This is a genomic window from Streptomyces sp. NPDC002176 (assembly GCF_044903645.1).
Lineage (GTDB): Bacteria > Actinomycetota > Actinomycetes > Streptomycetales > Streptomycetaceae > Streptomyces.
Window position 1 is genome coordinate 1,128,148 of record NZ_JBJDQW010000001.1, and the last position, 112,837, is coordinate 1,240,984.

Below are 112,837 nucleotides of genomic sequence, written 5' to 3' on the forward strand. Positions count from 1 at the left end.
CTCTGGTCCGGAGAGGGCGAATTGCGAGTCCATCTGGTCGACCCGCACCCGCCCGGGCCGGGCCGGGTCTGGCGGCACGAGCAGTCGTCGCTGCTGCGGATGAACTCCATGGCCGAGGACGTCACCATGTTCACCGACGAGACCTCCACCGTGGACGGCCCGGTACGCCTCGGCCCCTCACTGGCCGAGTGGGCCGCACAGTTCGCCGGGCCGGACGCCCCGCGCTTCTCCCCGTACGCGGAACCGGCCGACCCGGAGGTGCTGGCCGAGCTGAGCACCCTGGACCCGGCCGACTTCCCGACCCGGCGCGCTCAAAGCGCCTATCTGGACTGGGTGTTCCGCCGGGCGCTTGCCGATCTGCCGCCCTCGGTGACCGTCGAGTGGCATCGCACCACCGCGACCTCGGTCACCGGCTCGGCCGACGGCCCCCAGGAGGTCCACCTGACCGGCCGGAGCGAGCCGCTGCGCGCCGACCTGGTGGTGCTGACCCAGGGCCATCTGGGGTCGACTCCCGCCCCGGCGCACCGAGTTCACGCCGACTTCGCCCGCAGGCACGGGCGCTTCCACCTGCCGCCCGCCTTCTCCGCGGACGCCGACCTGTCGGGGCTGCGACCCGGTGAGGAGGTGGTGCTGCGCGGCTTCGGGCTGGCGTTCGTCGACCTGATGGTGCTGCTCACCGAGGGCCGCGGCGGCACCTACCGCACCGAGCCGGACGGCACGCTGACCTACCTGCCCTCCGGCCGCGAACCCGTGCTGCACGTCGGCTCGCGGCGCGGGGTGCCGTACCACGCGAAGACCGGCTACCGGCTCCAGGGCCCCCGGCCACCGCTCCCCCGGTACTTCGGTCCGGAGGCGGTCGACGCGCTGGGCGCCGGGTCTGGCCCGCTGGACCTGCGGCGCAATGTGTGGCCGCTGATGGCCAAGGAGATCGGGTTCGGCCACTACCACGAGCTGTTCCACGCCCATCCCGAGCGCACCGCGATGCCCTGGCCGGAGTTCCTGGCCGCCTACGACCGCTTCGGCTGGTACTCGGACCAGCTCGCCGGGCTGGTCGCCACCGCCGTGCCCGACCCGGCCGACCGGCTGGACTTCGAGGCGCTGGACCGCCCGCTGGACGGGCTCGTCTTCGACACCCCGGACGTCTTCCAGGAGCATCTGCGCGCCTACGCCCGCGACGACGTGGCCCGCCGCGAGAACCCGGCGCACAGCGCCGACCTCGGCGCGTTCCTCGCCCTGCTCTCCCTCTACGGCCAACTCCCCGGGCTGGTCGCCTCCGGGCGGCTGACGGCACGCTCGCTGGCGGACGGGCTGGACGGCTGGTGGCACGGGTTCTTCAGCTTCCTCGCCTCCGGGCCGCCCGGCTTCCGGCTGCGCGAGCTGGACGCGCTGTCCCGCGCCGGTGTGGTGCGCTTCCTCGGCGCGGACGTCCGGGTCGGCACGGACGAGGCGACGGGCACCTTCACGGCGACCAGCCCTACCGTGCCGGGTCACACCGTGCACGCGACCGCCCTGATCGAGGCGTATCTGCCGGGCCCGAACCTGGACCGCACCGAGGACCCCCTGCTGCGGCACCTGCACCATACGGGCGCGCTCGCGGAGGAGGTGGTGGCCGACGGGACGCACCGGCACCGGTCCGGCCGGATCACCGTCTCCCCCGCCGACGGCCACCTGATCGACCCCGGCCTGGGCCGACCGCACCCCCGCCGGATCGCCCTGGGCGCCCCCACCGACAGCCGGGCCATCGCCGCCTTCGCCCGCCCCCGCACCGACGCGCCCGCCTTCCGGCAGAACGACGCGGTGGCCAGGGCGGTGCTGCGGGCGCTGGGCGCGGAGTCGGAGCCACATGTGCAGGAGCCACATGTGCAGGAGCCACATGTGCAGGAGCCACATGTGCCCGAGCCACATGTACGAGCGCTACATGTGCCGGAGCCACACGTACAGGACGCACACGTACAGGACGCACACGTACGGGAGCCACACGTGCCGCAACCACATGTACGAGGGCCACACGTGCCGGAGCCACATGTGCAGGAACCCCATGTGCCGGACCCACACACGCCAGGTCCGGCAGACTGCGCGCGGGTCGGAGGCTGATGCACGAGGGGGCTGCCCGGACGATGACCGAGCAGCCCCTCCATATGTGCCTACGCCCGCGGCCCCACCGGGACATCCCCGCGCAGGGTGATCCGGTGCATCACCCGGTGCTGGTCCCCATAGTCGCGGTTGGCGTAGTGCGAGGTGCTGCGGTTGTCCCACAGCGCCACATCGCCCGGCTGCCAGCGGTGCCGCACCACATGTTCCGGCTTGGTGAGGTGTGCGTAGAGAATGTCGAGCAGCCCCCGGCTCTCGTGCTCGGAGACGCCGACAATGTGCGAGGTGAAGCCGGGGTTCACGAACAGCCCCTTGCGCCCGCTCTCCGGGTGCACCCGGACCACCGGATGCTCCACCGGCGTGAGCTGTGTGAACACCTCTCCCTCCCACAGGTTGCCCTTCCCCTGACGGCGCTGGGCGAGGTAGTAGCCGAACTCGCGCGAGCCGTCGTGGACGGCGGTGAGGGTGTCGATGTGCGCCCGCAGCCCCGGCGACAGCGACTCATACGCGGCCTGGCTGTCGGCCCAGTTGGTGTCGCCGCCGGTGGGCGGCAGCACCACCGCGCGCAGCACGGAGATGGCGGGCGGGCGCGCCACGAAGGTGACGTCGGTGTGCCACACGTCGGCGAAGCCGTTGTCCTGGCTGTCCAACGAGTACACCTCGGGCGCCACGTCGCCGGAGTCGTGCACCGGGTGCCCGACCGTGACCTCGCCGAGCCGACGGCCCAGCTCGATCTGCCCGGCGTCGTCGAGCCGGTGCTGCCCGCGCACGAAGAGGACCTTGTGGCGCACGAGGGCCTCGCGGAGCGCGAGCACGCCGTCGTCGTCCAGCCGGGCCAGCTCGATGCCGTCGATCTCGGCGCCGATGTTCGGGCCGAGTTCGGTGAGCGGCAGCCGCGTCGCCACGGGCCGGTCGCTGAGAATGCTCATGGGGATGTCCTTTCCGGTACGGCCCCGTCCGGGACCTGGGATTGCTCGGGGTACGGCGTTCAGGAGGCGGCGGCGCTCTTCACGGCGTGCGCGACCTCGGCGCGCAGCTCGCCGAACTCCGGTGAGCCGCGCAGCTCTTCGGCGTCCACCGCACCGCGCGGCAGGGTGATCGGCAGGTCGAGCGCGACGGTTCCCGGGCTCTTCGTCAGCACCACGATGCGGGAGCCGAGGAAGACGGCCTCCTCGGCCGAGTGCGTCACGAACACCGTGGTGCGCCCGGTCTGCGCGGCCATCCTCCGCACGTCCTCCTGGAGTCGTTCGCGGGTGAGCGCGTCCAGGGCGGCGAACGGTTCGTCGAGCAGGAGCAGCGGGTTCTCGGCGGCGAGCGCGCGGGCGATGGCGACGCGCTGCTGCTGCCCGCCGGAGATCTCCCAGACCCGGCGCGCCTCGGTGCCCTCCAGGCCGACCCGGGCGAGCAACTCGGCCCGTCGCTGCGGCCATTGGGCGCGCTCGACACCCGCGTACCGCAGGGCGAGGTCGAGGTTGCCGCGCACGGTGCGCCAGGGGAAGAGCCGCGGCGTCTGGAACACCACGCCCGCCGTGTCGCCGGGGCGGGGATCGGTGCCGGACACCTGCACCGTGCCCTCTCTGGGCCGCTCGAACCCGGCGATGAGCCGCAGCAGCGTGCTCTTGCCGCAGCCCGAGGCACCGACCAGGACGAGGAACTCCCCGGTGGGCACGGTGAGATCGACCGGCCCGACGGCGGTCACGGCTCCGTACCGGTGCGTGACGTGGTCGAGCCGGACGGTACCGTCCTTGACCCCACCGGAGACAACTTCTGCTTCCGCCAGCTCACTTGAGGACATCGGGCAGCCCCTTGAGGTAGAACGCCTTCTCGACGGAGGCCGCCGAGGGCGCCGCGTCGATCTGCTTCTGGCCGGCCAGGAAGCGGCCGGTGTCGCCGACGTAGGTCAGCAGCTTGCCGGGCTTGCCGTCGGTGCCCAGCCACTCGTCGGAGGTCACCTGCTCCGGGGTGAGGAACACGCCCTGCGCGAGCTGTGCCCGGGCGTCGGCGGCGCTGATGTTCAGCTCGGCCGCGACCGCCTTCACCGAGCCCTCGTGGTCGGACTTGAGCAGCCGCAGCGCCTCGGCCTCCGCCTTGCGCCAGGCGTCGATCGCCTTGGGATCGCGGGCGATCAGCTCGTCCGAGACGACGGCGAGGTCCAGGGTCGGCTTGCCCGAACCGGCCACCTGCTTGCTGCTGGTGAGCTGCTTACCCGTCTTGCGCAGCTCGTCCAGCGTCGGCAGCCACACGTACGCGGCGTCGATGTCGCCCCGCTGCCAGGCGGCGAGGATCGCCTGCGGCTGGAGGTCGATCAGCTTGACGTCGGACGGCTTCAGCCCGGCCTGGTCCAGCGCGGCCAGCAGGCTGTAGTGCGAGGTCGACGCGAACGGCGTGGCGACCGTACGCCCCTTCAGCCCGGCCACGTCGGAGATTCCGGTGCTCTTCCGCGCGACCAGCGCCTCGTTCTCCCCCGCCACGTCGAGAATCCAGGCGACCTTGTACGGGATCGGCGACGGCCCGGATATCCCGCGCGCGAACGGACTCGACCCGAGCGCGGCGATGTCGAGGGACTTGCCGAGGAACGCCTGGTTGACGCTCGCCCCGGAGTCGAACTTGATCCAGGTGATGGTGTGGTCCGGCAGCGCCTTCTCCAGCAGCTTTCTGTTCTTGACGATCAAGTCGCCGCTGGGAAAGGCGAAGTAGCCGATGCGCAGCCGTTTCCCGGAGCCGGAGGCCGAGGCGGAGCTGTCGGTGGAGCAGCCGGTGACCGCGGCGGTGGCGGCGACGGCGAGCGCACCCGCGAGCAGCTGGCGGCGGGAGGGGCGGTGGTCAGCGTGGGTCATCGAAAGGCCGTTTCTGTAAGGGGAGTTCAAGGGGGTCTCAGGTGCGGCCGCGCCAGGGCACGACGGCCCGTTCCAGGCGCAGCAGCAGGCCGTCGATGATCAGGCCGGAGATGCCGATGGCGATGATGCCGACGAGCACGACCGGGGTGTTGTTGTAGTTGGCGGCGTCCTTGACCATGCCGCCGATGCCGGGCAGCCCGTTGACCAACTCGGCGGCGACCAGGGAGGAGTAGGCGACCCCGACGGCCAGCCGGACGCCGGTGAGCGTCTCCGGCAGGGCGGAGGGGATGACGACGTCCCGTACGACGTCCCAGCGTGAGGCGCCGAGCGCGCGGGCGGCCTCGGTGAGCGCCTTCGGTACGGCGGCCACGGCGGTGGTGGTGGAGACGGCGACCGGCGGGAACGCGGCCACGGCCAGCAGGGTGATCTTGGGCTCCTCGTTGATGCCGAGCCAGATGATCAGCAGGGAGAAGTACGCCAGCGGGGGCAGGGTGCGCAGGAAGGTGATCCACGGCTCGAACAGCGAGCGCACCCAGCCGACGGTGCCCATGAGCAGCCCGAACACCACTCCGGCGGCGATGCCGATCCCGGCGCCGAACGCGATGCGGCGCAGGCTGATGCCCAAGTGCTCGATGAGATAGGTGCCGTTGTAGCCCCGGACCCCGTCGTGCGTGGTCGACACGTCGATGAAGGCCCGCCACACCTTGACCGGCGGCGGCACCAGCGTCTCGCTCCAGGTGCCGGTCACCGCGAGGAGTTGCCACAGGAGGAGGAACAGCACGAGTGAGCCGAGCGGAAGTGCGGTGCGCCGCAGGGCACTTGAGGAGCGGGCGGGACGGGGTGCGGCGGCAGCGGCCGGGAGCGGGTCGGCCTTCTCCGGGCGCAGGGAAAGGGACACGGGCGGCCTCCATGAGGGCCTCGTAGCAGCGGCGAGGTGAGAAGTGGGTACGGCGAAGCGCCGCCTGCACAGCGGGAGAGATCGGTCCTGCGAGACACAACTCGCCTGATACCGCGCCGGGTTACCTCACCGGGCGGAGCGGACCGTCAGAGACGCGCGCGGACAGCGGCGGACAGCGGCGGTCAGCGACAACACGCGGCCGGGCGTCGGCACAGGTCGATGACCAGGCGTCGCACCAACGGCATGGGATTCATGGGGCCCTTTTCTACCGCAGCCGGGGCCCACCACCAAGAGGTGTCCACGAAGTGGACCACAGGGTGAGAAGGGGGGCGGGAGGTGGCCGAGAGAAACGTTCTGCCTGGACAGGCGGCCGAAGCGCCCTGTGACCCGAGCGGCGTTCACTCGTTTGCCGTAGCACCAGCTCCGAACGCCCCCGGTCGTGGAAGGCAGTCGCCCGATGGTCCTGTCCCCGCTCAGTCGTTCCTCGCTCAGCCGTTCCCCGCACGGTTCGCGCCGTCTCCTGCTGCACGCCGAGCGCAGACTCGCCGAGCGGTACGCCGAGCTGGTCCGCCTGGCCTACCTCGTGCTCCCGGCCTCCCTCGGCCGCCACCGCCGGGTCCTCGCCGCGCACTCGCTGGTGCAGCGCAGCCTGCCCGACGCCACGCCCGCCGTACCGGCGCCCCGCGCATCAGCGGCCGACCCGGACCGGTCGCTCCGGGTGGCGGTGGTGCGCGGGGCGCTCGCCCAGTGCAGGCGGCCCCGGCTGTGGCCCGAGGGGGCCCGGCCGCCCCGGCTGCTGCTGCCCCGGCTGCCGGTGGTGGTCGGGCTGCGGCTGGCGCCACGCTCGGGCGGTGCCGAGGAGATGGCGCTCGGCCAGGCCCTGTCGGAGCTGTCGGCCCCGGCCCGCGCCGCCTTCGTCCTGCTCCGTGTGGAGGGCCTCACGGCGGACCACGCGCGCGGGGTGCTGGAGGCGGCCGGGGTGGACGAGGCGCGGGTAGCGGTGCGGGAGGCGTCCCGGCTCGACACGTCACTCGGGACCGCCGCCGCGTCGGTGCTCACCTCGGACGAGTTCGACGCGTGCACCCTGCGCGCCCGCCCCACCGACCTGGTGCGCCGCCGTCGCCGGGTGCGCCTGGCCGCGATCGCTGTATTGGCGGGGGCGCTCACGGCGGGCGGACTGGCCGCGGCCGTCACACGCTCGACGCCGGACGCGCCGGGGCCGTACGAGCGTCAGCCCAGGTCCGCCGATCTGGTCCGGGGCGACCCCGACGCGTGGGCGGACACCTCGCGGGTCGACTTCACCGCCTGGCCCGCGCGCGGGGACCGGGTGCGGGACCGCGCGCTGCTGGACCGGGCGCTGGCCGTCTGGGCCGACCCGCCGTCCGGCACCCGGGTCGTCCGCGCCCCCGGCACCCCGGCCGACCCCCCACCGCGCGCGCCGCGACTGCTGTACGCCGGGTCGGTCGGCGGGCGCGCGGTGGTGGTGTTCCACGACGGCCAACGCCTGGTGCGGTACGGCGAGTCGGGCACCGGTGCCCTGCTGGTACTGGCCCGCGCGGACGACGCCGACGTGACCACGGCCGCGGCTCTGGCGCTCGCGGAGCGGGGTGGCGCGGTGCGCTATCTGCTGGCGCCGTGGGTGGCGGAGTCCTCGGTGCGCGATCTGACCCGGCCGGACGCCCCGGCGCGGCCGCTCCGGGTGGCGCGGGACGGGGTCACCGCGCCGGTGCCCCGGTGGACGGGCGGCGGCTGCGGGCGCCGTCCGGCGCTCCAGCTGCGGTCGTCCCCGGCGATCGCCGAGCACCACGCGTTCCTGCTGGCCGACCTCGGCGGCCTCACGCCCGCGCATCTGACGTACACCCCGCTGCCGGGGCATGGCTCACCGCCCGCCCGGCAGCCGCGTGAGGCGACCGGCCCGGCCGCGCTGGTGGCGTGGGGCAAGACCGGCTGCGGCCTGGAATCGGCGGACGGCTCGGGGGTGCGGGCGGTCAACGCCTGGGACTTCGCCGAGCAGGACCTCCCGGACGGCGGCGGGCACGCCGTGTGGACCTGCGCGCGGGCGGACACCTGGCGGGGGCCGGGCGACATCACCGTCTTCCTGCGCCGTCCGGGCGAGAAAGCGCAGGTGGTGACGCGTGTGCGGTCGACGGCCGCGTGCAGCAGGTTCGGCCAGCATGTGGTGGTCCGGACGCACTGGAAGTCCCCGCGCGGCCACTGGTACGTCCTGGCCGCGGGCAGCCGCGCGGTCACCTCGCTCACCCTCACCGGCGAGGTGACCGCCACCCGGAGCGGGCACACCGTGGCGGTACGGGCCCCCAAGGACGCCTCCACCGAGGTCCGGGCCAGGCTGGCCTCGGGCGAGAATCTTCCTGAGGTCGGTTCCGGGCCGTCCGGGGGTACCCGTCCCTAGCGGCGACCCGCTGCCCGACCCCTGGAGATCGACCATGGTCCACGTCCGACGTTCCTTCACCGTCCCCCGCCCCCTGCCCGCCGTGAACGCCTACCTGGCCGACTTCGCGAACGCCGTGGACTGGGACCCCGGCACCCAGGAATGCGCCCGCACGAACGGCACGGGCTCGCCCACCGAGGGCGCCACGTGGCACAACGTCTCGGAGTTCCGGGGCCGTAGCACCGAACTCGAGTACCGCCTCGACCACCGCTCCGAAGACCGCCTCACCTTCATCGGCACCAACAAGACGGCGACCTCCACCGACGACATCACCCTCCGCCCCACCCCCGAGGGCACCGAGATCACCTACGACGCCAACATCCAGTTCCACGGCCTGGCCCGCCTCGCGGACCCCTTCCTCCGCAGCGAGTTCGAACGCCTCGGCGACGAGATCACCCACACCATGCCGGAGGCCATCGAGTCGGCGGTACCGCTGTCCTGACGGGAGCGCAGGGCTCCGGGGCCGAGTGTGCTCGTTCCAAGGCGACAGCCAGATGCGGTGCCCTAGAGTCGCCGCATGCGACGGAGAACAGGGCTGGCGTTAGCGGGGGCCGCGGCCCTGGCCTGGGGCGAGTGGGTGAACTGGCGCTGGTCCCGAGTCCGCGTGGGGAGCAGCGGGGGCGCATCGGAAGCCGTGGTCGTGCTGGGCTACCGCAACGCACGACCGACGGCGAACTTCATCAACCGCTGGCGCGTCCGTGCCGGTCTACGCTCCGTCGCCGCTGACGGCGCACAAGAAACTCTCGTGATCTTCAGCGGCGGCGCGACCGGCAGCTACGCCACGGAAGCCCAGTTGATGGCCGACTACGCGAATTCGGTGCTCGGGTTCGACGGCACGGTGCTGCTCGAGGACCGGAGCGCGACGACCTGGGAGAACATCACGAACGTGATCCCGCTGCTCGAGGATGTCGACCGCATCAAGATCGTCTCCCAACCGGCGCACGCGCTCAAGGCCCGTGCGTACTTGCGGCGGCAGCGCCCCGATCTGGCCGAGAGGCTCGTACGCGCGGCCGACTACCGTCCTGGCGAGTGGATGCTCGGTAAACCACTGCTGGCTCTGTACGGGCTCTGGTCACTCCGTGGCCTCACGGCCGAGGAGCGGGCCGGTCGGGTCGGCCCGCCGGGGTGAGGCACGGCTCGACTCGGCGGCCCATCAGCCGCGGCAACCGGGCTTGGCGGGACTCCCCGACGGGGGACGTGGCCACGGGGGCGGCGAAGAAGCGGTGGGTGGTGTCGGTGGAGACGGGTGACTCCGCCAAGTCGGCGTAGATGTCGGTGAGATGGTCCTCGATCCAGGCGACGAACCCGAGATCGAGTTCCTCGGGTGCATCGACGGCCCGGGCCAGATCCCACGTGTGGATGGTCGCGTCCGTGGTGCGGACGGCGAGCGCCTGCTCTCCGCTCATCGGGCCGAGGGGGTGGTCCAGGATCTGTGCCAGCGCACCTGACCTGCGGAACGCGGCGGCGCACTCCCGCTCCGACCGGACGTACGCGCCCACGGGATCTGCGTACAGGGCGTCCGTGTCCCGGAGCCGGAGGAATTCGGCGGCCGAGCCACCGTTCAGCAGGGCTACGTAGTTGAGGTTCCCCCGGGTCATGTGGTTGACGAGGCGCTGTACATCCCATTCCGCGCAGGGAGTCGGTGCCGTCCACTGCTCGGGCCGTACCGCGTGCAGCCTGCGGGTGAACTCGGAACCGGAGAGCAGATAGCGGTCGATGATGCCGGTGAAGCGGTAGGACATGGCCGCAGCGTAGGACTGCGGAAGGCGACGCGCTGGCGGAGATCGGCCACCGAGCCGTGGCTCATGGGTCCGTGGGGACGCCGCCGTCCGCCCGGCGCGAGGACCGGTCAGGCGGACGGCGTCACCAGGTACTCCCGAGGCAACATGCCTCGCCCGACGTCACACCTCGCCCGCGAAGTCGAGATCCCCGCTCCGCTCCCCCGCAGCGGCCGACACCGCCGTACGCGGCCCGCGCCACGTATGCGCGATCGGCCCGGACACGGACCTCCACCACGCGTCGGACGGTACTCGCCCGCCCGGTTCGAAGGGCTCGCCCGGGCGGGGAGAGGCCACGACCTGGCCGACTGCTTCGCCCGCCTCCTTCGTCCACTCCCCCGGCTCCGCCCACGCGTGCATCGCCAGGTTGAAGGTGCCCCAGTGGATGGGGAGGAGGACGCCGTGGGGGGTGCCGGACTGGAGGTCGAGGTGGGCGCGGACGCCCTCTTCCGGGGTCATGTGGATATCAGGCAATATATTGCTTTATCAGGTTTCAGCGCTGCGGCCCCATCGCAGCGTTTCATCAACCGGGTTGAGCTTCTGGAGCAGGTCCGGCATCTGTGATGCTGCAGGGCCCGGGGCGGTGACGCGGACGCGTCTGCGCAGACGGATGCTGGCGATGGAGAACGTCCGCATGATGCGGATGACTCGCTTCTCGTTGACCCGCAAGCCGTTCGCGTGGAGCTCGGCGGTCACTCGTGGGGACCCGTAGGCGCCGCCGGACTCGCCGTGGACCTCGCAGTCGTTTATCGCCATTGGCAGTCTTCTCGCTTCCTCCGGGTCAAGCAGATTCACTATCAGTGTGTCCCCCGCTCAGGGGGAGACCCGGTCCGGGCGAAGTTGGCGTTATACCTGACGGCTGTATTCGCCTCGGTGCTGCGTAAGGATCAGCGGGCTGAAGGCGATTGCTACCTGTTAGGACTGATGCTGGACGGCCGCCACAAGTCGCTCCAGACCATGGCCTCGAGGCTGCCGGACGGCACCGAACAGAATCTGCAGCAGTTCGTGAACCAGTCCACCTGGAACCCGGTGCCGGTGCGCGTTCGCGTCCGCCTTGGCCTGCGGCGGATGATTCTTCATGACCACGAGATGTCCGTTCTCAGATCCTCAGGATCCAGTGCCTCGTGTGTCCAGGGTCGAGAGCCAAGGCCCCTGTCACCTCCCCCCGATCTGACTCAACTTGGTCGTGACAAGGTCCCCGGACTATGCAAGGCACCAATGACAGAAGTTGTACCTGCCACGCTTACACGGCCCACGTGTTGGAAACCCGCAGGTCATGCGGTAACTTGACGGTTCGTTAGTCGGCCGGGTTGGGGAACCGCAGGTGGTCGAGGGGGAGGGGTCGGGGCATGTCTTGTCCACGTCTAGTGAGCTGGCACGTGAGCATTTTCGGCAACTGGATACCGGTAAGACTCGGGGCAGACGCGTAAGCATGCAGCCCCAAGGCTTGTTCGAGCGCGGCCAGAGAGTAAGAGTCCGAGCCGCCGGCGTACCGGAGTTCGCCACAATCCGCTTCGCGCTGCCCGGAGACGAGCCCGGTTCATGGGACCTCATCCTCGTCGATGACGACGACCGACGCCACGAGGTGAATCTGGCGCCTGGAGACACCGCGACCGTGCGACCTCTCGTCAGCGACGGCAAGGCCGACTCGGCCCGCGTGCTGGCCGCCATGTGGACGCAGTGGATGAACGCCGCGGCGACCAACGCCGAGTCCAGCGCCATGGCGGCCACGCCGCTGAAGCCGTACGCGCACCAGACCACGGCCGTCTACGGAGCGATGCTTCCGCAGCCCCTGCTGCGCTTCCTCTTGGCCGACGAGCCAGGCACCGGCAAGACGATCATGGCGGGGCTGTACCTCCGTGAGATGCAGCGACTCGGCCTGATCAAGCGGGCGATCATCGTCTGCCCAGCAAACCTCGCCACGAAGTGGGTGGATGACTTCCAGAGGCTCCTGGGCGGCGGACTGCGTCAGCTCACCTCGGCCACGGTGCGTGAGGACGCCCTGAACTCCAACGACCTGTGGGTGGTCTCTCTCGAGCTCGCAGCGGTGAACCCCGCCGTGCAGGACGCGATACGCCCGGACAAGGCCGGTTGGGATCTGGTCGTCTTCGACGAGGCCCACCGGCTGACTCCGACTGCCGCCGGCTTCCACCAAGTTGGACGGCTTCTGGCCAAGAACACACCCCGAGCACTGCTGATGACGGCAACACCGCACCGGGGCAAGGAGTGGCTCTTCCGACACCTGCTGCACTTGGTCGACCCCGAGATCTACCCGGATCCGGGCAGCGACCCCAACGTCGAGCTCAGTGCACTGCGTCCCGGGCCCATCCACTTCCTGCGGCGGATGAAGGAGGACCTGGTCGACTACGACGGCACGACCCGGTTGTTCAAGGGGCGCACCGCTCACAACCACCGTGTCCCGCTGTCGCAGACCGAGTACGGCTTCTATCAGGCTGCGCTCGACATGGTCGACCGGTTCTTCCCTCCGGTGGCGCAGCCGCTTGCCCGCATGGTCTACGGCAAGCGAGCAGCCTCCAGCCTCTACTCGCTGGCCGAGACCCTGCGGCGGCGTCACGAGCACATGGGGGCGATGAGCGAGGCGGAAGCGGCGCTCATCGCCGATCGCGAGGACCACGGCGACGAGGCCGAGGTCGATGAGGCGAAGGTGATTCACACGGTCTCGGCCTCGACCAGGGCTGAGCGGACCGCGATCAACAGCCTCGTGCAGCAGATCGAGGCAACGATCACTGATCCCCGCTGGCAGCCATCGAAGTGGAAGCGGCTCACCGACGACTGTCTGGCCGCCCACGGCATCCTGCCGGGAAACAGTGAGCAGGCCGTCATCTTCACCGAGTACGCGGACTCGGCCGAGTGGATCACCCGGCGACTCCAGGCCGAGGGGTACTCCGCCGCGCTGTACTCCGGCCGCCAGAGCAAGGCCGAGCGCGACGAGACCCGCAAGGCCTTCATGCGTGCCGAGTTCCAGGTCATCGTCACCACGGACGCCGGCAACGAGGGCATCGACCTGCAAGCCGCCCACGTGCTGGTGAATTACGACATCCCGTGGTCCCTGGTGCGCCTCGAACAGCGGATGGGCCGCATCCACCGCGTCGGTCAGCAGCGTGACGTCTATCTGTACAACCTGGTCGCCGCGGACACCCGGGAAGGCGCGACCCTGCTCCGTCTTCTGGACAACTTCGTTACGGCCGCGAACGAGCTGCGGGGCCAGATGTTCGACAGCCTGTCGGCCGTCGCAGAGATCACGGGCGTCGACTACGACAAGTGGCTGTCGGACCTCTACGGCAACGACGAGGTGAAGAAGCAGCAGGCCATCGACGCAGCCCAGGCAGTCCAGGCCCAGGAACTCACCCGGGCGGCCCGGAAGGTACGGGACAACGAGCGCCGCCTTGCCAGCCAGGTGGACGCGGTCGCCGCACTGACGCTGCTCCAGCGCGATCTGTTCGCACGCATCAACCCCGCCATCGTCGAGGCATACCTCGACCGGCTCGCAGCCGCCGGCGTCCTGGAGTCCGCACCGACTGCCGCCGGCCCCGGATTCCGGCGGCTCACCTTGAACGGCGGTACCAGTTTTCCTGTCACCCTGGGCGGACAGCGCGAAGTTCACGTCGCGACCAGCGGCGACGCCGTACGCAACGCCTCCGAGAGCATCGACGTTGGGGACACCATCACCCTCGGCCCCGGCGAGCCCGGCTTCAGCGACCTGATCCACGTAGCCGAGCTCACCCTGGCCGAGGACCTGTACCAGTCCGGTGCCGCAGCCGACCCCACCAGCCTCACTCCGTACGACCTGTACGCGTACGAGGCGACGATGACGGAGAGCAATGGCAAGCGCGCCAGCGTGTGGGCCACCCTGATCAAGGTGGACGACAGCGGCAACGCCCGGCCGGTCCGGTGGGAGTCTCTGGCCAACCTTGTCCCCACCAACCAGTACGGCGGCGAACCACATCCTGCCCGGGAGGGCCACGCGCTCACAGCGGCCCGCGAAGTGGCCGCCACGACCGTGGCAGAGCACCGAAAGGTGCGCGCCGACTGGTTCGCACAGGCCCGCCGCGACCTGAACAACCTGCCCCTGAGCCTGACGGACCGGATCGAGGACCGATCTGCCCGCCTTGAGCTGCGGCATCGGCTTCAGGCCCAGACCGCCCAGCGGCTCCAGGAACTGCAGCGGCTCGCGGACGTGCATCTGACCGAACCGAAGCAGATAGGTCGAATCCGCGTCCTGGCCACCGCGGACACCCGCGCTCAGGCCGAGATCGATGCCGAGCTGGTCTCCATGCGACACGTCCAACAGCTTCTCGAGGACGACGGCTGGACAGTGACCGACGTCCACACGGAGGGCCGCGGATACGACCTGGAGGCCCGCCGCAACAGCCAGGTCCGCCACGTAGAGGTCAAGGGCGTGCTCGGCAGCGCGGCCAGCGACGGCATCCGCATGACCGGCAACGAAGTCCTCATCGCCACCCAGCACCGCAAGGAGTACTGGCTCTACGTCATCGACCACTGCGCCGACGGCAAGGGCCGCTTCTTCGGTGCCTATCAGGACCCCGCCACCCTCTTCGCGAACGTCATGACCGGGAACGCGGTGTTCCGCGTTCCCGGCAGCAGCCTTAAGAACGCCCCCGGGAGCAACGCATGACCCGAATGATCGAACGCTGGTTCCCCTGTGCCGAGGTATCGGCAAACAGCTCAGCAGGATGGGGCAGCGGGTCGACGGAGATCGGGCTGTTCCCGTGGTTCGCGAAACGCCCTGTCGCCCAGGCGAAGGCGGCGGTCGTCTGCTCGCTACTGCCCTGGCCCGAGGACGAGGCAGAACAGCAGCACCTTCAAGAACTGGTGCAGCAGGGCATGTCCGGACGCTACAGCGCGTGGCAACTGCTCCACGACGAGATCCTCAATGCCAACCCTGAAGGTGCGTCGGTCCTGGACCCGTTCAGTGGCCGCGGCATGATCCCCCTGGAAGCAGGTCGGCTCGGGCTGGAGGCCCACGGCGTCGACTACAGCCCGGTCGCGGTACTGGCCAGCACGCTCCTCACCGACTTCCCCTTCCGGGATTGGTCCCAGGAACCGCGTCTGCCGTTCGCCGAGGAGAGCGATGCCCTCTACGACGACCGGCCCCGCCTCCTCGTCGACGTTCGCGCCACTCTTGACGAGGTGGGCCGCCGGTGGACTGCAGCGATGACGGACTACTACCCCGAGGTCAACGGCAAGCAGCCGTGGGGGTACCTGTGGGCTATCGCCATCCCCTGCCAGGAGTGTGGCAACCACTTCCCCCTGACTGGTTCGTACGAGCTACGACGACCGGGTAAGAAGCGAGGCAGCAAGAGTGCTCCGCCCGTGATCGACCCTGGCCAGTCGTTCTACATCGAAGCCGACCCGGCTACAGGCACGTGCGCGACGGTTGTACACGAGGGCCCTCCGCAGCGTACCCCCACGCTGACGCGTGCTCGCACAGCCGAGGGCCGCGCCTTGGCGGGAAAGTCGGCAATATGCCCGTTCTGTAGCCATGTGCACCCGCTCGACGTGCATCGGCGGCTCACCGATGAAGGGCGCGCCACGGACATGCTGCTCGTGGTGGCCGATCACTCGGACGGCAGCGGGAAGGAGTACCGAGAGCCCACCGGAGTGGAACTCGCTGCTGTCGCCGCAGCGCCAGCGGCACTACGCGGTCTGTCGGATCCGAGTCCCTTCCTGAGTGCCGTGCCCGATGAACGGATCGCACCAGGCAACAACAACATCATCGGGCCATCGATCTACGGGGCACGCACCTACGGGGACTTCATGTGCGATCGGCAGACGTTGGCCTTCGCCATGCTCGCCCAGTCCATCTCCGCGGTAGCCGACGAACTCATGAACAAGGTAGGGGTGAGCCCTGACTACGCGCGGGCGCTGAGCGGATACGCCGGGTCGGTCGTGGCTCGGAAGCTTCGTCGCGCTACCCGCGGTTGCACGATCGACATCAGTCGCGCAGGGGTTCACGATATCTACGCCAATCAGGGATCCATCACCTTCTCCCAGGACTTCTTCGAGGTGGGGATCGGCACCGGCGCCGGCTCGTGGTCGTCGTTGTGCAAGAGCAGCATGTCGACGCTTTCGAACCTGATGACCAACATCCAAGGAGCGCCGGTCAGCGTGACCCGGGGGTCGGCGACCGCCCTGGGCCTGCGGGACAAATCCATCACTGCCGTGGTGACCGACCCGCCGTACGACGAGATGCTCGCATACGCCGACTCCTCCGACCTGATCTACGCGTGGCTGAAGCGTGCCCTGCAAAACACCTGGCCCGAGTTGGTGATCACATCTGACGAGTACGGCTGCCAAGAGAAGCAGGAAGAGATCATCGTCAAGCGGGTCCGGGGAGAGGCACCCAACGAGCATCGAACGCGCGAGCATTACGACACCAAGATCGCCGAAGCGTTCGGCGAGATGCGTCGAGTGGTCCGTGACGACGGTCTGGTGACCATCGTGTTCGGGTCCGGAGACCCGGAGGTCTGGCAGCGTCTGCTAACGGCCATCGAGCAGGCCGGCTTGGTGATGACCGGGTCTTGGCCTGCGAACACCGAGGCCGGCAGCCACCAAGGCAAGGCGAACATCGAGACCACGTTGACCATGACGTGCCGCCCCCTTGCGCCCGGGCGGTCTCCCGGGCGCAAGGGGGCGGTCGAGGCCGAGATCAAGGCTGAGATCAAGCGGCGCTACCCGGACTGGGAGCGGTGGGGATTGGCCCCGGCCGACATGCTGATGGCGGCTGCGGGGCCAGCCATGGAGGTTGTCGGCCGGTACTGCGAAATCCTCGACGCCAAGGGCGAACCGGTCGACATCTACACGTTTCTGCCGTTGGCCCGAGCCGCAGTCCAGGAAGCGATGGCGGTCGAGATTGACCACCAGCCGCTGGAGACCTTCGACGCTCGTACGCGGTTCGCGCTGTGGTGGGTGACGCTGTACAACCGTCAGATCCGAGGGAAGTCCGAGCTGCGCTGGCAGGCTCTGGCCGCCACGCTCGACCTGGCTGCGATCCGTGACCTGGTACCCGATGCGGACGGGGGTGTCCGGTTCGTGGCCTCCCGCGACTTCAAGGGCAAGATCAACGCGGATTCGACGGTCATCGACATCGCCCTCGCGCTCGCAGCTGCCTCGGAGGATGGCCTGCAGGCCATGGGTCAGGTGCTCGGGGCTGCGCAGCACACGGCCGACGACACCTTCCTGTGGTCCGCCGTCCAATTCCTCGCGGACCGGCTGCCCGACAACGACCCGGACTCCGTCCGCTTCACCCGGGTGCTACGCAACCGGACCGGCGTCGTCGGAGCCGCCGAGTCCATCTCCGCGAGCGCCCTCGACAACCCGCAGCTCGAACTGATCGATGACGACGAGTTGCGGCGCCTGTGATGACGAACCGCAGCACCCTCGCGACCTTTGTGTCCACCAGCCCAGGAGAGCAGCAGTGACGACCAGCGTGACGCCTTGGTGGAAGGCACTCAAGCTCCGCCAGGAGATCCTCAACGCCTCTGGGCAGATCGATGACGTACAGATGTCGCTGTTTCGGGCCGTTCATGCGACCGGGGCCGATCGCCCTCCCTACGCCGACGCGGGCTACTACGGGGACATCACGCACCCGACCGAACTGCTCATCGACCTGCTCACCGAGGTCGCGGTGCGTATCGGTGGCGGTGACGACTACTTGAAGGCCCGAGCGGTAACCCGGCTCGCCCAGGGCATGGGCGGCGGTAAGTCGCACGCGTGCATCGGCGCCTACCACCTGGCCGCCAATCCAGCGGCACTGCTGGGTACCGAACTCGGCCAGAAGGTCGCTGAGCGGGCACAAGCCAGGATCGGGCACCCGCTGACCGACCACCTCGGACGTCCGCACGTCGTCGTGCTGCCCTGCGACAACATGACCCCGGGCGCTGGCGTGCAGGAGCTCGACGGCCCCGGCGTCACCCTCTACGAACGTTTCCTGTGGCGCCTGTTCTCCAAGGACTACACCCTCTACGAACGCTACCGGCCCTTCTGGAGCGACAAGCACAAGATCGCTGAGGCCATCAGCGCGGTGAACCGACCCGTGCTGATCATCATCGACGAAGTGCTCGACTACATCGGCAACGGACTGGACGGCGCAAACAAGACCGACCTGGCGGCGCAGGACATGGCTTTCCTGCGGGCAGTGCTCGATGTTGTCAACGATGTCCCTCACGTCGCGATGCTGGTCGTAATGATCGCCCCCGACGTCGACAAGACCTCACTATCCGCCGCTGCTCAGGACCGCCGTGATGACTTGAACAGCCAGCTCGACCGCAACGGCCTGCCGACGACTGTGACCGGCGTGGGCGACTTCGCCGACATCCTCCGCCGACGGTTGTTCGACGCCGAGCCCGCCGGGGAGGTCCTTGCTGCGACTGCCGCACTGCACGAGAAAGTGCTGACGGACAAGGCGTGGGCAAAGCAGGTCTGGGACCCGATTAATGCCGCCTGGCGTCGTAACTGGCGCACCGAGATGGCGACGTGCTACCCGTTCCACCCCATGCTCATCAAGCTGGCGCAGGACGAATGGGGCAAGATCACCGGATTCCAGCGGGTACGGTCCACGATCCGCATCTTCGCCGCCACGGTCTACGCCCTCCAGCAGCGCGGCAAGGCCGGCGGGTGGGTGCCAGCCCTCATAGGCCCCGGAGACCTGCCGCTGTCGGACAGCACCGTCCGAGAGGCGCTCCTGGGCAGCGGTCTGGTGGAGGACGACCGGACCATCGCCAATTACCGGAGCCTGGCCGAGATCGAAGTCGTCAACCACGACGCCTCGTCCGGGGCCGCGCGCCGCCAGGACCTCGAACGCCCGTCGAGCACCTGGTCCTCGCACAACCCCCGCGCGACCGAACGAGCGGCCACCTTCATCTTCCTGGCCAGCGTCGTCGGCACCCTGCGGCCGGGACGAGGCCGCGGGGCCAGCGCTCCCGAGGTCAAAGCGGCCACCAGCGTCCCGGAGACCACCTACACGATCACTGACGCCGACGGCGTCGTCGACGAGTTGGTCAACCCGAACCGAGGGATGAGCGCACTCGACATCACGCCTGGACAGGGCAACAACAAGCCGGCCCGCTACTTCCTGTCCACCAGGCTCACCCACCGCATGCTGGTCAAGAACATCCGGCGGACCATCACCGAGACGGAGCGCGACCAGGTCATCTTCGACTTCGCGAAAAGGCTGACCAGCAGCGGACCGTTCCGCGACGTGAAGTGCGTCTCGGCGGACCTCCAGCGCAGCGCCGCCGACGTCCTCGCCACGGCCGGGCTGGACACCGCCCACACCACCCGGCTCATCGTGCTCGACCCCGCGCAGTTCAGTCTGCGCAACGGCATGGAAAAGCCGACCCTCGAGGCGCTCAACGTCGCCATGGGACTCGGGCAAGGTTCTCAGCAGCTTCCCGTGCAATGGGCCAGCAGCGCGGTCTACGCCGTGGTGAACACGCAGCAGCGAGCCCTGGCACGCAATCTGGCGGTGGAGTACCTGGCCAGGCAAAAGGCTCTGCAGGCGCCCGAGATCCAGAACGACGACGAGCTCAAGACCATCGGGGCGAAGGAACTCAGCGAGGCCAAAACCCAGCTGGAGAGGCAGATCAAGCGGGCTTACCAGCATGTCGCCTTCCTGGCCCAGCCGGACCCAGAGCGAGAGCGGTACCTGGACCAGCTCACGTTCGACAAGGACAACATCACGGCCCTCGACGGCCTGCTCGTCTGGAAGGGTCTCGCCGACCGGGACAAGGTGCTCGATACCGGCCAGTTCAGCGCCAAGGCCCTCCTGCACAACCTCCGCGACAACGACTATGGCAAGACCCTCTCCGACATCCGGGCCGCCTTCTACAGTGCCCCCCGGCTGCCGCTACTGTACGGCGGCGACCGCGATCTTCAGCAGGCCATCTTCGACGCCGCAGGCCAAGGGCTGCTGAGCATCGTCGACGGAACCGGAATCGAGGTGGCAGTCACTGCTCCCGGCCAGGTCAACCTCGCGAGCACGGGCCTGCGCCTCGCCAAACCGCAGGTCAAAACATGCTCCACGTGCGACCAGCTGGCCCACGAAGGCCCGTGCGCAGGCGGTGTCGGCGACACCGCGGGTGGTGCCTCGTCGCCCGCGTCCGAGGGGCCGGTGGGTACTGCGGCCGAGACCAGTCCGCAGCCGGCTGGCGGTGAGGAGCCGGATAGATCACCGAAGCCGGCACCCATCAAGGAGCGGCAGATTGCCTTCTCCTTCACCAAGAACCTTCTGGCCAACGCCGACAGCGCCGACGGCTTCGCCGCGCTCTTCCGGGCGTTCTACATGACCCTGGACGAAAGGCAGATCAGCTACCTGCAGGGCACCCTCCAGTTGGTGATGCAGGCTGGCGCGGCAGAGGAAATCCAGCAGCGCCTTGAAGAACTCGGCATAAACGGGACGTTCAAGGAGATCTGACAGGCCTGCCACCGGCTGTGGCGGAGACTCCCCGGGGCGTCCGGCCCCGGGCAGTCGTGTGCCCGGGGCCGGCGCGGCCATGACCACCACGGGACGATCCAGGTTCTTCCGCGAAGCGGCAGCAGCCCGGTGGCAGAGAGCATGTGGATGCTTCGAGTCGTGGAAGCAGAACTGATCAAAGTCGCGGCGAGCACCTTGTGTGGCACGGTGTTGGGTGCCGTGCTCACCTGGTGGCTGACCGCCTCGGCGCGGCGACGGGCTAAGCGGGAGAGCGAAGCGGTCGGCCTGCGAATCCAGGCGGACGCCCTGGTCGTCGCGGTCGGAGAGGTCCGCAGTACGGCAGCCACGGCCCGCATCCTGCACGACGGCTGGCAGGAACGAGCCCGCTCCGTTCTGCTGATCTCCATGGCTTGGGTGGGCATGGCGGACAGCCGGTCCATGCCTCCCGCGGCGCGCACGCAGACACCGCGACCGCGCCACGGATACGCCGCGCGGAGCCGGCCTGGGCTCTCTCCTGCTAGTTCAGCGTCCCAGGATCCGTGTTCGGACGGCAACCCAAGACGAGCCGTCTAGGGACGGCAAGGGACTGAATCGCTGAGCGGTGGCTTCACGCTCCACGCGGGGCGCTACGTCCAAGGCTCGCAGCAAACGATCCTGCTCTTTAGCCGGGAGACGCTCCAGGTCCGCACCATCTCCCCCATCTGGTCCTCGACCAACGTCACCACTCACCCGCGAGGTCGAGATCCTCTTGCTCGTCTCGGCCACACCTTCAGCACTCCGGGGACGTCGCCAGGGGTGCGCGATCGGACCGGAGACCGCCCTCCACCACGGCTCGACCGGCAGCCTCCCCGTCGGCTCGAACGGCTCGCCGGGTCGCGGGAACGCCACCGCCTGGCCGACCTGCTCGGCCGTGTTTTTCGTCCACTCCCCCGACTCCGCCCACGCGTGCAGCGCCAGGTTGAAGGTTCCCCAGTGGATCGGCAACAACACCCCACCCGGACCGCCTCCCTGCAGGTCAAGATGGGCCTGCACCCCCTGGGCAGGCAACATGTGAATGTCTGGCCAGGCTCCAGGCAGCGGCGTATAGTCCGTGTGGTTCTTGGGCGACATGACGCTCTATCAGGCTTCAGAGTACTGACCGAGTCGATCGCACACCGCGACCAGTCCAGCTCGCCCCGAGCGCCGAGCTCGTCCAGGGTGACGCGGCGGAGCCGATCCCAGACACGGTTCCGGCTCCCCTGGGCGAAGCGCCGGTGGGCGGTGGGCCAGGCCGGCCCGAACATCGGCGGCAGCTGCCGCCAGGTACAGCCCGAGGTGGCCACAAAGATGATCGCTGCCGGGCCTTCACGCTCACCAGCCCGCCGTCTCCCGGCGCTACCACCATCGACGGGACCACCCGCCGGAAATACGTCAACAGCTCGTCCGGCACCAACCGCTCCACCAGATCAGTCATGCATAACTCAACGAGTGATCAAGCCATTAGGCGACGTCTTAGGTGGGGTGTCGTCTAGCGTCTGGTCTGACAGGGAGGTACGGAGGCGGTGTTGACAAGCGGGGGCGGAGGGAAGCGGAGCCGTCTTTCATCCAAGGCGGTTCTCGCCGTGTGGGTGCGCAGTGGAGGCAGGTGCATGCTGTGCAACGCGTATCTGCTGGAGGGGGCGATGTCGGGACGAACGTTGCCTTTGGGGGAAGTCGCGCACATCGTCGGGCAGAGCACTGATCCACGCTCGCCGCGCGGCGGGGATCCGTTGGAGAAGTCACTGCGGGACGAGGCGGACAATCTGATGCTGCTGTGTGCCCAGCAGCACATGGAGATCGATGCGAAGGCTGCGCTGGACGTTTTCACCGTCGAGTGGTTGCGCCGTGTGAAGCAGGAGCACGAGGACCGGGTCAGGCACCTGACCGCGCTGGGGCCGGAGAGGGCCACCACAGTGGTGCGGATGGTGGGGTCGGTGCACGGAAATGCGGTGGAGCTGTCACGGGAGACCGCTGCGGACGCTGTGACGGCGGGCCGCCGGTTTCCTTTGTACTTGGAGTCCTATACCCGGCACGGTGTGGAGATCGATCTGCGGCACACTCCCGGCGAGCAGGCAGCCGCTGCCTGCGACGCGGAGTCTGCCGCCGAGGCCAGCCGTCACTACTACCGGCAGGCAACCAAGGTCATCGATGAGGTGGTTCGCAATCGGCTGCGGCCGGGGATAGAGCGGGAATCCGTGCAGCACGTGAGCGTGTTCGGGTTCGCGCGTCTGCCGTTGCTGATCTACTTGGGGTCTCTCTTGGACGACACCGTGCCCACGGACATCTACCAGCGTCACCGGCACGAGCAGTCCTGGGTGTGGCCCGCCGAGAGCGGCCCGGTCACCGACTTTGCCGCGCATCCGGTTCAGGCCGGGCAGGACGGGGATAATGCTGTCGTCGTGGTGAATGTCTCGGGGGTCATCGCCCCTTCGGAGATTCCGCGGGAGCTTTCGGCGCTGCGCCGCTACGAGGTCAGCCCCGTGGGTGCGCAGACCGGTCCAGACATACTGCGGTGCCGGGCGTCACTGCGGCAGCTGGAGGAAACACTGCGGATGCTTCTCGCCCGGCTGGAAAGTGAAGCGAAGTCGCTGCGCCGCCTGCATGTCCTGCCTGCCGTTCCCCTCTCCGCGGCTATCGCCCTGGGCCGTACTCACCATCCGCAGGTGCACCCGCAGCTGGTGATCTACGAGCGCCTGGCACGCAGCTACGTGCCCACCTTGGAGGTGGGGCAGGTTCCCGGCTGATCCGGGGGCAGCGGCCCAACGGCGCCTTCTCACCGGGGGTTGGAGGTATGTGGCCGCGGCGGGCTTGTATGGGGTCCTGCTGGGGGTGCGGCTGGGGTCCACGCGGCCTGTTGCAGAGGCCCGGCAGCCTTTAGGGGCTGGCGGCCCTGCCGCGGATGCTGGGCCGCCGGTCCAGCGACACGGGGACTGCCTCTTACACGGTTGTGTGGGGGATGAAGCGATGTGCTGGGGCTGTCCCGGTGTAGGGCTGGGCGCACAGGTGGGTCCCGGATACCGGGTGGCGCATCTGGGTGCCCAGCAGGGTGATCAGGGTGGCGGTGGTTGCCATCAGGTCGGCGGCGGAGCCGTGGAATGTGGGAGTGGAGCAGCCTCTTGTGGGGCGCAGTTCGTCGCCCGGGGCAGGTTCGGCCCACAGTGCGTGGTACGCCTCGAGGTTCGGGTCGTTAAGGACGTGGCCGCCGGCGGTGTGATCGATGGTGGACAGAGGGGTGTAAGTGCCGGGGGCGGCAATGGTGAGGATTCCCAAGCTGGCGGTGAGGCTGTCCGTGGCGAGCTGGGCCAGGACGGCTTTGCGGTGGGACTGCTGGGCGAGAAGGTCGAGGAAGCGTCCGGCGGTGATGCTGACGGTGGCGTCGATGATGAGGTCGGCTTGGTCCGCTGCGGTCAGGAGGGCGGGGTCGGGGGGCGGGGTGGCCGTCGCGGATGGTGCGCAGGTGTGAGGCCAGAGCTGTCGCCTTGGTCATGCCGATGTGCTGTTCGGTGTAGTTCTGACGCACCAGCAGGCCGCCGGTGACACGGCCGGGGTCGCTGAGGCTGAGATGTGAGGCACCGGCCCGGGCCACCATCTCGGCTGCCCAGGAGCCGATGCCTCCACAGCCCCAGATGTGGACGTGGCAGTCCTGGAAGGCGCGGACGGGGCGGAGAGTGTCACGGCGGGTGGTTACTTCGAGGCGTTCGTCGGAGAGGTAGCACCATTCGATGGAGGCGTGGGCCAGGTCGTCAGGCAGGCTGCCGATACGGCTGGGGGTCGCTTGTTGTGCTAGGCGGCGCAGCATGTCGCTGGCCTGGGGTTGCAGGCGGCCAGCGAGGAGAAAGGGGGGTGCTGCGGGTGCGGTGGGGTGCCGGACGGCCAGGATGAAGTGCTGGGTGGTGCCTTCGGAGTTGCGCAGGGCGCTGGCGGCGAGTGCGGTCAGCAGTGCCGGGGATGCGGCATCGGCCGATAGCGGGTTGTCGGTAACGGTGGAGCGGGTGAGGGTGAGGAGCTCGGCCAGAGTGCTGCCCGCACCCAGGGGCAACGTGTCCACTGGCAGGATCGGGGTGCGGTGGCTGTGAGAGTCTGCGGGGGCGCTGGTCAGGTCTAGCCGGTCGGTGGTGCGCTGTGTGAGCCAGACTGTGGCCGGCCGGTAGGAGAGGGGTTCTCGTACGACGACGGTGGGAGTGCCCGGGGTGTGGTGCAGGACTCCGCCGACGGGGTGGTATAGGGCGGTGGCAGCGTCGAAGGTGCCGACCGCTGCCTCGGTGAGCCACTGCCACAGGCGGTTGATGACGGGGGTAATTCCGGCGGCAGGGTCCCATTCGCGGGCCGGGTCGAGGTAGAGGCACAGCCGGTTGCCCTGCAGGACGTGCGGGGTGCCGGCGAACCGGATGTGGGGGGTGTGCACCTGGGGCGGAGTCATCGGGGTGGCGGGCAGAGTAAGGAGGAAGTCCTCACTCTCCTTGAGTTGCAGTCCTCCTGGAGTATGCGGCATGTTGCCGGTGCGGACGCTGATGGGGACGGTGACCAGGCCGTCGGTGTCGGTGCGGGCTCGGCCGGTGATGCGCAGGTCCGGCTCGTGTGCGGTTGCCAGCGCGGTGAGTTCCTCCAGGAGGCGGCGCTGGGAGAGGTTGGGGCGGGCCGTGGGCTGTTTGTGTTTGCTCATCCGGCCCGTCCGGTGCGGGAGGTCGTGGTGACCAGCAGCGGGGTGGCGAACTCCGCCGCCGTCGGGGTGAGAGAGGCGGTGGCACGCGACTGGTCGGGGAAGGCGTCGCCGAACAGGTTGCGCCACAGCCGCACGCTGCGGGCGTAGTCGGGCGCGTCGTAGGCTTCGCGGATCTGGCGGGCGTGCGTGTGGATGCGGGCCCGGAAGTAGCTGTAGGTCGTCTGGTCCCAGCGGTGATCGAAGGTGACGCCCGATCCGGAGGGGTCGGAGATGGAGGGCTTGTAGGAGCGCTCCTGCAGCCATCGGTCGAGGTCCTCGACGATGGTGAGCAAGGTAGTGGGCACGTCGCTGTAGCAGCCGGGGTCCGTGAGCTTCTTGATCTCCTCGACGCGCTCGCCGAGCAGGGTGGTGAGGATGATGGAGCGGGTACCGGTGAAGGAGCCGCGGTGGTTGCGCAGGTACTTCATCAGGCGGATGACCTTGCGCAGGTTGTTGTTGGCGATGCCGTCCTTCTTCTGCATCCAGGCGGTGAAGCCGGCCGGGTTGGTCTGCTCCCAGGTGTTGGCGTCACGGTTGACGATCACCTCGCGGCCGTCGGCCAGCTGAAGGTAGGGGACGATGTCGACGTGCATGGAGTTGGCGTAGCTGAGCTGCACGCAACGGCACTTGCGGGTGTGGGGCATGGTGCCGTAGATACTGTGGCGGTGGAGTGCGGCGTAGACCTTGTCGATGTAGGTCTTGGGGCTGTCGGCCCACTCGGTGTTCTCGGCGAGGTGGAGCATGAAGTCGGCGTCGAACTCGCTGTCGCCGACAGGGTTGATGATGGTTCGCTGCGCCCAGGAGCCCTGGGGCTTCTTACCGCGGATGAGCGGACCGAGTTCCGGATCGTCCTTGAGTGCCTTGTAGATGGCCTCGACGCGGACATCGAGCAGGGTGAGCTTGGCCTGGCTGAGGTTCACGGTGTTCTTGAGGAAGGTGTCGAAGTTCTTGCGGCACTGCATGGTGCGGTTTCCTTTCTGCGATGAGCCGGTTGGCGGCTCAGGGTGACGGGAGGGATGCGGGGCATGCCGACGGGAGACGTGACGGCGTAGGGCAAGGAAGAGACCGGGAAGGCACGTGGCTCTTGCCCGTATGGCGGGCGCACGGAAACGAACACGGGTGTGCGTGCGCGAGGGACCTGGTGTGGGGCTCGCGGAGGGGGCCGGCCATGGCACTGGGCAGAGGGTCGGCTGATGCGTGGCATCAACGGATGGCCTTGGGTGACAGCTGGCCATCAAAGGTAGCCGGTGCGGTCCGGTCGACGATGCTGGCCATCCTGGCCAGGCACGTGTACGCGGTATCGCCCGCGGTGGACTGTCCCGTCGGCCTCACGCCGAGCAGGGGTCACCCGTTACACACAGAGACCGGTCACTCTCTGCGGTAACAAGTGCACCACACACAGCGACACTCATGCAAGACAAATTTCGAAGGACAGTCAGGCTGACGTCTCTTCAGCGCGGGTCAGACAGGGGCTGCTTCAGCTCCTGCCCCCTCCCTTCGCGCAGCCGGAGCGGGAGCAGCGAGAGGGACACGGCTCCAAAACGGGCGCGGCAGGGCGGCGCCTGGAACGCGCATCGGGCGGCGCGGGGCGGGCCGGCGGCCTGGCCGGGATGGTGTCAGTGAGCAGGTCCGGAGACGATGCCGAGATTCATCAGGCGGTAGGTCATGGCCATCTCGCTCAACTGGAAACGCTTGGCCAGGACCCGCACGAGGTCATTCGTCGTGCTGAAGCTGATGTGCTGTGCCGCCCGACGGACCATACCCTCCGGGGCCAGCAGCGCCGCAGCGAATCGGTTGGCGTCGATCTCCTCGCGGTCCGTGGCCATGCTCGAGACCGCGTTGCGGTAGTTCACGCGCGCGTCCGTGTCTAGGATCAGCGGGCGTCCTTCGTGCAGGCGCAGGTGTCCCAGTTCGTGTGCCACTGTGAAACGCCGCCGTTCGACGGAGTGCGCCTGATTGACGCCGATGACGCAGTCTCCCTCTTTGCGCAGGAGCATGCCGGAGACGTCGTCGTCCATGCGCTGCGGGACAACCAGGACGCCGAGGTGTTCGGCCAGGGCAAAGGGGTCGACCGGCGGGGCGTCGATCCGGAATTCTCGCAGCAGCCTGCGGGCCGCCAGGTCAGCCTTCGCCACCGGCACCCCTCCTCTTCGATGCCTGCGCCCACACCGCGGCCACATCGGCGGCATGACGTGTGGATAGGCCGGACGCTTCATCGAGATGAAGCGAGGGAAGCAGGTCGGCAGGTTCCGCATTGACCGCTGCGGCGATCAGGGCAAGCCGGTAAAGAGGCGGGGTCTGGGTCCCGGACTCAATGTTCGTGATCGAACCGCGCGTCAGCCCTGCCCGTCGCCCTACATACTCCTGCGTTACCCCGGCACGCATCCGCGCCTCCCGGATCAGCCGGGCAACGGCCTCGTTAAAATCCCGCTCTTCCACATCGCCCCCACGCGCCGCCAGTCTCCCGCACAACCTAGTCCCCCGCTTCGGGCCCGGCCAGCCGTAGACGAGGGTCTGCTGCAGGTCTGGGTGACAGGTCACCCATTCGTGCGGCAGACCCCACCAACGCCGCTGCACTGCGCAGATTAAGGAGCGCAACGCACTCCACACGTTGTGCCGTCCCAGCCTCGAAAGCGCGTTGAACAGGTTCATCGGAAACTATAAAAGCGCAGGTTAGATGCCCTTAGCTGCTGGCTCTAGAACAGCAACACACTCATACATGCGATGTCATTGGAAAAATGTCGGCGGAGTGGAGCACATCATCACCCAGCGCGGGACTCACGTTCCCCGAGGCGTTACCGACTGATCATCACCCCCGCGGGACGACGTGCGTTCGGACCGCAACCCGCACCGAGCCATCCAACGTAGGCAGGGGCCTGAACTGTCGAGGGGGATCCGAAGGTTCCTTGCCAGGCGGCCCATCCAAAGCACGGATCACGCGGTCATACTCAGGACCGGAACACCGGCTCAACATCTCCACGATCGGGCCGATCTCACCCTCGCTCGATGTCAGACGTCACCCGCGAAGTCGAGATCCCCGCTCCGCTCCCCCGCCGCGGCCGACACCGCCGGGCGCGGCCCGCGCCACGGGTGGGCGATCGGGCCGGACACCGACCGCCACCACGGGTCCGTGGGTAGTCGCCCGCCCGGCTCGAAGGGCTCGCCGGGCCGGGGGGAGGCCACGGCCTGCCCGGCCGCCTCACCCGCGTCCCGCGTCCACTCCCCCGGCTCCGCCCACGCGTGCATCGCCAGGTTGAAGGTGCCCCAGTGGATGGGGAGGAGGACGCCGTGGGGGGTGCCGGACTGGAGGTCGAGGTGGGCGCGGACGCCTTCCTCGGGGGTCATGTGGATGTCGGGCCAGTACGGGCTGTACGCGCCGATCTGGATCATCGTGATGTCGAACGGGCCGTGGGCCGCGCCGATGTCCTTGAAGCCGTCGAAGTAGCCGGTGTCGCCGCTGTGGTAGACGCGGTGACTCTCGCCCGCGACGACCCAGGAGGCCCACAGGGTGTGCTGGGTGTTGCGCAGGCCGCGGCCGCAGAAGTGGCGGGCCGGGGTCGCGGTGAGGGTGACGCCGCCGACCTCGGTGGACTCGTGCCAGTCCAGCTCGCGCAGCCGGTCCGGGGACACCCCCCAGTGTTCGAGGTGCGCGCCCACGCCCAGCGGGACGGCGAACAGGGTGTCGGTCCCGGCCAGTGCCTTGATGGTGGGCAGGTCGAGGTGGTCGTAGTGGTCGTGGGAGATGACCACCACGTCGACCGGGCCGAGCGCGGCCAGCGGCAGCGGGGCGGGGTGCAGTCGCTTGGGCCCGGCGAAGGGGAACGGCGAACAGCGCTCGCCCCAGACCGGGTCGAACAGCACCCGGTGCCCGTCGATCTCCACCAGCACGCTGGAATGGCCCAGCCAGGTCACGCGCAGGCCGGAGACCGGCGGCTTGGCCAGGTCGGCCACGGTGGTCGGGTGGACCGGGATGGTGCCGTGCGGCGCGCGGACCGGACGCGTGTCCTTGTCGAAGAACGCCTTGGCGAGGTCCAGCGCGGAGCCGGAGGGCCGGGTGCTGGCCGTGCCGCCGGGGTTCTGGAAGACGCCGTCCTTGAAGTGCGGGGAGCGGTGGATGCGCGCGAGGCGCTCACCGCGCGGTTCCACGCCGAAGGCTTCGGGCTGTAGCGCGCGGAGCCCGGAGCTCAGGGAACGCAGACCGGACACGGTACCTCCAGGTGGAGTCACTGAGGGCTCCCTCGTCGACGGCGGCGGTGGCGGCCCGGAGCCGCCGTGGGCCGGGTGACCCGGCCACCCGTCCCAACGCGCTCACGGCCCTCACTGTTCCCGAACAGTGTTCCGGATCTGACCCACCGCGAGCGGTCGACTCCGTTGCGCCCGGACGACGGACACACGACGAAAGCGTGCCGGGACGACCACCCCCGCGCGTACAGGACGTGCCGGGACCGCTGCCCCCGCGAGCACCGGACGCGCGGGGGCAGCGGCGAACGGCCTCACGCCACCGGCGCGATCCGCATCCTGATGTCGCTCGGCGACAGCAGGCCCTTCGCGACGACGTGGTCCCCGGAGGACTCCCCGCGCAGGCGGCGCCCGATCCACGGCACGAGGTGCTGACGCGCCCAGTGCACGTCGTCGCGCCGGATCTCCAGCGTGCCGCGCGGCGGCAGTACCGGCCACGCCTGCTCGGGGTCGGCCGGGATGGGGAGGCCGAGCGCCTGCCCGGCGCGCAGCGCCACCCGGGTGTGGCCCTCGGGCGAGAGGTGCAGCCGGTCGCCGTCCCAGGCCCGGCGGTCCTGGACGGACTTCAGGGACCACAGGTCCAGCACCGGGCAGTCGTACCGGTCGGCGATGGCCCGTACATGACCGTTGTACGTGGCGATCTTGCCGCGCAGATGCTTGAGCAGCGGGACGCCGCGGGTGTCGAAGCCGGTCGCGACCAGCACGGTGCCCGCGCCCGCCGCGAGCTGGGCGACGGCGCGCTCGAAGCGCTCGGCCGCCTCGTCCGGGTCGGTGCCGGGGCGGATGATGTCGTTGCCCCCCGCACAGATGGAGACGAGGTCCGGGGCGAGCCGTGCCGCCTCGGGTACCTGGTCCGACGCGATCTGGTCGAGCAGTTTCCCGCGCACGGCCAGGTTCGTGTACATGAAGTCGCCTTCGGGGCGCCGGTCGGCGAGGAGTACCGCCAGCCGGTCGGCCCAGCCGACGAACGCCCCGTCGGGGCCGGGGTCGCCGACGCCTTCGGTGAAGCTGTCCCCCACCGCCACGTACGACCCGATCACTGTCCTGTTGTCATTCTCCGCATCGTCTGCCACGTCGGACCATGATTCACCTTCGGATGTGACCTACGCGACCGTAAGCAGGGGTTGACGAACGGTGAGATAAGCCACGCTTAAAGAATTTGCCAATCGAGGAATAGCGCTCCCGGCCGCCATGTTGAACGGGCGATCATGGGGTCGGGGCCGGGGAAATCCGATGTCGTATCGTCGGCTGTGCGCCCGTCGACGAGCCGCGCGGCGGGGCGGAGCCTTCAGGGAGCACCCGTGACGCAGCAGGTCCCGTCGACCGAGCCCGAGCTGGCCGCAGTCCGCAACTTCCGTGACGTGGGCGGCCTGCCGACGGTGGACGGACGCCGGGTGCGGCACGGGGTGCTGTTCCGCAGCGGGCATCTCGCGCACGCGACCGAGGAGGACGCGGCCTATCTCTCCTCCCTCGGCCTGCACACGGTCTTCGACTTCCGCAACACGGCCGACCAGCGGCTGGAGGGCCCCGACGTCGAGCTGCCGGGCGTGCGGAACGTGAACGTCCCGCTGAGCGACCCGGCGGACGGCGCCGAGTTCTGGCGGATGGTCCGCGACGGCGACCTCGACCAGCTGCGGGACATCCTGTCGGACGGCAAGGGCGCGGGCCGCATGATCGCCTCGTACCGGAAGATCGTCACCGAGCGCACCGCCGAGCACTCCCGGGTGCTGCACGCGCTGGCCGAGGACAGTGTGCCCGCGCTGATGCACTGCGCGGCCGGGAAGGACCGGGCGGGCATCTCGGTCGCGGTGACGCTGCTCGCGGTGGGTGTGGAGCGGGACGCGATCACCGCCGACTATCTGGAGTCCAACGCCAAGCACCGCCGCTACAAGGTCCGGCGCAACGGTGACCAGACGAGCGCGTACACGCCCGAGGTGATGGAGCTGCTCAGCCCGCTCTTCGACGCCCGCGCCGAGTACCTCGCGGCGGCCTTCGACAGCATCGAGGACACCTGGGGCGACGTGGACGCGTACCTGGAGCGGGGGCTGAAGCTCTCGGACTCCGCGCGGGAGCGGCTGCGCGAGCGGCTGGTCGACTGACCGGCGCCCCGGCCGCCGCCCCTCAGCTCTTGGCGCCGAGCGTGAACAGCAGGTAGAGGAAGGCGGCCAGAAGGTGGCCGAGAACGACGTAGATGATCACCCGGACCCACAGGGCGGGCGGCAGCTTGTCCTCGATGTCACTCATGACGACTCTCCGGTGGGATGGCCCAGGCACAGCGTGGCCGTGGGGCTCTGCAGCAGGGTGTGGACGAACAGCAGCTCCACGCCGTCGTGGTCGTCGGCGTTGAGGCGGTGCGGGGTGAGCGAGTCGAAGTGGGCGCTGTCCCCGGGCGCGAGCAGATGCGAGCTGTCCCCGAGGCGCAGCCGCAGGCGGCCGGTGAGGACGTACAGCCATTCCTCGCCGGGGTGGACGCGCACGATGTCGCCCTGGGGGCGGTACGGCACCCGGACGCGCAGGGCCTGCATGCCGCGGCCGGGGGCCCCGGCCTGGAAGTAGGTCCAGCCCGCGGCGCGGGTGGGTTCCATGTCGGCGGCGCGGACGATGGCGTCCCGGTCGGCGGCCGTCTCACCGAGCAGGTCGGAGACCGTCGTACCGTAGATGCGGGCGAGGGCCAGGAGCATCGGCAGCGAGGGCTGGCGGTGGCCGGTCTCCAGCCGGGAGAGGTGCGCCGGGGAGAGCCCGGCGGCCCCGGCCGCGGCCTCCAGGGTGAGACCGGCCCGGCGGCGCAGGGCGCGCAACTGCGGTGCCACGGCGGGCAGGTCGTCGCCCTGACCCGCCGAGGCGGCCGCTTCGGAGGCGTTCATGCCTCCATTCAGCCCGAGTTTTGCCTGCCGGGCAATTTTCTTGCCTCAGAGGCAAAAAAGCCGGTCAGCGCCCGGCGACCGCCTGCTTGATCAGGGTCCGGCCGAAGTCCCACATCAGCCCGCCGCCGCTGTGCGCGTCGTCCATCACGGCGGTGAAGGCGTCCACGAACCGTTCCACGTCCGCCTCGTCGATCACGAGCGGCGGGATCAGCTTGATCACCTCCAGGTGGTCCCCGGAGACCTGGGTGAGAATCCGGTGCCGCTGGAGCAGCGGTACGACGACCATCTGCGCGAACAGCCCCTTGCGTGCCGCCTGGAGCATGGTCCAACGGCCGCGCAGCTTCAGCGAGTCGGGGCGGCCGAACTCGATGCCGATCATCAACCCCCGCCCGCGCACGTCGGCCAGCAGCTCGTACTTCCCGATGAGCGCGGCCAGCCGGGACTTCAGCAGCTCGCCCATGGTCCGGGCGCGGGCGACGATCTGCTCGTCCTCCATGACGGAGAGCACCGCGAGCCCGGCGGCCATGGCCTGGGCGTTGGAGCCGAAGCTCGCGGAGTGCACCAGGACCCGGTCCATGGACGAGTAGACCTTCTTGAAGATCCAGTCCTTGCCGAGCGTGGCGCTGACCGGGACATAGCCGCCGGAGAGCGACTTGGCGACGCACACCAGGTCGGGTTCGACGCCGTCCTCGTGCTGGTAGGCGTAGAAGTCCCCGGTGCGGCCGAGGCCGGTCTGCACCTCGTCGGCGATGAGCAGCGCCTTGTGCCGGTGCAACAGCTCCTGCGCGGCGCGGAGATATCCAGGAGGGCTCTCGTGCACGCCCTTGCCCTGGATCGGCTCGACGATGAGGGCGGCGACGTCACCCTTCTTCAACTCCCTTTCCAGCGCGCCGAGATCACCGAGGGGTACGGCGGTGTCGGGGAGCAGCGGGGCGAAGCCGTCGCGGAAGCCGTTCTCCCCGTTGACCGACAGCGAGCCGGTGGTGAGGCCGTGGAAGGCGTGGTCGCAGTAGAGGACGCGGGGGCGGCCGGTGGCGAAGCGGGCGAACTTCAGCGCGGTCTCGACGGCCTCGGTGCCGCTGTTGCCGAAGAACACCCGGTCCAGGTGCGGGCTGTGGGCGAGGAGGCGTTCGGCGAGCAGGCCGGGCAGCGGCTGGCAGTCGAAGCGGGTGAGGTCGGCGAGGTTCAGGTCGAGCACGTCGTGCAGGGCCTTGCGGACGACCGGGTGGTGGCGGCCGAGGCCCATCACGCCGAACCCGGCGAGCATGTCGAGGTAGTCGTGTCCCTCGGCGTCCCAGAAGTGGGCGCCCTCGGCGCGTTCGTAGACCTTGTCGAAGCCGATGGTGTGCAGCATGCGCGGGAGTTGGGGGTTGAGATGGCGCGTGTGCAGGTCGTAGCGCTCGGCTCCGCGCGCGGCGAGGAGGGCTTCGAGGTCGAACTCCGTGCTCATTCAGCTCTCCTGGTTCTGCCGTGCGCCGACGTCCTTGACGGCGAGGCCGGCGCTGATCCGCCCGGCGATCTCCACCGGGGTGAGACCGATGTCGGCCAGCACCTCACCGCGCTTGGCGTGGGCGAGGAACTGGTCCGGGATGCCGAACCGCCGTACGGGCACGTCCACGTCGGCGTCCCCGAGGGCCAGCGCCACGGCCGAACCGACGCCCCCTGCGCGGCTGTTGTCCTCGACCACGGCCACCAGCCGGTGTGCGGCGGCGAGTTCGGGCAGAGCGGAGTCGACGGGCTTCACCCAACGCGGGTCGACCACCGTGCAGTTGATCCCGCGTGCGCCGAGCAGCGAGGCCACCTGGAGGCAGACGGGTGCCATCACGCCGACGGAGACGAGGAGCACGTCGGGCTCGTCGTCCCGGTGGAGGACGTCCATGCCGCCGATGTGACCCAGGGCCGGGACCTCGGGGCCGACGGACTCCTTGGGGAAGCGGACCAGGGTCGGGGCGTCGTCCACCGCGACCGCCTCGCGCAGCTGGGCCCGGAGCTGGGCGGCGTCGCGCGGGGCGGCGATCCTGAGGCCGGGGACGACCTGGAGGATCGACATGTCCCACATGCCGTTGTGGGAGGCACCGTCGACTCCGGTGACCCCGGCGCGGTCGAGCACGAAGGTCACTCCGCAGCGGTGCAGGGCGACATCCATCAGCAGTTGGTCGAAGGCGCGGTTGAGGAAGGTCGCGTAGACGGCGACGACCGGGTGCGCTCCCCCGGTGGCCAGGCCCGCCGCGGAGACGGCCGCGTGCTGCTCGGCGATGCCGACGTCCCAGACCCGGTCCGGGAACCGCTTGGCGAACGGGCCGAGGCCGACCGGGTGCAGCATGGCCGCCGTGATGGCGACGATGTCCTCGCGTTCCTCCCCGATCCGGACGATCTCCTCGCCGAACACCGTGGTCCACGTGGGCCCGCCGGAGGGGGTGAGCGGGGCGCAGGTCAGCGGGTCCATCACCCCCACGGTGTGGAAGTGGTCCTCCTCGTGGGCGAGGGCGGGCGGATAGCCGCGTCCCTTCTCGGTGAGGCAGTGCACCAGCACCGGCCCGTGGAACCGCTTGGCCCGGCGCAGCGCGGACTCGACGGCGCCGATGTCGTGCCCGTCGATGGGGCCCACGTACTTCAGCCCGAGATCCTCGAACATGCCCTGCGGGGCGAAGGCGTCCTTGAACCCCTTCTTGGCGCCGTGCGCGGCTTCGTAGAGCAGGCCGCCGACGACCGGGGTGCGCTGGAGCGCCTCCTTGCCCCAGGCGAGGACCTGCTCGTAGCCGTCGGTGGTGCGCAGCGTGGCGAGGTGGTTGGCGAGGCCGCCGATGGTGGGCGCGTAGGAGCGCTCGTTGTCGTTGACGACGATGATCAGCGGGCGGTCCTTGGCGGCCGCGATGTTGTTCAGCGCCTCCCAGGCCATGCCGCCGGTGAGCGCGCCGTCCCCGATGACCGCGACGACGTGCCCGCGCTCCCCCAGCACCTGGTGCGCCTTGGCGAGGCCGTCGGCCCAGCCGAGGGAGGTGGAGGCGTGGCTGTTCTCCACGATGTCGTGCTCGGACTCCTCGCGCGAGGGATAGCCGGACAGGCCGCCCTTGCCGCGCAGCTTGGAGAAGTCCTGACGGCCCGTCAGCAGCTTGTGCACATAGCTCTGGTGCCCGGTGTCCCACACGATGCGGTCGACCGGTGACTCGAAGACCCGGTGCAAGGCGATGGTCAGTTCCACCACGCCCAGGTTGGGGCCGAGGTGCCCCCCGGTCCTCGACACCGCCTCCACCAGGAACTCGCGTACCTCGCCGGACAGTTGGTCCAGTTCTTCCTGCGACAGCGCCTTCAGGTCGCGTGGTCCCCGGATGCTCTCCAGAATCGTCACGCCGGCCCCCTCTCGGTCCGTGCCGTGCTCTGCCTCAACTCACCTGATCCGCCTGGCCGGTCTCCTCGGCCAGCCGCATGGCCTCCTCGATGAGGGTCTCCACGATCTTCGACTCCGGGACGGTCTTGATGACCTCGCCCTTCACGAAGATCTGCCCCTTGCCGTTGCCCGAGGCAACCCCGAGATCCGCCTCTCGCGCTTCACCGGGGCCGTTCACCACGCACCCCATCACCGCCACCCGCAGTGGGACCTCCATACCGGTCAGCCCCGCCGTGACCTCCTCGGCCAGCTTGTAGACGTCCACCTGCGCCCGCCCGCACGAAGGACACGACACGATCTCCAGACCCCGCTGCTTCAGGTTCAGCGACTCCAGGATCTGCAGCCCGACCTTGACCTCCTCCACCGGCGGCGCCGACAGCGAGACCCGGATCGTGTCACCGATGCCCTCGGACAGCAGCGCGCCGAACGCCACGGCCGACTTGATCGTGCCCTGGAACGCCGGACCCGCCTCGGTCACGCCCAGGTGCAGCGGGTAGTCGCACTGCGCGGCGAGCTGCCGGTACGCCTCGATCATCACGACCGGGTCGTTGTGCTTCACCGAGATCTTGATGTCCCGGAAGTCGTGCTCCTCGAAGAGGGACGCCTCCCAGAGGGCCGACTCCACCAGCGCCTCGGGAGTCGCCTTGCCGTACTTCTGCAGCAGGCGGCGATCCAGCGAACCCGCGTTCACGCCGATCCGGATCGGGGTCCCGTGCTCCTTCGCGACCTTCGCGATCTCACGGACCTTGTCATCGAACTGCTTGATGTTGCCCGGGTTCACCCGGACCGCCGCACAGCCCGCCTCGATCGCGGCGAACACGTACTTCGGCTGGAAGTGGATGTCCGCGATCACCGGGAGCTGCGACTTCCGCGCGATCGTCGCCAACGCGTCCGCGTCATCCTGCGTCGGACACGCCACCCGCACGATCTGACAGCCCGACGCCGTCAGTTCCGCGATCTGCTGCAACGTCGACCCGATGTCCGACGTACGCGTCGTCGTCATCGACTGCACCGACACGGGCGCCCCGCCCCCGACCGGCACCGACCCCACCTGGATCTGCCGCGACACCCGGCGGGTGGCGACAGGGCGGGCCGGTACCTCGGGGACGCCCAGGGAGACGGCGCTCATGGCCTCACTCCCGGTTTCCGGAGACGGTCTCGCGCATGGCCCGCAGCGACTCCTTCAGGGAGCCCATGGTGGCGAGGACGGCGGTCGGCTCGTAGCCGCAGTGCGCCATGCAGTTCGCGCAGCGCGGGTCCTTGCCGCGGCCGTACTTGTCCCAGTCGGTGTCCTCGACCAGCTCGCGGTACGTCGGCACATAGCCGTCGCTCATCAGGTAGCAGGGGCGCTGCCAGCCGAAGAGGGAGTAGTTCGGGATGGCCCAGGCGGTGCAGGGGAAGTCGACCTTGCCCTCGAGGAAGTCCAGGAACAGCGGGGAGTGATTGAGCCGCCACCGCCTGCGGTTGCCGCCGGAGAACGCCTTCTTGAACAGCTCGCGGGTCTGCTCGACGCCGAGGAAGTGCTCCTGGTCGGGCGCCTTCTCGTAGGCGTAGGCGGGCGAGATCATCATCTCGTCCACCTCGAGGTCGTCGTTGAGGAAGTTCAGCACCTCGACGATGGTCTGCGGGGTGTCGGTGTTGAAGAAGGTCGAGTTGGTGGTGACCCGGAAGCCGCGCTGCTTGGCCTCCTTGATCGCCGCCACGGCCTCGTCGAACACGCCTTCCTTGGCCACGGACTCGTCGTGCCGCTCGCGCAGCCCGTCGATGTGGACCGCGAACGCGAAGTACGGGGACGGCGTGAACTTGTCCATCTTCTTGCGCAGCAGCATGGCGTTGGTGCACAGGAAGACGTACTTGCGCTTGGCGACCAGCTGGCGGACGATCTCGTCGATCTGCGGGTGCATCAAGGGCTCACCGCCCGCGATGGACACCATCGGCGCGCCGGACTCCAGCACCGCGCCGACGGCCTGGGCGACCGGCATCCGCTGCTTGAGCACACCGGCCGGGTGCTGGATCTTTCCGCAGCCCTCGCACTTGAGATTGCAGGCGAACAGCGGTTCCAGCTCGACGATCAGCGGAAACTTGTCCCGCCTGCGGATCTTCTGTTCGGCCAGGTATGTAGCGACCTTGATGGACTGACGCAACGGCATGGCCATCTGGCTCACCTCCGGGGGAGCGGCAAGGAACGGTGCCATTCGAAGAAAGCGGGAAGGACGGAACGAAGAACGCGGAAGGCTGATATTCCACCGCGAAGCGTTCCGATCCGGACAAGTTCATGTTCAGGAGCGTCCACGACCACTCGTACGGCCGCAACCGGGCGGGGGCCCGCGCCGACGGCGCTCCGCAGGGTGGCCGCCGACTCCATGTCGACCGCGATGGCGCCGGTCGCCAGGAGATCGGCGCGTTCCGGGCCCCGGACCACATGGTCGGAGCCGGTCAGGGGGCCGGTGTGGACGATGCGGCCGGGGGCGGCGCGCCGCAGTTCCTTCACCAGCAGATCGGTGCGCACGCAAGGCACGGTCCCCCGCTCGTCGCGGGTCTCCTCGGCGACGACCAGGTCGCCGGGGTGCATGCCCGGTGCCAGCCCGGCGCAGAAGCCGGTGGCCAGTACGGCGGCGTCGGTCATCTCCGGACCGGCGAGCCGCTCGGCGACGGACCGCTCCGCCGCCCTGGGGCCCATGCCGGTGCGCAGGACGCTGAACCGTTCCCCGGCCCCGCCGCGGTCGCCGGTGCGCAGGGCGAACCGCTCGATGCCGAGCGCGCAGACGATCAGCAGCGGTGCCGAGGCGGGCCGGGGTCTCATTCAGCTCCCTCCGGCGGCGGCGACGCGCGGGCCGCTGCGGGCGGCCAGGGGCGCCTTGTCGAAGGGGTCGCCGTGCAGGTACCGGCCGAGCGCGGTGAGCGGGAACACCTGCCGGTAGAGGTGGTAGTTGATCGAGAAGTCCCAGGGGAAGCCGGTGCCGGTGAAGTACGGCTCGTCCCAGGAGCCGTCGGCCCGCTGGGTCTCGGCCAGCCATCGCACACCCCGCTGGACGGCCCTGGACTCCCGCTCCCCCGCCGCGAGGAGTGCCATCAGTGCCCAGGCGGTCTGGGAGGCGGTGGAGGCGCCGCGGCCGCTCCACTCCTTGACGTACTTGTAGGAGCGCAGGTCCTCGCCCCAGCCGCCGTCGTCGTTCTGGGCGCCCCGCAGCCAGTGCACCGCGCGGCGGATCGCCGGGTGGGAGGTGGGGAGTCCGGCCGCGGTCAGGGCGGGCACCACCGAGCCGGTGCCGTAGACGTAGTTGACGCCCCAGCGGCCGAACCAGGAGCCGTCCGCCTCCTGTTCGGCGAGCAGCCAGGTGATGCCGCGCCGGGTGCGTGGATCGTGGGCGAGTCCTTCGGCCGCCATCATCTCCACGACGTGCGCGGTGACGTCGGCGGACGGCGGGTCGATGACCTCGCCGAAGTCGCAGAACGGCAGCCGGTTGGGGAAGGGGCTGGTGTTGTCGACGTCGAAGGCGCCCCAGCCGCCGTTCTTCGACTGCATCCCGAAGTTCCAGCGCACCGCCCGCGCGATCGCCCCGTCCATCCGGGCGGGTTCGGGGTGGCGCACCCGGCGCAGCGCGAGGGCGACCTCGGCGGTGTCGTCGATGTCGGGGTAGTTGTCGTTGTGGAACTCGAACGCCCATCCACCCGGCGGGAGTTGAGGGCGTTTGACGGACCAGTCACCGGGGCGGCGGATCTCCTCGCCCAGCATCCAGTCGGCCGCCTTGACCAACTGGGGGTGATCGGCGGGGAGTCCGGCGTCGGCCAGGGCGATGACGGCGAGGCAGGTGTCCCAGACCGGGGACTGGCACGCCTCGATCATCCGGGACCCGTCCGCGCGCCAGATGGCGAACCGGTCCAGCGACTCCAACCCGGCCCGCATCACGGGGTGTTCGAGGTCGTAGCCGAGCAGATGGAGGGCGATGACGGAGTACACGGCCGGGGGCTGGATGCCGCCCCAGCAGCCGTCGTTCTCCTGGCGTTCGACGATCCAGCGGGCGGCGGAGTTGATCGCGGCCCGGCGCAGCCGGGGCGGGACCGCCCCCCGCAGCCGGTGCACCATCCGGTCGAGGCGCTCGAAGGCGCCTTCCCAACTCGCCAGCGGAGCAAGGGGCTTGGGCGGGTTGGGGTTCGCCGGGTCGGTGTGCAGCTCGTCGAGCGGGAAGGGTGCCGGGCGGACCGGGCGCGTGGCCGAGACGATGGTCAGCGGCACGATGGTCTGCCGGGCCCAGCAGCCGAAGTCGTAGATGTTGAGCGGCAGCCAGGTGGGGAACCAGATGAGTTCCGGGGGGAGTTCGGGCAGGTCCTCCCACTTCCACCAGCCGAACAGGGCGAGCCAGATCCGGGTGAAGACGCGGGCGGAGGCGATGCCGCCGCGTGCGCGCACCCAGGCCGAGGCGCGTGCCATGTGGGGGGCGTCGGGGGCGTCTCCGGCCAGGCGCAGCGCGACGTACGCCTCGACGGTGGCGGACAGCTCGCCGGGACCGCCGTAGAAGGTCGCCCAGGCGCCGTCCGCGCGCTGCTCGCCCCGGATGAACAGGGCGGCCGCGTGGGTGGTCGCCTCGTCGCGGATGCCGAGGAACTGGCGCAGCAGGAGGTCCTCGGCGTCCATGGTGACGTTGGTCTCCAGGTCGCCCTTCCACCAGCCCTCGGGGTCCTGTCCGGCGAGCAGGAACGCGGTGGCGCGCGCCACGGCGTGTGCGGCGGCCTCGGGTACCCCGGCCGCCAGGGGGGTGGTGCTGTCGGTGTCGCTGGCCGCGGCAGCGGGGGGCGGGATCGTGGCCCCGGTGCTTCCGTCGGTCGTCGCTGTCATGGCTTCCCCTTTGCGCAGTCGTTCGAGTCGTGCTGCTTGGGTCCGCCGTCGGCCGGTGTGGTGCATCGCGCCGCACCGGCCGGCGACTACGCGAGGATTATTCGGCCGATAGTGATCATCTCTTCCTCACGACGACGAAGTCGGCGAGCGCCGTGAAGGCGGCCCGCACCCGGTCGGGCATGTCGACGGCGTGCAGGGCCTCGATGGCGACGGTGTGCTGGCGCCGCGCCTCGTCCGCCGTCCACTCGCGGCCGCCGGCCTCCTCGATGAGGGCGGCGCGGGCCGCGAACTCCGCCTCGGAGAAGGCGGCGAAGTCGTTGCTCTTGGCGTCGGCGGCGAGGATCTCGCCGAGCCGCTCGGAGGCGGGGCCACCGGCCGCGAGGGCGGCGACCACGGGCAGGGACTTCTTGCGCTGGCGCAGGTCGCTCCAGGTCTGCTTGCCGGTGGACTCCGGGTCGCCCCAGATGCCGAGCAGGTCGTCGACGGCCTGGAAGGCGAGGCCGAGGTGGTAGCCGTAGCGCTCCAGGGCGTCGGCGGTGCGGTCGTCGGCGCCGCCGAGGACCGCGCCGATGGAGGAGGCGCAGGCCAGCAGGGCGCCGGTCTTGTTGCCCTCCATCTCCAGGCACTCCTCGACGCTGACGCGGTCGCGGTGCTCGTAGGAGATGTCCTGGGCCTGGCCGTCGATCAGGGCGCGGGTGGCGGTGGTCAGGCGGCGGGTGGCACGCCCGGCCTCGACGGTGCCGAGCTCCAGCAGGACCTCGTTGCCGAGGGCGAACAGGGCGTCGCCGACCAGGATGGCCTGGGCGGGTCCGTGCACCTTCCACACCGTGTCGCGGTGGCGGCGCTGCTCGTCGCCGTCCATCAGGTCGTCGTGCAGCAGCGAGAAGTTGTGCACCAGCTCGACGGCGACCGCGCCGGGCACGCCGACCTCGGGGGCGGCGCCGGTGACCTCGGCGGAGAGCACGGCGAGGGCGGGGCGTACGGCCTTGCCGCCATCGCCCGCGGCCGGGTTCCCGGCGGCGTCGATCCAGCCGAAGTGGTAGGCGGCGACGGTGTCCATGGGGGGCGCCAGCCGGTCGACGGCGGCGCGCAGGACCGGGGTGGCCAGGGTCCGGCCGCGCTCCAGCAGTGCGGTCACGTCCACCGCGTCGGCGGCTGTCGAGGCCGGGGGCGGCACAGTGGGCACAGTCTCTCCTCTTGTTGCGGTACCGGGGGTGCGGGGCCCCTCCGGGCTGTGCTGATCGAGCATCACGCCGCCTCCTCGAACTGGAAGAGGTGACGGGGGCGGGGGCGGCCCAGGGCGCCGAGTGCGGCGTCGGCCGCGCTCACGCCGCTGCGGACCGCGCTCTCCATGGTCGCGGGCCAGCCGGTGGCGGTCCACGCCCCGGCCAGGTACAGGCCGGGAACCTTGGTGCGGGCGCCGGGGCGCAGCCGCCCGACGCCGGGGGTGGGGGCGAACGTCGCGGTGCGTTCGCGGGTCACGAAGAAGTCCCGTACCCGCGCGGTGCGGGTGCCGGGGATCAGCCGTTCCAGCTCGGGCAGGTAGCGCTCGCGCAGGTCGGCGACGGGGGCGTCGATGTCGTCGTGGGCGGCCGACTGGGACAGCGCCAGGTACTGGCCCTCGCGCAGCCCGGAGGCGGCGGTGCGGTCGAACACCCACTGCACGGGCGTGCCGAGCGCGGTGAGGAAGGGCCGGGCGAGCACCTCACGGTCGTACACGACGTGCACGTTGAGGATCGGCGCGGTGCCGATGCGCAGCAGCCGCCCGGGGTCGTCGAGGGCACCGGCGGGCAGCAGGTCGTGGGTCTCGCGCTGGGGTACGGCGAGGACGACGGCGTCGGTGTCGATCGTCTCCCCGGGGGTCCGGACGCTCCAGCGCCCGTCCTCGTGCTGGGAGACGGAGGTGACGCGGGTACGGACCTCGGTACGGACGCCCGCGGAGTCGAGCGCCTTGCGGGCCAGCCGGTCGTGCAGGTCGCCCAGCGGGACGTGGGCCCAGCCGATGTCGGCCGCGCCCGGCTCGGACAGCAGACCGGTCTTGAACACCATCGCGGCGAGTCCGAGCGAGGCGTCACCCGCGACCGCGTTGAGGGTGGCGACCCCGACGAGGTCCCAGAGGGCCTCGATGGCGCGCGCGGACTGGCCGTGCCGGGCCAGCCAGGTGCCGAAGTCCTGGCCGTCCAGCGCCGGGTCGGTGGGGTCGAGCCCCTTGAGCGCGAGCGCGGCCCGCCCGACGGAGGCACGCTCGGCGAGCGAGAGGTGCGGGTAGGCGGCCAGGCTGCGCCCGAGGTGCAGGGGGACGGGCAGCGGGTCGCGCCGCAGCCTGCCGAGCCGCCGCCCCTCGGGCTTGTCGACGTCGACCACGGGTACGTCGAGCCGGTCCTGCAGCGGGGCCAGCGCGGTGCCCTCGATACGGTCGAGGAACCAGCGGTAGGCGGTGCAGCAGCGCAGATAGACGTGCTGGCCGTTGTCCACGGTCAGATCGCCGCGCTGGAAGGAGAAGGCGAGTCCGCCGAGCCGCGGCCTGCCTTCGAGCAGGGTGACGCGGACGCCCGCGTCGGCGAGCGCGAGGGCCGCGGTGACCCCGGCGAGTCCGCCGCCGACCACGACGGCGTCCCGGCCGGTGGAGCCGGTGTGCGCCCGTGCCGGGCGGGAGACGTCGCTCATGCCGCGTCCTTCCGTGCGTGCCGCGCGTGCTGGTTGAACCGTGCGCGTCCGGCCCTCGCAGTCAGGGACGCCACGCCGCGGGCGAGGGTTGCCCGCCGCGGCCGGGCCGCCGGAGCCGCCTCCTGGGCCTCGGCCGTCATCAGGCACGCCTCCTGAGCGTGTGCCGCGAGACATGCCTGGCGTCGAAGCCGGACAGGCCGCGCACGGCGACGTACGCCTTCTCGCGGCCGGGCAGCGAGACCCGGCCGCGCAGCACGGCCTCCGGGTCGCGCTCGATGCGGTCGAGCAGACGGCGGTAGATGCCCGCCATGGCGGCGACGCAGGCGCCGCTGCGGCGGTCCAGCATGGGCAGCAGCCGGTAGCCCTCGGCGAACAGGGCGCGGGCGCGGCGGACCTCGAAGTGGACCAGGCCCGCGAAGTCGGAGCCCTCGGGCGGGGTGGGTCCGGCGAACCCGGCCGAGCAGCCGAACTTGGCCAGGTCGTCGGCGGGCAGGTAGGTCCGGCCGCCTTCGGCGTCCTCGCGTACGTCCCGCAGGATGTTGGTGAGCTGGAGGGCGAGGCCCAGGGTGTCGGCGTACTCGGGGGCGCGCTCGGCGCCGGGTGCGCCCGCCTCGGTGCCGAAGACGCCGAGCGAGAGGCGGCCGATGGCACCGGCGACACAGCGGCAGTAGACCTTGAGGTCGTCCCAGGTCTCGTAGGTCGCGCCGCGCAGGTCCATCTGGACGCCGTCGATCAGCTCGTCCAGGCCGCCGAGCGGGATCGGGAAGGCACCGGCGGCGTGGGTGAGGGCGACGGCCACCGGGTCGGTGTCGTCCTCCTCGATCGCGCCCGCCTGGATGCGGGCGAGCAGCGCCCGGGTGTCCTCCAGGCGGTCCACCTTGACGTCGCCGGGCAGCTCGCCGTCGCCGATGTCGTCGACGCGCCGTGAGAAGGCGTAGAGCGCCGACATGGCGCGGCGCTCCGGCGTCGGCAGCAGCCGGATGCCGTAGGCGAAGTTGCGGGCCTGCTGGCCGGTGACCGTCTCGCAGTAGCGATAGGCGGCGAGTACCGGTGCGGACACGGCTTGCGAAGCCTCCACTGCCCGGATCACCCCTCTCCTCGCAGGGTCGTGGCCGCCTCGCGCAGCAGCTGGAGCTTGCTGGGTCGGGGCGGGCCGGGAAGTACGTCGTGATCGGCGGCGGCGATCGCCCGGACCGCCGCCTTTCCTCCCGCCACGAACCCGGCGAGCAGCAGCTTCAGCCTGCCCTGGACGCTACCCACGAGGGGGGCGCCTTCATTCAGGAGTTCGCGTGCGCGCTGGGCTTCGTACGCGACCAGGGCGCGTACGGACGCGCCGGCGCTCGGGGCGGTGAGGTCGCTCTCCTGGACATGGAAACGCTTCATGTCCTGGGCGGGGAGGTAGATGCGGTCGCGGCCGAGGTCCTCGGCGACGTCCTGGAGGTGCTCGACGATCTGCAGCGCGGTGCACACGGCGTCGGAGCGCCGGACGCGCTCGGGGGTCGCGGTGCCGGTGACGGCGAGCACCAGGCGGCCGACCGGGTTGGCGGAGAGTTCGCAGTAGGCGCGCAGGTCGTCGTAGGTCTCGTAGCGGGTGACGAGCTGGTCCTGGCGGTTGGCGGCGATCAGGCCGAGGAAGGGCTCGGGGGTGAGGCCGCGGCGGCGCACGGTGGGCGTCAGGCGGCGCAGCAGGGGGTGGTGCGGGGTGCCGTCGAAGACGCGGCGCAGGTCGGTCTCGAAGGCGTCGAGCATGACGAGGCGGTCGTCGGCCTGCTCCGGGGAGACACCGAGGGCGCGGGCGTCGGCGCCGCCGGGGGCCAGATCGCCGTCGCCGATGTCGTCGACCAGGCGGGCGAAGCCGTAGACGGCCATGAGGTCGGTGCGCCAGGCGCGGGGCAGGAAGAAGGGGGCCACGGGGAAGTTCTCGCGCGCGGCCTTGTCCAGCGTGGCGCGTTCCAGTGCCGTCGCCGTGTCGGTTCCCGTCACTGCGCGCTGCCCGGTGCAAGGACGGCGCGGCTCGCGTTGAGCTGGGGAGTTTCCGTAGCCATTGCCGTCACATCTCCCGTTCTACACTGCCGACCCGATACACACTATTTCGGACACGCCGCCGACCCTCCGGGGGGCTTCCCCGGCGGAGGGTGTCGCGCATTATCGCCCCGATTGCCGGTTTCCGGCACCGGTACAGCTTACGTTGTACGACGCGACATGGTCCGTCGGGGTGTCCGGCGCATCACCAGAACACCCGGACAGACGTCAAGATTCCGCCGTGCAGGCGGAGTTGACGCATCCTTTGCAGACGCGGGGCCCCGCCGGAGGGGCGTCCGGCAGGGCCCTGACGAAGCGCGGGCTACTTGCCCGTGAACTTCTCGTACTCCTTGAGGACCTCTTCGGTGGGGCCGTCCATGCGGAGTTCGCCGCGCTCCAGCCACAGGACGCGGTCGCAGGTGTCGCGGATGGACTTGTTGTTGTGGCTCACCAGGAAGACCGTGCCGGCCTCCTTGCGCAGCTCCCGGATGCGTTCCTCGGAGCGCTTCTGAAAGGCGCGGTCACCGGTGGCCAGCGCCTCGTCGATCATGAGGACGTCGTGGTCCTTGGCGGCGGCGATGGAGAACCGCAGCCGGGCCGCCATGCCGGAGGAGTACGTCCGCATCGGCAGCGTGATGAAGTCGCCCTTCTCGTTGATGCCGGAGAAGTCGACGATCTTCTGGTAGCGCTCCTTGATCTGCTCACGGGACATGCCCATGGCGAGACCGCCGAGGATGACGTTCCGCTCACCGGTCAGGTCGCTCATCAGGGCCGCGTTGACGCCCAGCAGGGAGGGCTGGCCGTCGGTGTAGACCTTGCCCTTCTCCGCCGGGAGCAGACCGGCGATGGCCCGCAGCAGGGTGGACTTGCCGGAGCCGTTGGAGCCGATCAGGCCGATGGCCTCGCCCCGGTAGGCGGTGAAGGACACCCCGCGCACCGCGTGCACCTTGCGCACACCGCGCTGCTCGCCGCGCTTGAGCATGCGGCTCAGGGCGGAGGTGGCGCTGCCCTTGCCGGTCTTGGCCCCGTTGACCCGGTAGACGATGTGCAGCTCGTCCGCGATGACGGTCGGACGGCGATCGCCGGTGTTCTGCTCAGCCACGGCCGTACCGCTCCTCTGCCTTCCAGAAGTACACGAAGCCGCCGACGGCGACGACCACGGCCCAGCCCAGGGCGAGGGCCCACACGTGCGGGGGCAGGTTCGAGGCGCCGTAGTCGTCGATCAGCGCGAAGCGCATCAGGTCCATGTAGACGGCCGCCGGGTTGGCCTGCAGCACCCGGACGATCCACTCCGGCTTGCCCGCCAGCATGTTGCTGATGGAGAACATGACGCCGGAGGCGTACATCCAGGTCCGCAGCACGAACGGCATCAGCTGGGCGAGGTCCGGCGTCTTGGCGCCCATGCGCGCCACGATCATCGCGAGCCCGGTGTTGAACAGGAACTGCAGCACCAGCACCGGCAGGATCAGCAGCCAGGACAGGCGCGGATAGTTGCCGAACCCGATCGTCACCAGGAACACGACGATCATGGAGAACAGCAGCTGCTGGAGCTGCTGCAGGGAGAACGAGATCGGCAGCGAGGCGCGCGGGAAATGCAGGGCCCGCACCAGGCCGAGGTTGCCGGAGATCGCGCGGACGCCCGACATCAGCGAGCTCTGCGTGAAGGTGAACACGAACACACCGGTGACCAGGAACGGCACGTAGGTGTCGTGCGACATGCCCCGGCTGGCCTTGAGGATCAGCCCGAAGATCGCGTAGTACACGGCCGCGTTCAGCAGCGGGGTGGCCACCTGCCACAGCTGGCCCAGCTTGGCCTGGCTGTACTGGGCCGTCAGCTTCGCCTGGGAGAAGGCGAGGATGAAGTGACGGCGGCTCCACAGCTGCCGGACGTACTCGACGAGCGAGGGGCGGGCACCGCTCGTCGCGAGCCCGTACTTGGCGGCGAGATCTGCCGCGGGCAGGCCCTCGTCGGGCGACGGAGCCGCGGTCACCGCGACACCGCCGTCATGGGTTCTCTCACTCACAGGTGGACACTTTCGTCTTCGAGTGCGTCGTGTACTTCGCGTGCGCCGGGCCGCGTGCCCCGCGACATCGAGCTTCTCAGATCACCGGGGGACGGCCCAGCCGGGTCAGCCGCCACACCGTACGCCAGCGCATCGGGCGACGGGGACCGCAAGGGCTGGTCCAGCCCTCCTTGAAGCCGCCGAACCACGCCTTCAGCGCCGGTCCGGAGGGGCGGCGGGCCAGCGTGAGCAGCAGCCAGACGCCGAGGTAGACCGGGACGAGCGGCACGGGAAGGTTGCGGCGGGCCAGCCAGACGCGGTTGCGGGCCACCATGCGGTGGTACACCGCGTGCCGCGAGGGGGCGGTCGTCGGGTGGTACAGCACCATGTCCGACCGGTAGTCGATCATCCAGCCCGCGTCCAGCGCGCGCCAGGCGAGGTCGGTCTCCTCGTGGGCGTAGAAGAACTCGTCCGGCAGCCCGCCGACCTCGCAGAGCACCTTCGTACGGACGGCGTTGGCGCCGCCGAGGAAGGTGGTGACGCGGGAGGAGCGCATCGGGTCGGCGGCGCGCAGCCGGGGCACGTGGCGGCGCTGGGTCTCGCCGGTCTCGGGGTCCGCGATGCGGAAGCTGATGATGCCCAGCTCCGGGTCCGCGGCGAACGCGGCCCGGCACAGCTCGGCGGTGTCCTGCCGGGCGAGCAGACCGTCGTCGTCCAGGAACAGCAGGACGTCGACGTCACTGCCGCCGGGGCCGAACGCCTCGATGCCGACGTTGCGGCCGCCGGGGATGCCGAGGTTCTCGGGCAGTTCGACGGTGCGCACGCCCTCGGGCACGTCGGGCACGGGCGAGCCGTTGCCGACGACGACCACCGAGACCTTGTCGCCGTCCTGCTTGGCGACGGAGTCGATGAGCGCCCGCAGCTCCTCGGGGCGGTTGCCCATGGTGATGATGACCGCGCCGACCTTCATGCCGTTCACCTCAGCCTGCTCGACGCGAGAATGGACACCAGGTGCAGCAGGGTCTGGAGCAGCGCGATGCCCGCCAGCACGGCGGTGCCGAGCCGGGTGAAGAACAGGTCGCCGCGTACCTGGTCCACGATGGCCAGTACCAGGATCAGCAGCGACGCCTCGATGCCGAGGATCAGCCGGTGGAACTTGAGCGCGGCGGCGGCACGCCGGGCCAGCGCCATCCCGGAGGAACGCGGCTCGGCGGCCGACTCCTGGACCGGGGGCAGCCCGGTCTGGTGCCTGGCGACCCCGACGAGGTCGGTCTCCGCCTTGATGAGGATCGCGCCGAGGGCGGCCAGGGTGCCGAGGAACGCCCACAGCCAGTCGATACGGCCGCTGCCGAACAGGTCGGCGGCGCGCAGCCCGAGGCCGACCAGGACGGCGGCGTCGGTGAGGTAGGCGCCCACCCGGTCGAGGTACACCCCGCCCAGCGAGTACTGCTTCCGCCAGCGGGCGATCTCACCGTCCACGCAGTCCAGCAGCAGATACAGCTGGGTGGCGACGATGCCGAGGACCGCGCCCGTGATCCCGGGCACCAGCAGGGCCGGGGCCGCGAGCACACCGCAGACGGTCATCAGGTACGTGAGCTGGTTCGGCGTGATCCTGGTGTTCACCAAGTAGCGGTCGATGCGCAGGGACACCTCGCGCATGTAGAGGCGTCCCGCCCAGTGCTCACCGCTGCGCCGGTCCTTCACCCCCGCGGGGTGGACGACCGGGCGGAGTTCAGCTACCGATGGCCTTGACATAGTCGGCGTAGATGTCCTTGATCTGTTCAGTCTTGAGGTCGAGGTGTTCGAGGATCGTGTAGCGGCCCGGCCGGGTCTCCGGCGCGAACTCCACGACGCGGACGAACTCGTCCACGGTGAAGCCGATGTCCTCGGGCAGCACGGGCAGCCCGTGGCGGCGCAGTACGGCGGCCATGTGCGCCGACTCCTCGTGCGCCCCGCGCAGGTACATGGCGAAGGCGGCGCCGAGGCCGCACTGCTCGCCGTGACTGGCGGCGCGCTTGGGGAAGAGCAGGTCGAAGGCGTGGTTGATCTCGTGGCAGGCGCCCGAGGAGGGCCGCGAGTCACCGGAGACCGACATGGCGATGCCGGACAGCACCAGCGCCTCGGCGAGGACCTGGAGGAAGTCGTTGTCCTCGATCCCGCCGGGGTGCCGGAGCACCGCCTCGCCCGCCTGGCGGGCCATGGCGGCGGCGAGGCCGTCGATCTTCTCGCCGTTGACCCGGTTGGCCAGCTCCCAGTCCGCGATGGCGGACACGTTGGACACCGCGTCACCGATGCCCGCGCGCACGAAACGCGCCGGGGCGGCCCGGATGACGTCCAGGTCGATCAGGACGGCGATCGGGTTGGGCACCCCGTAGGAGCCCCGGCCCGCGTCGTTGTCGAGGGTGGCGACCGGCGAGCACAGGCCGTCGTGCGCGAGGTTCGTCGGCACGGCGACCAGGGGCAGGCCGACCCGCGCCGCGGCGTACTTGGCGCAGTCGATGATCTTGCCGCCGCCGAGGCCGACGAGCGCGTCGAAGTGACCGCCGCGGATGTCGTCGGCGAGCCGGACGGCGTCGTCCAGGGTGCCGCCGCCGACCTCGTACCAGGTGGCACCCGGCAGCTGCGGGGCGACCCGCTCGCGCAGCTTGGCGCCGGAGCCGCCGCTGACCGCGACGGCCAGGCGGCCGGAGTGCGAGATGCGCTCGTCGGCGAGCACGGTGGCCAGGTCGGCGAGGGCACCCGGACGGATGTCCACGACGACCGGCGAGGGAATGAGCCTCGTCAGTACCGGCACGCGATCTCCCGTCCCTTGGCGAGGTCGTCGTGGTTGTCGATCTCGACCCAGGAGACGTCACCGATCGGCTGCACGTCGATCTTGAAGCCCCGGTTGACCAGCTCCTGGTAACCGTCCTCGTAGTACAGCTGCGGGTCCCGCTCGAACGTGGTGCGCAGGGCGTCGGCCAGCTCCTCGGCGGCGTCGCCCTCGATCAGCGTGACGCCGATGTACTCACCGGTCGCCTCGGCCGGGTCCATCAGCTTGGTGATCCTCTGGACACCCTTCTCGGGGTCCACGACGACCTTCATCTCCTCGTCCGCCAGGGACTTCACCGTGTCCAGCGCGAGGATGATCTTCTTGCCGTCACCGCGCGCGGCCAGCAGGGTCTTCTCGACCGACACGGGGTGCACGGTGTCGCCGTTGGCGAGGATCACGCCGTCCTTCAGCGCGTCCCGGCCGCACCACAGGGAGTAGGCGTTGTTCCACTCCTCGGCCTTGTCGTTGTCGATCAGCGTGATCTTCAGGCCGTACTTCGCCTCGAGGGCCGCCCGGCGCTCGTAGACGGCCTCCTTGCGGTAGCCGACGATGACACCGACCTCGGTGAGACCGACCTCCGCGAAGTTGCCGAGGGTGAGGTCGAGGACGGTGAGCGACTCCTCGTCGCCCTCCGGGCCCACCGGCACCAGGGCCTTGGGCAGCGTGTCGGTGTAGGGGCGCAGACGCCGTCCGGCGCCGGCCGCCAGCACGAGGCCGATCATGCGGTTTCTCCTTCGTCGTGGACGGCGGGCGCCCCAGCGGACACCCAGAAGCGGATGCTCTCGACGAGCACCAGCAGAGCGACGCACACGGCGATGACCGTGAGCGCGACGGTGAACTGGGAGGCGGTGAGCAACGCGGCAAGCACGGTGACGAGCAGCGTGCGCCCCTCCTGCCCCCCGATGGCGCGCACCAGCCAGGCCGGTGGCGCTCCGGCGTCGCCGCGGATGCGGTACACCGTGTCGTAGTGATGGTAGGCGACCGCCGCGACCAGCCCGAACGCCGCCGGAAGGGCTCCGTGGACGTCGGCGCGGGCGGCCAGCGCGAGCACCGTGCCGTACTCGGCGGCGCGGAAGAACGGCGGGACGAGCCAGTCCAGCGAGCCCTTGAGGGGGCGGGCGGTGGCGAGCGCCGAGGTGAGGACGTAGACGACCGCGCCCGCGACGGGCAGCCAGCCCCCGAAGCCGGTCAGCGCCGAGCAGGCGACGACGGCGGCCCCGCCGAGGAAGGCGACGGCCGGGACGGCGAGGCCGGGCAGGCCCCGCTTCAGCACACGGCCGAGGGCCCCGGCGAGCGGGCCGGTGTCCGCGAGGTCGGCGAGCGCGCGGGCGGCGCGGTCGGTGCGGCGGGCCTTGCGGGTCAGCGAGCGCAGCACACGCCCGGCCGTGGTGTACGTGGCGGCCAGCGCGCAGCCGATCAGCAGCACGTAGAAGGTGATGCGCGGCGTGGTGACCGCGGTGAGGACGGCGATCATGGCCCAGCGTTCGCCGATGGGCAGGACGATCATCCGGCGGACCCAGACCGTCCAGCCGACGCTGTCCAGCTTGTCGGAGAGGGCGGCGGTGGGGCTGGTGTTGGCGGTGGCGTCGTGGTTGGCCTCGTTGAAGGAGAAGTCCACGACGTGCCGACAGGTCTGGAGGATCATCGCGCCGAGCGCGAGGGCCCATACGTCGTCGCCGCCGCGGGCCGCGCCGAGGGCGAGTCCGGCGTAGTAGGCGTACTCCTTGGCCCGGTCGAAGGTGGCGTCCAGCCAGGCGCCGAGCGTGGAGTACTGGAGCGAGTAGCGGGCGACTTGGCCGTCGGTGCAGTCCAGTACGAAGGAGGCGATCAGCAGCAGGCCCGCCGCGATGAAGCCGGGGCGGGTGCCGGTGGCCGCGCAGGCCGCCGCTATGAGCGCGGTGAGCAGCGAGGCGGTGGTGATCTGGTTCGGGGTGAAGCCCCGGCGGGCGCACCAGCGCGCGAGGTAGCGCGAGTAGGGGCTGATGCAGAAGGTGGTGAAGAAGCCGTCGCGGGACTTCACGGCCGACTTCAGGCGGACGTCCTCCTCGTCGACGGCGAGGACGGCCTGCCGGGCCTCGTTGCGGGCCTGCGGGTCGGCGGGTACGGCGGCGACCAGGCTGCCCAGTTCGGGACGGTGCACCGGGGTGCCGTCGGCGTCGAGGGCGGTGACCAGGCGGTCGGGCAGGCTGTCGACGGCGACCGCGGTGCCGCCGCCGGTTTCGTCCAGCGTCCCGTTCTGCCCGGCCTGCCCGGCCTGCCCGGCCTGCCCGTTCAAGGCCCGGTGCAGCGTCTGCCGGGCGCTGCCCTGGGCGGTGACGGCGCCGGGGACGGCGGCGAGCGGGAAGCGAGGGTCGGTCAGGCCGAGCCGCAGGGCGTGCGGGTGGCCGACGAAGCGGGCGTCGACCAGGGCCACGCGCCCGTCCTCGGGGGCCGCCGCGATCAGATCGCGGGCCTCGGCGGTGTCGGCGGCCAGGTGCACATCGAAGCCGAGGGACCGCAGATCGCCCTCGAGTGACGATCCGGGGACCGGCTGACCGGTGACGATGGCGGTCGGCAACCGAATTCACTCCCTGGGTCCGGCGCGTCGGCGCCGGTCTGCTGCGTGATGGGGGCGCCCCTCGCCTGCGGCTCGCCGGGGCGGCGTGTCGGCAGAGGCTATCGGATCGGCCGCGATGGACGTTCACCGGGCGTTCAGGCCCGGTCCACCGGGAACCGCGCCCACCTGCGCCGCGGTCATCATCGGGGATGCGGGGGCCGCCCCACAAACCGCGCTCGGGCGAGCGGCACGTAATCGGGGCATCGGGGACACCGGGCGGCGACGGCGTAGGGTCTGCGGGCATGACGTGGCTGATCACCGGCGGAGCCGGATACATCGGGGCGCACGTGGCGCGGGCCATGCACGGCGCCGGGGAGAACGTGGTCGTCCTGGACGACCTGTCGGCGGCGGTGCCCGAGCGGCTGCCCGAGGGCGTACCTCTGGTCGAGGGCTCGACGCTGGACGGGGACCTGCTGAAGCGGGTGTTCGCCGAGCACGGGGTGACCGGTGTGGTGCATCTCGCGGCGCGCAAGCAGGTCGGGGAGTCGGTGGCGGAGCCCGTCCGCTACTACCGGGAGAACATCGGCGGTCTGGCGACCCTGCTGGACGCGATCGCGGACGCGGGCGTGCGGCGGCTGCTCTTCTCCTCTTCCGCGGCCGTGTACGGCAACCCGGACGTGGACCTGATCACCGAGGACACCGCGTGCGCCCCGGTGAACCCGTACGGCGAGACCAAGCTGGCCGGTGAGTGGCTGGTCCGCGCGGCCGGACAGGCGCACGGCATCGCGACGGTGTGCCTGCGCTACTTCAACGTGGCGGGCGCGGCCGCGCCGGAGCTGGCGGACACCGGGGTGTTCAACATCGTCCCGATGGTCTTCGACCGGCTCACCCGGGACGAGGCACCCCGGATCTTCGGCGCCGACTATCCGACGCCGGACGGCACCTGTGTCCGCGACTACATCCATGTGACCGATCTGGCCGAGGCCCACCTCGCGGCGGCCCGGCGGCTGGCCGACGGCTCGGTCACCGGCGATCTGACGCTGAACATCGGCCGGGGCGAGGGTGTCTCGGTGCGCGAGCTGATCACGGTGATCGGCGAGGTCACCGGGGACCGGCGGGCGCCGGTGGTGGAGGACCGGCGGCCGGGGGACGCGCCGCGCGCGGTCGCCTCCGCCGAGCGGGCGGCGGCCGAGCTGGGCTGGCGGGCCCGGCTCGGGGTGCCGGAGATGGTCGCCTCGGCGTGGGCGGGCTGGCAGCGCCACCACGGCCTGTAGGGAGTGCCGTACGGCTCTGACCTGCGTGTCGTTTCCGCAGGTCAGAGCACATGACAACGGTGTTCAGTGCCGCGTTGCCCGGTGGCCGCCGACCGTAGTTGACTGTGAGCCGGTGCGTTCGTTTGCGAGCCGGCGCGCGGCGCTGAAGGGCGGTCTTCCGATGGGGGCAGGGCACGATCACGGGCACGCGCACAGCCATGTGCCGTCCACGGGGACGGCCTCGGCCGCGTACCGGGGCAGGCTGCGGGCGGCCCTGGGCATCACGCTCACGATCATGGTGGTCGAGATCGTCGGTGGTCTCGTCGCGGACTCCCTGGCCCTGATCGCGGACGCCGCCCACATGGCGACCGACGCGGTGGGCCTGGTCATGGCGCTGCTGGCGATCCACTTCGCCGCCCGGCCGCCGAGCACCAACCGCACCTTCGGCTTCGCCCGCGCCGAGATCCTGGCGGCGCTCGCCAACTGTGTGCTGCTGCTCGGGGTGGGCGGCTATGTGCTGGTCGAAGCGGTGGAGCGGTTCCTGCGGCCGGCCGAGACCCACGGCGGGCTGATGGTCGTGTTCGGCGCGATCGGCCTGGTGGCGAACTCCGTCTCGCTCCTGCTGCTGATGCGCGGACAGAAGGAGAGCCTGAACGTGCGCGGCGCCTTCCTGGAGGTCGCCGCGGACGCGCTGGGCTCGGTGGCGGTGATCATCTCGGCGGCCGTGATCCTGGCCACCGGCTGGCAGGCCGCCGACCCGATCGCCTCGCTCGTCATCGGGCTGATGATCGTACCGAGGACGCTGCGGCTGCTGCGCGAGACGCTGGACGTGCTGCTGGAGGCGGCGCCCAAGGACGTCGACATGAGTGAGGTACGGACACACATCCTGGAGCTGGACGGTGTGGAGGACGTACATGATCTGCACGCCTGGACGATCACCTCGGGCATGCCTGTGCTGTCCGCACATGTGGTGGTGAGCACGGATGTGCTCAACGCCATCGGGCACGAGAAGATGCTGCACGAGTTGCAGGGCTGTCTGGGCGACCACTTCGACGTGGAGCACTGCACCTTCCAACTGGAGCCGGGCGGGCACGCGGAGCACGAGGCGCGGCTCTGTCACTGAGGGGCGTGCGCGGGTCCGGGACGGGTGACACGTACGGGTCCAGGACATGCGGACGTGCCGGGAAGTGCCGGGAGTGCCGGTTTCGTACGGCAGACTTGAGTCGCGAAGACCGACGCGAAGGATGGGTATGCCGATCACACCTGCCACCGAGACGCACAGCTCGTCGAACGGCACCACAGAGTCGATCTTGCTGGAACTCGTGGACGAGAACGGCGTGACGATCGGCACCGCGGAGAAGCTGGCCGCCCACCAGCCGCCGGGGCAGCTGCACCGGGCGTTCTCGGTGTTCCTCTTCGACGAGCGGGGCCGACTGCTGCTCCAGCAGCGGGCGCTCGGCAAGTACCACTCCCCCGGCGTGTGGTCCAACACCTGCTGCGGCCACCCCTACCCGGGTGAGGCGCCGTTCGCGGCGGCGGCCCGGCGTACGCACGAGGAGCTGGGGGTGTCGCCCTCGCTGCTGGCCCAGGCGGGCACGGTGCGCTACAACCACCCGGACCCGGCGTCCGGCCTGGTGGAGCAGGAGTACAACCACCTCTTCGTCGGCCTGGTGCAGCAGACCCTGGCGCCGGACCCGGCGGAGGTGGGCGACACCGCCTTCGTGACGGCGGCCGAGCTGGCGGAGCGGCACGCGCGGGAGCCGTTCTCCGCGTGGTTCATGACGGTGCTGGACGCGGCGCGTCCGGCGATCAAGGAGCTGACGGGGTCGTCCGCGGGCTGGTAGGCCCCGCGCGGGGCCGTCTCGTGGCCTCGCGGACCCTCATCTGGACAGCGCGGGTTTGAGCGGCAGGGCGGCCCAGATCACCTTGCCGCCGCTCGCCGTGTGCTCCACGTCGACCGCGCCGCCCGCCTCCCGCGCCACCTCGCGCACCAGCAGCAGGCCCCGGCCGCCGGTCTGGGCGTGGTCGGCCTCCAACGCGGTGGGGCGGTAGGGGTGGTTGTCCTCCACCGAGACCCGGACCCACTCGGCGCCGACGGCCACTTCGACCCCGAGCATCGGGGAGAGCAGCGCCGCGTGCTTGACGGCGTTCGTGACCAGCTCGGAGACGATCAGCAGCAGCCCGTCCACCACTTCGTCCGCGACCGGTACGCCCTGGCGCATCAACAGGTCCCGCACGGCGTGCCGCGCCTGCGGGACCGAGGCGTCCACGGCGGGGGCGGTGAACCGCCACACACCCTCGTACGGCAGGGGTTCGGGCGGTGGCCCGGCGGCCTCCGGCGGCCGCGGCACACCCCCGCGCCCGTGGTTGTCCATCGTCCGGTCGCCACCCTCGCGCTCGATTGTCACCACACGTCGAGTGTTGGTAACGATGGGCTCCGCCCCGGAGGACTGAACACAAGTCAGCGGGTATCGAACAGTTCCGATCGCTCTCGTACGGTGTGTTCACGTGGACGACCGTTCTTGTCGTCCAGATGTCCGGTCCGAGAACTATTCAGGTTGTACGTGTTGGTCAGGTCTGTACGGGACCTTCACACGGTCGCCCTGTCGTCCACCATTCCGACGACCCTGCGGCCGCCGTATCCGGCGGCGATCAGGCCGAGGCCGTCGAAGAGCAGGGCGAGGGAGAAGAAGCAGCCGATGACGTACTGGCTGCTCCCCGGCCAGCTCGCCAGCACCAGGATGCCCAGCAGCAGGTCGAACGCGCCGAGCAGCAGGGTCCAGCCGAACTGGGGGCCGCGCACGATCACGCTCCCGACCAGCCGGAACAGGCCCGCGGCGAGGAACAGCAGGGCGGCGAACATGGTCAGGGCGTCGGCCGCCGCGTGCGGCATCCGGATGACGACGATCCCGGCGGCGATGTTCAGGGCGGCCACGATGACGCCGAGCCAGAAGAAGTTGGTGCCGCGCGCCTGCACCGAGTGCAGCAGGCCCACGATGCCACCGATCAGCAGCAGCCAGCCGAAGAGGATCATCGAGGTCAGGGTGGCCGCCGCCGTGTAGACCAGGCCGACGATCCCGGCGATCAGCAGGATCACCCCGAGCACCGCGAGCCAACTGAAGCTCCGGCTCAGGCCCTTCGCGCCCCTCGCCCCGGTTTTGCCGGATCTGGCCATCGCCGCCTCCTTGATCGCCCCAGTTCGCTGTTCTTCTCTCCTTTTGTCCCTCGGGTGGTGCGAGCTAACTCACCCGGCCGTGACCGGCACCCGCCGATAGCATCCGCCGCATGGAGCCCCAGCTGACGCACGACGTCACCGACCGCGTCGCCACCGTCGTCATCCGCCACCCGGCCAAGCGCAACGCCATGACGGCCGCGATGTGGGGGGCGCTGCCCCCGCTGCTGGCGGACCTGGCCGCCGATCCCGAGGTGCGCGCGCTGGTGCTCACCGGAGAGGGCGGGACCTTCTGCGCGGGCGCCGACATCTCCACGCTGCTGGATTCGCCCACCGAGGCGCAGGGTCTCGCGGTGGCCGCGGAGGAGGCGCTGGCCGCGTTCCCCAAGCCGACGCTCGCCGCGATCAAGGGCCACTGCGTGGGCGGCGGGGCACAGCTCGCGGCCGCCTGCGATCTGCGGCTGGCGGAGGAGGGCGCGCTGTTCGGCGTGACCCCGGCGCGGCTCGGCATCGTCTACCCCGCCTCCTCCACCCGGCGCCTGGTCTCCCTGGTCGGCCCCGCCACCGCCAAGTACCTCCTCTTCTCGGCCGAGTTGATCGACACCGAACGCGCCCTGCGCACCGGCCTGGTGGACGAGGTGCTGCCGGTCGGTGAGCTGGACAAGCGGGTCGCCGCCCTCACCGCCACCCTGGCCACCCGCTCCCAGCTCACCCAGGCCGCAGCGAAGGAGTACGCCGACGGCCACACCGGCCGCGACGCCCACTGGACCGCCCAGGCCCTCGCCTCGACCGACACGGAAGAGGGCGTGACCGCCTTCCTGGAGCGCCGGCAGCCCCGGTTCACCTGGAGCGTGCCTACGACAGGATGAACCGGCTGCGCTCGCGCAGGGCGTCGACCAGGTGGGCGGGCGCCTTGTCCGGCGAACCGGCGTCGTAGGGCGGCCGCGGGTCGTACTCGGTGGCGAGCTGGACGCCTTGGGCGGTTTCGTCGCCCGCCAGCTTCCCGAGCAGGGTGAGGCCCATGTCGATCCCGGCGGAGACTCCGGCGGCCGTGACGTACTTTCCGTCGGTCACCACGCGCTCCCTCACGGGCTCGGCGCCGAACCGCCGCAGCGTGTCGACGGCGAGCCAGTGCGAGGTGGCGCGGCGGCCCTCCAGCAGTCCGGCGGCGCCCAGCAGCAGGGATCCGGTGCACACCGAGGTGGTCCAGGTGCTGGTGGCGTCCACCTGGCGCAGCCAGTCGAGCAGCGGGGTGTGCTCCATCAGCGCGCTCTGGCCGGGCCCGCCCGGCACCACCACCACATCGGGGCTGGTGACTTCGGCCAGGGACCGGTCGGCGACCAGGGCGAGTTTGCCGGTGTCGGTGCGCACGGGTCCGGCCTGCTCGGCGACGAAGACGGTCTCCGCGTCCGGTGTGCGGGCGAGGATCTCGTACGGTCCGACCGCGTCCAGGGCGGTGAAGCGGTCGTAGAGGACGATGGCGATCTGCATGGCGGTCCTTTCGACGTCTCGCGCCGGGGTCAGCGCGGGAGTACGGGGTGGAAGCGGCGGCGGTACTCCGCCGGGGCGGTGCCGAGCGCCTTGAGGAAGGCGCGGCGCATGGCCTCGGGGGTGCCGTAGCCGCTCGCGCGGGCGACCTCCTCGACCGAGGCGGAGGTGTCCTCCAGGAGCCTGCGGGCGTGTTCCAGCCGGACGCGGTCGACATAGCGGCCCGGTGTCGTGCCGGTCTCGGCGGTGAAGGCGCGGGCGAAGTGGCGTGGCGAGAGCCGGGCGCGGGCCGAGAGGGCGTCGACGGAGAGGTCGGCGTCCGGGTGGTCGGTGATCCAGCGCTGGACCTCCCGCAGCGGCTCGCGGGAGGCGGTCTGCGCGGACAGCTGGACGCTGAACTGCGCCTGGTTGCCGGGCCTGCGCAGGAAGACCACCAGGTGCCGGGCGATGGTGAGCGCGGTCTCCCGGTCCAGGTCGTCCTCCACCAGTGCCAGCGCCAGGTCGATGCCCGAGGTGACGCCCGCCGAGGTGGCCACATGTCCGTCGCGCACATAGATCGGCTCGGGTTCCACCGTGACCGCCGGATGCTCGCGGGCCAGCCGGTCGCAGTACGCCCAGTGCGTGGTGGCGCGGCGGCCGTCGAGCAGTCCGGCGGCGGCGAGCAGGAGGGCGCCGGTGCACACCGACACCAGGCGCGCAGCCCCGGTTCCGCGGGCGCGCAGCCACTCGACCAGTGCCGGGTCCGGACGGCGGGTGCCCTCGCCGCCGGGGACCAGCAGGGTGTGCGGGGCGGGTGCGGCGGTGAGCGCCAGGTCGGGTACGAGGGTGAGGCCGCTGGAGGTGCGCACCGGGCCGCCGTCCAGGGAGGCGGTGACCAGGCGGTAGCTGCCCGGCGCGAGCCGCTCGGCGCCGGAGAAGACCTCCAGCGGGCCGGTGACGTCGAGGCTCTGCACGTCGTCGAAGAGGACGAGGAGGACGGTGCGCGGGGCGGGCTGCGGCATACCTCGATTCTTCGGCGGGCCGACGGTGTCCGCAATGACGGATACCCCACCTTTCCTGCCACCGGGATCGGCGGATGTGACCGGGCGTGCGCCGACGACCTGGGGGTACCCGGTGCGGACCGGGCAACCGCCCGGTGGATTGGAGTTCTCTCATGTTCCGTGCCATCGCCGATGTGCTGCGCCAGATAGGTGGCGCCATCGCCACCGTCGTCACCCTGCCGTTCCGGGCGCTCGCCCGGCTGTTCGGCGGGGCCTCCAGCGGGCGGGCCTGACGCGGGCGACCGGTGCGCCCTGTCGTCCGTTTCCCCGTGCCGCCTGCCACAATTGCCGCGCAACGTTCAGCGGAGAAGGCGGATGGGATCGTGACGACACCCCTCACAGGGTCCATCGAAAGCAGGATCGCCGGAGAACTCGGCGTACGGGAGCGGCAGGTGAAGGCCGCGGTGGAGCTGCTGGACGGCGGTTCGACGGTGCCCTTCATCGCCCGCTACCGCAAGGAGGCGACCGAGAGTCTCGACGACTCCCAGCTGCGCACCCTCGAGGAGCGGCTGCGGTATCTGCGTGAGCTGGAGGAGCGGCGGAGCGCGATCCTGGAGTCGGTGCGCGAGCAGGGCAAGCTCACCGACGAGCTTCAGGAGCGCATCCGGGGTGCCGAGACCAAGGCCCGCCTGGAGGACATCTACCTGCCGTACAAGCCCAAGCGGCGCACCAAGGCGCAGATCGCGCGGGAGGCCGGTCTGGAGCCGCTGGCGGAGGGGCTGTTGAGCGACCCGTCGGTGGAACCGGCGGCCGCCGCGGCCGCGTTCGTGGACGCCGACAAGGGCGTCGCGGACCCGCAGGCCGCGCTGGACGGCGCGCGGGCGATCCTGACGGAGCGGTTCTCCGAGGACGCCGACCTGATCGGCGAGCTGCGCGAGCGGATGTGGACGCGCGGTCGGCTGGCCGCCAAGGTGCGGGACGGCAAGGAGGAGGCGGGCGCCAAGTTCGCCGACTACTTCGACTTCACCGAGCCGTTCACCGCGCTCCCCTCGCACCGGATTCTGGCGATGCTGCGCGGCGAGAAGGAGGAGGTCCTCGACCTCGTCCTGGAGCCGGAGGAGCCGACGGAGGGCCGGTCCTCGTACGAGGGCGTCATCGCGAACCGGTTCGGCATCGCGGACCGTGGCCGTCCCGGTGACAAGTGGCTTGGCGACACGGTCCGTTGGGCCTGGCGCACCCGCGTCCTGGTGCACCTCGGCATCGACCTGCGGCTGCGGCTGCGTACGGCCGCCGAGGACGAGGCGGTCGACGTGTTCGCCGCCAACCTGCGCGATCTGCTGCTGGCCGCCCCGGCCGGGACCCGCGCCACGCTGGGCCTGGACCCCGGTTTCCGTACCGGGGTGAAGGTGGCCGTGGTCGACGCGACCGGCAAGGCCGTCGCCACCGATGTGATCTACCCGCACGTGCCCGCCAACAAGTGGGACGAGGCGATCGCCAAGCTGGCCCGGCTGGCGAAGGAGCACACGGTCGACCTGGTCGCCATCGGCAATGGCACCGCCTCCCGCGAGACGGACAAGCTGGCGACCGAACTCATCGCCAAGCACCCGGAGTTGAACCTCACCAAGGTGATGGTGTCCGAGGCGGGCGCGTCGGTGTACTCGGCGTCGGAGTACGCCTCCCGTGAACTGCCCGGTATGGACGTGTCGTTGCGCGGCGCGGTCTCCATCGCGCGGCGTCTGCAGGACCCGCTGGCCGAGCTGGTGAAGATCGACCCGAAGTCGATCGGCGTCGGCCAGTACCAGCACGACCTGTCCGAGGTGAAGCTGTCCCGCTCGCTGGACGCGGTGGTCGAGGACTGTGTGAACGGTGTCGGTGTGGACGTCAACACCGCGTCCGTGCCGCTGCTTTCGCGGGTGTCCGGCATCTCCGCCACGCTGGCCGAGAACATCGTGACGCACCGGGACACCAACGGCCCGTTCACCTCCCGCGTGGAGCTGAAGAAGGTGTCCCGACTGGGCCCGAAGGCGTACGAGCAGTGCGCGGGCTTCCTGCGCATCCGGGGCGGCTCGGACCCGCTGGACTCCTCCAGCGTGCACCCGGAGGCGTACCCGGTGGTGCGGCGGATGGTGAAGACGGCGGGGCAGGACGTGGCCTCGCTGGTCGGCAACACCGGGGTGCTGCGCTCGCTCAGGCCCGCCGACTTCGTGGACGACACCTTCGGTCTGCCGACCGTCTCCGACATCCTGAAGGAGCTGGAGAAGCCGGGGCGTGACCCGCGTCCGGCGTTCAAGACGGCCACCTTCAAGGAGGGTGTGGAGAAGATCTCCGACCTGTCCGCCGGGATGGTGCTGGAGGGCGTGGTGACGAACGTGGCCGCCTTCGGCGCGTTCGTGGACATCGGCGTCCACCAGGACGGCCTGGTGCACGTGTCGGCGATGTCCAAGACGTTCGTCAAGGACCCGCGTGATGTCGCCAAGCCGGGTGACATCGTCAAGGTGAAGGTCCTGGACGTGGACATCCCGCGCAAGCGGATCGCGCTGACGCTGCGCCTGGACGACGAGGCGGCCGCGCGGGAGCCGGGTGCTCCCCGTCAGCAGCGGGGCGGTGGCGGCCGCCCGCCGCAGCAGCGGCAGGGCCAGGGTGGTCAGGGCCGCCAGGGTCAGGGCCAGGGCGGTCAGGGCCGGGGTAGCGGTGGCGGCAGGGACCGGGGCGGCCGTCCGGCCCCGGCACCGGCCAACGACGCCATGGCCGACGCGCTGCGCCGCGCGGGCCTGCTAGACCCGAAGAAGGGCCGCCGCTGATCCGCTCCCCGTTCTCGGCCCGGCCTTGCCGCCGGGCCGAGAACGGGGGTCAGCGTTCGGTGACCTTGCCGTCCGCGACCTCCAGGCGGCGCGTCACCTTGATCGCGTCCAGCATGCGGCGGTCGTGGGTGACCAGCAGCAGGGTGCCGTCGTAGGAGTCGAGGGCCGACTCCAGCTGTTCGATGGCGGGCAGGTCGAGATGGTTGGTCGGCTCGTCCAGCACCAGCAGGTTGACGCCCCGGCCCTGGAGCAGGGCGAGGGCGGCGCGGGTGCGTTCGCCGGGCGAGAGGGACACGGCCGGGCGCAGTACATGGTCGGACTTCAGGCCGAACTTGGCGAGCAGGGTGCGTACCTCCGCCGGTTCGGTGTCCGGGACGGCCGCCTGGAAGGCGTCGAGCAGGGACTCGGAGCCGTGGAACAGCTTGCGGGCCTGGTCGACCTCGCCGACCAGCACCCCCGAGCCGAGCGTGGCGTCCCCGGCGTCCAGCGGGACCCGGCCGAGCAGGGCGCCGAGCAGGGTGGACTTGCCCGCGCCGTTGGCCCCAGTGACCGCGATCCGGTCGGCCCAGTCGACCTGGAGCGAGACCGGGCCGAAGGTGAAGCCGTCGCGCCGGACCTCGGCGTCCCGGAGCGTGGCGACGACCGCGCCGGAGCGCGGGGCGGCGGCGATCTCCATACGCAGCTCCCACTCCTTGCGGGGCTCCTCGACCACCTCCAGGCGCTCGATCATCCGCTGGGTCTGCCGGGCCTTGGCGGCCTGCTTCTCGCTGGCCTCGCTGCGGAACTTGCGGCCGATCTTGTCGTTGTCGGAGCCCGCCTTGCGCCGGGCGTTCTTGACGCCCTTGTCCATCCAGGAGCGCTGCGTCTGCGCGCGGTCCTGGAGGGCGGCGCGCTTGTCGGCGTACTCCTCGTAGTCCTCGCGGGCGTGCCTGCGGGACACGTCCCGCTCCTCCAGATAGGCCGCGTAGCCGCCGCCGTAGAGGTTGATCTGCTGCTGGGCCAGGTCGAGTTCGAGGACCTTGGTGACGGTGCGGGTGAGGAACTCGCGGTCGTGGCTGACGACGACGGTGCCCGCGCGCAGCCCGGTGACGAAGCGTTCCAGCCGCTCCAGGCCGTCGAGGTCGAGGTCGTTGGTGGGCTCGTCCAGCAGGAAGACGTCGTAGCGGGAGAGCAGCAGGGAGGCGAGTCCGGCGCGGGCGGCCTGGCCGCCGGACAGGGAGGTCATGGGCCGGTCCAGGCCGACGGCGAGGCCGAGGGTGCCTGCCACGTCCTCGGCGCGTTCGTCCAGGTCGGCGCCGCCCAGGTTGAGCCAGCGGTCCAGGGCGGTGGCGTAGGCGTCGTCGGCGCCGGGCGCGCCGTCGACCAGTGCCTGGGTGGCCTCGTCCATGGTGCGCTGGGCCTCGGCGACGCCGGTGCGGCGGGCCAGGAAGTCCCGTACGGACTCGCCCTCCCTGCGCTCCGGCTCCTGCGGGAGGTGGCCGACGGTCGCGGTCGGCGGGGAGAGCCGCAGCTCGCCGTCCTCGGGCTGGGTGAGCCCGGCGAGCATCTTCAGCAGCGTGGACTTGCCCGCGCCGTTGGCACCGACCAGCCCGATCACGTCACCGGGCGCGACGACGAGGTCGAGCCCGGTGAAGAGGGAGCGGTCGCCGTGGCCGGCGGCGAGGTTCTTGGCGACGAGGGTGGCAGTCATCAGGACGCTGATTTTAGTCGCGGGCCGGGCGGCCCCGGACCGGTGCCACCAGGACCCCGCCGGAGGTGCGCGCCACGAGGTACGCCTCGCCCCGGACCGTCCTCGGGTCGAGCGGCAGCCGGTGGTGGCCGGGGCCGAGGGTGGCGTCCAGGACGGTGTGGACGCGGGTGCGGCGGAGCCGGTCGAAGCGGTACGCGGTGAGCTGGACGCGGCCCGGCGCGGTCACCTCGATCTCGGCGGCGTACGGGGTCGCGGTCAGCGCGGTGAGGCGGCGGCGCCCTTCCGGAGCCTGGTCCAGGGCCTGCTGGAGTTGGGCGACGAGGAGCGGGACGACGGGAGCGGGCGCGTCCACGAGGACGATGCCGGTGCGCGCGAACACCTCGCGCAGGGCGGCCCGTTGCGGCTCCGAGACGGTCAGCGCGGCGCCGTACGAGGTGAGTTCCGCGGCCGGGACGTCGGTGGCGTCCGGGGTGATGTCGGCGCCGATGCCGATGCCGCGCAGGGCGGCCGCGAGCCTGGCGAGGAGACCGGCGCGGGGGCCGATGAGGAGCACCCGGCGCGGTGGGGTGGCGTCGTGGGTGCCGTTGAGCAGCGCGGTGAGGGCGGCGCGGTAGGCGGGGCCGTGGAAGCGGAACGGGCCGGTGCCGTGGTAGCCGTCGCGTTCGAGGTCCACGTGTTCGCCGGTCTGCCAGGCGAAGTCCCGCCAGCGGTAGTCGTCGCCGTCCCGTTCGATGACGACGGTGACGGCGCCGCAGCCCAGGTCGGCGCACTCCGGGCAGCCGTAGAGCACGAACCGGCCGCCGGGCAGCGGGGGTTCGTCCTCCAGCAGCAGCGCGCGGACCTGGGCGTCGAGCACGGCGGGCGGGAGGTCGGAGGCGAGCGGCGACACGGCGTCCAGGTCGGCGAGCCGGAACAGCAGCGGGCTGCCGTCGACGACGAAGTCCACGAAGTCGCGGTGGACCTGGTAGCCGCCGTCGGCGAGGACGGCGCCGACGCGGGTCGCCGGTTCCAGGCCGAAGGTGGCGTAGGCGGGTGACATGAGATGAGTATTCCCACGTCCGGCCCAAGCAGCGGTCGGCCGAGGGCGCGGGCTTCCCCGCTCCCGCCCGCGGTGGCGGGCGGGAGCGGGGCCAAGTGGTCGGCGGGCGTACGCGTGGTCGAGGGTGTACGGGGTCGTACGGCGCTGGACGGTGTGGCGTCGGAGCCGCGCCCCTCCTAGGGGGTGTCCGGTCCGGTGCCGGTGCAGCCGTCGCCGTGGCCGGTCAGGCAGCTCGGGGTGCCGACGACGGTGAGGGTGCGCTGTGCGGGCGCGGGCGTCGCCGCCGTCGCTCGGGCCAGGGCGGCGGGGCCGCCGGTCAGCGGGAGGCGGGCGGTGGTGCGGGAGAGGTCGAGGGTGAGGGTGGGGCGGGTGGCGGGCGGTTCGATGAGGTCCTTGTCGGTGCCCGCGACGACCAGCGCCAGCCGGTGGCCCTCGGGTACGACGTGGTCGGTGGCGGCGAGGTCGAGGGTCATCGTGTAGGCGCGGCCGGGGGTGAGCGGGACGCCCTTGGCGAGCGAGGCGTGATGGCCGAGGTCGGCCCAGCCCCGGCTGACGACGGTGGCGCCGACGTCGGCCGTCTTCGCGGCGGTGGTCTTGAAGCAGGCGCTGTCCCCGGCCGTGCTCTCGCCGAAGCAGGTGCGCTCGGTGAGGGTGGTGATGCCCTCGCCGCCGTCGGCGTAGTCGCGGATGGTGTCGGGGCCGAGGTCGACCAGGACGGCGGACAGGTGGGCGGAGGCGGTGCTCGGGGTGGCGGTGACGGTCACCCGGGAGGAGCCGGAGATCCGCAGCGGGCCGGTGAGTGCCGGGGTGATGAAGGCGGCCTTGTCGGGGGTCGGCTTGGTGAGGTCGGCCGCCCAGTCGGTCTCGCTCCAGCTCGGGTCGTCGGTGAAGGTCTCGGTGCCGGTGGCCCGGCCGAGGCCCAGGGTGCCGACGCCGGGCGTGCTGCCGCGGGCCGGGTACAGGGTGGTGGTCCGGGTGTCGCGCGGGGGCCAGACGGTGGAGGTGGTCCACTGGTCGGGGTGGCGTTCGATGTCGGCCATGGGCTCGCGGTCGATGCCGTTGTCGTAGCCGAGGAGTTCGTGGTCGAACCAGCGGTGCAGGGTGTCGACCCAGGCGCCGCGCCGGTAGTCGAAGGGGTCGACGTGGCCGGTCTGGGAGAGCCAGATCTTGCGCTCGACGCCGTGCTTCGCCAGCGCGTCCCACCACTGTCCGAAGTGCTTGGTGCGGACGTTGAGATCCTGCATGCCGTGCACCAGGAACACGCTGGCGCGGACCTTGCCCGCGTCCTTCACGTAGTCCCGCTCGGTCCACAGCCGGGTCCAGTCGCCGGAGTCGGGGCTGCCGTCGGCGAGTTTCTTCTGTACGGCGGCGCAGTGGACTCCCTCGCGCTCCACGTATCCCGCGAGTTCGTCGGGCCCGCCGTCGTAGAGCTGGGCGCCCTGGGCGAAGTAGTAGTCGTACCAGGAGGAGATGCCGCTGATCGGCACGATGGTCTTCAGGTTCTGGACGCCGGTGGCGGCGACGCCGTTGGCGATGGTGGCGTCCCAGCTCTTGCCGATCATGCCGGTGGCGCCGGTGGTCCAGCTCGCCCTGGCCGGGGTGCTGCCCGTGCGGGTGGTGTAGCCGCGGGCCCGGCCGCCGAGCCAGTCGACGACGGCCTTGGCGGAGCGGATGTCGGAGCGGCCGCCGACGTCCACACAGCCGTCGCTGCGGTTGGTGCCGGTGAGGTCGACGCCGACGAACGCGTAGCCGCGCGGCACGAAGTAGTTGTCGTAGAAGAGCGGCATCTGCACGACGTGCCCCTGCGCGTCGTACGTCTTCAGCTGGCTCTCGTTGCCGCGGCCGCAGCAGGAGTAGTAGGGGCTGGCGTCCATGATGACGGGCACCTTGCGGCCCGCGCGGGCGGCTTCGGCGGGGCGGACGATGTCGGCGGCGACGCGGTCGGTGCGGCCGTCGCCGTCCTCGTCCAGGCCGGTGTCCACCCAGACGGACTCGCGGACGGCATCGGCGTACGAGTACACGGGCCTGCTCTCGCGCGGTGCCGCCTGCGCGGCGGTCGGGGCGAGGAGGACGGCCGTCAGTGCGCCGACGGCCAGGACCGCGAGCATTCTCCAGAGCGAGCGATTCGGCATGGGCGGACGCTACTCCCGTCAACACCCGTACAGAAGAGGGCCTTTCGGCGGTCACCGGGACGCGTGACGGCTGAATGGCGATCGTGTGACAGCAGGGGCCGTGGACACGTCAGGAGCGGCCGGGACTGAATAGGCTCCGAACAGACTTCCTGTCCAGAAGACTTGGAGCTGACGTGCACCGCAGAATCATCGCACCGGGCGCCCTGGCCGCGGCCTCCCTCCTGCTGGCGATCCCGGCATCGGCCGCGTCGTCCGCCCCCGGCGCGCCGGGCATCGGCGACCCCTACTACCCGCAGTACGGCAACGGCGGCTACGACGTCTCGCACTACGACCTGAGGCTCCAGTACCAGCCGAAGACCGATGAGCTGCAGGGCACCGCGACCATCCTGGCGAAGACCACGCAGGACCTGTCCAGCTTCGACCTGGACTTCCTGCTGGACGTCAGCGAGGTGCGGGTCAACGGCACCAAGGCCGCGTTCACCACATCGGGCGAGCATGAACTGGTCGTCACCCCGAAGACCCCGCTGGCCAAGGGGACGCAGGTCACCGTGGTGGTCCGCTACAGCGGGGTGCCGTCGACGAAGAGCGCGTACGGCTTCTCCACCTGGCACCGCACGCCGGACGGCGCGATCGCGGCCGACGAGCCCGAGGCGGCCTGGTGGTGGTTCCCGAGCAACGATCACCCCAGCGACAAGGCGACCTACGACGTGTCGGTGGCGGTGCCGGACGGCACCCAGGCGATCTCCAACGGCACGCTGGCGTCGACCAGTTCGAAGCTGGGCTGGACCCGGTACAACTGGCGCCAGGACAAGCCGCAGGCCACCTATCTGGCCACGCTCGCGCTCGGCCGGTTCGACATCACCACCTCCACCTCCGAGGGCGGGGTGCCGGTGATCAACGCGTACAGCCGGGACCTCGGCGCGAACGACGGCGCGGCGCGGGCGAGCGTGGAGCGCACCGGTGAGCTGGTGGACTGGCTGAGCGGCTATTTCGGGCCGTATCCGTTCTCCTCGGCCGGAGGCTACGTCCCGAACACCACCACCGGGTACGCCCTGGAGACGCAGACCCGCGTCTACTACAGCCCGAAGCAGTTCGCGGCCGGTTCCAACACCTCGGTGGTCGTGCACGAGCTGGCCCACCAGTGGTACGGCGACGACGTGTCGCTCAAGGGCTGGAAGGACATCTGGATCAACGAGGGCTTCGCCCGGTACGCGCAGTGGCTCTGGTCGGAGCACGAGGGCGAGGGCACCACGCGCGAGCTGGCCGACTACGTGTACGCCTCGCACCCGGCCGACGACCCGTTCTGGACCGTCAAGCCCGGTGACCCCGGCGCGGACGCGCAGTTCGACCTCGCCGTCTACGACCGGGGCGCGCTCGCCGTGCAGGCGCTGCGCGAGCAGATCGGCGACGACGCGTTCTTCGCCGTGCTGAAGGGCTGGCCGAAGGAGCACGCCTACGGCAACGCCTCGGTGGCCGACTTCCAGAAGTACGCCGAGCAGGTGTCCGGCAAGCCGCTGGCCGCGCTCTTCGACACCTGGCTGTTCCAGCCGTCGAAGCCGGACGCGCGGAGTTCGGGCTCGTCGGCCCGGTCGCTGGCGGCTCACGCGGCCCAGCCGAAGTCGTGGAGGAAGATCGAGGCGACGAACGACGTGCACGCGCACTGAGTCCCGTCTTTGTCCTAGGCCGTGACGGCTCCCTCTCCGAGGAGGCCGTCGCGGCCTATCGCGTCCGTGCGGGTGGCGGGGACGGTGCAGGCGTAGGCGCCCGCTGCCGCGCCGTAGCGGGCGCAGCGCTCGGGCGTCTCCCCGGCGAGGTGGCCGTAGAGGAAGGCGGCCGCGAAGGCGTCGCCCGCGCCGTTGGAGTCGACGACCGGGGCGGGCGGGGTGACCGGCGGGACGTGGGTCAGCTCGCCGTCGGCCAGCAGATAGGCACCCTCGGCGCCCGCCGTGGCGACGACGACCTCGGCCCGGCCTCGCTCGGCTATGCGCCGCATGGTGCGCTCGGGGTCGGGGAGCGCGGCGGCGGAGACGAAGACCAGGTCGGCGGCGAGGGCGTAGGGCTCGTGGTACGGGTTCTCGCCGTCCCAGTCGTGCAGGTCGGTGGAGAGCGGCACGCCGGTCTCGCGGAGCAGCGGCAGGGCCTCGGCGCAGGGCGGGGTGATGGTCACGTGGACGTGCCGGGCGGCCGCCGCGAGGGGGCGCAGCACGTCGTCGGGGAAGCGGTCGCCGGGGCGGGCGCGGCTGGTGTCGTACAGGGAGAGGCGGCGGCCGTCCGGGCCGACCAGGTTGACCGCCCGCTTGGTCCCGGCGGGCTGGGGCAGCGCGGTCAGGGCGATGCCCCGGTCCCGGTGCAGGGCGCGGACGAGGTCGCCCTCGGGGTCGTCACCGATCAGGTCGAGGTGGTGGACGTCGAGGCCCAGCGCGGCCAGCCCGAGCGCGACGAAGTCGCCGGTCTGCCCGGCGCGGGTGTGCACCCCGGTGTCGACGTGATAGCTGTCGGCGAAGGGCAGCGGCAGCTCGGGCACGCGGACGATGGTGTCCACCCCGGCTCCGCCCAGCACCAGTACGTCCGTCATGCGGCCTCCCCGTGGTCGTACACGGTGACGGGGATGCCCCGTCCCGCCGGCCGCCCGCTGACGAGCTGGACGGCGCCCAGGCCGGAGTCGTTGCAGACATGGGCGATCGCGCGGGCGCCCTCCGCACATGGCGCGGTGGCGTCACCCCGGATGTAGACGATCTCCTCCGACATGACGCCACCGTAAGGGCTGCCACTGACAGTGGCCGTGAGCTGCTACTTCGTGAGGTCGGTCAGCTCCCGGTCGGTGTTCGCGGTGACGCGGCGGCGCACCCCGAACCAGCCCGCGACCAGCAGGACGGCGATCAGCGGGATCAGATAGAGGGTGCGGCGGCCGACCTCGGGGTCGTTCCACATCATGCCGAGACAGACCAGCAGGAACGCGATCGTGACGATCTCCGTGACCGGGCTGAACTTCAGCTGGAAGCGCGGCCGGGTGACCTGGCCCTCGCGGGCGCGGCGGACGAAGATCATGTGGCAGAGCATGATGATCACCCAGGTGCTGATGATGCCGAGCGAGGCGACGTTCAGCACGATCTCGAACGCCTGGCTGGGCACGAGGTAGTTCAGGCCGACGCCGAGCACGCAGACCGCGCAGGTCAGCAGGATGCCGCCGTAGGGGACCTGGCTGCGGTTCATCCGGGTGGTGAACTTCGGCGCGGAGCCGGCCATGGCCATGGAGCGCAGGATGCGGCCGGTGGAGTACAGGCCGGAGTTCAGCGAGGACATGGCGGCGGTGAGCACCACCAGGTTCATCACGTCACCGGCCGCCGGGATGCCGACCTTGGACAGGACGGTCACGAACGGGCTCTGGTCGGCGGTGTACACCGAGCCGGGCAGCAGCAGGGCGAGCAGCACGACCGAGCCGACGTAGAACACGCCGACGCGCCACATGATCGAGTTCACCGCGCGGGGGACGACCTTCTCGGGCTGCTCGGTCTCACCGGCGGCGACGCCGACCAGCTCGAGCGCGGCGTACGCGAAGATCACGCCCTGCATGACGAGGACGACCGGCATCATGCCGTGCGGGAAGATCCCGCCGTGGTCGGTGATGAGGCTGACGCCGGGCTGGTGGCCGCCGACGTCGTGCTGGGTGGCCAGCAGGAAGATGCCGATGAGCATGAAGCCCACCAGGGTGGCGACCTTGATGATGGAGAACCAGAACTCCATCTCGCCGAAGATCTTGACCGAGATCAGGTTCACGGCGAGCACCACGGCCAGCGCGACGAGTGCCAGCACCCACTGCGGTATGGACGTGAACATGCTCCAGTAGTGCGTGTAGAGCGCGATCGCGGTGATGTCGGCGATGCCGGTGGTCGACCAGTTCAGGAAGTACATCCACCCGGCGACGTAGGCGCCCTTCTCGCCGAGGAACTCGCGCGCGTACGACACGAAGGACCCGGAGGACGGGCGGTACAGGACCAGCTCGCCCAGCGCCCGGACCACGAAGAAGGCGAAGACTCCGCAGACCAGATAGGCCAGGGCGAGCGCGGGGCCCGCGTTGTGCAGGCGGCCGCCCGCGCCCAGGAACAGGCCGGTGCCGATGGCACCGCCGATGGCGATCATGTTGACGTGCCGGGGCTTCAGGTCCTTGCTGTAACCGGCGTCGCCCGCGTCCGCGGGCGTCTGGGCCTGCTGCGTGGGGGCAGCGGCCGGGGCCGAGTCAACGGCGTCCTTGCTCACGGATCGTTCCACTCTCTGGTACTCCCGGGCCACGAGGGACCGGTTCCTTACAGGGCGGCCCGCGCCGCACGATCATGTCGCGGTACAGACCAAGGCAGCAGTTTCCCAGAGAGATCACCCGATATGCGGTGGTCCACGTCACAGAGCGGCACTTCTCACATGACCTTCGCCGGTTGCACACGCGTGCCTCCGCGGGTTTCACACTCCTGCTGCGACAGCAATACTGCTGCGATGACCACCGAGGCCGAGGACCCGACCCTCACCATCGACGAGCTGGCCGCGCGGTCCGGCGTCACCGTGCGCACGGTGCGTTTCTACGGCACCCGCGGTCTGCTCCCGCCCCCCGAGATAGGCCCCCGCCGGGTCGGCCGCTACGGCCACGCGCACCTGGCCCGCCTCGCGCTGATCGAGGAGCTGCGGCTGCAGGGGATGACGCTGGCGGCGATCGAGCGCTACCTGAGCCGCCTCCCGGCCGACCTCACCGAGCAGGACCTCGCGGTGCACCGGGCGGTGGTCTCCTCCTGGGCCCCGGAGGCGGTGGAGACGGTCGGCCGCACCGAGCTGGACCGCCGCGCGGGGCGCCCCCTGACCGACGACGACGTACGGCGCCTGGCGGCGATGGACGTCCTGGCCGCCGAGGGGGACGACTGGCGAGTGGACACCGGCATGCTGCGCCTCGCCGTCCAGCTCCTCGACCTCCCCTTCTCCCAGGAGGTCATCCTCGCCGCGCGCACCACCCTCCTCGACCATTCCCGGGCGGCCGCGCAGGAACTCTCCGCCCTCCTCCGCGACGCGGTCCCCGAGCACACTCCGAGCGACGTCCGCACCCTCTCCGCCCACATGCAGCCCCTCGTCATCCAGGCCCTCCTGACCACGTTCCAGCGTTCACTGCGGCACGAGGTGCGGGAGTGGCTGGGGGAGGGTGAGGCGGGGCACGGGCGCGCGGACTAGGACTCCGGGAACTCCCACGGCCGGGCAGCGGCTGTCACCAGCGACGACGCCACCGGCATGACCAATCGTGATCAAGAACTACAGCCGCCTTGTCATATGCCAGAGGTCTACTCTTGTGCACTTTTTCAAGATCCACGAAACTGCACGGATCACACACGAAAACCACACGAACAGGGGGGGTTATGCGGAGAAGACTTGGAAAAATCTCGGGCTCGCTCGCGGTTTTCCTGGCGCTGGCATCGCAAGTTCCCGCTCTTGCGGCCGACAGCGAGCCAACGCTCGGCGGCACGAGCAGCGAGGTCGCCGCCGCCACCGAGGCAGCAGACCTCCAGGCGGCGCGTCTTGCCGCGGTTCTCGGCGGGAAGAAGGTCGAAGCGCGTTCCGAGCGCACCGCCGACTCCACCACATGGGTGAAGAGCACAGGCGCCCTCATCAGAGGCAACCAGCCGCGATGAGCCTTCCGTGGGTGAGAAGAGCGGCTGCTTCCGTCCTCGCGCTCCAGGCGCTCTACCTCTTGGTCGTCGAGTACGTGGTCGCACAGCTGGGTTCCGTGGGAGCCGAGGTCGATCATCCCGAGGGTCCGACGGCCGCCGGCATCGTGTGGTCCGCCGCGAGTGTCTGCGTGATCATTCTGATCATGGGAGGGGCCGTACTGCTGTGGTTCGACTCCGCGCGAAGGCGCATCCCCTCAGTAATCGGGGCCGGGTGGCTACTGCTTCTCGGAGCGACGCAGGCGGCCATCGCCGTGTACTCCGCATTTTTCGCCCCGGCCGACGCCCCGGTGAGAGGAGGAGCGTTCATAGTGTGTTCCGTCCTCGCAGCGGTGAGCTTCGCCAACTCCCGCGGCGCCGGCAGGGTTACCGCATGACGCGCACCTCCGCTCGTTCGGAGTGACACCCCGCGGGGGTCTCGTGCCGGTCGACCGGCACGGGACCCTCGCATGCTGGTGGTGTCGTTGCAGGGCCAGTTCGTGTGTTGCCGAAGCATCACCGAGCATTCAGGGCGTGGCGGGCCGCGTTGATGAGGTTCTGGGCATCGGGGCCGTACACGGCGGACTCACGCAAGGTTTTCCATGTCCGGAGGTACAGGGCGACGCTGTCGGCGTCGTCGAGCCACAACTCGGCGTGCCACGTCTCCGTGACCACCTGGCGGTCGTCGTAGATCCAGAAGCCCAGACCGGGTGGGGCCTTCAAGGACGCGGTGAGCGGGACGATGCCGAGTTCCACGGTGTCCATGCCGATGACCCCGGTGAGGCGGTCGAGCTGGACCGCCAGGACCGAGGGCGAGCAGACCAGCGAGCGCAGGACCGGTTCCCAGAGGATGACGTGGTACTGCCTGCCCCCGCTGTACAGGAGTTCCTGGCGTTTCATCCGGGCACGGACGGCTTCTTCGACGTCGCGCGGCGACCGGTGCAGCTCGGCGGACCGGGTCAGCACGGCGCGCGCATAGTCGGGAGTCTGGAGCACGCCCACGATCCATGAGGACTCCCAGGCCCGGAGCACCTTCGAGTCGGCCTGTGCCTCGTTGTGGGCGTCCTGCACGGGCTTGTGGCCGCCTACGAGCTGTCTGCGCCATGAGCGGATGTGCGACTCGAACCCTGCCAGTCTGGCCCGCAGCTCGTCATAGGACGCGGCCTGACCACACGCGGCGGCCCACTGCCGCAAGTCCTCCGGGGTAGCCGTCTGCTTGCCCAGCTCCAGCTTAGAGACCTTCGAGTTGGGCCAGCCGAGCCGACGGGCCAGAGCCGTGCCGGTGAGCCGACCGTCAGGACAGGACAACCGAAGCTCCCGTAGCCGAACCCCGAGCGCTTCGCGGGCCTGCTGGTAGTCAGTGCTCACCGGCACACACCTGCGTCACTCCTCCTTCGTGGCCAGCGCGGCCGCGAACTTCCTGAACGGGGTGGCATGGTGCTGGGCCACGTCCCGCAGTCGGTTGTACTGGTTGACTCGCGCCGGTTCCGTGACCATTTCGGCACCCGTCAGGTTGTCGTCATCATCGAAGATGCACACGGCGACGATGTGCGAGTCGAAGATCCAGAAGTCCTCGTCCGGCAGGTTGACGCGCTTGGCGTCCTCGCGCCACATGTTGCGTACATCCTCGCCCAAGGCGGCGTTCTTCTCGGCGTGCGCGAGCAGGTAACGCTGCCCCTCGGTCGGCGGGTTGTCCACGATGCGCACCCGGCCGACGTACACGCCGTCCGCCGTCTTGGCCCGAATGCCCTGGCTCCATGGGGTGTCGAGGTCCCACGTCGGTGCCTCACCCCTGGTGAACTGGGCCCAGGTGTCGGTGGTTTCGTCGACCGCGTAGCGCTTGCGCATCTCCAGGTGCCACGCGCTGTGTTGGAAGTTCTCGAAGAGCTGGGCGAACTGCTCGGGGGTGAGAATGCGCGGTTCGGCGTCACGGTCTTTCGGGCCGAAGTCGATCAGGGTGTTGCGGGGCACCACGATCGGCACCTCGTCCTCGTTGATGTGCTGGAGTTGGGCGAGGGCCTCGGGGTCGGTGAGGCGCGGTCCGTGCACGATGACCTCGCCCGTGTCCAGGTCTTCATGAATCGCCGGGCAGCCACCTTCGCCGCTGCCCGTCCCGTTGAACCGCAGTCGTCGCGCCATGACCAGTTCCTTCCGCCGGGGCTGATCACCCCAGCATCAACCGGTGAGGGTCGCACCACCACGGGTTCGGACTACCTTCATGCGAAAAAGCGAGCTAAGCAAGCCAGCACCTGAGAAAAATCGAGAAACAGCATACCGCCCACCAACACCCCAGTCCTAGCGTCCCGTTCATGGATACGAAGAAACCGGATGTCGATCCGTTCACAGCGGTGGAGTCCCTCAGAGCGGCACTGGGCGGGGTGGGGATCGTCCTCCCCTCGCTCGCGGTCGACATCGCTTCCCCCGCGCTGAAACTCCTCAGCCGCGGGGACCGGATCGGCTACGAGGGGCAGTGGCGCACGATCAAGGCGACGAGGACCGACATCGGTGCGATGGGCGGCCTGTTCGTGGTCGTGACGTGGGAGGAGGGCGGCACCGAGCGGTTTCGTGCCGGGGATCAGCTGGTGGTGGAGCAGTCCGGAGCGGCGTAGGACGTGCGGTGCCCCCGGCGGACCGGGGGCACCCACATGTACCGGTACGTCAGCGGGCGTCGGTGAAGGTCTCGCCCTTCTCCGCCTTCTCCACCAGCAGGACCGGGGGCGTGAAGCGGTCGCCGTACCGCTCCGCCAGTTCCCGCGAGCGCGCTACGAAGCCCGGCAGCCCGTCCTCGTAGCCGTTGATGTACTGGAGGACGCCGCCGGTCCAGCCGGGGAAGCCGATGCCGAGGATGGAGCCGATGTTGGCGTCGGCGATGGAGGTGAGGACGCCTTCCTCCAGGAGGCGGACGGTGTCGAGGGCCTCCGAGAAGAGCATGCGTTCCTGCATGTCCCGGAAGGGGATCTCGTGGCCCGGCTTGGTGAAGTGTTCGCGGAGGCCCGGCCAGAGGGCGGCGCGCTTGCCGTCCTCGTAGTCGTAGAAGCCTGCGCCGCCGCTGCGGCCGGGGCGGTCGAACTCGTCGACCAGGCGGTCCACGACCTCGTCGGCGGGGTGCGGGGTCCAGGTGCCGCCCGCCTCCTCCACGGCCCGCCGGGTCTCCGCGCGGATCTTGCGCGGGAGGGTGAGGGTGAGTTCGTCCATCAGGGAGAGGACCTTGGCCGGGTAGCCCGCCTGGGCTGCCGCCTGCTCCACCGAGGCCGGTTCGATGCCCTCGCCGACCATCGCGACGCCCTCGTTGATGAAGTGGCCGATCACCCGTGAGGTGAAGAAACCGCGGGAGTCGTTGACGACGATGGGGGTCTTGTTGATCTGGCGGACCAGGTCGAACGCGCGGGCCAGCGCCTCGTCGCCCGTGCGCTCGCCCTTGATGATCTCGACCAGCGGCATCTTGTCGACCGGCGAGAAGAAGTGCAGCCCGATGAAGTCGCCCTGGCGCTCGACGCCCTCGGCCAGCGCGGTGATGGGCAGCGTGGAGGTGTTGGAGCAGAGCAGCGCGTCGGGCTCGACGACGGACTGGATCTCCTGGAACACCTTGTGCTTGAGCGACGTGTCCTCGAAGACCGCCTCGATCACCGCGTCGCAGCCCGCGAGGGCCGCCGCGTCGGCGGCCGGGGTGATCCGGGCCAGCAGGGCGTCGGCCTTCTCCTGGCTGGTGCGGCCCTTGGCGACGGCCTTGGCGCACAGCTTCTCGGAGTAGCCCTTGCCCTTGGCGGCCGCCTCCAGCGAGACGTCCTTGAGGACGACCTCGATCCCCGCGCGGGCGCAGGAGTAGGCGATGCCCGCGCCCATCATGCCCGCGCCGAGCACGGCGACCTTGCGGACCTTGCGCGGTTCGATGCCCTGGGGGCGGCTGAGGCCGGAGTTGACGGCCTGGAGGTCGAAGAAGAACGCCTGGATCATGTTCTTCGCGGTCTGCCCGGCCGCCAGTTCCACGAAGTACCGCGCCTCGATGACCTGCGCGGTCTCGAAGTCGACCTGGGCGCCCTCGACCGCGGCGGCCAGGATGTTGCGCGGCGCCGGGTAGGGCGCGCCGTTGGTCTGCTTGCGCAGGGAGGCCGGGAAGGCGGGCAGGTTGGCGGCGAACTTCGGGTTGGCCGGGGTGCCGCCCGGGATGCGGTAACCGGGCTGGTCCCAGGGCTGCTTGGACTCCGGGTTGGCGTCGATGAAGGCGCGGGCCTTCGCGGTCAGCTCCTCCGGCGTCTCCGCCACCTCGTGCACGAGCCCGTTGTCCAGAGCGCGGCGCGGGTTGTACTGGGTGCCCTGGAGCAGGACCTTCAGCAGCGCGTCGGTGATGCCGAGCAGCCGGACGGTACGGGCGACGCCGCCACCGCCGGGGAGCAGGCCGAGGGTGACCTCGGGGCAGCCGATGCGGGAGCCGGGGGCGTCCAGCGCGATGCGGTGGTGGCAGGCGAGGGCGATCTCGAAGCCGCCGCCGAGGGCCGCGCCGTTGATCGCGGCGACCACGGGCACGCCGAGGGTCTCGATGCGGCGCAGGTTGCGCTTGATGGCGAGGCCGCCGTCGAAGAGGTCCTGGGCGGTGTCGGGGGTGACCCGGATCAGGTCGCGCAGGTCGCCGCCCGCGAAGAAGGTCTTCTTGGCGGAGGTGAAGATGATGCCCCGGATCGAGTCCTTCTCGGCCTCCAGCCGGTCGGTGATCACGGCGAGGGACTCGCGGAACGCCTGGTTCATGGTGTTCGCGGACTGGCCCGGGTCGTCCAGGACGAGGGTGACGACACCGGTGTCGTCCTGTTCCCAGCGGATGGTGGTGCTCTCGGTCATGACAGTCGTCTCCGTAGAAGTCGCTTGGTCCCGCTGATTCCGCTGATTCCGCTGATTGCGTTGATTCCGCTGGGAGTTCAGACGCGTTCGATGATCGTGGCGATGCCCATGCCGCCGCCGACGCACAGCGTGGCCAGGCCGTACCGCTTGTCCTGGCGCTCCAGTTCGTCCACGAGGGTGCCGAGGATCATCGCGCCGGTGGCGCCGAGGGGGTGGCCGAGGGCGATGGCGCCGCCGTTGACGTTGACCTTGTCCAGGGACAGGCCCATGTCCTTGACGAAGCGCAGGACGACGGCGGCGAACGCCTCGTTGATCTCGACCAGGTCGATGTCGTCGATGGTCAGCCCGGCCTTGGCGAGCGCCTTGCGGGTGGCGGGGGCGGGGCCGGTGAGCATGATGGTGGGCTCGGAGCCGGAGACGGCGGCGGAGACGATCCGGGCGCGGGGGGTGAGCCCGTACCGCTCCCCCACCTCGCGGGAGCCGATGGCGACCAGGGAGGCGCCGTCCACGATGCCGGAGGAGTTGCCCGCGTGGTGGACGTGGTCGATCTTCTCCACCCAGTGGTACTTCTGCAGCGCGACCGCGTCGAACCCGCCCAGCTCGCCGATGTCGGCGAAGGACGGCTTGAGACCGGCGAGGGAGTCGGCGGTGGTGCCGGGGCGGGGGAACTCGTCGTGGTCGAGGACGGTGAGACCCGCGCGGTCCCTGACGGCGACCACCGAGCGCTCGAAGCGGCCTCCCTTGATCGCGTCGGCGGCGCGCTCCTGGGACAGGGCCGCGTACTCGTCGACGTCGCGGCGGCTGAAGCCCTCGATGGTGGCGATGAGGTCGGCGCCGATGCCCTGCGGGACGAAGTTGGTGGCGAGGTTGGTCATCGGGTCGTTGAACCAGGCGCCGCCGTCCGAGGCCATCGGCACCCGCGACATCGACTCGACACCGCCCGCCAGCACCAGGTCCTCCCAGCCGGAGCGGACCTTGGCGGCGGCCGTGTTGACGGCCTCCAGGCCCGAGGCGCAGAAGCGGTTCTCCTGTACGCCCGCCACGGTGTCCGGGAGGCCCGCGGCGACGGCGGCGATGCGGGCGATGTCGGAGCCCTGGTCGCCGACGGGGCCGACGACGCCGAGCACGATGTCGTCGATGGCGGCCGGGTCCAGGCCGGGGAAGCGGGCGCGGATCTCGTGGATCAGGCCGACGACCAGGTCGATCGGCTTGGTGCCGTGCAGCGCGCCGTTGGCCTTACCTCGGCCGCGCGGGGTGCGGATCGCGTCGTACACGAACGCTTCGGTGGTCACTGGTGTGCCTTTCGGGAGGGTGGGCGGGGCGGTCAGCCGGTGGCTTGCGGGAGGTCCCAGTCGCGGGCCACGTCCTCGGCGCCGGTGCCGGGCAGGGCGGGGCCGGTGCGGACGCGGGTGGGGGTGGCGGAGAAGCGCGGGGCGGGGGCGGGCTGGACCAGCCCGTCGTGCTCGGTGAAGGTGGCGCGGGCGGCCAGGTGGGGGTGGTGCGGGGCCTCGCGCAGGCTCAGTACGGGGGCCACGCAGGCGTCAGTGCCTTCGAAACGGGCCGTCCACTCGGCGCGGGTACCGGACTTGAAGCGGGCGGCGACCCGCTCGCGCAGCTCGGGCCAGCGGGCCGGGTCGTGGTGGGCGTCGGCCAGGCCGTCGAGGTCGAGGAGGCGGAGGAACTCGGCGTAGAACCGGGGTTCCAGGGCGCCGACCGCCATGTACTTCCCGTCGGCGGTCTCGTAGGTGCCGTAGTAGGGGCAGCCGCCGTCCAGCAGGTTGGCGGCGCGGCGGTCCTGCCAGGCGCCCGCGGCGAGCATGCCGTGGATCATGGCGGAGAGGTGGGCGGTGCCGTCCACGATGGCGGCGTCCACCACCTGGCCGGTGCCGGTGGCGCGGGCGTGGTGCAGGGCGGCTAGGACGCCGACGACGAGGTAGAGGGAGCCGCCCGCGTAGTCCCCGAGGAGGTTGGCGGGCAGGGCCGGGGGTTCGCCGGGGCGGCCGATCATGCCGAGGGTGCCGGTGACGGCGATGTAGGAGGCGTCGTGCCCGGCGCGGTCGGCGAGCGGGCCGTCCTGGCCCCAGCCGGTCATCCGGCCGTAGACCAGACGGGGGTTGCGGGCGTGGCAGTCGGCGGGGCCGACGCCGAGGCGCTCGGCGACGCCGGGGCGATAGCCCTCGATGAGGATGTCGGCGCGCTCGGCGAGGTCGAGCACGCGCGCGGGGCCGTCCGGGGCCTTGAGGTCGACCACGACGGAGCGCTTGTTGCGGTTGGTGACGTCGCGCGCGGGGTCGATGCCGAGGCCGGGGCCGTCGGGGCGGTCCACCCGGACCACGTCGGCGCCCAGGTCGGCGAGCAGCATCGCGGCGAAGGGGCCGGGGCCGATCCCGGCCAGCTCGACCACCCGTACCCTGCCGAGCGGGCCCTGTTGCGGCGTCGTTGCCGTCGTCATGCCGTCATGCCCCCAAGCGCGTATGACACAAACGATGTAACACCGGTGATGCTAGGAACACCGTCCACCGGGCACAAGACCTGAACGAGCGGGCGCTTAGCGAAGTGCCCCGGTGCGCCCCGATTCCCCAGGGCCCACCGCACGGGGCGCCCTTCGGGTCCCGCACCGTTCACGCTAGCCTCGGCCCCCGACAGCTGCGCGGGCTGCATGGGCAAGGAGTGTCATGAGCAGGCTGAAAACGACGGACCGCCCCTACGACATCGTGCTGTTCGGCGCCACCGGCTTCGTCGGCACGCTGACGGCGGAGTATCTCGCCGAGCACGCTCCCGAGGGCCTGCGCTGGGCCGTCGCGGGCCGGGACCCCGGCAAGCTGGCGGCACTGCGCGACCGGCTGCCCGGCGGCTCGGCCATCGGAGTGCTCCGCGCCGACGTCGGCGAGCCCGCCACCCTGCGCGCGCTCGCGGACCAGGCCCGCGTGATCGCCTCGACCGTCGGCCCGTACATCACCTACGGCGAGGAACTGGTCGCCGCCTGCGCCGACAGCGGCACGGACTACCTCGACCTCACCGGCGAGCCCGAGTTCGTGGACCTGATGTTCATCCGCCACGACGCCCGCGCCCGCGAGACCGGCGCCCGGCTGGTGCACGCCTGCGGTTTCGACTCCGTACCGCACGACCTGGGCGCCTATTTCACGGTGCGGCAGCTGCCCGAGGGGGTGCCGCTGCGGGTGGACGGGTTCGTCACGGTGGACGCCACCTTCTCCGGGGGCACGCTCGCCTCGGCGCTGAACCAGTTCGCGCGGCCCGGGAGCATGTGGGCGGCCGCCCGCGACCGGGCCCGGCACGAGCCGCGTCTGATGGACCGCCGGGTCTCCGCCCCGGCGGGCGCGCCCCGGTTCGCCGGGGAGGTCGGCGCCTGGGCGCTGCCGCTGCCCACCATCGACCCGCAGATCGTGTCCCGCTCCGCCAGGTCCCTGGACCGCTACGGCCCCGACTTCCGCTACCGCCACTACGCGGCGGTCGAGCACCTCCCGGTCGCGGCGGCCGGGGTGGCGGGCGTCGGCCTCCTCGCGGTGGCGGCCCGGCTCGCCCCGGTCCGCTCCTGGCTCTCCGGTCGGCTCCAGCCCGGCGAGGGCCCGGACGCCGAGAAGCGCGCCCGGAGCTGGTTCCGTATCCGCTTCGTCGGCGAGGGCGGCGGGCGGCGCGTCTTCACCGAGGTCACGGGCGGCGACCCCGGCTACGGGGAGACCGCGAAGATGTTCGCGGAGGCGGCCCTGTCCCTCGCGACGGACGACCTCCCGGACCGCTCCGGCCAGCTGACCCCGACGACCGCGATGGGCGACGCGCTGTTGGAGCGGCTCCAGGCCGCGGGGATCGGGTTCCGGGTGGTGGCGGAGCGGAGCGTCTAGGTCTGCGTCGCCTCCCGCAGTGCCCGGCGGCACAGCGCGTCCGCTCGGCGGGTCGTCTCCGGGAGGCGGTAGCGCGGGGTCAGGGCGAGGGTGTGGGCGAGGGCGTTGTCGAGGGTGATGCGGTGGCCCACCGAGACGTAGACCGGCTTCACCCCGCTCCGGGTGCGCAGCGCCGCGCCCACCTCCTCGCCCTCCTCCGCGAGCAGCGGGGCGGTGCTGCCGCGGGCCGGGGACGGGTCGGGGTGGGTGAAGGTGAAGGGGTTCTTGGCGACGCCCAGCGTGGGCAGGCCGGTCAGGACGCCCAGGTGGCTGGCGAGGCCGAAGCGGCGGGGGTGGGCCAGGCCGTAGCCGTCGCAGACGACCAGGCCGGGCGGACAGGGCAGCGCAGCCAGCGCCGCGCGCACGGCGGGCAGCTCACGGAAGGCGAGCAGGCCGGGGACGTAGGGGAAGGCGACGCGGCCCACGGCCGTCGACTCCGCGACCGTCTCCAGGGTCGCCGCGTCCAGGACGACGGCCGCCGCCGCGACCAGGTCGCGTGCGTCGTCGTAGGCCACGTCGACGCCGGTGACGTGGCCGGTGCCGGGCGACGGGCCGGACTCGTCGCGGACTACTCGCCCGCGCAGCGCGTCCTGGACGGCGCGGGCCTCCGCCTCCGTGGCGGGCCAGTCGGCGGGAACCTGTGCGGTGATCATGATGGCCCCGACGATACGGGTAGGCTCGCGATCATGTTCGTACTGGAGCTGACGTACACCGCCCCGCTCGACGCCGTCGACGCCGCCCTGACCGCTCATGTGGCCTGGCTGGACGAGCAGTACGACAAGGGGCTGTTCCTGGCCTCCGGCCGCAAGAACCCCCGCGACGGCGGGGTGATCCTGGCCGTCGCGGACAGCCGGGCGGAGATCGAGGCGGTCGTCGCGGCGGACCCGTTCGTCACGGCCGGGGTGTGCGAGTACCGCGTCACCGAGTTCACCGCCACGAAGACGGCGCCCGAGCTGGCGCGGTACCGGCAGAGCGCGGGCTGAGCCCGCCCCGGCTCACTTCTTCTCGTCCAGCGCGCGCCGGAGCTGCTCCTTGTTCATGTCGGAGCGGCCGTGGATGCCGCGCTGCCTCGCCTGGTTGTACAGCTGGTCGTAGGTCGGACCCTGCGGACCCTTCCCCGAGCGCAGCCCGCCGCGCCGTCCGGAGGAGATGTCCTCGGTCGAGGTACGGCTGGCGGTCCTGGACTCTCCCGCGCGGGCGCGTTCCTTGTTGACGGTGCGCGCGGCGATCTCCTCGGCGCGGTCCTCGCTCGCACCCCGCTCCAGCTGGCTGTCCTTGATGTGCTCGTACTGCCGCTCACGCTTGGGGCTGGAACCGGCTGGCATGATCGCTCCCTCCTCAGGGCCTTCGCAGGCTGTCCGGTACGGGGTCGAGTACCCGGATTCGAGCCCGTTTCGCACCCCGCGATCGTGACCGAGGTCACTCCCGTCGGGTGTGCACGGAACGGAGGCTTCCGTCGTCTCTCCCGGTGTCGGGCCGCGACCCGCGCAGGCAATGTCCAGCCGTCCCGAGGGAGCACAGGCTTTGTCCACCGTGATCGAGGCGATCGTGGAGGCGCGACTCGTCGCCGCTGCACCGCGCATGCCGAGCATTCCCGCCGCCCTGCACTACGACCCGCGCGACCCGTACGCCGTCCGGATGACCTTCCCCGCCCCGGCCACCCTGGCGGGCGTGGAGGTGTGCTGGACCTTCTCCCGCGAGCTGCTCTCCGCCGGGCTGCACGAGCCGCAGGGGCAGGGGGACGTCCGCGTGCGGCCGTACGGCTACGACCGGACGGTGCTGGAGTTCCACGCGCCGGAGGGCACCGCGGTGGTGCATGTGCGCTCCGGGGAGATCCGGCGCTTCCTGCGGGCGGCAGGCGAGCTGGTGCCGGTGGGGCTGGAGCACCTTCAGGTCGATCTGGACCACGGCCTGGCCGAGCTGATGCGGGACTCCGGCTGAGCGGGCGTGGTCTCCTTCCGCTCCCGCGTTAATCGCGTTGACAGGCTTCACAGCCGTTCGTAGCGTGTACAGCGGTTCTGTTGCCGTCGATAGGAGAAGGACGTTGCTCGTCTGAGGTCATGAGACATCGCGTTCACACCGGTGAGGTGTGCGTGGCGTTCGACCTCGGCGTACGAGCCGTCCCTCAGACACAGGCCCCCTTTTTCCCAGGCCCGGTGTCTCCAGGCTTCCGGTTTCCGCCCCGCGGTGTCTCGTCAGCTCCCCCGACCAGACCGCACCCGGCAACCGTGAGGCCCGTATGTCATCACCCGCCACTTCGCTCTCCGCCACCTCCCTGACCTTCGCCTGGCCCGACGGCACCCCCGTCCTGGACGGCCTCGACATCTCCTTCGGCCCCGGCCGCACCGGCCTGGTCGGCGCCAACGGCTCGGGCAAGTCCACCCTGCTGAAGCTGCTCTCCGGCGCGCTCGTCCCGGCCGACGGCACCATCCGGGTGTCCGGCGAGATCGGCCTGCTCCCCCAGAACGTCACCCTCGACACCGCCCTCCGCGTCGACCAGGCCCTCGGCATCGCCGCCAAGCGGGCCGCGCTGCACGCCATCGAGGCGGGCGACGCCGCGGAGGAGCACTTCGAGACCCTCGACGAGGACTGGGACGTGGAGGAGCGCGCCCTCGTCACCCTCGGCGAACTCGGCCTCGGCCACATCGGCCTGGACCGCACGGTCGGCGAGGTCTCCGGCGGCGAGTCGGTGCTGCTCCGGCTGGCCGCGCTGCTGCTGCGCCGCCCGGACGTGCTGCTGCTGGACGAGCCCACCAACAACCTGGACCTGTACGCCCGCCGCAGGCTCTACGCGGCCGTGGCGGGCTGGCCCGGCGTCCTCGTCGTGGTCAGCCACGACCGCGGACTGCTGGACCTGGTCGACCAGATCGCCGACCTGCGCGCCGGGGAGGTCGCCTGGTACGGCGGCAACTACTCCGCCTACGAGGAGGCCCTCGCCGTCGAACAGGAGGCGGCCGAACGGACGGTCCGCGCGGCCGAGGCCGACGTCCGCAAACAGCGCAGGGAGCTGACCGACGCCCATATGAAGCTGGCCCGCCGCAAGCGGTACGGGCAGAAGATGTACGACTCCAAGCGCGAGCCGAAGATCGTGATGGGCGCCCGCAAACGCGCCGCCCAGGAGTCCGCGGGCAAACACCGCATCCTGCACGAGGAGCGGCTCGCGGAGGCCCGGGAGCGGCTGGACGAGGCGGTGGAGGCGGTCCGGGACGACGACGAGATCCGCGTCGACCTGCCGTACACCGCGGTGCCGCCGGGCAGGCAGGTGCTCACGCTGGAGAAGCTCCAGACGGTCCACGGGCCTTGCGTGGAGGGCCTGTTGGACCTGCGCGGCCCGGAGCGGATCGCGCTCGTCGGGCGCAACGGCGCCGGGAAGACGACCCTGTTGCGGACGATCGCCGGGGAGCTGCCTCCGGTTGCCGGGCTGGCCGAGGCCCATGTGCCGCTACGCTTCCTCCCCCAGCGGCTGGACGTGCTGGACGACGAGGCGACGGTCGCGGAGAACGTGGCCCGGTTCGCGCCGGGCGCCACCCCCAACCGTGTCCGGGCGCGCCTGGCCCGCTTCCTGTTCCGGGGCAAGCGGGCCGACCAGCCCGCGGGCACCCTGTCCGGCGGCGAGCGGTTCCGGGCGGCGCTGGCCGCGCTGCTGCTGGCCGAACCCGCTCCGCAACTCCTGCTGCTGGACGAGCCGACCAACAACCTGGACATGGCGAGCGTGCGCCAGCTGACCTCGGCGCTGGAGTCGTACGAGGGCGCGCTCATCGTCGCCGGGCACGACCTGCCGTTCCTGGACTCCATCGGGATCACCCGCTGGCTGCTGGTGGCCGACGGGGTGCTGCGGGACGCGACACGGGAGGAGATCGGCCAGCCGAGCGGGGCCTGACCTGGTCGGCGGTCCTTACGCCCGCCTTAACCTACGGCTTCGTAACCTACGGACACGTAGGCTACGAAGCCGTAGGTTCACGGCACCGCCCTTCTGGGTGGACATGTCGATGAATCTCCCTTTTCTGCTCGGCTGTTTTTTGGAGTACCCCCGTGACGCTCACCTCCCCGCACCTCGGCAGCCCGTCCGCCGCCTGGACCGACGCGCGACTGCTGTTCGCGCTGGAAGAAGTGGTCGAGAACGAGCTGAACCGGCATCTGAAGGTCGCCAAGGACTGGATGCCACACGAGTACGTGCCGTGGAGCGACGGGCGTAACTTCCCCGGTCTCTTCGAGGACGGCGAGGCGTGGGGCAAGGAGCAGTCCAAGGTCACCGACATCGGGCGGGTCGCGCTGGTCGTCAACCTGCTGACCGAGGACAACCTGCCGAGCTACCACCACGAGATCGCCTCGCTCTTCGGCCGCGACGGCGCCTGGGGCACCTGGGTGCACCGCTGGACCGCCGAGGAGGGCCGCCACGGCATCGTGATGCGCGACTACCTGCTGACCTCGCGCGCCGTCGACCCGGACGCGCTGGAGCGGTTCCGGATGTCGCACATGAGCGAGGGCTTCGAGTCCGACAACCGGCACTCGATGCTGCACTCGATCGCCTACGTCGCCTTCCAGGAGCTGGCCACCCGGATCTCGCACCGCAACACCGGCCACCAGTCGGGCGACCCGGTGTGCGACCGCATGCTGGCCCGCATCGCCACCGACGAGAACCTGCACATGGTCTTCTACCGGAACCTGCTGAAGGCCGCGTTCGAGCTCGCGCCCGACCTGACCATGCAGGCGGTCCGCGATGTCGTGGTCGACTTCCGCATGCCGGGCCACGGCATCCCCGGCTTCGAGCGCGCCGCCGCGCAGATGGCCATAGGGGAGGTCTACAACCTCCGTATCCACCACGACGACGTGCTCCAGCCGGTGCTGCGCTTCCTGAAGGTCATGGAGATCGACGGCCTCGGCCCGGAGGGCCTCAAGGCCCAGGAGGAGCTGGGCGTGTTCATGGGCGGGCTGGACTCGGAGGCCGCCAAGTTCGACGAGCGCCTCGCGGCCCGCAAGGCGCGCATGGCGGCGCGCGCGGCGGGCTGAGGCAAGGGCCGTACGAGCCCGTGCTTCAGCGGGCCTCGCGGCGCAGGGCGAGCCGTTCGCGTTCGGACAGGCCGCCCCAGACGCCGAAGCGTTCGTCGTGGGCGAGGGCGTGGTCGAGGCAGGCGGGGCGGATCTCGCACAGCGCGCAGATCCGTTTCGCCTCGCGCACCGAACTGCCGGGCTCGGGGAAGAAGAAGTCCGCCCCGGTCTGCGCGCACAGGGCCTGCCCCTGCCAGGCGGAATCGGCCGGTGTGATCGTCTCGATGTGCATGGCCACGATCGTGCCGCGCGCCGAAAAACGTTTGATCAACGCCGTGTCAACAAGCGCTCCGGGTACCCTCCTCGTGGGCCGTCCCGATGATCCTCCGCCCGGACACGCCCGCGCACGGCGGCGCGCGGAGGTGATCCTCCCCGCCCGGTGCCAGACTCGTCGATGCCAGGACGGCACGGCCGACGGTCCCCGAGGAGGGCGCGCATGCTCACCACCCGTTTCCCCGACGGCGCTGCGAACTGGATCGACCTCGGCTCCCCCGACCTGGCGGCGAGCCTCGCGTTCTACGGCGGCCTCTTCGGCTGGCAGGCCGTCCCGGCGGGCCATGAGACGGGCGGCTACGTCCTCCTCCAGCTCGACGGCCGTACGGCCGCGGGCGCGATGGCACTCGACCCGGAGCGGGGCCGGGCGGGCTGGACGGTGTACTTCCGCTGCGCGGACGCGCTGGGCACCGCGGAGGCGGCCGGGGTGGCGCACGGCAAGGTGGTGTTCTGGCCGACGGAGCTGCTGGGACTCGGCCGCGTGGCGGGCCTGAAGGACCCGGCCGGGGCGGCGTTCCGGGTCTGGCAGCCGGACCCGGTCGAGGGCCTGGCCGCGGCGACCGAGCCGGGTGCCCTGTGCTGGGTCGAGCTGCACACCCCGGACGTGGCGGCGGCGGCCGCCTTCTACCACCGGGTGCTCGGCGTGGAGACCTCCGGCGTGGACTTCCCCGGCGGCGTCTACACCTCGCTGTACCCCGGCGGCGCCGACGAGGCGGCGACGTTCGGCGGCATCGTCCCCACCTTCGACACCACCCCCTCCTGGCTCCCCTATTTCGGCGCCGCCGACACCGATGCCGTGGTGGCCCGGGCGGAGGAACTCGGCGGCTCGGTACGCCTGCCCGCGACCAGCGTCCCCGGCGTGGGCCGCCTGGCCCGCCTCGCCGACCCGCACGGGTACGAGTTCGCGGTGATCAAGGGCGACCCGGCGCAGGACGCCTAGCGCGCGTGCGCGGGGCGTGCCCATATCGCGTTGTGGGGGCGGCGGTACGGCCATAAGGTCGTCGGCATGTCTCTGCGCCTCCGTATGCGTCAAGCCCTGCCCGAAGCGATGCGCGCCCGGGACAAGGCCGCGATCAGCGCCCTGCGCGCGACGCTCGCCGCGCTGGACAACGCCGAGGCGACGCCGGTCGACACGCAGGCGCTCCAGGGCGTGGCCCTCGATCACGCGCCGGTCGGCGTCGGCAGCACCGAAGCGGCACGGCACGAGCTGAGCGAGCGCGAGGTGGTGGACATCGTCCGCGCCGAGGCCGCCGAACGGCTGGAGGTGGCAGCCCGGTTGACCGCACCCGCACACACGGAGCGAGCCACCCGACTCCGCACGGAGGCCGCCGTGCTGCACCGCTACCTCGACGGTTCCGGCGGCGGCCAGGACATCGCGCCGTCGGCTGACACGACGTCCGCGCGGACCGAGCGGTGACCGCCAGGGATGACCTCGCGTCGTACCACCGGAACGCGGCACTGCGGAGGCGGTCCTTCGACGGTGAGCGTCTCGCGTCGGTGTCCCTGCCGCAGCTGTGGTTCACCCGGTGCTCGTTCCGCGGCGCGGATCTGCGTCACTCCACCCTGGACGGCTGCCACTTCAAGCTGTGCGATCTCCGCGGGGCCGACCTGCGCGGCGCCTCCCTGCGCGGCAGTTCCCTGGCGGGCTGCGATCTGACCGGGGCCGACCTCCGGGACGCGGACCTGACCGGCGCGCGAATCGGTCGGGTCAGCACCGGCGTCCCCCCTCACGGTCTGACCGACGCGACCGGCATCAGGCTGGACCACGCCGTGCTCCGGGATCTTCAGCTCGACGAGGTCATCGGCTGGCCCGTCAGCAGGTGACCGGCCGAGGCGACACATGGGCCCCCTTGGCGTCGGCCGTCTAAGCGGACGCCCGGTGGACGATCGTCGTCGGGAGGATCACACCGCCCGTGGGGCCGCCGGTCAGGAGGAGGCGGGCCATGAGGCGGCCCATTTCCTCTATGTCCTGGCGGACCGTGGTGAGTGGGGGGTCGGTCTGTTCGGCGACGGGGGCCATGTCGTCGAAGCCGATCACCGCGACGTCCTCGGGGACGCGTCGGCCGTGTGCGCGCAGGACGCGCAGCGCGCCTAGGGCGGTGAGGTCGTTGGCGGCGAAGACGGCGTCGACGTCGGGGCGGCGGGCGAGGAGTTCACGCATGGCGTGTTCACCGCCGGCCGGGGTGAAGTCGCTCTCCACGACCAGTCGGGGGTCGGCGTCGCCCATCACGTCGCGGTAGCCGTCCAGCCGGTCCACCGCGGAGGTCTGGTCCAGGGCGCCGGTGATGTGCGCGATCCGGGTCCGGCCGAGGCCCACGAGGTGCCGGACCGCGTCGCGGGCGCCGCCCCGGTTGTCGCTGTCGACGTACACCGCGCCGCCCGTGTCGCCCTCGTCCCAGTCGGGGCGGCCGCCGAAGACGGTGCGGACGCCCGCGTCGCGGATCAGGCCGGGCAGCGGGTCGTCCAGGTGGAGGGAGAAGACGAGGGCGCCGTCGACATGGCCGCCCGCGAGATAGCGGGCGACGCGGGCGTGGTCGTCGCGGCCCTCGGTGAGCAGCAGGACCAACTGATTGTCGTGGGCGGTGAGTTCCTTGCTGATGCCGCGCAGCTGGGCGGCGAAGAAGGGGTCCGCGAAGACCCGGGTGCCGGGTTCGGCGATGACGACCGCGACGGCGTCGTGCCGCTTGGTGACGAGGCTGCGGGCGGCCTGGTTGGGGACGTAGCCGAGTTCGTCGACCGCCTGGCGGACACGGGTGACGAGGGAGTCGCGTACGCCGTCGCCGCCGTTGACGACGCGGGAGACGGTGGCGCGGGACACCCCGGCCCGCGCGGCCACTGCCTCCAGCGTGGGACGCGACACTGCCTCGGTCACTCGGTGCTCCTCATCGGCGGCTGTGATCAGGATAGCCGCGGGGCCCTCACCGGAATCAGGACGGCGTCTGGTCCTTGCGGGCCCGGCTCGGCTGTACGCGCTTGGGTTCGCCGGGCATCTTCGGGTACTCCGGCGGATACGGCAGGTCGCCCAGGCCGTGTTCGGCCTCGTCGCGGCGGGCCAGGTCCAGCAGGCCGTCGAGGGAGTAGGCGTGGTCGTCCATGTCGGCGTGCACATCGCCGAGTTCGGCGAAGCGGCGGGGCATGGTGACGATGTCGAAGTCCCTGGGCCGGGCGTCGGCGACCTCGTCCCAGCGCAGCGGCGCGGAGACGGTGGCGTCGGGCAGCGGGCGGACGGAGTAGGCGGAGGCGATGGTGCGGTCGCGGGCGGTCTGGTTGTAGTCGACGAAGATGCGTTCGCCGCGTTCCTCCTTCCACCACTTCACCGTGACGTGCTCGGGCATCCGGCGGGCCAGTTCGCGGCCGACGGCGATGGCCGCGCGCCGTACCTGGGTGAAGGTCCAGCGCGGCTCGATGGGCACGAAGACGTGCAGGCCCCGCCCGCCGGAGGTCTTGGGCCAGCCGCGCAGACCCCCGCACTCGTCCAGGACCGCCCGGAGTTCGAAGGCGGCGCGGACCGCGTCCTCGTAGCCGGTGCCGGGCTGCGGGTCGAGGTCGATGCGGAGTTCGTCGGGGTGGTCCACGTCGTCGCGGCGTACCGGCCAGGGGTGGAAGGTGAGCGTGCCGTACTGGGCGGCCCACACCGCGGCCGCCTCCTCGGTGGGGCACATCTCGTCGGCGCTGCGGCCACTGGGGAAGGTGATGTGGGCGGTGGGAATCCAGGACGGCATGTTCTTCGGGGCGCGCTTCTGGTAGAACCACTCCCCCTCCAGGCCCTCCGGGTAGCGCTGGAGGGTGGTGGGGCGGTCGCGCAAGGCGCGCAGGACGCCGGGGCCGACCGACGCGTAGTACTGGGCGATGTCGAGCTTGGTGTAGCCGTGCGCGGGGAAGAACACGCGCTCCGGGTGGGTCAGCCGTACGGTCCGGTCGCCCACCTGAAGTTCCACCGCGTCGCCCATGCGGCCACCGTAGGCGTACCCCGCGCGGCCCGCACACCGGGCGGCGGCGGGTGGGGGCGCGCAGAATCGGCGTATGGACCTGCCGGTGATGCCGCCCGTGAAGCCGATGCTCGCCAAGGCGGTCGCGAAGATCCCGCCGGGCATGCACTACGAGGCGAAGTGGGACGGCTTCCGGGCGATCGTGTTCCGCGACGGCGACGAGGTCGAGCTGGGCAGCCGTACCGGCAAGCCGCTGACCAGGTACTTCCCCGAGCTGGTGGCGGCGCTGAAGGAGCGGTTGCCCGAGCGGTGCGTGGTGGACGGGGAGATCGTGATCGCGCGGGACGGGCATCTGGACTTCGACGCGCTGACCGAGCGCATCCATCCGGCGGACTCGCGGGTGCGCACGCTGGCCGAGCGGACCCCGGCGTCCTTCGTCGCCTTCGACCTGCTGGCGCTGGACGACCACGCCCTGCTGGACGTCCCGCTGACCGACCGGCGGGCGCTGCTGGAGCGGGCGCTGGCCGGGGTGACGGAGCCGGTGCATCTGGCGCCCGCGACGACCGACGCGGCGGAGGCGGAGCGCTGGTTCGAGCAGTACGAGGGCGCCGGGCTCGACGGGGTGGTCGCCAAGCCGCTCACCGTGCCCTATCTGCAGGACGAGCGGGCCATGTTCAAGGTCAAGCACGAGCGGACGGCGGACGTGGTGGTCGCCGGGTACCGCCTGCACAAGAGCGGCCCGGTGGTGGGCTCGCTGCTGCTCGGGCTGTACGACGACGAGGGCGCGCTCCAGCACGTGGGGGTGGCGGCCGCGTTCTCGATGAAGCGGCGCGCGGAGCTGGTGGAGGAGCTGGCGCCGCTGCTGATGGACGACGTGAGCGGGCATCCGTGGGCGCGCTGGGCGGAGGAGTCAGCACATGAGACGGCCCGGCTGCCGGGGGCGCCGAGCCGCTGGTCGGGCAAGAAGGACCTGTCCTGGGTGCCGCTGCGCCCGGAGCGGGTCGCGGAGGTGGCGTACGAGCACATGGAGAACGGCCGCCGCTTCCGGCACACCGCCCGCTTCCGCCGCTGGCGCCCGGACCGCACCCCGGAGAGCTGTACGTTCGCCCAGCTGGAGGAGCCGGTGCGCTACGACCTGGCGGAGATCCTGGGCGGCGCGCCGGAGCGTTGAGTCCCCTTCAGCCGCCGAGGTCCTCCAGTGCCGCGCTCGCGCGGGCCACGAGTCCGTCCGCGCCGCACGCCTGGGCGAGGTCGAGACCGCGGGTGAGTTCGGCGCGTGAGCGGGCGAGGATGCCGTGTTCGACGCGGGCGGCGGCGTGCTCGTACTGGCAGGGGGACGCCTCCAGGTAGGCGACGGCCTTGGCGGCGAGGCGTTCGGCGCGCGGGCCGGTCTCCAGGGCGGCGGCGCAGCGCAGGGCCTCTCCTATGGCGGTGTCGGTGCCGAACCGCTCGGCCTGGCGGCGGGCGTCGGTGAGGAGCGCGCGGGCCCGGTCCGGGTCGTGCACGGCGAGCGCCCTGGCCAGGTCGACGGCCCACGGGGCGAGGACCGGGTTGTGGCCGCCCCGGGAGGCGGCGGCCTTCTCGGCGGCCTCCAGTTCGTTGACGCCCTCCTCGGTGCGGCCCACGGCGAGCAGCAGCCGTCCGCGGACGGAGCGGATGTCGGGCAGCACGATGGTGGACGGGTAGGGCGGGGTGAAGCCGTACTGCTCGGCGACGGACCATGCCTGGGTGAAGTGGCCGCGGGCGAGCAGGGTGTCGATGAGTCCGCAGGTCGCCGACCAGTACAGCGGCAGGCCGCGGCCGACGCGCTCGGCCAGCCGGAGTGCCTCGCGCAGCGCGGCCTCGGCGTCCTGCAGCTTGCCCTGGCGGCGGTAGGCGAGGCCGAGGTAGGCGTTGGCCAGGGAGAGGTGGCCGCCGTGCCAGCCGGAGCGGGTGTAGGCGCGCAGGGCCTCGGAGAAGAGGCTCTCGGCGCGGTCGAGCCGGTCGGTGTGGGCGTAGGCGCTGCCGAGCATCATCAGCAGTTCGACGCCCCACTCGTCGTCGGTCCAGCCGAGGCCGGGTGCGAGGCGGCCGTTGACCAGGGCGCGGTCGCACAGTTCGACGACCTGCTCGGCGTTCTCGCCGTGGGTCATGGCGTCGAAGCCGCGCAGGATCAGCAGGGCGCGCTCGGAGTTGTCGCGTCCGGCGCAGGTGGCGGCGAGTTCGGCCAGGCGCCGCGAGCGTTCCGGGGAGACGGTCTCGCCGTGGACGGCCTCCCAGGTGAACTGCACGGCCTGAAGGCGCATCCGCACCGGTCCTGGCTCGTGCCGGTTGGCCTCGGCCTCCACGGTGCGGACGGCCTCCTCCAACTGGTCGTTGTGGAGCAGGGCCTGGGAGAGCCGGATGGAGGCGTCGACGCGCTGGGCGCTGTCGAGTCCGGGGGTGGTGGCGAGGGCGTCCCGCAGATGCTCGATGGTGAGCGCGGGCGCCGACAGCAGCCTGGCGCGGCCGAGTTCGTACAGCACCTGGGCCCGTACGTGGGGCAACGGCGGTTCTTCGAGGGCGCGTTCGAGGCAGGCGCAGGCGGCGTCGGGGGCGCCGACGGCGAGGTGTTCGCGGGCGGCCTCGCGCAGTTGCTCGACGAGGGTCTCGTCGCCGTCGGGGTGCACCTTCAGCAGATGCCGGGCGGCCTCGGCGGCGCTGCGTCCGGTCTCGGTGACGATGTTCGCGGCGATGCCGTGCATGGCGGTGCGCATGCCGTCCGTGATGGAGTCGTAGACGGCGGAGGCGATCAGCGGGTGCACGAACTCCAGGGTGACGTCCTGCGGTTGGGGCGCGGTCGGGTCGGGGGCGACCTCGGCGAGGATGCGGGCACCGCAGAGCAGTTCGGCGCAGCGGGTGGCGGTGTCGGCGTCCAGCATGGCGAGCCGGGCGACGAGCGCGACGGGGCTGCCGGTGCCGAGGATGGCGGCGGCCCAGGCGAACTTGGTGGGTTCGAGGCCGAGTTCGCTCAGCCGGTCGACGAGTCCGCCGCCGCGTGCGGAGCGGTTGAGGTCGCGCAGTTCGGCGGCGCGGCCCTCCACGGGGTGGAGTTCGCGGTCGCGGACCTTGGCGAGGAGTTCCACGGTGTCGTAGGCGTTGCCGCCGGTGACGGCCCATACCTCGCGGCAGAACGGGTCGTCGGCCTGCGGGCCGACGGTGGCGCGGGTGAGGCCCGCGGTGGCCTGCGGGGTGAGTGCGCTGAGGTTGCTGACGGGACGGCCCGCGGCGGCGATCTCGTCGAGCAGGCGGGCGCTCTCGCCGTGGACCTCGCCGGGCCTGCGGGCGACCACGACGAGCACGGGCAGCTCGGCCAGCCGCCGGGCGAGGGCGGCGAGCCAGCGCAGCGTCTCCAGGTCGGCCCAGTGGGCGTCGTCGACCACGAGGACCAGCGGATAGGAGCGGACGGCGAGTCGGCCCACCGCGTACACGAGTCCGTCGCACACGTAGCTCGGGTCGGGGCTGCCCTCGCCGGGCTCCACTATGCCGAGGGCGGGGCCGGAGATGTCGTACCAGGAGGCGAGGTAGTCGCGGGTCTCGTCGGGGGTGAGGGCGGCGAGCGCGGGCTGGAGGAGCTGCCGCAGGACGTGGAACGGGACGGACTTCAGGGTCTCGCCCGCACGCGCCGACCAGACCACGCAGCCGCGTCGTTCGGCGATGCGGCGTATCTCGGCGAGCAGTGCGGTCTTGCCGAGTCCGGCCTCGCCGCGGAAGAGGAGGAGGCTGCCGGCGGACGCCTGGTCGGCGCACAGCACCTCGATCGCCTCGGTGACGGTGGCGATCTCCGCTTCCCGTTCCCACAGGAAGCCCGAGGCGGCCGTGTGTGGCCGTCCCTCCGTCATCCCGTTACCTCCACAGGTCGTCCGAACAGCGTACGAACCACGAGCGTAGCCGCCTGGACGGGCCGTTGGCGCCCGCTCGGGGGCAGGTGTTGTCCCGCTGGGTGAACCGGGACGCGGCCCGGCTGACGAACACCCCGCCCGACCGGCCGGTTTGTGCATAGTCGCCCGTCAACTCCGTTCGGGGAAGCACTTATTGACCTGGAATCAGATAAACCTGTGAATCGGGACGGGTTCCTTCCGCCCGGCCGTCGGCGCGCTCGGGGGCGGACGCTCTCATCCGGCTTTCACCGACTCCTCATACGGTATGCCCATGACGCAGGTGACTCCTCCCGGCTGGTATCCCGACCCCGGACAGACGCACGACGCTCCGCCCACCGAGCGCTGGTGGGACGGCAACGCCTGGACGGCCGAGGTCCGGCCGTCCGGGGCGGCCCGGTCCGCTCCCCCGCCCGCCTACCCCTCGTACGCCTACGCGGGGTACCCCGCGAAGCCCCCGGCCGGGTCCCGGCGCGCACTGCGCACCGGCATAGCCGTCGCGGCGGCGGCCGCGGTGCTGGCGTGCGTCGGGGTCGGCGTGTACGCGCTGGCCAAGGACTCCGGCGGGGGCGACCGCGCCGACTCCCGTCCCCGGCTGGGGCAGGAGCGCCGCCAGGAGGGGCCGGACGATCCGCAGGAGTCGCCGTCCCCCGAGCGGTCGGCGGCGCCCAAGGTGCGCGGCGGCGGGACCCTGCCGGACCCGGTCAACGGGATCAGCATGCCGGTGCCCGAGGGCTGGACGGGCCAGGCGTTCGCCATCGGCGCGCAGGTGACCTCGGACAAGTCCTACAAGTGCCCCGGCGACACCTCCAAGACCTGCACGGCGGGCGGCGCGTACTCGGCACCGGCCCGCGCGCTGGGCACCCGCGGCGAGACGGCCGAGGCGGTCGCCAAGGCCGATGTCGCGGCCAACGCCGAGGAGTCGTACGGCGGGAACTCCTACGGCGGCATCACCTCGCACCAGGTGCTGGCCTCGCGGGCGGTGACGGTGGCCGGGCAGAAGGGCTATCTGGTGCGCTGGAAGGCGGTCACCAGCAAGGGCGCGGACGGGTACGTGGAGTCGGCCGCCTTCCCCGCGCCCGCCGACCCCAGCCGCATGCTGGTGGTGCGCTTCGGGCTGGACGTGGGGCAGTCCACCGCCGTGCTGGACGACATCCTCAAGGGCATCAAGGTGTCGTCCGGCGGCGGGAACGGGCAGGACGTCTGAGTCCCGGCCTCTTCCGACACCTGAGGCCCCGCGAGAAGTACGGGCCGGGCGGGCTTCCCTCCGCTCAAAGGGAAGCCCGCCCGGCCGGAGTACGCGCCGCCCCCGTCCCCACGGTGCGGCGCGACCAGGTCACCGTTCAGTCATCCCGTGAACGGCGGCCTGGTGTCTGTGTCGGCCTGCTCGGCCGGGTTCCGGGTCAGGCCGAGGGCGGGAAGCACGACGGCCTCCACGAACCCGACCAGGTAGTCCGCGTCGGCGTACTGCCCGCAGAGCACGGGGCGCACACGCAGCACGCCGAACATCATCGCCGGGACGTACTCCAGCGCGGGGTGGCCCGCCGGGACCTCGCCCCGCGCGACGCCCCGCTCCAGCATCTCCTGGAGCGCGGCGATCTCCGGGTGGACCAGGGCCTCGCGCAGCGCCTCGGCCAGTTCCCGGTCGTCGGTGACGGCGTGCCCCAGTGACTGGAGCAGCCGGGTGTCCTTGCCGGACCAGTCGCCCGCGGCCCGCGCGGCCTGCCGCAGGTCCTCGGTGAGGGAGCCGGTGTCGATCCCGGCGAACCGCACCTTGCGGCTGGCGCGCAGCGCGGCGGCGACGAACTGGGGCTTGGTCTTCCACTGCCGGTAGAGCGTGGACTTGCTGCACCGGGTGCTGGCGGCGACGCCCTCCATGGTGACGGACTCGTAGCCGCAGTGGCGGATCTGGTCGAGCACGGCGTCGAAGAACTCCTGCTCGCGCTCCGGCGTGAGCTTGGAGCGGCGCGAGGCGACGACCGTCTCCGGTTCGTCCGCGGCCTGCGACGTCATACCTGGCTTCCCCTCACTCGTCCCGGCCCACTCATGCTCGGCGTGTGCTGCCCGATCCCAGTGTGTCGCACTGTTCCGATACGGGAGTGTACCGGTACTCGACCGTATCGGTACACTGGCGTATCGGTACGGAAACGTATCGCTGAGTTCGGAAGCCGTCCGGACCCAGCACGCACCACCGTCAGTGAAGGGGGCCGGGGGATGAACGCCCGATCCGAGCCCGCCGGAGCGGAACCGGACTCAACCGTCCGGCCACCACTTCTGCGGGAGTTCCTGCTCGTCGCGGGGCTCTTCTTGGTCTACAAGCTCGGACGGCGCATCGCCGACGGCCACACCTCGGACGCCTTCCGCGACGCCCACCAGGTGTGGCATCTGGAGCGCGCCGTCCATCTGCCGTCCGAGACGGACGTCCAGTCGGCGCTGCTGCACGGCGACGCCCTGGTCCATCTGGCGAACACCTACTACGCCACCGTGCACTTCCCGGCCACCGTCGCCTTCCTGGTCTGGCTGTATCTGCGCCGCCCCGCCCACTACGTCTGGGCCCGCCGGGTCCTGGCGCTGGTGACGAGCGCGGCGCTGGTGCTGACGTTCACCTTCCCGCTGGCCCCGCCGCGGATGCTGACCGGCACCGGCCTGCTGGACACGGCCCGGATCTACGGGCCCTCGGTGTACGGGCCGCCCGCCCGCGACCACCTCTCCAACCAGTTCGCCGCGATGCCCTCGCTGCACTTCGGCTGGGCACTGATGGTGGCCGTCGGACTGATCGCCGCCACCCGGTCCCGCTGGCGCTGGCTGTGGCTGCTGCACCCGCTGGTCACCCTGGCGGTGATCGTGGGCACGGCGAACCACTACTGGCTGGACTCGATCGTGGCGGCGGCCCTGCTGGTCACCGCGCTCGCGGTGGTCCACTCCCCGCACCGGACGCCGGACACCGCCCCGCCCAAGGCCCTGCTCCTCCCCCAGGACACCGTGCTCGCGGGACCGGCCCGATGAGCGGCGCGCTGCTGGTCGCCATCGGCCTGTCCCTGATATCGGCCGTCGCCTACGCCTCGGCGGCCGTCGCGCAGGCGCGCCTCGCCTCCCGGAACCTGGGCGCGGGCCTGCTGCGGATGCTGAGCACCGGCGCCTGGTGGTCGGCGGTCGGCCTGAACGCGGGCGCCGCCCTGCTGCATGTCGTCGCCCTGCGGTACGGCCCGCTCACCGTGGTCCAGCCGCTCGGCGCGCTCACCCTGGTCGCGGCCGTGCCGCTCGGCGCGCGGGCGGCCGGACGCCGGGTCACCGCGCTGGAGTGGCGCGGTACGGCGGCGACCCTGCTCGGGCTGGGCGCGCTGCTGATGGCGGCCTCCGGCCCGGCGCCCGAGCGGGCGCTGAGCCTGCCCTCGGCGCTGGCGGTCGCCGCCACGACGATCGCCGTGATCGGCACCCTGAGCCGCCCCGGCACCCGGCCGGGCCTGCGGCACGCGACCGCGTCCGGCTTCGCCTCGGGTGTCGCCTCGGCGCTCACCCAGACCGCGACGGTGGCGGCCACCGAGGGCTCCGGGCCCGCGCTGAGCCCGCTGGTGATCGTGGTCGCGGTGCTGGTGGCCGCGTTCGCCACCGGCGGCCTGCTGCTGTCGCAGACGGCCTACCGGGGCGGGCTCGGCGCCCCGCTGGCGGTGGTCACCCTGGCCAATCCGCTGGCCGCGTCGGTGATCGGTCTGACCCTGCTCGGCCAGGGCCTGAACGGCGGCGCCGTCGGCATCCTGCTGGCGCTCGGCGGAGCGCTGCTGGCGGCCCGGGGCGTGGTCCTGCTGACCCGGGCGGCACCGGCCGCGGCGGCCGTACCGGCGCCCGCGCCGGGGCCGGACGACGACGAGCATCCGGTGGCGGCGGTGCTGGCGCTGGAGCCGGGCACGGCGACCCGGGAGCCGAGGCTGACCCGGCGGCGGTCGAGGCCACGCCGTCTGACCCGGCTGTAGACGGGGAAAGGGCGGCCGGCGCGTGACGCGCCGGCCGCCCTTCCGTCTGTCCGGGGACTCGTCAGCCCAGGCCGCGCGCGTCCTGCTTGAGCGCGGTGTCCACGGTGAGCGCCGTCGCCACGACCAGGCTCAGCAGCGGCTCGGGCAGCGGGCGGTGAATCTGGAGGACGTAGTTGTCCGCCGTGGTGAACAGCGTCTTGGCCAGACCTTCCCAGGTCTTGGTGATGCGGGCGATCTCGGTGCCCTCGTGGTCCACGATGGCGAAGTTCCAGGCCCGCCAGTTCTCCGCCTTGATCGCGCCGACCTGGTGGCCGTCCACGTTCATGGCGAAGTTGATCTTCCCGATCATGTTCTGCTGGACGATCTCACCGACCGGCGAACCGTCCGGACGGGCCACCAGGACCCGCGACTTGAAGATCTTCGCGGGCCGGGTGAGCAGCAGCTGCGGCTGCCCCTGGGTGTCCCGGATCTCCAGCCGGTGGGTGAGGTACTGGTCCAGGCTGGAGACGAAACGCAGGATCTTGCGGAGCACGGTCTGCCCGACCTCGACCACGGAACCGAGGTCACGGCCGTTCTGGTCCATGACCTTGTACTCGTTGGTCAGCTCGATGAGCTTGGCCTTCTGGTTCACCACCAGGACGGGCTCGGTGAAGAGGGTGCCGCCGGGCGTCCCGTCCGCGCTGTTCGCGTCGGGGTACGAGCCTGCGGGAATGTTCGATTGCGTGGTCACCGGGGCACCCTATCGTGGCTTGATCCGTACCTGACGAAAATATTTCGGTCAGGGGGTCTGGTACGCCTCCACCTCGCTGAACTGCCCCGCGGGCCAGCCGGTGTTGCCGCTCACGGTGAGCCGCAGCTGGCGCAGACTCGTCCCGCTCGGCAGGGACACGGTGACGGTGTTGCCGCTCGCCGGGTCGAAGCGGTAGCCCTGGGCGCCGGACAGGGTGGTGAAGGTCGAGCCGTCGGTGCTGCCCTGCACGGCGATGGTCTGGGTACGGGCGCCCCACGCCGAGGACGGGGGCAGCTTCAGGACGACCCGGCGGACCGGGTAGGCGGAGCCGAGGTCGGCCGTCCAGGACTGAGGGAAGGCGTTGTTGGCCGACTCCCAGTAGGTGTTGGCGTCACCGTCGGCCGCCTTGCCGGGGGTGTAGACGTCCTGCGAGCCGGTCGCGGTGGCCGGACGGCCCTTGACCAGGTTGCGGTTCGGGTCCGGCTCGGGGTTGCCCTGGCCGGGCTGGGGCCAGGTCGAGCAGTCCGCCCAGGTGCTGTTCCAGCCGGAGTTGCCGCCGCCGTCGGTGAGCGCGAAGGAGCCGGAGTTCGCCGGATAGGGGCAGTTGTAGATCCCGGCGACGCCCACCTGGGTGGCGGTGACGTTCTTGAAGGTGGCCGCGCCCTGCGCCTCGGCCTGGACGACCACGGTCCCGGTGTTCTTCACCGTCGCACCGGTCACGTTGACGTTGCGCACCGGGTAGCCCTGCCCGCCGCCGGACACGAACTCGAAGGCGCTGTACGGGCTGTCGGTGATCGTGGTGTCGGTGATGTTGACCGTGGCGTTGATGGCGCTGTCGTAGGAGTCGACGCGCAGCGCGCCCATCGGGTGGTTCCAGTTGGGGTTCAGGGCGCCGGTGCGGACCAGGGTGTTGCCCGAGACGGTGATGGTGCCCGCCAGCGGGGAGAAGGGGTCGAGGAACTTCTGGTTGGAGATGGCGATACCGCTGCCGAGGGCGTTGGTGTCGGAGACCAGGTTGTTCTTCACCGAGATGTCGGTGCCGCCGTAGATGGCGATGCCGTTGGCGAGGTTGGGCTGCGAGATGGTGTTGTTCTCGAAGCTGGAGTTGCTGTCGGGGGCGTAGAGGGACCACATGGCGAGCGAGTCGTCACCCTGGTTGCGCAGGAAGTTGTTGCTGACGCGCACCCCGCGGGCGTTGCCGTTGAGGTTGAGGCCGTCGGCGGTGGTGTCGAGGATGCGGTTGTTCTCCACGACCAGGTTGTCGTTGTTGCCCAACAGCCACAGGCCGACCTTCATGTGCTGGACCCACATGCCGGACACGGACGAGTTGGGGCCGAGCGAGCCGTTGACGAAGTTGTCCGGGCTGGAGTCGACGCGCTCGGTGACCTCGCCGATGACCGCGAAGTCCCGCAGGTGGACGTTGCCGGAGGAGCTGGACTGGTCGATGAAGCGGGAGGTGCGCACGACCGAGTACCAGTGGCCCGCGCCGCGCAGCGTCACGTTCTGCACCCCTTGAAGCGAGGACGTGATCCGGTACTCGCCCGGCGGAATCCACACCGTGCCGCCCTGCGCGGCCGCGATGGCGTCGCGGAACGCCTGGGTGGAGTCGCCGCCGCCGCTGGGGTCGGCGCCCTTGGAGACGACGGACACCGAACCGGCGGGCTGGGCGGCGGCGGCCGCGGCCTGCTCGAAGTCGGCGACGTCCACCGTGACTTGGGTGCCGGTGGGCTCGAAGGCGACCTTGTCGCCCGCCTGGACGTTCTGGCCGAGCAGGAGGCGGGCGTTGTCGAAGAAGTGGTGGTTCTTCGAGCCCGGTATCCAACTGGTGTCGATGTAGCTGTACTTGGAGGTGACGGGAAGCGTCTTGGCGATCCGGGTGCCGTTCACGTAGACCGCGAGGGAGCCGGACTGGCCGTCCGGGACGCTGTAGGAGACGTTCACCGCGTTGGCCGCGCGCGGCACGGTGAACTCCACACGCTGGCCGGAGTTGAGGCGTACGGCCTGCCGTCCGGACGCCTCGGAGGCGAGGCTGCCCTGCGTGTAGTCGGGGCCCACCTTGGTGCCGGTGGTGGTGGCGGACTCGGCCTCGACGGAGGTGAAGGGGAGGGTGGCGCCGGAGGCGGCGTGCGCGGCCGGGGCGAGCGCGACCGTCATGCCCGCGGCGAGCGCGACGACGGCGCCGAGGGCGGGCAGGCTCCTGAGGTGTCTGGCGGTGCTGCTTCTGTGCATGTGCTGATCCCTTCAGGGGTGGGGGTGCCGGGGATAGCAGGTGCGGGGGTGGGGCGGTTCAGGCGCGCAGCCAGACCGCCGTGTCCTGCGGCAGTCGGCCCGACTCGTCCAAGGGGGCGCTGCTGATCAGGAGTTCGGAGTGCGCGGGCAGTTCGGCGGGGGTGGGGGCGAGGTTCACCACGCACAGGGCGCCGTCGGCGCGGGCGAAGGCGAGGGCGCCCTCGGGGGCCGGGAGCCAGGTCAGCGGACCCTCGCCGAAGGCGGGACGGGCGGCGAGCGCCTCGCGGTACAGGGTGAGCATGGAGTGCGGGTCGGGTTCCTGCCGCTCGGCCGCGTACGCCGCCCAGCCCTCCGGCTGCGGCAGCCAGGGCTCCTCGCGCGAGCCGAACCCCGCGTACGGGGCGTCGGCCGACCAGGGCAGCGGGACCCGGCAGCCGTCCCGGCCGGGGTCGGTGCCGCCGGAGCGGTGGTGCATCGGGTCCTCGATCCGGTCCACCGGGATGTCCGCCTCGGGCAGGCCCAGCTCCTCCCCCTGGTACAGGTAGACCGAGCCGGGCAGGGCGAGGGAGAGCAGGGCGGCGGCGCGGGCGCGGCGGGTGCCGAGGGCGAGGTCGGTGGGGGTGCCGAACGCCTTGGCGGCGAAGTCGAAGCCGGTGTCGGTACGGCCGTAGCGGGTGACGGTGCGGGTGATGTCGTGGTTGCACAGCACCCAGGTGGCGGGGGCGCCGACGGGGGCGTGCTCGGCGAGGGTGGAGTCGATGGCGCCGCGCAGCCGGTCCGCGTCCCAGGGGCAGGACAGGAAGGCGAAGTTGAAGGCGGTGTGCAGTTCGTCGGGGCGGAGGTAGCGGGCGAAGCGCTCGGCGTCGGGGAGCCAGACCTCGCCCACGAACACCCCGTCGTACTCGTCGGCGACGGCTCGCCAGGCGCGGTAGACGTCGTGGAGTTCGTCGCGGTCGACGAAGGGGTGCGGGTCGGGGGCCCCGGCGAGGTCGGGGAGGTCGGGGTCCTTGGCGAGCAGGGCGGCGGAGTCGATGCGGACGCCCGCGACACCGCGCTCGAACCAGAAGCGCAGGATGTCCTCGTGCTCGCGGTGCACGGCCGGGTGGCCCCAGTTCAGGTCGGGCTGCTCGGGGGTGAACAGGTGCAGGTACCAGTCGCCGTCGGGCAGCCGGGTCCACACCGGTTCGGTGGTGCCGACGAACTGCGACGGCCAGTCGTTGGGCGGGAGTTCGCCGTGCGCGCCGCGTCCGGGGCGGAAGTGGAAGAGTTCGCGCTCGGGGCTGCCGGGCCCGGCGGCGAGCGCGGCCCGGAACCAGGGGTGCTGGTCGGAGACGTGGTTGGGCACGATGTCGACGATGGTGCGGATGCCCAGCTCACGGGCCTCGGCGATGAGCTTCTCGGCCTCGGCGAGAGTGCCGAAGGCGGGGTCGACGGTGCGGTAGTCGGCGACGTCGTAGCCGCCGTCCTTCATCGGGGACAGGTACCAGGGGTTGAACCACAGGGCGTCCACGCCGAGTTCGGCGAGGTAGGGCAGTCGGGCGCGGACCCCGGCGAGGTCTCCGGTGCCGTCGCCGTCGCCGTCGGCGAAGCTGCGCACGTACACCTGGTAGATGACGGCCGAGCGCCACCAGTCGGCCTGCCTGCGGGCATGGGTGGGCTGTGCCACGGTGCGTGCCCTTTCTGTCGAGTGTGTCGAGGGGGCCGGGTCAGCCCTTGGTGCTGCCCGCGCTGATCCCGGCGATGATGTGCCGCTGGAACACGAGGAAGAGCGCCACCATGGGGATGCTGGCGATCACCATGGCCGCGACGAGCACGGTGAGCTGGATGTTCTGCGACAACTGGACGAGCGCCACACTGATCGGCTGCTTGTCGGTGTCGGAGAAGACCATCAGCGGCCAGAGGAAGTCCTGCCAGACGGCGACCAGCGCGAAGATGGAGACCACGCCGAGCACCGGCCGGGACATGGGCAGTACGACCGACCACAGGGTGCGCAGCTTCCCCGCGCCGTCGATCTCGGCGGCCTCCAGCACATCGCGGGGCAGCTGGTCGAAGAACCGCTTGAGCAGATAGAGGTTGAAGGCGTTGGCGACGGCCGGCAGCCAGATGCCGAGCGGGTCGTTGAGCAGACTGGTGTGGATCAGCGGCAGGTCGGCCGCGGTCAGGTACTTCGGTACGACGAGCGCCTGCGCCGGGACCATCAGGGTGGCGAGGATGCCGCCCAGGACCACGTTGCCGAAGGCGGGCTTCAGCTTGGACAGGGCGTACGCGGCGGCCGTGCAGAACACCAGCTGGAAGGCCCAGGCACCGGCCGCCTGCACCACGGTGTTCCACAGGTGCTGCGGGAGCTGCATCAGGTCCCACGCGTCGGTGTAACCGCTGAGGTGCCAGTGCTCGGGGACCAGGGTGGGCGGGGTTCGGGCGATCTCGTCCGGGGACTTCATCGCGCCGGACGCCATCCAGTACACCGGGAACAGGAAGGCGAGCGCGAAGAGGACGACGACGGCCCAGAACACCGTCCAGTACAGGGCCTTTCCGCGCGGGCGGGCGAGGGTGGCCGGGGAGATGAGGGTGCGGGTGCTCATGTGCTCACCTCAGTACGGGTGTTCATGCGTCCCCCTCGGTGCGGGTGAGCCGCAGGTACAGGGCGGAGAAGGCGCCGAGCAGCGCGAGCAGCATGACGCTGAGGGCGCAGGCGCCGCCGAAGTCGTTGTAGAGGAAGGCGTACTTGTAGATGAGGTAGAGCACGGTGACGGTCGCGCTCTCCGGGCCGCCGCCGGTGATCACGAAGGGTTCGGTGAACACCTGCATGGTGGCAATGATCTGAAGGAGCATCAGCATCAGGATCACGAACCGGGTCTGCGGGATCGTGACGTGCCGGACGCGCTGGAGGAGGTTGGCTCCGTCGAGTTCGGCGGCCTCGTACAGCTCGCCGGGGATGGACTGGAGGGCGGCGAGGTAGATGAGGACGGTGCCGCCCAGGTTGGCCCAGGTCGCCACGATCACCAGGGAGATCAGCGCGGTGTCGGTGCCGTTGGACCAGTTCGAGGTGGGCAGGTGCAGGGCGCGCAGCGTCTCGTTGGCGAGTCCGGCGCCGGGGTCGTAGAACCACTTCCACAGCAGGGCGCTGACCACCGGTGGGATCATCACCGGGAGGTAGACCACGACCCGGAAGAACGCCTTGGCGTGCCGGAGTTCGTTGAGGACGAGGGCGAGGACGAAGGGGACGGCGAAGCCGAGGAGGAGGGCGAGCAGGGTGAAGGTGAGGGTGTTGCGCCAGGCGGCGCCGAACTCCGGATCGTGCAGGACCCGGCGGAAGTTGGCGGTGCCGACCCACTCGGGAGCCGAGCCGGGGGTGTAGCGCTGGAAGGCGATGACGACGGCGCGGATCGCCGGGTACCAGGAGAACAGGGCGAAGCAGACCAGGCCGCCGAGGAGGAAGCCGTAGGCGCGGACCTGGTCGGCCAGGACCCGGCGCCCCCGGCCGCCGCCCTCGGGGGGCGCGGCCGGGGCCAGGGGGGCGGCGGCCGCGGGGAGCCGCTCGGCCGTCTTGGTCATGGCGGTCAGCCCCGCGCCAGGATGCTGTCGATCTTGCCGGACGCGTCCTTCAGCAACTGGTCGATGTCCGCGTCCTTCTTGGTGAGGACGGCGGAGACGACACCGTCGAGCACCGAGTAGATCTGCTGGGCGTGCGGCGGCTCGATCTTCATGTCCAGGCTCTGGTTGCCGTCCAGGAAGGTCTGGTAGTTCTCCACCGGGACGTTGGCGTTGGCCTTCTTGACCTGCTGGTCCTTGGCGTCGGCGGCGCCGGTGAACAGGCGCGGCTCGGGCAGGCCGACGGGTGCGTCGTTCTTCTTGGCGCGGGCGTAGTCGCCGAGGAAGCCGTCTCCGGGGGTGAGGAACATGTGGTCGAGCCACTGCAGTCCGGCGCGGATCTGGGCGGGGCTGGCCTTCTTGTTGAACATGTAGCCGTCGCCGCCGATGAGCGTGCCCTTGCCGCCGGGCATCGGGGCGAGCGCCAGGTCCTTGTAGGAGCCGCCCTTCTCCTTGACCAGGATCGGGATGTTGTCCGGCGCCGAGAGGTACATGCCGAGCTTGCCCGAACCCATCAGCTGCTGGGCGTCGTTGATGACGAGGAGCTGCTTGCTGCCCATGGAGTCGTCCGCCCAGCGCATGTCGTGCAGGTTCTGCAGCACCGCCTTGCCCTCGGGGGTGTCGACGGTGGCCTTCTTGCCGTCGGCGCTGACGACGTTCCCGCCCTGGGAGTACAGCTCGGCGGTGAAGTGCCAGCCGCCCTGGTTCTGCGCGCTGTAGTCGGCGTAGCCGACGGTGCCGTTGCCGAGCCCGGCGATCTTCTTGGCGGCGGCGCGGACCTCGTCCCAGGTGGCCGGGGGCTTGTCGGGGTCGAGACCGGCCTTCTGGAACAGGGCGCGGTTGTAGATCAGCCCCATGGAGTAGCCGGTGCGCGGGATGCCGTAGACCTTGCCGTCGACGGTGTAGATGTCCCGGAGCTGCTGCTGGATCGAGTCGTAGCTCTTGAGGTCCTTCAAATACGGGGTGAGGTCGGCGGCCTGGTGGATGTCGACCACATGCCGGGCGTCGGTGAAGTAGGTGTAGAACACGTCCTCCATCTGGCCGCCCGCGAGCTTGGCGTCGAAGGTCTTGGGGTCCTGGCAGGGGAAGGCGTCGTGGGCGACGACGTCGATGTCCGGGTGGGTCTTCTCGAAGGAGGCGATGTCCTCGTCGAAGAACTGGCGGTCGACCTTGGCGCTCTTGGGCGGCTCGCAGTTGACGGTGATGCGGGTCTTGCCGCCCGCCGAGCTGTCGTCGTCCGAACCGCAGGCTGCTGCGGTGAGGGCGAGGGAGGAACAGACGCCGATCGCGGCGACGGTGCGGCGGAACCCGGTGCTTCTCATCGGTGGACCCCTCAAGGCAGGAGCGGTGGGCGCCGCACACTCAAGCATCGACGACACCGGGCCGCAAGATGTCGCGCGTAATCTGTAATTATTCGACAGGCAAGCGGCTCTCCGGAGCGCTCAGTCGCGCGGGGCTTGCGCGGTGGAGCCCCGGACCACCAGTTCGGGTTCGAACAGCAGCTCCTCGGCGGGGACCGCGCTGCCGCCGATCTGCGCGTTCAGCAGTTCCACGGCGGCACGGCCCATCGCCTCGATGGGCTGGCGCACGGTGGTCAGCGGGGGCTCGGTGCAGTTCATGAACGCTGAGTCGTCGTAGCCGACCACGGAGATCCGGCCCGGCACGTCGAGGCCCTTGCGCCGGGCGGCCCGCACCGCGCCGAGGGCGAGCGGGTCGCTGGCGCAGATGATGCCGGTGACGCCCTGGTCGATCAGCCGGGAGGCGGCGGCGTGACCGCCCTCGATGGAGAAGATGGCGCGGGCCACCTGGGCGTCCGGCAGGTCACCGGCCAGCGCGCGGGCGGCGGCGAGCTTGCGGGCGGAGGGGACGTGGTCGCCGGGGCCGAGGACCAGGCCGATGCGCTCGTGGCCGAGGGAGGCGAGGTGACGCCACGCCTGCTCGACGGCGACCGTGTCGTCGCAGGAGACGGCGGGAAAGCCGAGGCGCTCTATGGCCGCGTTGACCAGCACGACCGGGATGTTGCGGTCGGCGAGCCTGCGGTAGTGGTCGTGCGGGGCGTCGGCCTGCGCGTAGAGGCCACCGGCGAACACGACGCCGGAGACCTGCTGCTGGAGGAGGAGTTCGACGTAGTCGGCCTCCGAGACGCCGCCCTTGGTCTGGGTGCACAGCACCGGGGTCAGCCCGAGCTGGGCGAGCGCGCCGCCGATGACCTCGGCGAACGCCGGGAAGATCGGGTTCTGGAGTTCCGGCAGGACGAGGCCGACCAGGCGGGCGCGTTCGCCGCGCAGCTGGGTGGGGCGCTCGTAGCCCAGTACGTCCAGGGCGGTGAGGACCGACTGCCGGGTGGCGTCGGAGACTCCGGGCTTGCCGTTGAGCACCCGGCTGACCGTGGCCTCGCTGACTCCGACCTTCTTCGCCACTTCCGCAAGTCGTCGCGTCATGCGCGCAAGGGTAGCGCAATTTACGCAAGCTGCTTGCGTAAGAGATGCGGGGTGCGGATGACCCGGCGCCGTCGATGACCTGAACACCGACGGGGCCGGGCCAGGTCTACGGGGTGGGGACGATCGTCAGGTGGGCGCGGCGGGTGGTGGCGGACGGCTGCCGGGGGATCATCGTCAGGCGCCGGTGGCCCAGGTCGCGCAGGAGCGGCGGGGTCTCGTCCACCACCCGGCACTCGGCGGTGCCCCGGCGCGGGTCCGGGTGGTGCAGCAGGCGGACGGCGCCGTCGAGCCGGGCGGCACTCTCGCCGACGGCGTGCATCCAGTACGGCAGCCCCTGCCGGTAGGCGGCGTCCATGATCGGGTCGTGCGCCACGTCCCGGCGTATCGCCTGGAGTTCGTGGTCGTGGCCGTACCCCTCCAGCGCGGTCTTCAGCTGGGCCAGCATCGGCAGGCACCAGCCCGGCTCGTGCTCGCCGAGCACCCGGCCCGCGTCGGGGTGGAAGAGGACGAACCGCAGGAAGTTGTCTCCGGGCATCGCGGTGGGGTGGTGCCGCACCTCCCCGAAGAGGGTGGCGAAGGCGTCGTTGGCCAGGATCACGCGCCAGCGGTGGTCCACGACGAGCGAGGGGTGCGGAGCGGCCTCCACCACGGCGGCGTAGTCGTCCAGATACGCTCGCGCAGCACCGCTCTCGGGGACGGACCGGGGTACCGGTCGCCGCCCTCCCGCCTGATGTGCCATCGGGTGGTCACCCCTCTTGCCTCGGCCGCCTGCACGCGGCGCTGCGATCCTGCTGCCCCGACGAGAGCGGTGTCAACTATCGTGGCATTCCATGCCTGTTGACGGCTGAAATTCGCCACAGTTGTGGCGAGACCTGGATGCGAGTTCGAACCACGGGCTACTCTCCGGGATGTTCACGGCGGCCGGGGGTGACAAGCGCGCCCGATCTCGCGCGGCCGCCCAGAGACGTAGGAGTTCTGTCGGTGACGGATGGCTACGAGAATCCGGGCGCCACGGCGACCGCTCAGCTGCCGGCCGTCGTCGCCCGTGTCACCGCGCTCGCCGACCGGCTCGGCGTACCGCACCCCGAGGTCTTCGACACCGCCCGGCTCTCGGTCGGCAGCGGGGTCCCGGAACCGGTGGTCAAGGCGCTCCTCTGCGGCCGCCCGGCCGGTGAACCGGATGTGCAGGCCCGCTTCCTGCAACGTCTGGACCTGCTGCGCCGCACCCGGCTGAAGCCCGGCGGCCGCAGATACACCCAGCAGGAGATCGCGGACGGCGCGGGCATGTCCCGGCAGCAGGCGGGCGCCCTGATCAACGGCGACCGGCGGCCCACGATGGAGCACTGCGACGCGCTCCAGCGGTTCTTCCACGTGCACGCCGGTTTCCTCACGGCGGAGGACCCCGAGGCCCTGGCCGGCGCCTTGCAGCACATCGAGCAGGAGCTGCTCCAGAAGCTGGCGGACCGGGAGCGGGCCGCCTCCGGCACCGCGCAGGACCCGCTGGAACGGCTGCTCCAGGACCACGGGGTGCGCGGGATCGCCTGGCGGGCCGCCCAGCTCCCCACGGACCAGCACCGGGACAAGGTCGCGGAGTGGCTGGACATGCTGCTGGAGAGCGTCCGGCAGCCGGGGTCGTGAACGCGATGAGCTCCAGGAACACCGCCAAGAGCACCGCCAGGGGCATGCGGCGGCTGTGCGCCGAACTGGTCGGCCAGCTGGACCGGCGCCCCGCCCCGGTGCCGCCCGACGAGCTGTACCGCTCCCTGTGCTCGGCGATGAGCCGCAGGCGCGGCCGCCCGGTGCACTTCCGTACGTCGGCCTTCCCGCCCGGCACGGCCAGCGGGCTGTGGCTGGACATGAGCGACCGCGATCTGGTCGTGGTGGAGGAACGCACCGCCCCCGACCACCAGTTGGTGATCCTCGGCCATGAGCTGTGGCACATGCAGACCGATCACGCCGCGCACCGGGTCGACGGTCTCGGCATGGGCGTGGCCACCCGGCTGCTGACCGACGACACCGACCGGGACGCGCTGCGGGCGGCCGTGCACCGGGTCGCCGCGCGCACCCGCTTCGACGCGGACGAGGAGCGGGACGCGGAGGCGTTCGGCCTGCTGCTGGCGAGCAAGTGCCGTACCCGGATGACGGGTTCGTCACTGAGCGGGCCGGTGCGCCGGGACGACGTGGCCGGTCGCATCGGTCAGTCGCTGGGGTATCCGGGGCCGCAGGGCTGAGTCGGGCGTGGGCCGTACGGGCGACCCCGGGCGGGCCGGAGCGGCGGCGTTGTCAGTGGCGGGCGGCAAGCTGGACCCCTGCGTGCCGCGAGGGGCGGCGCGTGGCGCCAGCGTGCGTGAACCGTGCCGCCGACCGGGGAGCCGACCGATGCCGACCGCCGTACTGACCGACCGTGAACGCACCGCCGTCCAGGCGTATCTGCGGCTGCTGCACACCGTGCGCGCCACCCTGGACGGCCCGCCGGAAGCGGCCCCGGCCATGGTGCCGCCGACCGTGCTGGCGGAGGCGGAACAGGCCCTGGCGGGCGCGGGGTTGGCGGGGAACGAGGACGAGTTCTTCGAGCTGCTGCGGGCTTGGTGTCCGTAGAACTCAGGGCGCCGGTACGGTCACCGCCGTGAGGACCAGTCCGTCGGCGGTGAGCCAGCGGCCGTCGAACCCGGTCAGCCGGGTGCCGCCCACCAGGGGGCCCGGTACGAGGAGTCGGGCGTGGAAGGTGCCCCGGTCGTCGTGCGTCGGGACCAGCTCGATGTCCGCCTCGGAGAAGTCCAGCCAGGCGCGGGCCAGCGGGAACCACGCCTTGTACACGGACTCCTTGGCGCTGAACAGCAACCGGTCCCAGTGCACGCCCGGCCGGGCGGCGGCCAGCGCCCGGTGGCGGTCCCGTTCGGCGGCGACCGACACGGCGTCGAAGACGCCTTCCGGCAGCGGTTCGTGCGTCTCGGCGTCGATGCCGAGGGAGGCCAGATCACCCGAGCGGGCCAGCGCCGCGCCCCGGTAACCGTCGCAGTGGGTCATGCTGCCGAGCAGCCCGTCCGGCCAGACCGGGGCTCCGCGCTCGCCGGTCGGCACGGGCGCGGGCGGACGGCCGAGCTTCTCCATCGCGCGCCGCGCGCAGACGCGTGCGGAGGTGAACTCCCGGCGCCGCTTGGCGACCGCGCGGGCCACCAGTACCCGTTCCTCCGGGTAGAGCGCGGTGTCCGGGTCGTCGTCCGGGGCGCCGTACGACTCCACGGCGACCACCGGGTCCGGCAGCAGCTCCTCGATCACCGGTACCCGACCTCCCACGACAGTGTGCGGCGCGGCACCACGACAGCACATCGGCCGGGGCGCGGGCAAGGGTGGCCGGTGCGCGCGGGGTGCCGGGGGGTCGACGCGCCCGGCGAATCCGTAACACGCGCGTTGCACGAAGCGCTCCGCGCAGGCCGTATGATCGCCCCATCACTCACCGCCCAACACCCTTTTTCCGAGGGCGGTTTGGTGTCCCTTCCTTCCTCCTGTCCGGGCGCGGACCGCTGAGTCCTGCCCGAAAATGCCCGAAAGGCGGCCCGCATGGTCTCTCGCGTACGCGTATGGCTCAACCGCACGTACGCGGAGAACGTGTTCTTCATGGATCAGCTGCGGAGAAATCCGAGCGACCGCGCCGTGGAGATCCACGCGACGCACGGCGACCCGGACTCGCCCGTGCTGGCCGCCGCCGACACCGCCGCGCTGGAGCCGGAGGGGCTGTCCCCGGCCGGGTACGTCGAGTACGCGCTCGACCAGTGCGCACGGCGTGGCATCGATGTCTTCGTGCCCCGGCTGCACCAGGCGGCGATCGTGGCGCACCGCGCCGACTTCGCGGCGGCGGGTACGGCCCTGCTGGCGCCGACGCCGGAGGCGGTGGCGGTGTTCGAGGACAAGGTGACCGCGTACGAGGCGGTCCGCTCGGTGGGCGTGCCGGTACCGCCGTGGTTCCGGGCCCGCACGGCGGACGAACTCATTGCGGCGGTGGAGGAGTTGGAGGGGGCCGGGTACCGGCCGTGCTTCAAGCCCGCCAGTGGTGCGGGTGGGGTCGGCTTCCGGATGATCACCCGTTCGCCGTTCTCGCTGGCGCATCTGAGCGGCTTCCCGAGCCCGTATGTGCAGCTGGACCTCGTCGTGGCCGCGCTGCGGGAGGCCGAGGAGCCGGTGAACCTGCTGGTGATGCCGAGGCTGGAGCAGCCGGAGGTGTCGGTGGACTGCCTGACCGGCCCGGACAACCGGACCCGGCTGATGGTGGGCCGCACCAAGAACGGCCGGCGTCGCGGCTTCACCCTGGACGAGCGCTGGCTCGCCCCGGCCCGGCTGGTCGCGGAGGGCTTCGGGCTGCACTACCTGTCCAACGTCCAGTTCCGCATGCTGGGCGACCGGCCGGTGCTGCTCGACGTCAACACCCGCGCCGCGGGCGGCCTGCACCAGCTCTCCCTGTGCGGGGTCAACGCCCCTTGGGCGGCTGTGCAGTTGGCGCTGGGCGAGGACCCGGGCACGGTCGAGCCGCCGTTCCTGGGCCAGGACTACGCGGTCGTCTCCGGCCCCCGCCCGCTGGGCCCGACGACCCTCCCGGACCTGGCCCCCGAGGAGGCGGAGCTGCGCCTGCCCGCGCCCGCCGCCCCGCTCACCGCGTCGACCGCCGCATCGGCGGAAGCCGGAGCCGCGCTGCCGCTGTAGCGCCCCGTCACCCTCCCGGTATGGACCAATCCCGCACTGTCCCTTGACAGTTGGATTGGTCCATACCACTTTGGGGGGCGCACTCTCCGCAGGCTCGTTCCGCACTTCCCGCACCCCGGTGCACTCCCGAACGCCCCCATACCATCAGGGAGATCGCGTGCGACACCTTCTCGGACGTCCCAGACGTCGGCTTCTCGCCCTGCTCGGCTCCGCCGCTCTCGCGCTCGGCGGGGCCGTCGCCCTGCCGGGCACCGCCCAGGCGGCCAACGTGCTCACCAATCCCGGCTTCGAGTCGGGCGGCCTGTCCCCCTGGACCTGCTCCGGCAACCTCGGCTCGGTCGTCTCCTCCCCCGTGCACGGCGGCTCCAAGGCGCTGCAGGGCGCGGTGAGTTCGAGCGACACCGCGCAGTGCGCGCAGACCGTCGCCGTCAAGCCGAACACCGCGTACACCCTCACCGGCTGGGTCCG

The 112,837-nt window shown here is 71.1% G+C and carries 100 protein-coding genes and 4 pseudogenes (2 of these 104 running past the window's edge); 38 read left to right on the top strand and 66 right to left on the bottom strand.

Annotation, left to right across the window (positions count from 1 at the left end; all coding sequences use genetic code 11):
- Positions 1-2,094, top strand: partial view of an FAD/NAD(P)-binding protein gene (locus ACI2LY_RS05040; RefSeq protein ID WP_404705917.1) — the 3' portion only. The gene continues 84 nt to the left of window position 1, outside the view; only the last 2,094 of its 2,178 coding nucleotides appear in the window; its start codon lies off the left edge, out of view; it ends in the stop codon at positions 2,092-2,094.
- A gap of 50 nt (positions 2,095-2,144) precedes the next feature.
- Here the strand turns inward: ACI2LY_RS05040 and ACI2LY_RS05045 are convergent, their stop codons facing one another.
- The 4 genes from ACI2LY_RS05045 to ACI2LY_RS05060 are packed head-to-tail and all read right to left on the bottom strand — an operon-like array spanning position 2,145 to position 5,826.
- Positions 2,145-3,020 carry a TauD/TfdA dioxygenase family protein gene (locus ACI2LY_RS05045; RefSeq protein ID WP_404705918.1) on the bottom strand — a complete coding sequence of 292 codons (876 nt, stop codon included), beginning with the start codon at positions 3,018-3,020 and terminating at the stop codon, positions 2,145-2,147.
- A 59-nt stretch (positions 3,021-3,079) separates the two neighbouring features.
- Positions 3,080-3,886, bottom strand: a complete 807-nt coding sequence (locus ACI2LY_RS05050; protein WP_404705919.1) for an ABC transporter ATP-binding protein — start codon at positions 3,884-3,886, stop codon at positions 3,080-3,082.
- On the bottom strand, positions 3,873-4,928 hold the full coding sequence (locus ACI2LY_RS05055; protein WP_404705920.1) for an ABC transporter substrate-binding protein: 1,056 nt from the start codon (positions 4,926-4,928) through the stop codon (positions 3,873-3,875). The genes ACI2LY_RS05050 and ACI2LY_RS05055 overlap by 14 nt, the downstream gene beginning before the upstream one ends.
- A gap of 37 nt (positions 4,929-4,965) precedes the next feature.
- Positions 4,966-5,826, bottom strand: a complete 861-nt coding sequence (locus tag ACI2LY_RS05060) for an ABC transporter permease (protein ID WP_404705921.1) — start codon at positions 5,824-5,826, stop codon at positions 4,966-4,968.
- A gap of 439 nt (positions 5,827-6,265) precedes the next feature.
- Between ACI2LY_RS05060 and ACI2LY_RS05065 the strand changes: the two genes are divergently transcribed.
- The 3 genes from ACI2LY_RS05065 to ACI2LY_RS05075 all read left to right on the top strand — a co-directional run bounded on the left by ACI2LY_RS05065 (position 6,266) and on the right by ACI2LY_RS05075 (position 9,404).
- On the top strand, positions 6,266-8,236 hold the full coding sequence (locus ACI2LY_RS05065; RefSeq protein ID WP_404705922.1) for a hypothetical protein: 1,971 nt from the start codon (positions 6,266-6,268) through the stop codon (positions 8,234-8,236).
- A 34-nt stretch (positions 8,237-8,270) separates the two neighbouring features.
- Complete coding sequence (locus ACI2LY_RS05070) at positions 8,271-8,717, top strand: SRPBCC family protein (protein ID WP_404705923.1); 447 nt, start codon at positions 8,271-8,273, stop codon at positions 8,715-8,717.
- Between the two features lie 75 nt (positions 8,718-8,792).
- Complete coding sequence (locus ACI2LY_RS05075) at positions 8,793-9,404, top strand: YdcF family protein (RefSeq protein ID WP_404705924.1); 612 nt, start codon at positions 8,793-8,795, stop codon at positions 9,402-9,404.
- Here ACI2LY_RS05075 and ACI2LY_RS05080 read toward each other — a convergent pair.
- The 3 genes and pseudogenes from ACI2LY_RS05080 to ACI2LY_RS05090 all read right to left on the bottom strand — a co-directional run bounded on the left by ACI2LY_RS05080 (position 9,361) and on the right by ACI2LY_RS05090 (position 10,809).
- Positions 9,361-10,017, bottom strand: a complete 657-nt coding sequence (locus tag ACI2LY_RS05080; protein WP_404705925.1) for a TIGR03086 family metal-binding protein — start codon at positions 10,015-10,017, stop codon at positions 9,361-9,363. The two genes, ACI2LY_RS05075 and ACI2LY_RS05080, sit on opposite strands and share 44 nt — an antisense overlap.
- A 159-nt stretch (positions 10,018-10,176) precedes the next feature.
- A pseudogene (locus ACI2LY_RS05085) lies at positions 10,177-10,524 on the bottom strand (MBL fold metallo-hydrolase); the annotation flags it as partial.
- 15 nt (positions 10,525-10,539) lie between these two features.
- A complete protein-coding gene (locus tag ACI2LY_RS05090; protein ID WP_404705926.1) occupies positions 10,540-10,809 on the bottom strand; it encodes an IS3 family transposase in 270 nt (89 codons plus the stop codon).
- Between the two features lie 33 nt (positions 10,810-10,842).
- Between ACI2LY_RS05090 and ACI2LY_RS05095 the strand changes: the two are divergent.
- The 4 genes and pseudogenes from ACI2LY_RS05095 to ACI2LY_RS05110 form a co-directional block, all read left to right on the top strand.
- Positions 10,843-11,103 (top strand): annotated as a pseudogene (locus tag ACI2LY_RS05095) (transposase); the annotation flags it as partial.
- 382 nt (positions 11,104-11,485) lie between these two features.
- Complete coding sequence (locus ACI2LY_RS05100; RefSeq protein ID WP_404705927.1) at positions 11,486-14,710, top strand: helicase-related protein; 3,225 nt, start codon at positions 11,486-11,488, stop codon at positions 14,708-14,710.
- Positions 14,707-17,457 carry a DUF1156 domain-containing protein gene (locus ACI2LY_RS05105; protein WP_404705928.1) on the top strand — a complete coding sequence of 917 codons (2,751 nt, stop codon included), beginning with the start codon at positions 14,707-14,709 and terminating at the stop codon, positions 17,455-17,457. The genes ACI2LY_RS05100 and ACI2LY_RS05105 overlap by 4 nt, the downstream gene beginning before the upstream one ends.
- A gap of 55 nt (positions 17,458-17,512) precedes the next feature.
- Entirely contained in the window at positions 17,513-20,509 is a 2,997-nt protein-coding gene (locus ACI2LY_RS05110) for a DUF499 domain-containing protein (RefSeq protein ID WP_404705929.1), read from the top strand.
- A 718-nt stretch (positions 20,510-21,227) separates the two neighbouring features.
- Here ACI2LY_RS05110 and ACI2LY_RS05115 read toward each other — a convergent pair.
- A pseudogene (locus ACI2LY_RS05115) lies at positions 21,228-21,574 on the bottom strand (MBL fold metallo-hydrolase); the annotation flags it as partial.
- Between the two features lie 68 nt (positions 21,575-21,642).
- A pseudogene (locus ACI2LY_RS05120) lies at positions 21,643-21,962 on the bottom strand (transposase); the annotation flags it as partial.
- Between the two features lie 175 nt (positions 21,963-22,137).
- On the opposite strand from ACI2LY_RS05120, the gene ACI2LY_RS05125 reads away from it, so the two are divergent.
- Positions 22,138-23,271 (top strand): SAVED domain-containing protein, encoded by a 1,134-nt coding sequence (locus tag ACI2LY_RS05125; RefSeq protein WP_404705930.1) that lies wholly within the window; start codon positions 22,138-22,140, stop codon positions 23,269-23,271.
- Between the two features lie 443 nt (positions 23,272-23,714).
- On the opposite strand, the gene ACI2LY_RS05130 is transcribed toward ACI2LY_RS05125, so the two are convergent.
- From ACI2LY_RS05130 to ACI2LY_RS05155, 6 genes are all read right to left on the bottom strand, one after another.
- Positions 23,715-25,190: a ThiF family adenylyltransferase gene (locus ACI2LY_RS05130; RefSeq protein WP_404705931.1), complete on the bottom strand. Its 1,476-nt coding sequence runs from the start codon at positions 25,188-25,190 to the stop codon at positions 23,715-23,717.
- On the bottom strand, positions 25,187-26,191 hold the full coding sequence (locus ACI2LY_RS05135; RefSeq protein ID WP_404705932.1) for a cyclic GMP-AMP synthase DncV-like nucleotidyltransferase: 1,005 nt from the start codon (positions 26,189-26,191) through the stop codon (positions 25,187-25,189). The genes ACI2LY_RS05130 and ACI2LY_RS05135 overlap by 4 nt, the downstream gene beginning before the upstream one ends.
- Before the next feature lie 654 nt (positions 26,192-26,845).
- Positions 26,846-27,364, bottom strand: coding sequence for an ImmA/IrrE family metallo-endopeptidase (locus tag ACI2LY_RS05140; protein WP_404705933.1), 519 nt, complete (start codon positions 27,362-27,364; stop codon positions 26,846-26,848).
- Entirely contained in the window at positions 27,351-27,881 is a 531-nt protein-coding gene (locus ACI2LY_RS05145; RefSeq protein ID WP_404705934.1) for a helix-turn-helix domain-containing protein, read from the bottom strand. The genes ACI2LY_RS05140 and ACI2LY_RS05145 overlap by 14 nt, the downstream gene beginning before the upstream one ends.
- Positions 27,882-28,238: 357 nt before the next feature.
- Positions 28,239-29,435 carry an MBL fold metallo-hydrolase gene (locus ACI2LY_RS05150; RefSeq protein ID WP_404705935.1) on the bottom strand — a complete coding sequence of 399 codons (1,197 nt, stop codon included), beginning with the start codon at positions 29,433-29,435 and terminating at the stop codon, positions 28,239-28,241.
- Between the two features lie 287 nt (positions 29,436-29,722).
- Positions 29,723-30,508 carry an SGNH/GDSL hydrolase family protein gene (locus ACI2LY_RS05155; protein ID WP_389003135.1) on the bottom strand — a complete coding sequence of 262 codons (786 nt, stop codon included), beginning with the start codon at positions 30,506-30,508 and terminating at the stop codon, positions 29,723-29,725.
- Positions 30,509-30,769: 261 nt separating this feature from the next.
- On the opposite strand from ACI2LY_RS05155, the gene ACI2LY_RS05160 reads away from it, so the two are divergent.
- Positions 30,770-31,567, top strand: coding sequence for a tyrosine-protein phosphatase (locus tag ACI2LY_RS05160; RefSeq protein WP_404705936.1), 798 nt, complete (start codon positions 30,770-30,772; stop codon positions 31,565-31,567).
- A 22-nt stretch (positions 31,568-31,589) separates the two neighbouring features.
- Here ACI2LY_RS05160 and ACI2LY_RS05165 read toward each other — a convergent pair whose 3' ends face one another.
- From ACI2LY_RS05165 to ACI2LY_RS05260, 20 genes are all read right to left on the bottom strand, one after another.
- On the bottom strand, positions 31,590-31,712 hold the full coding sequence (locus tag ACI2LY_RS05165; RefSeq protein ID WP_389001731.1) for a DUF6126 family protein: 123 nt from the start codon (positions 31,710-31,712) through the stop codon (positions 31,590-31,592).
- Positions 31,709-32,332: a helix-turn-helix domain-containing protein gene (locus tag ACI2LY_RS05170; RefSeq protein ID WP_404705937.1), complete on the bottom strand. Its 624-nt coding sequence runs from the start codon at positions 32,330-32,332 to the stop codon at positions 31,709-31,711. The genes ACI2LY_RS05165 and ACI2LY_RS05170 overlap by 4 nt, the downstream gene beginning before the upstream one ends.
- A 64-nt stretch (positions 32,333-32,396) precedes the next feature.
- Positions 32,397-33,782 carry an aspartate aminotransferase family protein gene (locus tag ACI2LY_RS05175; protein WP_404705938.1) on the bottom strand — a complete coding sequence of 462 codons (1,386 nt, stop codon included), beginning with the start codon at positions 33,780-33,782 and terminating at the stop codon, positions 32,397-32,399.
- Positions 33,783-35,681, bottom strand: coding sequence for a 1-deoxy-D-xylulose-5-phosphate synthase (dxs, locus tag ACI2LY_RS05180; RefSeq protein WP_404705939.1), 1,899 nt, complete (start codon positions 35,679-35,681; stop codon positions 33,783-33,785).
- Between the two features lie 34 nt (positions 35,682-35,715).
- A complete protein-coding gene (gene ispG / locus ACI2LY_RS05185; RefSeq protein ID WP_401442408.1) occupies positions 35,716-36,849 on the bottom strand; it encodes a flavodoxin-dependent (E)-4-hydroxy-3-methylbut-2-enyl-diphosphate synthase in 1,134 nt (377 codons plus the stop codon).
- A 4-nt stretch (positions 36,850-36,853) separates the two neighbouring features.
- A complete protein-coding gene (gene hpnH, locus ACI2LY_RS05190) occupies positions 36,854-37,876 on the bottom strand; it encodes an adenosyl-hopene transferase HpnH (protein WP_389001745.1) in 1,023 nt (340 codons plus the stop codon).
- Between the two features lie 5 nt (positions 37,877-37,881).
- Positions 37,882-38,523 carry a 1-hydroxy-2-methyl-2-butenyl 4-diphosphate reductase gene (locus tag ACI2LY_RS05195; protein ID WP_404705940.1) on the bottom strand — a complete coding sequence of 214 codons (642 nt, stop codon included), beginning with the start codon at positions 38,521-38,523 and terminating at the stop codon, positions 37,882-37,884.
- Entirely contained in the window at positions 38,524-40,557 is a 2,034-nt protein-coding gene (gene shc, locus ACI2LY_RS05200; RefSeq protein WP_404705941.1) for a squalene--hopene cyclase, read from the bottom strand.
- 115 nt (positions 40,558-40,672) lie between these two features.
- The gene (locus tag ACI2LY_RS05205) at positions 40,673-41,806 is read right to left on the bottom strand and encodes a polyprenyl synthetase family protein (RefSeq protein WP_389001754.1); all 1,134 of its coding nucleotides are present in this window, start codon (positions 41,804-41,806) and stop codon (positions 40,673-40,675) included.
- Positions 41,806-43,224, bottom strand: coding sequence for a hydroxysqualene dehydroxylase HpnE (gene hpnE / locus ACI2LY_RS05210; protein ID WP_404705942.1), 1,419 nt, complete (start codon positions 43,222-43,224; stop codon positions 41,806-41,808). Before hpnE ends, ACI2LY_RS05205 begins: the two co-directional genes overlap by 1 nt.
- Positions 43,221-43,364 (bottom strand): DUF6380 family protein, encoded by a 144-nt coding sequence (locus ACI2LY_RS05215; protein WP_404705943.1) that lies wholly within the window; start codon positions 43,362-43,364, stop codon positions 43,221-43,223. The genes hpnE and ACI2LY_RS05215 overlap by 4 nt, the downstream gene beginning before the upstream one ends.
- The gene (gene hpnD, locus ACI2LY_RS05220; protein ID WP_404705944.1) at positions 43,364-44,314 is read right to left on the bottom strand and encodes a presqualene diphosphate synthase HpnD; all 951 of its coding nucleotides are present in this window, start codon (positions 44,312-44,314) and stop codon (positions 43,364-43,366) included. Before hpnD ends, ACI2LY_RS05215 begins: the two co-directional genes overlap by 1 nt.
- A complete protein-coding gene (gene hpnC, locus ACI2LY_RS05225; protein ID WP_404705945.1) occupies positions 44,311-45,207 on the bottom strand; it encodes a squalene synthase HpnC in 897 nt (298 codons plus the stop codon). Before hpnC ends, hpnD begins: the two co-directional genes overlap by 4 nt.
- A gap of 361 nt (positions 45,208-45,568) precedes the next feature.
- Entirely contained in the window at positions 45,569-46,348 is a 780-nt protein-coding gene (locus tag ACI2LY_RS05230; RefSeq protein ID WP_404705946.1) for an ABC transporter ATP-binding protein, read from the bottom strand.
- Positions 46,341-47,270, bottom strand: coding sequence for an ABC transporter permease (locus tag ACI2LY_RS05235; RefSeq protein WP_393591727.1), 930 nt, complete (start codon positions 47,268-47,270; stop codon positions 46,341-46,343). Before ACI2LY_RS05235 ends, ACI2LY_RS05230 begins: the two co-directional genes overlap by 8 nt.
- Positions 47,271-47,346: 76 nt before the next feature.
- On the bottom strand, positions 47,347-48,219 hold the full coding sequence (locus ACI2LY_RS05240) for a glycosyltransferase family 2 protein (RefSeq protein ID WP_404705947.1): 873 nt from the start codon (positions 48,217-48,219) through the stop codon (positions 47,347-47,349).
- A gap of 5 nt (positions 48,220-48,224) precedes the next feature.
- Positions 48,225-49,004 (bottom strand): CDP-alcohol phosphatidyltransferase family protein, encoded by a 780-nt coding sequence (locus ACI2LY_RS05245; protein WP_078858671.1) that lies wholly within the window; start codon positions 49,002-49,004, stop codon positions 48,225-48,227.
- Positions 48,982-50,043, bottom strand: coding sequence for an iron-containing alcohol dehydrogenase family protein (locus ACI2LY_RS05250; RefSeq protein ID WP_404705948.1), 1,062 nt, complete (start codon positions 50,041-50,043; stop codon positions 48,982-48,984). Before ACI2LY_RS05250 ends, ACI2LY_RS05245 begins: the two co-directional genes overlap by 23 nt.
- On the bottom strand, positions 50,031-50,783 hold the full coding sequence (locus ACI2LY_RS05255; RefSeq protein WP_404705949.1) for a sugar phosphate nucleotidyltransferase: 753 nt from the start codon (positions 50,781-50,783) through the stop codon (positions 50,031-50,033). Before ACI2LY_RS05255 ends, ACI2LY_RS05250 begins: the two co-directional genes overlap by 13 nt.
- Positions 50,780-52,618 (bottom strand): DUF5941 domain-containing protein, encoded by a 1,839-nt coding sequence (locus tag ACI2LY_RS05260; RefSeq protein WP_404705950.1) that lies wholly within the window; start codon positions 52,616-52,618, stop codon positions 50,780-50,782. Before ACI2LY_RS05260 ends, ACI2LY_RS05255 begins: the two co-directional genes overlap by 4 nt.
- Before the next feature lie 281 nt (positions 52,619-52,899).
- Here ACI2LY_RS05260 and galE point away from each other — a divergent pair, with 281 nt between their 5' ends.
- The 3 genes from galE (at position 52,900) to idi (ending at position 55,694) form a co-directional block, all read left to right on the top strand.
- Positions 52,900-53,871 (top strand): UDP-glucose 4-epimerase GalE, encoded by a 972-nt coding sequence (gene galE, locus ACI2LY_RS05265; RefSeq protein WP_404705951.1) that lies wholly within the window; start codon positions 52,900-52,902, stop codon positions 53,869-53,871.
- Between the two features lie 160 nt (positions 53,872-54,031).
- The gene (locus ACI2LY_RS05270) at positions 54,032-54,973 is read left to right on the top strand and encodes a cation diffusion facilitator family transporter (protein WP_404705952.1); all 942 of its coding nucleotides are present in this window, start codon (positions 54,032-54,034) and stop codon (positions 54,971-54,973) included.
- 127 nt (positions 54,974-55,100) lie between these two features.
- Positions 55,101-55,694: an isopentenyl-diphosphate Delta-isomerase gene (idi, locus tag ACI2LY_RS05275; RefSeq protein ID WP_389001793.1), complete on the top strand. Its 594-nt coding sequence runs from the start codon at positions 55,101-55,103 to the stop codon at positions 55,692-55,694.
- A gap of 36 nt (positions 55,695-55,730) precedes the next feature.
- On the opposite strand, the gene ACI2LY_RS05280 is transcribed toward idi, so the two are convergent.
- Both ACI2LY_RS05280 and ACI2LY_RS05285 read right to left on the bottom strand, forming a co-directional pair.
- Positions 55,731-56,225, bottom strand: a complete 495-nt coding sequence (locus tag ACI2LY_RS05280) for an ATP-binding protein (protein ID WP_404706481.1) — start codon at positions 56,223-56,225, stop codon at positions 55,731-55,733.
- Positions 56,226-56,440: 215 nt separating this feature from the next.
- Complete coding sequence (locus ACI2LY_RS05285) at positions 56,441-57,025, bottom strand: HdeD family acid-resistance protein (protein WP_404705953.1); 585 nt, start codon at positions 57,023-57,025, stop codon at positions 56,441-56,443.
- 110 nt (positions 57,026-57,135) lie between these two features.
- Here ACI2LY_RS05285 and ACI2LY_RS05290 point away from each other — a divergent pair, with 110 nt between their 5' ends.
- Positions 57,136-57,891: an enoyl-CoA hydratase/isomerase family protein gene (locus tag ACI2LY_RS05290; RefSeq protein ID WP_404705954.1), complete on the top strand. Its 756-nt coding sequence runs from the start codon at positions 57,136-57,138 to the stop codon at positions 57,889-57,891.
- On the opposite strand, the gene ACI2LY_RS05295 is transcribed toward ACI2LY_RS05290, so the two are convergent.
- Positions 57,878-58,513 (bottom strand): DJ-1/PfpI family protein, encoded by a 636-nt coding sequence (locus ACI2LY_RS05295; protein ID WP_404705955.1) that lies wholly within the window; start codon positions 58,511-58,513, stop codon positions 57,878-57,880. The two genes, ACI2LY_RS05290 and ACI2LY_RS05295, sit on opposite strands and share 14 nt — an antisense overlap.
- Positions 58,514-58,542: 29 nt before the next feature.
- Entirely contained in the window at positions 58,543-59,511 is a 969-nt protein-coding gene (locus tag ACI2LY_RS05300) for a GlxA family transcriptional regulator (protein WP_404705956.1), read from the bottom strand.
- A gap of 152 nt (positions 59,512-59,663) precedes the next feature.
- Here ACI2LY_RS05300 and ACI2LY_RS05305 point away from each other — a divergent pair, with 152 nt between their 5' ends.
- Positions 59,664-59,783: an LPFR motif small protein gene (locus ACI2LY_RS05305; RefSeq protein WP_254641675.1), complete on the top strand. Its 120-nt coding sequence runs from the start codon at positions 59,664-59,666 to the stop codon at positions 59,781-59,783.
- A 90-nt stretch (positions 59,784-59,873) separates the two neighbouring features.
- Entirely contained in the window at positions 59,874-62,291 is a 2,418-nt protein-coding gene (locus ACI2LY_RS05310) for a Tex family protein (protein WP_404705957.1), read from the top strand.
- A gap of 49 nt (positions 62,292-62,340) precedes the next feature.
- On the opposite strand, the gene ACI2LY_RS05315 is transcribed toward ACI2LY_RS05310, so the two are convergent.
- From ACI2LY_RS05315 to ACI2LY_RS05325, 3 genes are all read right to left on the bottom strand, one after another.
- Complete coding sequence (locus tag ACI2LY_RS05315) at positions 62,341-63,981, bottom strand: ABC-F family ATP-binding cassette domain-containing protein (RefSeq protein ID WP_404705958.1); 1,641 nt, start codon at positions 63,979-63,981, stop codon at positions 62,341-62,343.
- Positions 63,982-63,994: 13 nt separating this feature from the next.
- Positions 63,995-65,020 (bottom strand): oxidoreductase, encoded by a 1,026-nt coding sequence (locus tag ACI2LY_RS05320; protein ID WP_404705959.1) that lies wholly within the window; start codon positions 65,018-65,020, stop codon positions 63,995-63,997.
- Between the two features lie 176 nt (positions 65,021-65,196).
- A complete protein-coding gene (locus ACI2LY_RS05325) occupies positions 65,197-67,152 on the bottom strand; it encodes a Xaa-Pro dipeptidyl-peptidase (RefSeq protein WP_404705960.1) in 1,956 nt (651 codons plus the stop codon).
- Between the two features lie 173 nt (positions 67,153-67,325).
- On the opposite strand from ACI2LY_RS05325, the gene ACI2LY_RS05330 reads away from it, so the two are divergent.
- The gene (locus ACI2LY_RS05330; protein ID WP_404705961.1) at positions 67,326-68,816 is read left to right on the top strand and encodes a M1 family metallopeptidase; all 1,491 of its coding nucleotides are present in this window, start codon (positions 67,326-67,328) and stop codon (positions 68,814-68,816) included.
- Positions 68,817-68,830: 14 nt separating this feature from the next.
- Here the strand turns inward: ACI2LY_RS05330 and ACI2LY_RS05335 are convergent, their stop codons facing one another.
- Genes ACI2LY_RS05335 through ACI2LY_RS05345 form a run of 3 tightly spaced genes read right to left on the bottom strand, consistent with a single transcriptional unit; the run spans position 68,831 to position 71,409 of the window.
- Entirely contained in the window at positions 68,831-69,727 is an 897-nt protein-coding gene (locus tag ACI2LY_RS05335) for a PfkB family carbohydrate kinase (RefSeq protein ID WP_404705962.1), read from the bottom strand.
- Entirely contained in the window at positions 69,724-69,900 is a 177-nt protein-coding gene (locus ACI2LY_RS05340) for a hypothetical protein (RefSeq protein WP_404705963.1), read from the bottom strand. The genes ACI2LY_RS05335 and ACI2LY_RS05340 overlap by 4 nt, the downstream gene beginning before the upstream one ends.
- A gap of 42 nt (positions 69,901-69,942) precedes the next feature.
- Positions 69,943-71,409, bottom strand: coding sequence for an amino acid permease (locus ACI2LY_RS05345; protein ID WP_404705964.1), 1,467 nt, complete (start codon positions 71,407-71,409; stop codon positions 69,943-69,945).
- A 231-nt stretch (positions 71,410-71,640) separates the two neighbouring features.
- Between ACI2LY_RS05345 and ACI2LY_RS05350 the strand changes: the two genes are divergently transcribed.
- The 3 genes from ACI2LY_RS05350 (at position 71,641) to ACI2LY_RS05360 (ending at position 73,228) form a co-directional block, all read left to right on the top strand.
- Entirely contained in the window at positions 71,641-72,360 is a 720-nt protein-coding gene (locus tag ACI2LY_RS05350) for a MerR family transcriptional regulator (RefSeq protein ID WP_404705965.1), read from the top strand.
- A gap of 182 nt (positions 72,361-72,542) precedes the next feature.
- On the top strand, positions 72,543-72,815 hold the full coding sequence (locus ACI2LY_RS05355; RefSeq protein ID WP_404705966.1) for a hypothetical protein: 273 nt from the start codon (positions 72,543-72,545) through the stop codon (positions 72,813-72,815).
- Positions 72,812-73,228, top strand: a complete 417-nt coding sequence (locus ACI2LY_RS05360; RefSeq protein WP_404705967.1) for a hypothetical protein — start codon at positions 72,812-72,814, stop codon at positions 73,226-73,228. The genes ACI2LY_RS05355 and ACI2LY_RS05360 overlap by 4 nt, the downstream gene beginning before the upstream one ends.
- Before the next feature lie 118 nt (positions 73,229-73,346).
- Here the strand turns inward: ACI2LY_RS05360 and ACI2LY_RS05365 are convergent, their stop codons facing one another.
- Both ACI2LY_RS05365 and ACI2LY_RS05370 read right to left on the bottom strand, forming a co-directional pair.
- A complete protein-coding gene (locus ACI2LY_RS05365) occupies positions 73,347-74,198 on the bottom strand; it encodes a Scr1 family TA system antitoxin-like transcriptional regulator (RefSeq protein ID WP_404705968.1) in 852 nt (283 codons plus the stop codon).
- A gap of 15 nt (positions 74,199-74,213) precedes the next feature.
- Positions 74,214-74,969 (bottom strand): DUF6879 family protein, encoded by a 756-nt coding sequence (locus ACI2LY_RS05370; RefSeq protein WP_404705969.1) that lies wholly within the window; start codon positions 74,967-74,969, stop codon positions 74,214-74,216.
- Between the two features lie 272 nt (positions 74,970-75,241).
- Between ACI2LY_RS05370 and ACI2LY_RS05375 the strand changes: the two genes are divergently transcribed.
- The gene (locus ACI2LY_RS05375; protein ID WP_404706482.1) at positions 75,242-75,439 is read left to right on the top strand and encodes a hypothetical protein; all 198 of its coding nucleotides are present in this window, start codon (positions 75,242-75,244) and stop codon (positions 75,437-75,439) included.
- A gap of 49 nt (positions 75,440-75,488) precedes the next feature.
- On the opposite strand, the gene ACI2LY_RS05380 is transcribed toward ACI2LY_RS05375, so the two are convergent.
- The 3 genes from ACI2LY_RS05380 to ACI2LY_RS05390 all read right to left on the bottom strand — a co-directional run bounded on the left by ACI2LY_RS05380 (position 75,489) and on the right by ACI2LY_RS05390 (position 80,115).
- Entirely contained in the window at positions 75,489-77,663 is a 2,175-nt protein-coding gene (locus tag ACI2LY_RS05380) for a 3-hydroxyacyl-CoA dehydrogenase NAD-binding domain-containing protein (protein ID WP_404705970.1), read from the bottom strand.
- Between the two features lie 77 nt (positions 77,664-77,740).
- Positions 77,741-78,955, bottom strand: coding sequence for an acetyl-CoA C-acetyltransferase (locus ACI2LY_RS05385; RefSeq protein WP_404705971.1), 1,215 nt, complete (start codon positions 78,953-78,955; stop codon positions 77,741-77,743).
- Between the two features lie 32 nt (positions 78,956-78,987).
- Positions 78,988-80,115: a CaiB/BaiF CoA transferase family protein gene (locus tag ACI2LY_RS05390; protein ID WP_404705972.1), complete on the bottom strand. Its 1,128-nt coding sequence runs from the start codon at positions 80,113-80,115 to the stop codon at positions 78,988-78,990.
- 223 nt (positions 80,116-80,338) lie between these two features.
- Here ACI2LY_RS05390 and ACI2LY_RS05395 point away from each other — a divergent pair, with 223 nt between their 5' ends.
- A complete protein-coding gene (locus tag ACI2LY_RS05395) occupies positions 80,339-81,523 on the top strand; it encodes a saccharopine dehydrogenase family protein (protein WP_404705973.1) in 1,185 nt (394 codons plus the stop codon).
- Here the strand turns inward: ACI2LY_RS05395 and ACI2LY_RS05400 are convergent.
- Positions 81,520-82,215, bottom strand: a complete 696-nt coding sequence (locus ACI2LY_RS05400) for an endonuclease V (protein WP_404705974.1) — start codon at positions 82,213-82,215, stop codon at positions 81,520-81,522. The genes ACI2LY_RS05395 and ACI2LY_RS05400 overlap by 4 nt on opposite strands.
- Before the next feature lie 33 nt (positions 82,216-82,248).
- On the opposite strand from ACI2LY_RS05400, the gene ACI2LY_RS05405 reads away from it, so the two are divergent.
- On the top strand, positions 82,249-82,545 hold the full coding sequence (locus ACI2LY_RS05405; protein ID WP_393591773.1) for a YciI family protein: 297 nt from the start codon (positions 82,249-82,251) through the stop codon (positions 82,543-82,545).
- A gap of 12 nt (positions 82,546-82,557) precedes the next feature.
- Here ACI2LY_RS05405 and ACI2LY_RS05410 read toward each other — a convergent pair whose 3' ends face one another.
- Positions 82,558-82,887, bottom strand: a complete 330-nt coding sequence (locus ACI2LY_RS05410; RefSeq protein ID WP_404705975.1) for a plasmid stabilization protein — start codon at positions 82,885-82,887, stop codon at positions 82,558-82,560.
- Positions 82,888-83,086: 199 nt separating this feature from the next.
- Here ACI2LY_RS05410 and ACI2LY_RS05415 point away from each other — a divergent pair, with 199 nt between their 5' ends.
- The 3 genes from ACI2LY_RS05415 (at position 83,087) to ACI2LY_RS05425 (ending at position 86,572) form a co-directional block, all read left to right on the top strand.
- Positions 83,087-83,503, top strand: a complete 417-nt coding sequence (locus tag ACI2LY_RS05415) for an SsgA family sporulation/cell division regulator (protein ID WP_404705976.1) — start codon at positions 83,087-83,089, stop codon at positions 83,501-83,503.
- Between the two features lie 298 nt (positions 83,504-83,801).
- Positions 83,802-85,442, top strand: coding sequence for an ABC-F family ATP-binding cassette domain-containing protein (locus tag ACI2LY_RS05420; RefSeq protein WP_404705977.1), 1,641 nt, complete (start codon positions 83,802-83,804; stop codon positions 85,440-85,442).
- A gap of 152 nt (positions 85,443-85,594) precedes the next feature.
- Positions 85,595-86,572, top strand: a complete 978-nt coding sequence (locus tag ACI2LY_RS05425) for an acyl-ACP desaturase (RefSeq protein ID WP_404705978.1) — start codon at positions 85,595-85,597, stop codon at positions 86,570-86,572.
- A 25-nt stretch (positions 86,573-86,597) separates the two neighbouring features.
- Here the strand turns inward: ACI2LY_RS05425 and ACI2LY_RS05430 are convergent, their stop codons facing one another.
- Positions 86,598-86,843 carry a WhiB family transcriptional regulator gene (locus tag ACI2LY_RS05430; protein WP_404705979.1) on the bottom strand — a complete coding sequence of 82 codons (246 nt, stop codon included), beginning with the start codon at positions 86,841-86,843 and terminating at the stop codon, positions 86,598-86,600.
- Between the two features lie 204 nt (positions 86,844-87,047).
- On the opposite strand from ACI2LY_RS05430, the gene ACI2LY_RS05435 reads away from it, so the two are divergent.
- From ACI2LY_RS05435 to ACI2LY_RS05445, 3 genes are all read left to right on the top strand, one after another.
- Positions 87,048-87,824 (top strand): VOC family protein, encoded by a 777-nt coding sequence (locus tag ACI2LY_RS05435; protein ID WP_404705980.1) that lies wholly within the window; start codon positions 87,048-87,050, stop codon positions 87,822-87,824.
- A gap of 108 nt (positions 87,825-87,932) precedes the next feature.
- A complete protein-coding gene (locus ACI2LY_RS05440; RefSeq protein WP_404706483.1) occupies positions 87,933-88,301 on the top strand; it encodes a hypothetical protein in 369 nt (122 codons plus the stop codon).
- A complete protein-coding gene (locus ACI2LY_RS05445) occupies positions 88,298-88,708 on the top strand; it encodes a pentapeptide repeat-containing protein (RefSeq protein ID WP_404705981.1) in 411 nt (136 codons plus the stop codon). Before ACI2LY_RS05440 ends, ACI2LY_RS05445 begins: the two co-directional genes overlap by 4 nt.
- 40 nt (positions 88,709-88,748) lie before the next feature.
- On the opposite strand, the gene ACI2LY_RS05450 is transcribed toward ACI2LY_RS05445, so the two are convergent.
- Both ACI2LY_RS05450 and ligD read right to left on the bottom strand, forming a co-directional pair.
- A complete protein-coding gene (locus ACI2LY_RS05450; protein ID WP_393911531.1) occupies positions 88,749-89,756 on the bottom strand; it encodes a LacI family DNA-binding transcriptional regulator in 1,008 nt (335 codons plus the stop codon).
- 55 nt (positions 89,757-89,811) lie between these two features.
- Positions 89,812-90,834 carry a non-homologous end-joining DNA ligase gene (ligD, locus tag ACI2LY_RS05455; protein WP_404705982.1) on the bottom strand — a complete coding sequence of 341 codons (1,023 nt, stop codon included), beginning with the start codon at positions 90,832-90,834 and terminating at the stop codon, positions 89,812-89,814.
- A 73-nt stretch (positions 90,835-90,907) separates the two neighbouring features.
- Here ligD and ACI2LY_RS05460 point away from each other — a divergent pair, with 73 nt between their 5' ends.
- Positions 90,908-91,984, top strand: coding sequence for an ATP-dependent DNA ligase (locus tag ACI2LY_RS05460; protein WP_404705983.1), 1,077 nt, complete (start codon positions 90,908-90,910; stop codon positions 91,982-91,984).
- A 7-nt stretch (positions 91,985-91,991) separates the two neighbouring features.
- On the opposite strand, the gene ACI2LY_RS05465 is transcribed toward ACI2LY_RS05460, so the two are convergent.
- Positions 91,992-94,673 carry an ATP-binding protein gene (locus ACI2LY_RS05465; protein WP_404705984.1) on the bottom strand — a complete coding sequence of 894 codons (2,682 nt, stop codon included), beginning with the start codon at positions 94,671-94,673 and terminating at the stop codon, positions 91,992-91,994.
- Positions 94,674-94,983: 310 nt separating this feature from the next.
- On the opposite strand from ACI2LY_RS05465, the gene ACI2LY_RS05470 reads away from it, so the two are divergent.
- On the top strand, positions 94,984-95,916 hold the full coding sequence (locus ACI2LY_RS05470) for a DUF2510 domain-containing protein (RefSeq protein ID WP_404705985.1): 933 nt from the start codon (positions 94,984-94,986) through the stop codon (positions 95,914-95,916).
- Positions 95,917-96,056: 140 nt separating this feature from the next.
- Here ACI2LY_RS05470 and ACI2LY_RS05475 read toward each other — a convergent pair whose 3' ends face one another.
- On the bottom strand, positions 96,057-96,722 hold the full coding sequence (locus ACI2LY_RS05475) for a TetR/AcrR family transcriptional regulator C-terminal ligand-binding domain-containing protein (RefSeq protein ID WP_404705986.1): 666 nt from the start codon (positions 96,720-96,722) through the stop codon (positions 96,057-96,059).
- 201 nt (positions 96,723-96,923) lie between these two features.
- Between ACI2LY_RS05475 and ACI2LY_RS05480 the strand changes: the two genes are divergently transcribed.
- Both ACI2LY_RS05480 and ACI2LY_RS05485 read left to right on the top strand, forming a co-directional pair.
- Positions 96,924-97,715 (top strand): phosphatase PAP2 family protein, encoded by a 792-nt coding sequence (locus ACI2LY_RS05480; protein WP_404705987.1) that lies wholly within the window; start codon positions 96,924-96,926, stop codon positions 97,713-97,715.
- Positions 97,712-98,680: a hypothetical protein gene (locus ACI2LY_RS05485; protein WP_404705988.1), complete on the top strand. Its 969-nt coding sequence runs from the start codon at positions 97,712-97,714 to the stop codon at positions 98,678-98,680. The genes ACI2LY_RS05480 and ACI2LY_RS05485 overlap by 4 nt, the downstream gene beginning before the upstream one ends.
- 61 nt (positions 98,681-98,741) lie before the next feature.
- Here ACI2LY_RS05485 and ACI2LY_RS05490 read toward each other — a convergent pair whose 3' ends face one another.
- The 8 genes from ACI2LY_RS05490 to ACI2LY_RS05525 all read right to left on the bottom strand — a co-directional run bounded on the left by ACI2LY_RS05490 (position 98,742) and on the right by ACI2LY_RS05525 (position 108,410).
- Positions 98,742-99,410: an LURP-one-related/scramblase family protein gene (locus ACI2LY_RS05490; RefSeq protein WP_404705989.1), complete on the bottom strand. Its 669-nt coding sequence runs from the start codon at positions 99,408-99,410 to the stop codon at positions 98,742-98,744.
- A 48-nt stretch (positions 99,411-99,458) separates the two neighbouring features.
- Positions 99,459-101,639, bottom strand: a complete 2,181-nt coding sequence (locus ACI2LY_RS05495; protein ID WP_404705990.1) for a discoidin domain-containing protein — start codon at positions 101,637-101,639, stop codon at positions 99,459-99,461.
- A 58-nt stretch (positions 101,640-101,697) separates the two neighbouring features.
- Entirely contained in the window at positions 101,698-103,305 is a 1,608-nt protein-coding gene (locus ACI2LY_RS05500; RefSeq protein WP_404705991.1) for a glycoside hydrolase family 13 protein, read from the bottom strand.
- Positions 103,306-103,345: 40 nt separating this feature from the next.
- On the bottom strand, positions 103,346-104,221 hold the full coding sequence (locus ACI2LY_RS05505) for a carbohydrate ABC transporter permease (protein ID WP_393911541.1): 876 nt from the start codon (positions 104,219-104,221) through the stop codon (positions 103,346-103,348).
- 22 nt (positions 104,222-104,243) lie between these two features.
- Positions 104,244-105,194, bottom strand: a complete 951-nt coding sequence (locus tag ACI2LY_RS05510) for a carbohydrate ABC transporter permease (protein WP_404705992.1) — start codon at positions 105,192-105,194, stop codon at positions 104,244-104,246.
- A 5-nt stretch (positions 105,195-105,199) separates the two neighbouring features.
- Positions 105,200-106,552 carry an ABC transporter substrate-binding protein gene (locus ACI2LY_RS05515; RefSeq protein WP_404705993.1) on the bottom strand — a complete coding sequence of 451 codons (1,353 nt, stop codon included), beginning with the start codon at positions 106,550-106,552 and terminating at the stop codon, positions 105,200-105,202.
- Between the two features lie 120 nt (positions 106,553-106,672).
- Positions 106,673-107,671 (bottom strand): LacI family DNA-binding transcriptional regulator, encoded by a 999-nt coding sequence (locus ACI2LY_RS05520; protein WP_393911544.1) that lies wholly within the window; start codon positions 107,669-107,671, stop codon positions 106,673-106,675.
- 106 nt (positions 107,672-107,777) lie between these two features.
- On the bottom strand, positions 107,778-108,410 hold the full coding sequence (locus ACI2LY_RS05525; RefSeq protein WP_404705994.1) for a PAS domain-containing protein: 633 nt from the start codon (positions 108,408-108,410) through the stop codon (positions 107,778-107,780).
- Between the two features lie 242 nt (positions 108,411-108,652).
- Between ACI2LY_RS05525 and ACI2LY_RS05530 the strand changes: the two genes are divergently transcribed.
- The 3 genes from ACI2LY_RS05530 to ACI2LY_RS05540 all read left to right on the top strand — a co-directional run bounded on the left by ACI2LY_RS05530 (position 108,653) and on the right by ACI2LY_RS05540 (position 110,269).
- Entirely contained in the window at positions 108,653-109,309 is a 657-nt protein-coding gene (locus ACI2LY_RS05530) for a helix-turn-helix domain-containing protein (RefSeq protein ID WP_404705995.1), read from the top strand.
- Positions 109,310-109,353: 44 nt separating this feature from the next.
- Positions 109,354-109,902 (top strand): toxin-antitoxin system, toxin component, encoded by a 549-nt coding sequence (locus ACI2LY_RS05535; RefSeq protein WP_393592615.1) that lies wholly within the window; start codon positions 109,354-109,356, stop codon positions 109,900-109,902.
- 148 nt (positions 109,903-110,050) lie between these two features.
- Positions 110,051-110,269, top strand: coding sequence for a hypothetical protein (locus tag ACI2LY_RS05540; protein WP_389001917.1), 219 nt, complete (start codon positions 110,051-110,053; stop codon positions 110,267-110,269).
- Positions 110,270-110,272: 3 nt separating this feature from the next.
- Here ACI2LY_RS05540 and ACI2LY_RS05545 read toward each other — a convergent pair whose 3' ends face one another.
- Complete coding sequence (locus ACI2LY_RS05545; protein WP_404706484.1) at positions 110,273-110,950, bottom strand: 4'-phosphopantetheinyl transferase; 678 nt, start codon at positions 110,948-110,950, stop codon at positions 110,273-110,275.
- Between the two features lie 282 nt (positions 110,951-111,232).
- On the opposite strand from ACI2LY_RS05545, the gene ACI2LY_RS05550 reads away from it, so the two are divergent.
- Entirely contained in the window at positions 111,233-112,369 is a 1,137-nt protein-coding gene (locus ACI2LY_RS05550; RefSeq protein WP_404705996.1) for an ATP-grasp domain-containing protein, read from the top strand.
- A 157-nt stretch (positions 112,370-112,526) separates the two neighbouring features.
- Positions 112,527-112,837: the beginning of a carbohydrate binding domain-containing protein gene (locus tag ACI2LY_RS05555; RefSeq protein WP_404705997.1), read on the top strand. Its footprint extends 1,375 nt past the window's final position; 311 of the gene's 1,686 nt are visible here — the first part of the coding sequence; its start codon is at positions 112,527-112,529; its stop codon lies off the right edge, out of view.

Bases quoted from the DNA above. Each gene is read 5' to 3' on its own strand.
- ACI2LY_RS05075 (WP_404705924.1), top strand. From the start codon at position 8,793: ATGCGACGGAGAACAGGGCTGGCGTTAGCGGGGGCCGCGGCCCTGGCC.
- ACI2LY_RS05325 (WP_404705960.1), bottom strand. From the start codon at position 67,152: ATGCCGAATCGCTCGCTCTGGAGAATGCTCGCGGTCCTGGCCGTCGGC.
- ACI2LY_RS05055 (WP_404705920.1), bottom strand. From the start codon at position 4,928: ATGACCCACGCTGACCACCGCCCCTCCCGCCGCCAGCTGCTCGCGGGT.
- ACI2LY_RS05525 (WP_404705994.1), bottom strand. From the start codon at position 108,410: ATGGCACATCAGGCGGGAGGGCGGCGACCGGTACCCCGGTCCGTCCCC.
- ACI2LY_RS05280 (WP_404706481.1), bottom strand. From the start codon at position 56,225: ATGGACAACCACGGGCGCGGGGGTGTGCCGCGGCCGCCGGAGGCCGCC.
- ACI2LY_RS05390 (WP_404705972.1), bottom strand. From the start codon at position 80,115: ATGACGACGGCAACGACGCCGCAACAGGGCCCGCTCGGCAGGGTACGG.
- ACI2LY_RS05550 (WP_404705996.1), top strand. From the start codon at position 111,233: ATGGTCTCTCGCGTACGCGTATGGCTCAACCGCACGTACGCGGAGAAC.
- ACI2LY_RS05465 (WP_404705984.1), bottom strand. From the start codon at position 94,673: ATGACGGAGGGACGGCCACACACGGCCGCCTCGGGCTTCCTGTGGGAA.
- ACI2LY_RS05380 (WP_404705970.1), bottom strand. From the start codon at position 77,663: ATGACCGAGAGCACCACCATCCGCTGGGAACAGGACGACACCGGTGTC.
- ACI2LY_RS05290 (WP_404705954.1), top strand. From the start codon at position 57,136: ATGGAGCCCCAGCTGACGCACGACGTCACCGACCGCGTCGCCACCGTC.
- ACI2LY_RS05400 (WP_404705974.1), bottom strand. From the start codon at position 82,215: ATGATCACCGCACAGGTTCCCGCCGACTGGCCCGCCACGGAGGCGGAG.
- ACI2LY_RS05540 (WP_389001917.1), top strand. From the start codon at position 110,051: ATGCCGACCGCCGTACTGACCGACCGTGAACGCACCGCCGTCCAGGCG.
- ACI2LY_RS05395 (WP_404705973.1), top strand. From the start codon at position 80,339: ATGAGCAGGCTGAAAACGACGGACCGCCCCTACGACATCGTGCTGTTC.
- ACI2LY_RS05505 (WP_393911541.1), bottom strand. From the start codon at position 104,221: ATGAGCACCCGCACCCTCATCTCCCCGGCCACCCTCGCCCGCCCGCGC.
- ACI2LY_RS05270 (WP_404705952.1), top strand. From the start codon at position 54,032: ATGGGGGCAGGGCACGATCACGGGCACGCGCACAGCCATGTGCCGTCC.
- ACI2LY_RS05145 (WP_404705934.1), bottom strand. From the start codon at position 27,881: ATGAACCTGTTCAACGCGCTTTCGAGGCTGGGACGGCACAACGTGTGG.
- ACI2LY_RS05125 (WP_404705930.1), top strand. From the start codon at position 22,138: ATGCTGTGCAACGCGTATCTGCTGGAGGGGGCGATGTCGGGACGAACG.
- ACI2LY_RS05205 (WP_389001754.1), bottom strand. From the start codon at position 41,806: ATGCTCGATCAGCACAGCCCGGAGGGGCCCCGCACCCCCGGTACCGCA.
- ACI2LY_RS05480 (WP_404705987.1), top strand. From the start codon at position 96,924: ATGAACGCCCGATCCGAGCCCGCCGGAGCGGAACCGGACTCAACCGTC.
- ACI2LY_RS05410 (WP_404705975.1), bottom strand. From the start codon at position 82,887: ATGCCAGCCGGTTCCAGCCCCAAGCGTGAGCGGCAGTACGAGCACATC.
- ACI2LY_RS05370 (WP_404705969.1), bottom strand. From the start codon at position 74,969: ATGGCGCGACGACTGCGGTTCAACGGGACGGGCAGCGGCGAAGGTGGC.
- ACI2LY_RS05100 (WP_404705927.1), top strand. From the start codon at position 11,486: ATGCAGCCCCAAGGCTTGTTCGAGCGCGGCCAGAGAGTAAGAGTCCGA.
- ACI2LY_RS05335 (WP_404705962.1), bottom strand. From the start codon at position 69,727: ATGACGGACGTACTGGTGCTGGGCGGAGCCGGGGTGGACACCATCGTC.
- ACI2LY_RS05315 (WP_404705958.1), bottom strand. From the start codon at position 63,981: ATGACTGCCACCCTCGTCGCCAAGAACCTCGCCGCCGGCCACGGCGAC.
- shc (WP_404705941.1), bottom strand. From the start codon at position 40,557: ATGACAGCGACGACCGACGGAAGCACCGGGGCCACGATCCCGCCCCCC.
- galE (WP_404705951.1), top strand. From the start codon at position 52,900: ATGACGTGGCTGATCACCGGCGGAGCCGGATACATCGGGGCGCACGTG.
- ACI2LY_RS05300 (WP_404705956.1), bottom strand. From the start codon at position 59,511: ATGCCGCAGCCCGCCCCGCGCACCGTCCTCCTCGTCCTCTTCGACGAC.
- ACI2LY_RS05295 (WP_404705955.1), bottom strand. From the start codon at position 58,513: ATGCAGATCGCCATCGTCCTCTACGACCGCTTCACCGCCCTGGACGCG.
- ACI2LY_RS05045 (WP_404705918.1), bottom strand. From the start codon at position 3,020: ATGAGCATTCTCAGCGACCGGCCCGTGGCGACGCGGCTGCCGCTCACC.
- ligD (WP_404705982.1), bottom strand. From the start codon at position 90,834: ATGGGCGACGCGGTGGAACTTCAGGTGGGCGACCGGACCGTACGGCTG.
- ispG (WP_401442408.1), bottom strand. From the start codon at position 36,849: ATGAGCGCCGTCTCCCTGGGCGTCCCCGAGGTACCGGCCCGCCCTGTC.
- ACI2LY_RS05305 (WP_254641675.1), top strand. From the start codon at position 59,664: ATGTTCCGTGCCATCGCCGATGTGCTGCGCCAGATAGGTGGCGCCATC.
- ACI2LY_RS05515 (WP_404705993.1), bottom strand. From the start codon at position 106,552: ATGAGAAGCACCGGGTTCCGCCGCACCGTCGCCGCGATCGGCGTCTGT.
- ACI2LY_RS05050 (WP_404705919.1), bottom strand. From the start codon at position 3,886: ATGTCCTCAAGTGAGCTGGCGGAAGCAGAAGTTGTCTCCGGTGGGGTC.
- ACI2LY_RS05510 (WP_404705992.1), bottom strand. From the start codon at position 105,194: ATGACCAAGACGGCCGAGCGGCTCCCCGCGGCCGCCGCCCCCCTGGCC.
- ACI2LY_RS05195 (WP_404705940.1), bottom strand. From the start codon at position 38,523: ATGAGACCCCGGCCCGCCTCGGCACCGCTGCTGATCGTCTGCGCGCTC.
- ACI2LY_RS05535 (WP_393592615.1), top strand. From the start codon at position 109,354: ATGCGGCGGCTGTGCGCCGAACTGGTCGGCCAGCTGGACCGGCGCCCC.
- ACI2LY_RS05130 (WP_404705931.1), bottom strand. From the start codon at position 25,190: ATGAGCAAACACAAACAGCCCACGGCCCGCCCCAACCTCTCCCAGCGC.
- ACI2LY_RS05175 (WP_404705938.1), bottom strand. From the start codon at position 33,782: ATGAGCACGGAGTTCGACCTCGAAGCCCTCCTCGCCGCGCGCGGAGCC.
- ACI2LY_RS05165 (WP_389001731.1), bottom strand. From the start codon at position 31,712: ATGAGTGACATCGAGGACAAGCTGCCGCCCGCCCTGTGGGTCCGGGTG.
- ACI2LY_RS05080 (WP_404705925.1), bottom strand. From the start codon at position 10,017: ATGTCCTACCGCTTCACCGGCATCATCGACCGCTATCTGCTCTCCGGT.
- ACI2LY_RS05340 (WP_404705963.1), bottom strand. From the start codon at position 69,900: ATGTCGGAGGAGATCGTCTACATCCGGGGTGACGCCACCGCGCCATGT.
- hpnH (WP_389001745.1), bottom strand. From the start codon at position 37,876: ATGGCCATGCCGTTGCGTCAGTCCATCAAGGTCGCTACATACCTGGCC.
- ACI2LY_RS05475 (WP_404705986.1), bottom strand. From the start codon at position 96,722: ATGACGTCGCAGGCCGCGGACGAACCGGAGACGGTCGTCGCCTCGCGC.
- ACI2LY_RS05240 (WP_404705947.1), bottom strand. From the start codon at position 48,219: ATGAAGGTCGGCGCGGTCATCATCACCATGGGCAACCGCCCCGAGGAG.
- hpnE (WP_404705942.1), bottom strand. From the start codon at position 43,224: ATGAGCGACGTCTCCCGCCCGGCACGGGCGCACACCGGCTCCACCGGC.
- ACI2LY_RS05245 (WP_078858671.1), bottom strand. From the start codon at position 49,004: ATGTCAAGGCCATCGGTAGCTGAACTCCGCCCGGTCGTCCACCCCGCG.
- ACI2LY_RS05285 (WP_404705953.1), bottom strand. From the start codon at position 57,025: ATGGCCAGATCCGGCAAAACCGGGGCGAGGGGCGCGAAGGGCCTGAGC.
- ACI2LY_RS05350 (WP_404705965.1), top strand. From the start codon at position 71,641: ATGACCACCGAGGCCGAGGACCCGACCCTCACCATCGACGAGCTGGCC.
- ACI2LY_RS05170 (WP_404705937.1), bottom strand. From the start codon at position 32,332: ATGAACGCCTCCGAAGCGGCCGCCTCGGCGGGTCAGGGCGACGACCTG.
- ACI2LY_RS05070 (WP_404705923.1), top strand. From the start codon at position 8,271: ATGGTCCACGTCCGACGTTCCTTCACCGTCCCCCGCCCCCTGCCCGCC.
- ACI2LY_RS05495 (WP_404705990.1), bottom strand. From the start codon at position 101,639: ATGCACAGAAGCAGCACCGCCAGACACCTCAGGAGCCTGCCCGCCCTC.
- ACI2LY_RS05105 (WP_404705928.1), top strand. From the start codon at position 14,707: ATGACCCGAATGATCGAACGCTGGTTCCCCTGTGCCGAGGTATCGGCA.
- ACI2LY_RS05320 (WP_404705959.1), bottom strand. From the start codon at position 65,020: ATGTCACCCGCCTACGCCACCTTCGGCCTGGAACCGGCGACCCGCGTC.
- ACI2LY_RS05470 (WP_404705985.1), top strand. From the start codon at position 94,984: ATGACGCAGGTGACTCCTCCCGGCTGGTATCCCGACCCCGGACAGACG.
- ACI2LY_RS05255 (WP_404705949.1), bottom strand. From the start codon at position 50,783: ATGATCGGCCTCGTGCTGGCGGCCGGCGCCGGACGGCGTCTGCGCCCC.
- ACI2LY_RS05485 (WP_404705988.1), top strand. From the start codon at position 97,712: ATGAGCGGCGCGCTGCTGGTCGCCATCGGCCTGTCCCTGATATCGGCC.
- ACI2LY_RS05135 (WP_404705932.1), bottom strand. From the start codon at position 26,191: ATGCAGTGCCGCAAGAACTTCGACACCTTCCTCAAGAACACCGTGAAC.
- ACI2LY_RS05090 (WP_404705926.1), bottom strand. From the start codon at position 10,809: ATGGCGATAAACGACTGCGAGGTCCACGGCGAGTCCGGCGGCGCCTAC.
- ACI2LY_RS05520 (WP_393911544.1), bottom strand. From the start codon at position 107,671: ATGACGCGACGACTTGCGGAAGTGGCGAAGAAGGTCGGAGTCAGCGAG.
- ACI2LY_RS05215 (WP_404705943.1), bottom strand. From the start codon at position 43,364: ATGACGGCCGAGGCCCAGGAGGCGGCTCCGGCGGCCCGGCCGCGGCGG.
- ACI2LY_RS05430 (WP_404705979.1), bottom strand. From the start codon at position 86,843: ATGCACATCGAGACGATCACACCGGCCGATTCCGCCTGGCAGGGGCAG.
- ACI2LY_RS05405 (WP_393591773.1), top strand. From the start codon at position 82,249: ATGTTCGTACTGGAGCTGACGTACACCGCCCCGCTCGACGCCGTCGAC.
- ACI2LY_RS05460 (WP_404705983.1), top strand. From the start codon at position 90,908: ATGGACCTGCCGGTGATGCCGCCCGTGAAGCCGATGCTCGCCAAGGCG.
- ACI2LY_RS05440 (WP_404706483.1), top strand. From the start codon at position 87,933: ATGCGCGCCCGGGACAAGGCCGCGATCAGCGCCCTGCGCGCGACGCTC.
- idi (WP_389001793.1), top strand. From the start codon at position 55,101: ATGCCGATCACACCTGCCACCGAGACGCACAGCTCGTCGAACGGCACC.
- ACI2LY_RS05420 (WP_404705977.1), top strand. From the start codon at position 83,802: ATGTCATCACCCGCCACTTCGCTCTCCGCCACCTCCCTGACCTTCGCC.
- ACI2LY_RS05355 (WP_404705966.1), top strand. From the start codon at position 72,543: ATGCGGAGAAGACTTGGAAAAATCTCGGGCTCGCTCGCGGTTTTCCTG.
- ACI2LY_RS05435 (WP_404705980.1), top strand. From the start codon at position 87,048: ATGCTCACCACCCGTTTCCCCGACGGCGCTGCGAACTGGATCGACCTC.
- ACI2LY_RS05360 (WP_404705967.1), top strand. From the start codon at position 72,812: ATGAGCCTTCCGTGGGTGAGAAGAGCGGCTGCTTCCGTCCTCGCGCTC.